Annotated in this window: 109 protein-coding genes and 2 pseudogenes (1 of these 111 running past the window's edge); 51 read left to right on the top strand and 60 right to left on the bottom strand. The window is 68.0% G+C overall.

Going from position 1 to position 110465, the window contains the following annotated elements; translation table 11 throughout:
• On the top strand, positions 1–187 hold the end of the coding sequence (argJ, locus tag ATE62_RS05870) for a bifunctional glutamate N-acetyltransferase/amino-acid acetyltransferase ArgJ (protein WP_058808738.1). Its footprint begins 1040 nt before the window's first position; 187 of the gene's 1227 nt are visible here — the last part of the coding sequence; its start codon lies beyond the left edge, outside the window; it ends in the stop codon at positions 185–187.
• 33 nt (positions 188–220) lie between these two features.
• Here the strand turns inward: argJ and trxA are convergent, their stop codons facing one another.
• The 8 genes from trxA to ahcY all read right to left on the bottom strand — a co-directional run bounded on the left by trxA (position 221) and on the right by ahcY (position 13210).
• On the bottom strand, positions 221–541 hold the full coding sequence (trxA, locus tag ATE62_RS05865; RefSeq protein WP_058808726.1) for a thioredoxin TrxA: 321 nt from the start codon (positions 539–541) through the stop codon (positions 221–223).
• A 63-nt stretch (positions 542–604) separates the two neighbouring features.
• Positions 605–4051 carry a double-strand break repair helicase AddA gene (gene addA / locus ATE62_RS05860; protein ID WP_058808725.1) on the bottom strand — a complete coding sequence of 1149 codons (3447 nt, stop codon included), beginning with the start codon at positions 4049–4051 and terminating at the stop codon, positions 605–607.
• Positions 4048–7020, bottom strand: coding sequence for a double-strand break repair protein AddB (gene addB / locus ATE62_RS05855; RefSeq protein WP_058808724.1), 2973 nt, complete (start codon positions 7018–7020; stop codon positions 4048–4050). Before addB ends, addA begins: the two co-directional genes overlap by 4 nt.
• Entirely contained in the window at positions 7013–7732 is a 720-nt protein-coding gene (locus ATE62_RS05850) for a nucleotidyltransferase family protein (protein WP_058808723.1), read from the bottom strand. Before ATE62_RS05850 ends, addB begins: the two co-directional genes overlap by 8 nt.
• Positions 7729–8724 carry an aminoglycoside phosphotransferase family protein gene (locus ATE62_RS05845; protein ID WP_443028853.1) on the bottom strand — a complete coding sequence of 332 codons (996 nt, stop codon included), beginning with the start codon at positions 8722–8724 and terminating at the stop codon, positions 7729–7731. Before ATE62_RS05845 ends, ATE62_RS05850 begins: the two co-directional genes overlap by 4 nt.
• Entirely contained in the window at positions 8709–9161 is a 453-nt protein-coding gene (tsaE, locus tag ATE62_RS05840) for a tRNA (adenosine(37)-N6)-threonylcarbamoyltransferase complex ATPase subunit type 1 TsaE (RefSeq protein ID WP_058808722.1), read from the bottom strand. The genes ATE62_RS05845 and tsaE overlap by 16 nt, the downstream gene beginning before the upstream one ends.
• Entirely contained in the window at positions 9158–11521 is a 2364-nt protein-coding gene (locus ATE62_RS05835) for a sensor histidine kinase (RefSeq protein ID WP_058808721.1), read from the bottom strand. Before ATE62_RS05835 ends, tsaE begins: the two co-directional genes overlap by 4 nt.
• Before the next feature lie 273 nt (positions 11522–11794).
• Positions 11795–13210, bottom strand: coding sequence for an adenosylhomocysteinase (gene ahcY / locus ATE62_RS05830; protein ID WP_058808720.1), 1416 nt, complete (start codon positions 13208–13210; stop codon positions 11795–11797).
• A 430-nt stretch (positions 13211–13640) separates the two neighbouring features.
• On the opposite strand from ahcY, the gene ATE62_RS05825 reads away from it, so the two are divergent.
• Positions 13641–14039 (top strand): hypothetical protein, encoded by a 399-nt coding sequence (locus tag ATE62_RS05825; RefSeq protein ID WP_058808719.1) that lies wholly within the window; start codon positions 13641–13643, stop codon positions 14037–14039.
• 53 nt (positions 14040–14092) lie between these two features.
• On the opposite strand, the gene ATE62_RS05820 is transcribed toward ATE62_RS05825, so the two are convergent.
• Positions 14093–14659, bottom strand: coding sequence for a YqgE/AlgH family protein (locus tag ATE62_RS05820; RefSeq protein ID WP_058808718.1), 567 nt, complete (start codon positions 14657–14659; stop codon positions 14093–14095).
• Positions 14660–14809: 150 nt separating this feature from the next.
• On the opposite strand from ATE62_RS05820, the gene ATE62_RS05815 reads away from it, so the two are divergent.
• The 4 genes from ATE62_RS05815 (at position 14810) to ATE62_RS05800 (ending at position 18730) form a co-directional block, all read left to right on the top strand.
• On the top strand, positions 14810–15292 hold the full coding sequence (locus ATE62_RS05815; protein ID WP_058808736.1) for a peroxiredoxin: 483 nt from the start codon (positions 14810–14812) through the stop codon (positions 15290–15292).
• Positions 15293–15361: 69 nt separating this feature from the next.
• Entirely contained in the window at positions 15362–16846 is a 1485-nt protein-coding gene (locus ATE62_RS05810; protein ID WP_058808717.1) for an AMP nucleosidase, read from the top strand.
• A gap of 28 nt (positions 16847–16874) precedes the next feature.
• Complete coding sequence (locus ATE62_RS05805; protein ID WP_058808716.1) at positions 16875–17639, top strand: SDR family NAD(P)-dependent oxidoreductase; 765 nt, start codon at positions 16875–16877, stop codon at positions 17637–17639.
• Between the two features lie 218 nt (positions 17640–17857).
• A complete protein-coding gene (locus tag ATE62_RS05800) occupies positions 17858–18730 on the top strand; it encodes an OmpA family protein (RefSeq protein ID WP_058808715.1) in 873 nt (290 codons plus the stop codon).
• Between the two features lie 157 nt (positions 18731–18887).
• On the opposite strand, the gene ATE62_RS05795 is transcribed toward ATE62_RS05800, so the two are convergent.
• The 3 genes from ATE62_RS05795 to ATE62_RS05785 all read right to left on the bottom strand — a co-directional run bounded on the left by ATE62_RS05795 (position 18888) and on the right by ATE62_RS05785 (position 21527).
• A complete protein-coding gene (locus ATE62_RS05795) occupies positions 18888–19766 on the bottom strand; it encodes an SDR family NAD(P)-dependent oxidoreductase (protein ID WP_058818457.1) in 879 nt (292 codons plus the stop codon).
• 86 nt (positions 19767–19852) lie between these two features.
• Positions 19853–20449 carry a TetR/AcrR family transcriptional regulator gene (locus ATE62_RS23555; protein ID WP_058808713.1) on the bottom strand — a complete coding sequence of 199 codons (597 nt, stop codon included), beginning with the start codon at positions 20447–20449 and terminating at the stop codon, positions 19853–19855.
• Positions 20450–20720: 271 nt separating this feature from the next.
• A complete protein-coding gene (locus ATE62_RS05785) occupies positions 20721–21527 on the bottom strand; it encodes an SDR family NAD(P)-dependent oxidoreductase (RefSeq protein WP_156420581.1) in 807 nt (268 codons plus the stop codon).
• Between the two features lie 82 nt (positions 21528–21609).
• On the opposite strand from ATE62_RS05785, the gene ATE62_RS05780 reads away from it, so the two are divergent.
• Positions 21610–22047, top strand: coding sequence for a winged helix-turn-helix transcriptional regulator (locus ATE62_RS05780; RefSeq protein ID WP_197411699.1), 438 nt, complete (start codon positions 21610–21612; stop codon positions 22045–22047).
• A gap of 14 nt (positions 22048–22061) precedes the next feature.
• Here ATE62_RS05780 and ATE62_RS05775 read toward each other — a convergent pair whose 3' ends face one another.
• Together ATE62_RS05775 and ATE62_RS05770 are read right to left on the bottom strand one after the other, a co-directional pair.
• Positions 22062–22883 carry a hypothetical protein gene (locus ATE62_RS05775; protein WP_058808710.1) on the bottom strand — a complete coding sequence of 274 codons (822 nt, stop codon included), beginning with the start codon at positions 22881–22883 and terminating at the stop codon, positions 22062–22064.
• A gap of 121 nt (positions 22884–23004) precedes the next feature.
• Positions 23005–23487 (bottom strand): SRPBCC family protein, encoded by a 483-nt coding sequence (locus tag ATE62_RS05770; RefSeq protein ID WP_058808709.1) that lies wholly within the window; start codon positions 23485–23487, stop codon positions 23005–23007.
• Between the two features lie 48 nt (positions 23488–23535).
• Here ATE62_RS05770 and ATE62_RS05765 point away from each other — a divergent pair, with 48 nt between their 5' ends.
• Entirely contained in the window at positions 23536–23868 is a 333-nt protein-coding gene (locus ATE62_RS05765) for an ArsR/SmtB family transcription factor (protein ID WP_058808708.1), read from the top strand.
• 4 nt (positions 23869–23872) lie between these two features.
• Here the strand turns inward: ATE62_RS05765 and ATE62_RS05760 are convergent, their stop codons facing one another.
• The 4 genes from ATE62_RS05760 to ATE62_RS05745 form a co-directional block, all read right to left on the bottom strand.
• Complete coding sequence (locus ATE62_RS05760; protein ID WP_156420580.1) at positions 23873–24712, bottom strand: hypothetical protein; 840 nt, start codon at positions 24710–24712, stop codon at positions 23873–23875.
• Complete coding sequence (locus ATE62_RS05755; RefSeq protein ID WP_058808706.1) at positions 24709–26559, bottom strand: M2 family metallopeptidase; 1851 nt, start codon at positions 26557–26559, stop codon at positions 24709–24711. The genes ATE62_RS05760 and ATE62_RS05755 overlap by 4 nt, the downstream gene beginning before the upstream one ends.
• A 74-nt stretch (positions 26560–26633) precedes the next feature.
• The gene (locus ATE62_RS05750) at positions 26634–27383 is read right to left on the bottom strand and encodes an alpha/beta fold hydrolase (protein ID WP_058808705.1); all 750 of its coding nucleotides are present in this window, start codon (positions 27381–27383) and stop codon (positions 26634–26636) included.
• Complete coding sequence (locus tag ATE62_RS05745) at positions 27380–28027, bottom strand: 2-hydroxychromene-2-carboxylate isomerase (RefSeq protein ID WP_058808704.1); 648 nt, start codon at positions 28025–28027, stop codon at positions 27380–27382. Before ATE62_RS05745 ends, ATE62_RS05750 begins: the two co-directional genes overlap by 4 nt.
• 108 nt (positions 28028–28135) lie before the next feature.
• Between ATE62_RS05745 and ATE62_RS05740 the strand changes: the two genes are divergently transcribed.
• The 5 genes from ATE62_RS05740 to ATE62_RS05720 all read left to right on the top strand — a co-directional run bounded on the left by ATE62_RS05740 (position 28136) and on the right by ATE62_RS05720 (position 32891).
• Positions 28136–28582 carry a MarR family winged helix-turn-helix transcriptional regulator gene (locus tag ATE62_RS05740; RefSeq protein ID WP_058808703.1) on the top strand — a complete coding sequence of 149 codons (447 nt, stop codon included), beginning with the start codon at positions 28136–28138 and terminating at the stop codon, positions 28580–28582.
• Entirely contained in the window at positions 28582–29700 is a 1119-nt protein-coding gene (locus tag ATE62_RS05735; protein ID WP_082662626.1) for an HlyD family secretion protein, read from the top strand. The genes ATE62_RS05740 and ATE62_RS05735 overlap by 1 nt, the downstream gene beginning before the upstream one ends.
• Before the next feature lie 191 nt (positions 29701–29891).
• Positions 29892–31484 (top strand): MDR family MFS transporter, encoded by a 1593-nt coding sequence (locus ATE62_RS05730; RefSeq protein WP_058808702.1) that lies wholly within the window; start codon positions 29892–29894, stop codon positions 31482–31484.
• A 3-nt stretch (positions 31485–31487) separates the two neighbouring features.
• Positions 31488–31913: a DUF5990 family protein gene (locus tag ATE62_RS05725; RefSeq protein WP_058808701.1), complete on the top strand. Its 426-nt coding sequence runs from the start codon at positions 31488–31490 to the stop codon at positions 31911–31913.
• Positions 31914–32213: 300 nt separating this feature from the next.
• Positions 32214–32891, top strand: coding sequence for a helix-turn-helix domain-containing protein (locus tag ATE62_RS05720; RefSeq protein WP_058808700.1), 678 nt, complete (start codon positions 32214–32216; stop codon positions 32889–32891).
• Positions 32892–32919: 28 nt separating this feature from the next.
• Here the strand turns inward: ATE62_RS05720 and ATE62_RS05715 are convergent, their stop codons facing one another.
• From ATE62_RS05715 to ATE62_RS05680, 8 genes are all read right to left on the bottom strand, one after another.
• Positions 32920–33528: a hypothetical protein gene (locus tag ATE62_RS05715; protein WP_058808699.1), complete on the bottom strand. Its 609-nt coding sequence runs from the start codon at positions 33526–33528 to the stop codon at positions 32920–32922.
• Positions 33525–34139 (bottom strand): DUF2238 domain-containing protein, encoded by a 615-nt coding sequence (locus ATE62_RS05710; protein ID WP_231736131.1) that lies wholly within the window; start codon positions 34137–34139, stop codon positions 33525–33527. Before ATE62_RS05710 ends, ATE62_RS05715 begins: the two co-directional genes overlap by 4 nt.
• Entirely contained in the window at positions 34136–34912 is a 777-nt protein-coding gene (locus ATE62_RS05705; RefSeq protein ID WP_058808698.1) for a dimethylarginine dimethylaminohydrolase family protein, read from the bottom strand. Before ATE62_RS05705 ends, ATE62_RS05710 begins: the two co-directional genes overlap by 4 nt.
• A gap of 60 nt (positions 34913–34972) precedes the next feature.
• The gene (locus tag ATE62_RS05700; RefSeq protein WP_058808733.1) at positions 34973–35998 is read right to left on the bottom strand and encodes an aspartate-semialdehyde dehydrogenase; all 1026 of its coding nucleotides are present in this window, start codon (positions 35996–35998) and stop codon (positions 34973–34975) included.
• Positions 35999–36035: 37 nt separating this feature from the next.
• Positions 36036–36653 (bottom strand): DUF1287 domain-containing protein, encoded by a 618-nt coding sequence (locus ATE62_RS05695; RefSeq protein ID WP_082662625.1) that lies wholly within the window; start codon positions 36651–36653, stop codon positions 36036–36038.
• A 98-nt stretch (positions 36654–36751) separates the two neighbouring features.
• Positions 36752–37129, bottom strand: a complete 378-nt coding sequence (gene rplS / locus ATE62_RS05690; RefSeq protein WP_058808697.1) for a 50S ribosomal protein L19 — start codon at positions 37127–37129, stop codon at positions 36752–36754.
• Positions 37130–37134: 5 nt separating this feature from the next.
• On the bottom strand, positions 37135–37872 hold the full coding sequence (gene trmD, locus ATE62_RS05685) for a tRNA (guanosine(37)-N1)-methyltransferase TrmD (protein ID WP_058808696.1): 738 nt from the start codon (positions 37870–37872) through the stop codon (positions 37135–37137).
• A gap of 38 nt (positions 37873–37910) precedes the next feature.
• Positions 37911–38321, bottom strand: a complete 411-nt coding sequence (locus tag ATE62_RS05680; protein WP_058808695.1) for an SRPBCC family protein — start codon at positions 38319–38321, stop codon at positions 37911–37913.
• A 125-nt stretch (positions 38322–38446) separates the two neighbouring features.
• Between ATE62_RS05680 and ATE62_RS05675 the strand changes: the two genes are divergently transcribed.
• The gene (locus ATE62_RS05675) at positions 38447–39043 is read left to right on the top strand and encodes a bifunctional transcriptional activator/DNA repair enzyme AdaA (protein ID WP_058808694.1); all 597 of its coding nucleotides are present in this window, start codon (positions 38447–38449) and stop codon (positions 39041–39043) included.
• On the opposite strand, the gene ATE62_RS05670 is transcribed toward ATE62_RS05675, so the two are convergent.
• Positions 39023–39946, bottom strand: a complete 924-nt coding sequence (locus tag ATE62_RS05670; RefSeq protein ID WP_058808693.1) for a LysR substrate-binding domain-containing protein — start codon at positions 39944–39946, stop codon at positions 39023–39025. The genes ATE62_RS05675 and ATE62_RS05670 overlap by 21 nt on opposite strands.
• A gap of 102 nt (positions 39947–40048) precedes the next feature.
• On the opposite strand from ATE62_RS05670, the gene ATE62_RS05665 reads away from it, so the two are divergent.
• Both ATE62_RS05665 and ATE62_RS05660 read left to right on the top strand, forming a co-directional pair.
• Positions 40049–40333, top strand: a complete 285-nt coding sequence (locus ATE62_RS05665) for a hypothetical protein (RefSeq protein ID WP_058818456.1) — start codon at positions 40049–40051, stop codon at positions 40331–40333.
• Positions 40334–40494: 161 nt separating this feature from the next.
• Positions 40495–41742, top strand: a complete 1248-nt coding sequence (locus ATE62_RS05660) for a sensor domain-containing diguanylate cyclase (protein WP_058808691.1) — start codon at positions 40495–40497, stop codon at positions 41740–41742.
• Here the strand turns inward: ATE62_RS05660 and ATE62_RS05655 are convergent.
• From ATE62_RS05655 to ffh, 4 genes and pseudogenes are all read right to left on the bottom strand, one after another.
• Positions 41739–43247 (bottom strand): serine hydrolase domain-containing protein, encoded by a 1509-nt coding sequence (locus tag ATE62_RS05655; RefSeq protein WP_058808690.1) that lies wholly within the window; start codon positions 43245–43247, stop codon positions 41739–41741. The genes ATE62_RS05660 and ATE62_RS05655 overlap by 4 nt on opposite strands.
• Before the next feature lie 497 nt (positions 43248–43744).
• Positions 43745–44254, bottom strand: a complete 510-nt coding sequence (gene rimM / locus ATE62_RS05650; protein ID WP_058807425.1) for a ribosome maturation factor RimM — start codon at positions 44252–44254, stop codon at positions 43745–43747.
• A gap of 234 nt (positions 44255–44488) precedes the next feature.
• Positions 44489–44947 (bottom strand): annotated as a pseudogene (rpsP, locus tag ATE62_RS05645) (30S ribosomal protein S16); the annotation flags it as partial.
• A 47-nt stretch (positions 44948–44994) separates the two neighbouring features.
• Positions 44995–46461 (bottom strand): signal recognition particle protein, encoded by a 1467-nt coding sequence (gene ffh, locus ATE62_RS05640; protein ID WP_197411632.1) that lies wholly within the window; start codon positions 46459–46461, stop codon positions 44995–44997.
• Between the two features lie 252 nt (positions 46462–46713).
• Here ffh and ATE62_RS05635 point away from each other — a divergent pair, with 252 nt between their 5' ends.
• The 7 genes from ATE62_RS05635 (at position 46714) to ATE62_RS05605 (ending at position 53168) form a co-directional block, all read left to right on the top strand.
• Positions 46714–48342 carry a putative bifunctional diguanylate cyclase/phosphodiesterase gene (locus tag ATE62_RS05635; protein ID WP_058807422.1) on the top strand — a complete coding sequence of 543 codons (1629 nt, stop codon included), beginning with the start codon at positions 46714–46716 and terminating at the stop codon, positions 48340–48342.
• Between the two features lie 72 nt (positions 48343–48414).
• Positions 48415–48840, top strand: coding sequence for an endonuclease domain-containing protein (locus ATE62_RS05630; protein ID WP_058807421.1), 426 nt, complete (start codon positions 48415–48417; stop codon positions 48838–48840).
• A gap of 34 nt (positions 48841–48874) precedes the next feature.
• Positions 48875–49681: a diaminopimelate epimerase gene (gene dapF, locus ATE62_RS05625; protein WP_058807420.1), complete on the top strand. Its 807-nt coding sequence runs from the start codon at positions 48875–48877 to the stop codon at positions 49679–49681.
• Positions 49678–50916 carry a MiaB/RimO family radical SAM methylthiotransferase gene (locus ATE62_RS05620; protein ID WP_058807419.1) on the top strand — a complete coding sequence of 413 codons (1239 nt, stop codon included), beginning with the start codon at positions 49678–49680 and terminating at the stop codon, positions 50914–50916. Before dapF ends, ATE62_RS05620 begins: the two co-directional genes overlap by 4 nt.
• A complete protein-coding gene (gene ftsY / locus ATE62_RS05615) occupies positions 50913–51839 on the top strand; it encodes a signal recognition particle-docking protein FtsY (RefSeq protein WP_058807418.1) in 927 nt (308 codons plus the stop codon). The genes ATE62_RS05620 and ftsY overlap by 4 nt, the downstream gene beginning before the upstream one ends.
• Positions 51836–52516 carry an inner membrane-spanning protein YciB gene (locus tag ATE62_RS05610; RefSeq protein ID WP_058807417.1) on the top strand — a complete coding sequence of 227 codons (681 nt, stop codon included), beginning with the start codon at positions 51836–51838 and terminating at the stop codon, positions 52514–52516. Before ftsY ends, ATE62_RS05610 begins: the two co-directional genes overlap by 4 nt.
• A 79-nt stretch (positions 52517–52595) precedes the next feature.
• Positions 52596–53168: a urate hydroxylase PuuD gene (locus ATE62_RS05605; RefSeq protein ID WP_058807416.1), complete on the top strand. Its 573-nt coding sequence runs from the start codon at positions 52596–52598 to the stop codon at positions 53166–53168.
• Positions 53169–53174: 6 nt separating this feature from the next.
• On the opposite strand, the pseudogene ATE62_RS22790 reads toward ATE62_RS05605, so the two are convergent.
• The 4 genes and pseudogenes from ATE62_RS22790 to ATE62_RS05585 form a co-directional block, all read right to left on the bottom strand.
• Positions 53175–53720 (bottom strand): annotated as a pseudogene (locus ATE62_RS22790) (gamma carbonic anhydrase family protein); the annotation flags it as partial.
• Positions 53717–55993, bottom strand: a complete 2277-nt coding sequence (locus tag ATE62_RS05595; RefSeq protein WP_058807414.1) for a spermidine synthase — start codon at positions 55991–55993, stop codon at positions 53717–53719. The pseudogene ATE62_RS22790 and the gene ATE62_RS05595, both read right to left, overlap by 4 nt.
• Positions 55986–56984, bottom strand: a complete 999-nt coding sequence (gene hemB, locus ATE62_RS05590; RefSeq protein WP_058807413.1) for a porphobilinogen synthase — start codon at positions 56982–56984, stop codon at positions 55986–55988. The genes ATE62_RS05595 and hemB overlap by 8 nt, the downstream gene beginning before the upstream one ends.
• 85 nt (positions 56985–57069) lie before the next feature.
• Positions 57070–58629, bottom strand: coding sequence for a M23 family metallopeptidase (locus ATE62_RS05585; protein WP_082662629.1), 1560 nt, complete (start codon positions 58627–58629; stop codon positions 57070–57072).
• Positions 58630–58909: 280 nt separating this feature from the next.
• Here ATE62_RS05585 and ATE62_RS05580 point away from each other — a divergent pair, with 280 nt between their 5' ends.
• The 3 genes from ATE62_RS05580 to fdxA all read left to right on the top strand — a co-directional run bounded on the left by ATE62_RS05580 (position 58910) and on the right by fdxA (position 62523).
• On the top strand, positions 58910–61714 hold the full coding sequence (locus ATE62_RS05580; protein ID WP_058818459.1) for a helicase-related protein: 2805 nt from the start codon (positions 58910–58912) through the stop codon (positions 61712–61714).
• Positions 61714–62010, top strand: a complete 297-nt coding sequence (locus ATE62_RS05575; protein ID WP_058807411.1) for an RNA-binding S4 domain-containing protein — start codon at positions 61714–61716, stop codon at positions 62008–62010. The genes ATE62_RS05580 and ATE62_RS05575 overlap by 1 nt, the downstream gene beginning before the upstream one ends.
• A gap of 174 nt (positions 62011–62184) precedes the next feature.
• Positions 62185–62523 carry a ferredoxin FdxA gene (fdxA, locus tag ATE62_RS05570; RefSeq protein ID WP_058807410.1) on the top strand — a complete coding sequence of 113 codons (339 nt, stop codon included), beginning with the start codon at positions 62185–62187 and terminating at the stop codon, positions 62521–62523.
• Between the two features lie 33 nt (positions 62524–62556).
• Here fdxA and ATE62_RS05565 read toward each other — a convergent pair whose 3' ends face one another.
• Positions 62557–63375, bottom strand: coding sequence for a DUF2711 family protein (locus tag ATE62_RS05565; RefSeq protein WP_058807409.1), 819 nt, complete (start codon positions 63373–63375; stop codon positions 62557–62559).
• 167 nt (positions 63376–63542) lie between these two features.
• On the opposite strand from ATE62_RS05565, the gene ATE62_RS05560 reads away from it, so the two are divergent.
• From ATE62_RS05560 to ATE62_RS05550, 3 genes are all read left to right on the top strand, one after another.
• Positions 63543–64193: an ATP-dependent Clp protease proteolytic subunit gene (locus ATE62_RS05560; protein ID WP_058807408.1), complete on the top strand. Its 651-nt coding sequence runs from the start codon at positions 63543–63545 to the stop codon at positions 64191–64193.
• A gap of 280 nt (positions 64194–64473) precedes the next feature.
• Positions 64474–65745, top strand: a complete 1272-nt coding sequence (gene clpX / locus ATE62_RS05555; RefSeq protein ID WP_058807407.1) for an ATP-dependent Clp protease ATP-binding subunit ClpX — start codon at positions 64474–64476, stop codon at positions 65743–65745.
• A gap of 265 nt (positions 65746–66010) precedes the next feature.
• A complete protein-coding gene (locus tag ATE62_RS05550; RefSeq protein ID WP_058807406.1) occupies positions 66011–69289 on the top strand; it encodes a TonB-dependent receptor in 3279 nt (1092 codons plus the stop codon).
• Between the two features lie 111 nt (positions 69290–69400).
• Here ATE62_RS05550 and ATE62_RS05545 read toward each other — a convergent pair whose 3' ends face one another.
• The 10 genes from ATE62_RS05545 to ATE62_RS23210 all read right to left on the bottom strand — a co-directional run bounded on the left by ATE62_RS05545 (position 69401) and on the right by ATE62_RS23210 (position 73067).
• Complete coding sequence (locus ATE62_RS05545) at positions 69401–69811, bottom strand: SufE family protein (RefSeq protein ID WP_058807405.1); 411 nt, start codon at positions 69809–69811, stop codon at positions 69401–69403.
• Between the two features lie 147 nt (positions 69812–69958).
• Positions 69959–70207 (bottom strand): hypothetical protein, encoded by a 249-nt coding sequence (locus tag ATE62_RS05540; protein ID WP_058807404.1) that lies wholly within the window; start codon positions 70205–70207, stop codon positions 69959–69961.
• A 29-nt stretch (positions 70208–70236) separates the two neighbouring features.
• Entirely contained in the window at positions 70237–70500 is a 264-nt protein-coding gene (locus tag ATE62_RS05535) for a hypothetical protein (RefSeq protein ID WP_058807403.1), read from the bottom strand.
• 23 nt (positions 70501–70523) lie between these two features.
• Entirely contained in the window at positions 70524–70796 is a 273-nt protein-coding gene (locus ATE62_RS05530) for a hypothetical protein (protein ID WP_058807402.1), read from the bottom strand.
• A gap of 11 nt (positions 70797–70807) precedes the next feature.
• On the bottom strand, positions 70808–71125 hold the full coding sequence (locus ATE62_RS05525; RefSeq protein ID WP_058807401.1) for a hypothetical protein: 318 nt from the start codon (positions 71123–71125) through the stop codon (positions 70808–70810).
• An 11-nt stretch (positions 71126–71136) separates the two neighbouring features.
• Positions 71137–71436, bottom strand: a complete 300-nt coding sequence (locus ATE62_RS05520; RefSeq protein ID WP_058807400.1) for a hypothetical protein — start codon at positions 71434–71436, stop codon at positions 71137–71139.
• A gap of 30 nt (positions 71437–71466) precedes the next feature.
• Entirely contained in the window at positions 71467–71847 is a 381-nt protein-coding gene (gene pspC / locus ATE62_RS05515; RefSeq protein WP_058807399.1) for an envelope stress response membrane protein PspC, read from the bottom strand.
• Position 71848: 1 nt separating this feature from the next.
• Positions 71849–72121: an envelope stress response membrane protein PspB gene (gene pspB, locus ATE62_RS05510; protein ID WP_058807398.1), complete on the bottom strand. Its 273-nt coding sequence runs from the start codon at positions 72119–72121 to the stop codon at positions 71849–71851.
• A gap of 12 nt (positions 72122–72133) precedes the next feature.
• A complete protein-coding gene (pspA, locus tag ATE62_RS05505; RefSeq protein ID WP_058807397.1) occupies positions 72134–72796 on the bottom strand; it encodes a phage shock protein PspA in 663 nt (220 codons plus the stop codon).
• A 97-nt stretch (positions 72797–72893) separates the two neighbouring features.
• Entirely contained in the window at positions 72894–73067 is a 174-nt protein-coding gene (locus ATE62_RS23210) for a hypothetical protein (protein ID WP_156420479.1), read from the bottom strand.
• A gap of 174 nt (positions 73068–73241) precedes the next feature.
• Between ATE62_RS23210 and pspF the strand changes: the two genes are divergently transcribed.
• The gene (pspF, locus tag ATE62_RS05500; protein ID WP_058807396.1) at positions 73242–74273 is read left to right on the top strand and encodes a phage shock protein operon transcriptional activator; all 1032 of its coding nucleotides are present in this window, start codon (positions 73242–73244) and stop codon (positions 74271–74273) included.
• Between the two features lie 96 nt (positions 74274–74369).
• Here the strand turns inward: pspF and ATE62_RS05495 are convergent, their stop codons facing one another.
• On the bottom strand, positions 74370–74891 hold the full coding sequence (locus tag ATE62_RS05495) for a hypothetical protein (RefSeq protein WP_058807395.1): 522 nt from the start codon (positions 74889–74891) through the stop codon (positions 74370–74372).
• 227 nt (positions 74892–75118) lie between these two features.
• On the opposite strand from ATE62_RS05495, the gene rplU reads away from it, so the two are divergent.
• From rplU to ATE62_RS05480, 3 genes are all read left to right on the top strand, one after another.
• Positions 75119–75613 (top strand): 50S ribosomal protein L21, encoded by a 495-nt coding sequence (rplU, locus tag ATE62_RS05490; RefSeq protein ID WP_058807394.1) that lies wholly within the window; start codon positions 75119–75121, stop codon positions 75611–75613.
• Between the two features lie 43 nt (positions 75614–75656).
• The gene (rpmA, locus tag ATE62_RS05485; RefSeq protein ID WP_054589052.1) at positions 75657–75926 is read left to right on the top strand and encodes a 50S ribosomal protein L27; all 270 of its coding nucleotides are present in this window, start codon (positions 75657–75659) and stop codon (positions 75924–75926) included.
• A 238-nt stretch (positions 75927–76164) separates the two neighbouring features.
• Positions 76165–76758 carry a GNAT family N-acetyltransferase gene (locus tag ATE62_RS05480; RefSeq protein ID WP_058807393.1) on the top strand — a complete coding sequence of 198 codons (594 nt, stop codon included), beginning with the start codon at positions 76165–76167 and terminating at the stop codon, positions 76756–76758.
• 131 nt (positions 76759–76889) lie between these two features.
• On the opposite strand, the gene ATE62_RS05475 is transcribed toward ATE62_RS05480, so the two are convergent.
• A complete protein-coding gene (locus tag ATE62_RS05475) occupies positions 76890–77486 on the bottom strand; it encodes a DUF937 domain-containing protein (RefSeq protein ID WP_058807392.1) in 597 nt (198 codons plus the stop codon).
• A gap of 168 nt (positions 77487–77654) precedes the next feature.
• Here ATE62_RS05475 and ATE62_RS05470 point away from each other — a divergent pair, with 168 nt between their 5' ends.
• From ATE62_RS05470 to ATE62_RS05460, 3 genes are all read left to right on the top strand, one after another.
• Positions 77655–78050 carry a DUF3597 domain-containing protein gene (locus ATE62_RS05470; protein WP_058807391.1) on the top strand — a complete coding sequence of 132 codons (396 nt, stop codon included), beginning with the start codon at positions 77655–77657 and terminating at the stop codon, positions 78048–78050.
• 126 nt (positions 78051–78176) lie between these two features.
• Positions 78177–80024 (top strand): DUF885 domain-containing protein, encoded by a 1848-nt coding sequence (locus ATE62_RS05465; RefSeq protein ID WP_082662624.1) that lies wholly within the window; start codon positions 78177–78179, stop codon positions 80022–80024.
• A complete protein-coding gene (locus ATE62_RS05460) occupies positions 80024–80938 on the top strand; it encodes a DUF2268 domain-containing putative Zn-dependent protease (protein WP_058807390.1) in 915 nt (304 codons plus the stop codon). The genes ATE62_RS05465 and ATE62_RS05460 overlap by 1 nt, the downstream gene beginning before the upstream one ends.
• Here ATE62_RS05460 and ATE62_RS05455 read toward each other — a convergent pair.
• Positions 80935–81384, bottom strand: a complete 450-nt coding sequence (locus ATE62_RS05455) for a hypothetical protein (RefSeq protein ID WP_058807389.1) — start codon at positions 81382–81384, stop codon at positions 80935–80937. The two genes, ATE62_RS05460 and ATE62_RS05455, sit on opposite strands and share 4 nt — an antisense overlap.
• A 48-nt stretch (positions 81385–81432) precedes the next feature.
• Positions 81433–83034 (bottom strand): phosphoenolpyruvate carboxykinase, encoded by a 1602-nt coding sequence (locus ATE62_RS05450; protein ID WP_058807388.1) that lies wholly within the window; start codon positions 83032–83034, stop codon positions 81433–81435.
• 267 nt (positions 83035–83301) lie between these two features.
• On the opposite strand from ATE62_RS05450, the gene ATE62_RS05445 reads away from it, so the two are divergent.
• The 8 genes from ATE62_RS05445 (at position 83302) to ATE62_RS05410 (ending at position 89489) form a co-directional block, all read left to right on the top strand.
• Positions 83302–84012, top strand: coding sequence for a response regulator transcription factor (locus ATE62_RS05445; RefSeq protein ID WP_058807387.1), 711 nt, complete (start codon positions 83302–83304; stop codon positions 84010–84012).
• Positions 83978–85591 carry a sensor histidine kinase gene (locus ATE62_RS05440; protein ID WP_082662623.1) on the top strand — a complete coding sequence of 538 codons (1614 nt, stop codon included), beginning with the start codon at positions 83978–83980 and terminating at the stop codon, positions 85589–85591. Before ATE62_RS05445 ends, ATE62_RS05440 begins: the two co-directional genes overlap by 35 nt.
• 125 nt (positions 85592–85716) lie before the next feature.
• Positions 85717–86163 (top strand): HPr kinase/phosphorylase, encoded by a 447-nt coding sequence (locus ATE62_RS05435; protein WP_058807385.1) that lies wholly within the window; start codon positions 85717–85719, stop codon positions 86161–86163.
• Positions 86160–87098: an RNase adapter RapZ gene (gene rapZ / locus ATE62_RS05430; protein WP_058807384.1), complete on the top strand. Its 939-nt coding sequence runs from the start codon at positions 86160–86162 to the stop codon at positions 87096–87098. Before ATE62_RS05435 ends, rapZ begins: the two co-directional genes overlap by 4 nt.
• A gap of 46 nt (positions 87099–87144) precedes the next feature.
• Complete coding sequence (locus ATE62_RS05425; RefSeq protein WP_269433355.1) at positions 87145–87540, top strand: PTS sugar transporter subunit IIA; 396 nt, start codon at positions 87145–87147, stop codon at positions 87538–87540.
• A complete protein-coding gene (locus tag ATE62_RS05420; protein WP_058807382.1) occupies positions 87537–87815 on the top strand; it encodes an HPr family phosphocarrier protein in 279 nt (92 codons plus the stop codon). The genes ATE62_RS05425 and ATE62_RS05420 overlap by 4 nt, the downstream gene beginning before the upstream one ends.
• 4 nt (positions 87816–87819) lie before the next feature.
• Complete coding sequence (locus ATE62_RS05415; protein ID WP_058807381.1) at positions 87820–88641, top strand: TrmH family RNA methyltransferase; 822 nt, start codon at positions 87820–87822, stop codon at positions 88639–88641.
• 137 nt (positions 88642–88778) lie between these two features.
• Positions 88779–89489, top strand: a complete 711-nt coding sequence (locus ATE62_RS05410; RefSeq protein WP_058807380.1) for an META domain-containing protein — start codon at positions 88779–88781, stop codon at positions 89487–89489.
• Positions 89490–89721: 232 nt separating this feature from the next.
• Here ATE62_RS05410 and ATE62_RS05405 read toward each other — a convergent pair whose 3' ends face one another.
• The 6 genes from ATE62_RS05405 to ATE62_RS05380 all read right to left on the bottom strand — a co-directional run bounded on the left by ATE62_RS05405 (position 89722) and on the right by ATE62_RS05380 (position 93678).
• Positions 89722–91074, bottom strand: coding sequence for a DNA recombination protein RmuC (locus ATE62_RS05405; RefSeq protein ID WP_058807379.1), 1353 nt, complete (start codon positions 91072–91074; stop codon positions 89722–89724).
• Positions 91075–91115: 41 nt separating this feature from the next.
• Entirely contained in the window at positions 91116–91517 is a 402-nt protein-coding gene (locus ATE62_RS05400) for a hypothetical protein (RefSeq protein WP_058807378.1), read from the bottom strand.
• 65 nt (positions 91518–91582) lie between these two features.
• On the bottom strand, positions 91583–92026 hold the full coding sequence (locus tag ATE62_RS05395) for a PH domain-containing protein (protein ID WP_058807377.1): 444 nt from the start codon (positions 92024–92026) through the stop codon (positions 91583–91585).
• Positions 92027–92049: 23 nt separating this feature from the next.
• A complete protein-coding gene (locus ATE62_RS05390; RefSeq protein ID WP_058807448.1) occupies positions 92050–92622 on the bottom strand; it encodes a hypothetical protein in 573 nt (190 codons plus the stop codon).
• Positions 92619–93155: a vgr related protein gene (locus tag ATE62_RS05385; protein WP_443028852.1), complete on the bottom strand. Its 537-nt coding sequence runs from the start codon at positions 93153–93155 to the stop codon at positions 92619–92621. Before ATE62_RS05385 ends, ATE62_RS05390 begins: the two co-directional genes overlap by 4 nt.
• Positions 93124–93678, bottom strand: coding sequence for a copper chaperone PCu(A)C (locus ATE62_RS05380; RefSeq protein WP_058807375.1), 555 nt, complete (start codon positions 93676–93678; stop codon positions 93124–93126). The genes ATE62_RS05385 and ATE62_RS05380 overlap by 32 nt, the downstream gene beginning before the upstream one ends.
• Positions 93679–93833: 155 nt before the next feature.
• Here ATE62_RS05380 and dnaK point away from each other — a divergent pair, with 155 nt between their 5' ends.
• The 3 genes from dnaK (at position 93834) to ATE62_RS05365 (ending at position 98193) form a co-directional block, all read left to right on the top strand.
• Complete coding sequence (dnaK, locus tag ATE62_RS05375; protein WP_058807374.1) at positions 93834–95741, top strand: molecular chaperone DnaK; 1908 nt, start codon at positions 93834–93836, stop codon at positions 95739–95741.
• A gap of 122 nt (positions 95742–95863) precedes the next feature.
• On the top strand, positions 95864–96988 hold the full coding sequence (dnaJ, locus tag ATE62_RS05370; protein WP_058807373.1) for a molecular chaperone DnaJ: 1125 nt from the start codon (positions 95864–95866) through the stop codon (positions 96986–96988).
• A gap of 242 nt (positions 96989–97230) precedes the next feature.
• Entirely contained in the window at positions 97231–98193 is a 963-nt protein-coding gene (locus ATE62_RS05365) for an MBL fold metallo-hydrolase (RefSeq protein WP_082662622.1), read from the top strand.
• Between the two features lie 6 nt (positions 98194–98199).
• Here ATE62_RS05365 and ATE62_RS05360 read toward each other — a convergent pair whose 3' ends face one another.
• Positions 98200–100518: a patatin-like protein gene (locus ATE62_RS05360; protein WP_058807372.1), complete on the bottom strand. Its 2319-nt coding sequence runs from the start codon at positions 100516–100518 to the stop codon at positions 98200–98202.
• Between the two features lie 297 nt (positions 100519–100815).
• Between ATE62_RS05360 and ATE62_RS05355 the strand changes: the two genes are divergently transcribed.
• The 4 genes from ATE62_RS05355 to ATE62_RS05340 all read left to right on the top strand — a co-directional run bounded on the left by ATE62_RS05355 (position 100816) and on the right by ATE62_RS05340 (position 108062).
• Positions 100816–103023 carry a TonB-dependent receptor gene (locus ATE62_RS05355; RefSeq protein WP_058807371.1) on the top strand — a complete coding sequence of 736 codons (2208 nt, stop codon included), beginning with the start codon at positions 100816–100818 and terminating at the stop codon, positions 103021–103023.
• Between the two features lie 4 nt (positions 103024–103027).
• Positions 103028–104122 (top strand): PepSY-associated TM helix domain-containing protein, encoded by a 1095-nt coding sequence (locus ATE62_RS05350; protein WP_058807447.1) that lies wholly within the window; start codon positions 103028–103030, stop codon positions 104120–104122.
• Between the two features lie 145 nt (positions 104123–104267).
• Positions 104268–106436 (top strand): primosomal protein N', encoded by a 2169-nt coding sequence (locus tag ATE62_RS05345; protein WP_058807370.1) that lies wholly within the window; start codon positions 104268–104270, stop codon positions 106434–106436.
• A gap of 78 nt (positions 106437–106514) precedes the next feature.
• Positions 106515–108062 carry a hypothetical protein gene (locus ATE62_RS05340; RefSeq protein ID WP_058818453.1) on the top strand — a complete coding sequence of 516 codons (1548 nt, stop codon included), beginning with the start codon at positions 106515–106517 and terminating at the stop codon, positions 108060–108062.
• 9 nt (positions 108063–108071) lie between these two features.
• Here the strand turns inward: ATE62_RS05340 and ATE62_RS05335 are convergent, their stop codons facing one another.
• Genes ATE62_RS05335 through ATE62_RS05325 form a run of 3 tightly spaced genes read right to left on the bottom strand, consistent with a single transcriptional unit; the run spans position 108072 to position 110331 of the window.
• Complete coding sequence (locus ATE62_RS05335; RefSeq protein WP_058807368.1) at positions 108072–108830, bottom strand: isocitrate lyase/PEP mutase family protein; 759 nt, start codon at positions 108828–108830, stop codon at positions 108072–108074.
• Complete coding sequence (gene ada, locus ATE62_RS05330; RefSeq protein WP_156420477.1) at positions 108830–109864, bottom strand: bifunctional DNA-binding transcriptional regulator/O6-methylguanine-DNA methyltransferase Ada; 1035 nt, start codon at positions 109862–109864, stop codon at positions 108830–108832. The genes ATE62_RS05335 and ada overlap by 1 nt, the downstream gene beginning before the upstream one ends.
• A gap of 2 nt (positions 109865–109866) precedes the next feature.
• Positions 109867–110331, bottom strand: a complete 465-nt coding sequence (locus ATE62_RS05325) for a DUF1203 domain-containing protein (protein ID WP_058807366.1) — start codon at positions 110329–110331, stop codon at positions 109867–109869.
• Positions 110332–110465: the final 134 nt, after the last annotated feature.

The following is a 110465-nucleotide window of genomic DNA, read 5'->3' as shown; positions in this document are numbered from 1 at the left end:
CGACCATTGGGTCGCGAAGCAGGGCCTGCCCGTCGACGGCTATGACGAGGCGCCGGTCGCCGCGCATCTCAAAGGGCTCGAGGTGCGCATCGGCGCGGACCTCGGCCTCGGCGACGGCCGCGCGACCGTGTGGACCTGCGACCTGACCCACGGCTATATCAGCATCAACGCCGACTATCGGAGCTGAGCGAACCCCGGCTCTCGCCGGGGTCCAGCCAGATTACAGCGCGCTTTCGAGCCAGCCCTTGAGCGCGCTCTTGGGCGCGGCGCCGACCTTGGTGTCGGCGATCTCGCCGTTCTTGAACAGGATCATCGTCGGGATCCCGCGCACGCCATACTTGCCCGGCGCTTCGGGATGGTCGTCGATGTTGATCTTGGCGATCACCACCTTGCCCGCCAGTTCGTCCGAAATCTCTTCGAGCGCGGGGCCGATCATCTTGCACGGACCGCACCATTCGGCCCAGAAATCGACGAGGACGGGGGTGTCGCTGTCGAGGACGTCGCTCTGGAAGCTGGCGTCGGTAATCGCTTTGGTACCCATATAAGGTCTCCTGAAATTCTGCTTGGCTCCAAGCTAGGCAGTCGGCGCGTCCGGCTCAAGTCCTCAACCCGGCAAATTCGCCTTGGTTGCCAGCAAGCCGGGCTTGTGCGGCGCCAATAAGTCATCGCCCAGCACGATCAGTTTGGGCGCGGCGGTGTAGAGCAAGGCCGCCGCGATCCGCCGCCCAGGGAAGATGGCGGCGAGCGCGTCGCGGTAGGCCGCCATCTGCCTGAGATACGCCGGGGCGACCTCTTCGGCCGACGCGGGGACATGCCGCCCGGTCTTGTAGTCGATTACCGTCACCGCCTCGTCCGTCACCAGCAGCCGGTCGACGATCCCCGCGACGACGACGCCGTCGACCACCGCCGACAATGGCACCTCGGCGAGGCTGCCCGGACCGAACAGCGCGGCATGCGCCGGGTCATCGATCACCGCCAGCACCTCGCCCACCATCGCCTCGCGCGCGCCCTCGCCCAGCGCCGGAGCCTGCGCGCCGAGCCAGTGCAGCGCCGCCGTGCGCCGCCGCGCGGGCGCGACCGGCGGCAGCCGCTCGAACAGCGCGTGGAGCAGCAGCCCGCGCTCGACCGCGGCGACGCGCGGGGCGCCCTGCGGCGCGACCGCGACATCGTCGTCGCCGAGCGACGAGGGTGCGAGCGGGCGCGGCGGGCGCGCTTCCTCGGGCGCGGGCGCCAGCGCCCATGACGGCAGCACCAGCGGCGGCGGCACGGCGCGCGCGGCCTTTTCCTTCTTCGCCCATTTGCCGGCATTGGCGCGGTGGACTAGGCGGCGGCTCCACATCGGCCCCGCCGCCTCCCAATCGAGCCCCATGCCGGTCAGCGCCGCGTCGGCGGCGGCGTGCCAGCTCGCCTCGGGTACGCTGCGGTCGGCCTTCTTCGTCACCCCCGCGACGACGAGTATCTCCTCGGCGCGCGTCATCGCGACGTAGAAAAGCCGCCAATGCTCCTCCGACGCCGCCTTCGCCGCCGCATCATAGGCCGCGGCGAGCGCGCCGTGGCGCTCGTCGGCGGGCACCGCGAAGACGGGCAATTTCTCCCACCCCGCGACGTCGACGCTGAACGGGCGATGCCCGATCGCGGCGTCGTCGGTCGCGTCGGCGAGGATGACGATCGGCGCCTGCAGCCCTTTCGACCCATGCACCGTCATCACGCGCACGACGTCGCTGCGCGCCTCGGTCTGGCGCTTGATGTCGGCGGCGCTGCCCTCGACCTGCGTCACGAAGCCGAGCAGCGACACCGTCTCGCGCGCCTCGAACGCCAGCGCCTGGTTCAGCAGTTCGTCGATCGGGTCGCGCGCCTCGCGCCCCAGCCGCGCGTAAAGCTTGCGCCGCCCGTCGATCGGTCCCGACAGCAGCGTTTCGAGGAAGCGGAAGGGCGTCGTATAATCGGCCATGCCGAGCAGCGTCCGCAGCGCCGCCATCGTCGCGGCGGGCACCGCCGCCTCGTTCCCGCGCAGATGCGCCCAGATCGGCGTCCGCCCGCGCGCCTTCGTCAGCGCGTAGAGTTCGTCCTGCGACCAGCCGATCAGCGGCGAGACGAGCAGCGCCGCGAGGTTGAGGTCGTCGAGCGGCTGCACCGCGAAGCGCATCGCCGCCATCAAATCCTGCACGGCGAGCGGCTGGGTCAGCGCGAAGCGGTCGACGCCCGCGACGGGGACGTGCAGCGCCTGCAGCCGCGCGACGATCCGCGCCGCGAGGTCGCGGCGGCGGCGCACCAGGATCATCACGTCGCCGGGTGCGACGGGCCGGCCGTCCTTGCCATGGTCGATCCAGTGCCGCACCTCGCCCGCGATCGCGCGCGCCAGCCGCATGCTCGCCGGGTCCGACGCGGGCGCGCTCGCATCGGCAGCGCCCTCCTCCTCGCCCGCATCCTCGGCCGCGGCGTCGAGCGCCTTGCCCACCGGCAGCGGTTCCCACAGCTCGACCTGCCCGGCATGGGCTTCGCGATACGGGCGGTGCAGCGGCTCGCTGCCGTCCAGTCCCATCGCCGCGGTGCCGCCCGCCGCCAGCCAGGCGTCGACGACCGCCAGCACCGCGGGGGTCGAGCGATAGTTGGAGACGAGGTCGACCTGCCGGAAATCCTGCCCCGCCTGTTCGCCCAAGGCATGGAACAGGTCGCGCGCGGCCGCAAAGGCCTTGGGCTCGGTGCCCTGGAACCCGAAGATCGCCTGCTTGCGGTCGCCGACGGTGAACAATGTCCGCGCGCGTTCGGCATCGGTGCCGTGCACCGCGAAAAATTCCTCGGCGAGCGAGAGCACGATCCCCCACTGGCGCATATTGGTGTCCTGCGCCTCGTCGACCAATATATGGTCGGTGCGCTGGTCGAGCTTGAAGCGCACCCATTCGCCGAAGCTGCTGACGCGCAGCAGCGAGCCCGCGAGCGTGATCAGGTCGTCGAAATCGGCGAGCCCCTTCTCGCGCTTCGCCAGCGCATAGCCCTCGGCGAAGCGGCTGCCGAGTTTCCACGCCGCGGCCAGCTCGTCGGCGACGCGCATCGCCGCCGCGGTACCGCGGAGCGCGCTCGCCGCCTCGACGATCCGCACGGCGCTGTCGACGCAGTCGGTCATCCGCCCCTTGTCCCCCGCGAAGTCGGCGCGAAGTTCGCCCTTGCCGGTCAGGAAAGCGCCGAGCAGTTCGTCCAGCATGCCGGCGCGCACCGCGGCATCGGCCATCAGCCAGCCGATCATCCGGTCCGAACAGGCTTCGCCGGTCTTGGTCCCCCAGTTGGCGCCGCTCGTCGCGACCGCGCGGATGTCGGCGTCGGCGACCGCGCCCGCGGCGAGTTCGCCCGCGAGCCAGGTGTCGGGATCGCCGCCCGGCAGGCCGAACGCCGTGCGCAAATCGTGCGCCGCGGGGGGCAGCGACGCGCGCGGCCCGCCGAAGACGCTCGCGCAGCCCGACAAGAAGGACAGCGCCGCCTCGGGGCCCAGCCGCCGCGACAGGTTCGCCGCGGCCGCGCGCAATGCGTCGCGCTCGCCCCCGGGCGCGTCCAACAGGTCGCCGAGCACCTGCCGCTGCAGCGCCGCGGCCTCATCCTCCTCGATCGGGCGAAAGCCCGGGAGCAATTTCGCCTCGAGCGGGAAGCTCGCAAGCAGGGTCTGGCAGAAGCTGTGGATCGTCTGGACGCGGATGGCGCCGCCCGGGCTGTCGATCACCGTCGCGAACAAGGCGCGTGCGCGCGCCATCAGCCCCGGCGCCTGCCAGTCGAGCCCGAGCGCGTGGAGGTCAAGCCGCAAATCGCCGTCGCTCATCCGTACCCAGGCGGCGAGCCGTTCGTGGATGCGGTGCGCCATCTCGGCCGCGCCCGCCTTGGTGAAGGTGATGCACAGGATCGCCTCGGGCGCCTCGCCGCCCAGCATCAGCCGCAGCACGCGCGCCGACAGCACCTGCGTCTTGCCGGTGCCCGCCGACGCGCCGAGCCACACATGATGCGCGGGATCGGCGGCGGCGCCCTGCCGCGGGTCGAGCGTCGCGAGGGTCGCGGGGCCGCTCACGCGCCCTCCTCGCCGCGCCCGAACCATTCGTCGCGGCGCATCAGCTGGTCGTAGTCGCCATAACCCGTCGCCTCGCCGGGGACGAAGGGCGCGTCGCCGAACAGATATTTCGCCGCGAACTCGGTCAGCGCGTCGGCGGCATGGTCGATGGCCGCCTCGGCGCTCTTGAGCTCGCTGCGCGGGCCGTAGCTATTGCTGATCTTCCCGGCGCCGTCGGCGCGGCGGTCGGGCCGCAGGCTCCAATATTCGAGCGCGCCGACCGCAGCGGCATCGATCCCCGCCATGGCACCTTCGCGCGCGAGCAGCCCGAGCAGCCCGAGTTGGTTGTCGAGCTTGTCGGCCGCCGCCTTGGCGCTCGGCGCGCCGCCGGTCTTGTAGTCGACGATCGCGAGGCTGCCGTCCGCCAGCCGGTCGACGCGGTCGGCCTTGCCGTGCAGCGTCAGCCCGTCCGCCGTGCGCTCGCCGCGGATTTCGACACCCAGCGCTTCGCGCCCTTCGGCATCGACCAGCTGCGCCGCCGCCCAGCGCAGCGCGGGCTCGATCCGCGGCAACCAGAAAGCGCGCGCGATCGCGTCGAGCGCGGGGTCGTCGGCGAGCGCCTCGAGCTCGGTCTCGAACGCCGCGGGGGTCGCGCCCGCACGCACCCATTGTTCGAACAACAGATGCACCCGCGTCCCGCGCCAGCGCGGATCGGGCGCGGCGCTCAGCGGCGCGAGCGCCGACAGGCCGAGCATCTGGTTCGCATAATAAGAGTAAGGGTCGCGCGCGAGCCGGTCGACGCCGGTGACGCTGATCCGGCGCGGCCGCTCGCCAGCGGGCGGCTGCGGCGCGGGGCGCAGTTCGGGGCTCGGGTCGCCCGGCGGCACGTCGAGCATCGCCGCGAGCCGCGTCACCGGCACGCCGCCCGGCGCCGGTTCGGGCAGTTCGCCCGCGAGCGCGGTCAGCCGCAGCCAGAAGCGCGAGGCGACCGCGGGGTCGCCGCCACCGCGCAAGGCGCGCGTCACGACGATCTCGCCCGCGCCGAGCGCGCCGGCAAAATCATGCGCCGCCATGCCCTGCTGCCGCTCGGGCGCGGGCAGGCCGAGCTGCTTGCGGATGCCCGGCGCGAGCCAGGGATCGGGCTGCGTCGCCGCGGGCCAGCGCCCCTCGTCGAGCCCGCCGAGGATCATCAGCCCGGCGCGCTGCAGCCGCGCCTCGAGCAGGCCCCAGATGAACAGCCGCGGATGCCCGCCATAAGGCGGCCGCACGCTCTCGCCGCCCAGCAATTGCGCCAGCATCGCGGGGAAGTCTGCGGGGTCGACCAGCGCCGGCCCGGCACCTTCGGCGAGCGCCCATTGGTCGAAAAGCCCCGACAGCGCGCGTCCCGTCGGGCCCGCCCAGGCGGCCTCGCCCGTCAGCCATTCGAGCCCCGCCTGCAGCGCGCCGAGGAGCAAGGCGGGCGGCGCGGGGGCCGCAAAAGGCGCGAGCGCCGCGCCGAGCGCTGCCGCCAGCTCGTCCCACCAGGGCGCGAGATCCTCGGCCATAGCGCGCTCGCGCTTATGCTCGCTCGCGCCCCAGTCGGCGATGCGCGCGCGCACGCCATCCCAGCCGGGTTCGAGCCCCGGATCGCGCAGCAGCAGGTCGAGCGCGCGCAGCCGGTCGAGCCAGGCGAAACGCCCCTCGCCCTTGCGGACGAGCGGGTGGCCGAGCAGCGCGACCAGCGCGACCGGATCAAACCCCGCCGCCAGTTCGGCGAGGAGCAGCAGCAGGGTGCCCGGCGGCGTGCGCGCCAAGGGCTGGCCCGCGCTGTCGTCGACCGCAATGCCCCAGCGCGCGAGCGCGGCGGCGACGCGTTCGGCGAGCGCGCGGTCGGGGGTCACCAACGCGGCGGTGCGCCCCGGCGTCTCGAGCGCCTCGCGCATCAACAGCGCGATCCCCTGCGCCTCCTGCCCGTCGTCGGCGAAGACCGCGCCCGAAATCCCCGCGGTCGCCGCCGACAGGTCGCCGGGCGCCTGCCACCGGGCGGTGAATTCGGCGGGGGCGAAGAGCAGCGACACGAAGGGCGCGCGCGCGTCGGGGCCGTCGAAGGGCGAGGCGGCGGCCCACTCGGCGACCTCGCCGCGCGCGGCACCCATGCGATCGAGCAGCAGTTTCAAATGATATTGCGGGTGCGTTTCGAGCGGGCGTCCGGGCGTGTCGGCATCGCGCCGCACCGGCCCCAGCGCCTCCCATTCGGCGTCGCCCATGCTCCGGTCGAGCCCGGGCAGCACGACCATGCCACGGTCCATGTCGGCGACCGCGCGCAGCAGCCGCGCGATCGCCGGCGCGGCGGTGGTGATCCCCGCCGCGACCACGAAGCGCGCGGGGGGTGCGGCGCGCCAGCCCTCGGTCACCCGGTCCAGCAGCTTGTTGCGCCGCGCGGCGCGGTCGATGCGCCCCGTTGCCGCGAGCGCGGCGGGCCAATGGTCGACGAGCAGCCGCAGCCGGCCGAGCGAGGCGCGCCAATGGTCGGCAAAGGCGCCGAGGTCGAGGTCGACCAGCGCCGGCACCGCGACCTCTTCATAATGGAGCTGGTCGATCACCCGCGCGAGCCCGTCGGCGAGCTGGAACGCCGCCGCGCCGCGGATCGGCTCCTCGTCCGCGGGGGTGTGCCGCTCGATCAGTTCGGCGAGCAGCAGGCGGCGGCGCAGCGGCTCGATCGCGGGGGGCAGCGCCCCGCTCTCGTCGATCGGGTCGAGCGCAAGCGCGACCGATTCGTCGAGGTCGGCGTCGCCGATCACCGCGAGCCGCGGCATCAGCAGGCCTTGTCCGCCCGCGCGCACGAACGCCGCCTGCACCGCGCTGCGCGCGCGGTTGCTCGGCAGCAGGATCAGCCCTTCGGCGAGCCCGAGCCCTCCATCGGCGAAACGCGCGATCAGCCCCGCGGCGAGCGCGTCGGAAAAGGCCCGCTGGACCGGGATCGAGAAGATGGTGGGTTTGGCGTCAGCCATCCGTCAGCGCGGCTTCGGTCGGTCCGATGCTCGCGGGAGTGCCGACGTCGAACCACTGCCCCATGTGCGACAGGCCGTACAGTCGCTCCGCCGCGATCGCGCGGTCCCAGAAGATGTTGGTCGAAAACGGTCCCTCGGGCGCATCGACGAGCAGCCGCCGCGACACGAGCTGGACCCCGGTGTAGACGAAGGGCGCGATCCGCCCGGGCTTGCGCCGCGACAGGCGCCCGACCGGGTCCATGTGGAAATCGCCGCGCCCGCCATGCCCCGTCGCGCTCGCCTGGCGGATCACCAGCAGCAGCGCGTCCATCCGCTCGCCGTCCCAGTGGCGCGCGAGCTGCCGGATGCTGTCCTGCGGCCCGTCGGTCCAGATATTGTCGCTGTTGACGATCAGGATCGGGTCGCCGGTCAGCTGCGGCAGCGCCTTCATCATCCCACCGCCGGTTTCGAGCAGCAGGGCGCGCTCGTCCGAAATCGCGATGGTGAAGCTGCGTTTCTGCGCCGCGAGATGCGCTTCGAGCGCGTCGGCGAGGTAATGGACGTTGACCACGACATGGCCAATCCCCGCCGCCTCGATCCGGTCGAGGCTGTGGTCGATCAGCGCCTTGCCCGCGACGCGTACCAGCGGCTTGGGGCGGGTGGCGGTCAGCGGGCGCATGCGCTTGCCGAGCCCGGCGGCCATCACCATCGCGCTTTCGATCTTCGCGGTCATGCGCGATAGTCTTCCCACGCCGCGGCGCGCTTGTCGGCGGGCACATTTTCGTCGAACCACGCCTTCACCGGCGCCAGCGCCGGATGCGCGAGGTCGCGTTCGAGCAGCCCCCACATGCGCGGCTGGAACTGGCGGTATCCGGGCTTGCCGTCGCGCTTCCACAGCCGCACGAACACCCCCAGGATGCGCGTGTTGCGCTGCGCCGCGAGCGCCCAGTACGCGCCTTCTATATCGGTCCCGGTGGCGCCCTGGTAACGCGCGAGCATCGCCGCCTCGACCGCCGGGGTCACGTCGCGCCGTGCGTCCTCGAGCACCGAGGCGAGGTCGTAGGCGGGGTGGCCGATCAGCGCGTCCTGGAAATCGAGCAGGCCGTAATGCGCGATGCCGTCCAGCCCCTCGACCAGCATGATATTTTCGGCATGGAAGTCGCGCAGCACAGTGACGCGCGGCAGGCGGTCGGTCTCGACCGGCAGCAGCGCCGCGTCCCACGCCGCGCGGAAAGCGTCGCGGTCGACCTCAAGCCCCAGAGCCGGGCAATACCAGTCGCTGAACAGCATCACCTCGTCGAGCCACTGCTCAAGCCCGTGCACCGGCAGCCCGTCCATCGGCGGCCGCGCGTGGAGGTGGACCAAGAGATCGGTGAGGCCCGCGTAATAAGCCTCTTCGCGGTGCAGCGCGGCGTCGACCGTCTCGCGCAGCCGCACGTCGCCGAAATCCTCGATCAGCAGCATCCCGCGGTCGAGGTCGCGCGCGAAGATCGTCGGCGCGTTGAGCCCCTGGTCGCAAAGAAATTCGGCGACCGCGATGAAGGGCCGCGGATCCTCCTCGGGCGGCGGCGCGTCCATCAGCACCGCACGGCGATCGCCGTCGACGATGCGGAAATAGCGGCGAAAGGAGGCGTCGCCCGCGAGCGGCAATATCTCGGCCCCGCCCCAGCCATGCGCGGCAAGGAAGGCGGGCGCATAAGCGGGCGGAATCATCGGAGCGGCCATCGGCTCCCCCAAGACGTCGGCACCGCGGCTGTCAAGACGCGCGCGTCGCCGCTCCCCGAAATCCGGATCGACAGCGCGCCGGGCCAGCCATCGGCGCCCAGCCGTTCGGGCCATTCGATCAAGAGCGCGCCGTCATAGAGATAGTCGTCGAGCCCGAGTTCGACCAGCTCCGCCTCGTCCTCGATCCGGTAGAGATCGACATGCGCTAGGGCCAAATCGACCTCGGGCGGCGCATAGGGCTGCACGATCGCGAAGGTCGGGCTCGGCGCCTCGCCCGCGAGCCCGCGCGCCTTGAGCATCGCGCGCGCCAGCGTCGTCTTGCCCGCGCCGAGGTCGCCCGCCAGCAGCACGACGTCGCCCGGCGCCAGTGCGGCGCCGATGGCCGCGCCGATGCGCTCGGCCTCGGCCAGCGTATAATCGCAGCGATAGTCGGTCATGCGCCGCGCGGCAGGCTCACGCGCACCAGCGTCCCCTGCCCCTTCTCGCTCATCACCTCCATCGTGCCGCGGTGCGCCGCGACGAGCTGGCGCGTGAGCGCTAGGCCGATGCCGCCGCTCTGCGTGCCCGCCTCCCGCCCCTTGGTCAGCGCGACGACCGCCTCGGGCAGCCCGGGGCCGTTGTCCGACACGATGATGTCGATCCCCTTCGCATCGCCCTCGGCGTGGAGCAGCACGCGGCCGCCCTTCTTGCGGTTCGGCGCCGTATAACGCACCGCATTGTCGAGCAGCCCCGCGACGAGCCGCGACAGCCGCGCGGCATCGCCCTGGATCGCGCCGAGCCCCGCCGAAATATTGCCGACCAGCTCGACGCCCTGGCTCGCCGCAAAGGGCCCCGCCTCGTCGAGCGCGCGCTGGAGCAGCCCGGCGACGTCGACCGGCGCCAGCTCGACCGCGAGCATGCCCGCCTCGCCCTGCGCGAGGTCGAGGACATTGTCGATCTGGCGCGAGAGCACCGCGACCGAATCCATGATCGCGTCGACATAGACGCGCTGCTGGTCGCCGAGCTTGCCCGCATAACCCGCCTGCAGCATCTCGCCGAAGCCGCCGATCGAGGTGAGCGGCGTGCGCAATTCGTAGCTCATCCGCGACAGGAATGCGGTCTTGACCTTGTCGGCCGCCTCGAGCGCTTCGTTGCGGTCGCGCAGCGCCGCCTCCATCTTCCGGTTGTCGCTGACGTCGAGCATGATCAGCAGCGCATTGCCGTCGGGCAGCGGGATCGCGGCGAAGTCGAAATGGCGCCCGTCGCGGAACAATATTTCGCCCGCGCGCTGGGTGCGCTCCATCGTCGCGGCGCGGATCACCTCCTGCACGATGCTGATCTGGTTGGGCTTGGCGAGCCGGTCGGCGAGCCCGCCCATCAGCGCATCGACGCGCGGATGCGCCGCCAGCGTCGGCTCGTCGACGCCCCACAGGCGGCGGAAGCGCTGGTTCCACAGGTGCAGCTTGCCGTCGGGCGCGAACACCGCGATCGCCTCGAACAGATTGTCGAAGGTCGCGGTGCGCACGCGCAGCAGCGTGTCGCGCGCGCCCGCGAGCTGGACCTGCTCGGTGCGGTCCTCGGCGATCAGCAGCAGCCCGCCGTCGGGGGTCGGCTGCGCCACGACGCGCAGATGCGTGCCGTCGCGCAGCAGCCAGTCCTCTTCATTGGCCTCGGCGCTGGCGAACCAGTCGACATGCGCCTGCCGCCATTCGGGATAGTCGCGCACCTCGGGAATCCGCCCCGTCTCGCGCCACGCGTCGAGCAGCCGCGCGAGCGGCGGCGCCTCGGCCACCCCGTCATTGTCGAGCTCGAACATCCGGCGGAACGGCTGGTTGGCAAAGACCAGCGCCTGCTCGCCGTCGAACTGCGCCACCGCCGCCGACAGCCGGTCGAGCAATTCGCGCTGGGTGTCGGCAAAGCGGCGGTGCGCCCCGCGCTCGCTCTCCAGCTCCTGCACGTCGATCGCATAGCCCGCGATGCCGATCGGCAGACCGCCCGCGGGGGCCAGCGGCACGTCGACGACGCGCATGATGCGCCGCTCGCCGGCGATAGTGACGGGCACGGTGCGCAGCTGCGCCGCCCCCGCGACGCGCGCCGCCTGCGCGGCCTCGGCGGCGCTGACCCCGGCGACGGGTTCGAGCAATTCGATCCCCTGCTCGATCACCGCCGCGGCGTTCGGCGCCTCGACGGCTTTCACATAGGCGAGGTTGACGAGCGCGAGGTCGAGCCGCGGGTCGCGGAACCACATCGGAAAGGGCGCGACCTCGATCAAACCGGACAAGGCATCGAACGCCGCCATCGCCTCGTCGCGCTCGCGCTTCAGCGCGAATTGCGAGGCGAGGCTGTCGGTGGCGTCGTCGAGCCACAAGAGGACGCTGCCCGCGCTGCCGATCGTCGCCGGCGCGGGGCCGCCATGGACCAGGATCGTGCGCGAGCCGCCCTGCGGGCGCAGCGTCATGGTGAAGGGCTTGGCGCCGCGCTGCGCGCCGAGGATCGCCTGGCGCAGCGCCTCATGCTCGCCCGCCTCGATACCCGCGCCCAATCCGCGCAGCTCGTCGAAATTGCGCGGGCCGCGTTCGAGCCCCAGCCAGCGGCCGAGCCGTTCGCTCGCCTCGATGCGCCAGTCGCCGCGCACCACGACGGGCAGATAGGGCGAGGCTTCGACCAGGCTCGCGAGCCGCTCGGTCTGCGCCGCGGCAAAGGCCGAGCGCCGCTGCATCGCGAGACCGCGCCCCGCGGCCCAGATGCCGAGCATCAGCCACAGCGCCGCAAAGCCGCCGAGCGCGAAGGTCAGGGTCGGGGACAGCGTGCCGCTCATCCTCCGTCACGCTCCCGCATTTCCGCCGCCGACGCCCGTGCCATGCCCGCCAGCCGTAAAGACGATGGAGTCATGTTTCAATCGCATGTCATAGCGAAACGGCGCACTACATCTTCCGATGAGCGCGCCGTCCACAGTTTCGTCCGAGTTTCCGCGATGCGGAAACGCTGCGGCACCGGCCCACTCCCCCACCCGGCCTCCACGACGATAGTAGCCTATGGGAGGCCGGGTGGGGGAGTGGGCCGGTGCCGCCTTCGCCGTCAGGCGAAGAAATCAGTACCGATAATGATCGGGCTTGAACGGGCCCTCGACCGGCACGCCGATATAATCGGCCTGCTTCTTGGTCAGCTTCGACAGATGCACGCCCAGCTTTTCGAGGTGCAGCGCCGCGACCTTCTCGTCGAGATGCTTCGGCAGGACGTAGACGTCGTTGTTATACTGCTCGCTGCGCGTCCACAGTTCGATCTGCGCGAGCGTCTGGTTGGTGAAGCTCGCCGACATCACGAACGACGGGTGGCCGGTCGCGTTGCCGAGGTTCACGAGACGACCCTTCGACAGGATGATGATCTGCTTGCCGTCGGGGAATTCGACCAGGTCGACCTGCGGCTTCACTTCGGTCCACTTGTAATTGGCGAGCGCCGCGATCTGGATCTCGCTGTCGAAGTGGCCGATGTTGCAGACGATCGCCATATTCTTCATCGCCGCCATATGCTCGGCGGTGATGACGTCGGCGTTGCCGGTCGCGGTGACGAAGATGTCCGAACGCTGGACGGCCTCGTCCATCGACACGACCTCGAAGCCTTCCATCGCCGCCTGCAGCGCGCAGATCGGGTCGATTTCGGTGACGAGCACGCGCGCGCCGCCGTTGCGGAGCGACTGGGCGCTGCCCTTGCCGACGTCGCCGAAGCCGGCGACGGTCGCGACCTTGCCCGCCAGCATCACGTCGGTGCCGCGGCGGATTGCGTCGACGAGCGATTCCTTGCAGCCATAGAGGTTGTCGAACTTCGACTTGGTGACGCTGTCGTTGACGTTGATCGCGGGGAAGGGCAGCTCGCCCTTCTTGGCGATGTGGTACAGGCGGTGAACGCCGGTCGTCGTTTCTTCCGACACGCCCTTGATCGCCTTGACGGTCTTGGTGAGATAGCCCGGATTGGCCGCGACAAACGCCTTCAGCGCGCGCTGCATCTCGATCTCTTCCTCATTCTCGGGCGCCGGCATGGTTTCGCCGGCCTCGAGCTTCGCGCCCCACAGCGCGAACATCGTGGCGTCGCCGCCGTCGTCGAGAATCAGGTTGCACGTCGTGCCGTCTTCGACGCCCCAGTCGAAGATGCGGCCGACATAGTCCCAATAATCGGCGAGGCTTTCGCCCTTCACCGCGAATACCGGCACGCCCGACGCGGCGATCGCGGCGGCGGCATGGTCCTGTGTCGAGAAGATGTTGCACGTCGCCCAACGCACTTCGGCGCCGAGCGCGGTCAGCGTCTCGATCAGCACTGCGGTCTGGATCGTCATGTGCAGCGAGCCGACGATCTTCGCGCCCTTGAGTGGCTGTGCGGCGCCGAACTCGCTGCGCAGCGCCATCAGGCCCGGCATTTCGGTTTCGGCGATGTTGATTTCCTTGCGCCCGAAATCGGCGAGGCTGATGTCGGCAACGACATAATCGCGGGTGTCGGCGGCGAGAGTGGCCACGGGGGATTCTCCATTTTTGGCAATACGACCGCAGGCGAGCGGCCACGAAATAATCGCGCGCGCCCTAGCCCAAAGCGCCGCCGGGATCAAATATAAACTTTTCTTTATATCGCATGTCCGGCGCGCTTCGCCGAGCGCCGGCGCGCGCTGTAAGGCTGCCGCGAATCCCGCACCACGGGCACGGCCCAAGCGCCGCAAAACCGCGCGGCGGCGAAAATAAATTTTCGGCGGGCGCAATTGTGACAATTCGCGTGTCCCGAATGTGACAGCGAGTCGCCGTGGCCAAGATTCTGAAAATCCTGACTTATAATGCGCCTTAGCGATTAGCTTAATTTCGGTTTGTGACAGCCGTGTTACAAATAGCTCGAAATATTGACTTTTCTTTGGAGCAGGCAGAAAATCCTCCCAAGTTTTCGGGGAGATACCACAGATGAAAAAAATCCTGCTGCCGCTCGTCGCCCTTGCTCTTGCGACCCCTGCCGGCGCGCAATCGATCATCGTCGTGACGGGTCCGCAGGCCGATTCGGAAGCGCTGCCCGTCGCCTATGCCGAGCTCAAGGCGGGCGACAACCGCGCCGCGGTGGCCAAGCTGACCGGCGAGAGCAAGCTCGACGCGCGCGACCCGTCGCGGCTGATCAACCTCGGCACCGCTTATGCTCGTCTGGGTCGCACCGACGAGGCCGCCGCCGCCTACACCGCCGCGCTGGGCAGCCCGATCCGCTACGATCTCGAACTCGCCAGCGGCCGCTACGTCGACTCGCGCTGGGCCGCACGCACCGCGCTCGCCAACCTCAACGAGGGCCGCCCGCTGCTCGCGCTGGCGCAGTAAGTCATTCCGTCGCCCCCGCGAAAGTGGGGGCGACGTGTTCTCGGCCGAGTGGTTTAAGCCTCGCCGCCCTCGGTCGTCAGCAACCGCGCATCGATCCCCGCCTCGGCGAACGCCGCCTGCCAGCGCTCCTCGGGCGGCGTATCGAACAGCAGCGCATCGCTGCCCGGCGTCACATGCCAGCCGTGGCGCACCATCTCGTCCTCGAGCTGCCCGCCCGCCCATCCGGCATAACCCAGCGCGACGAGCCAGCGCGACGGGCCGCGCCCTTCGCCGATCGCGCGGAGGATGTCGTGCGAGCTCGACACCGTCCAGCGCCCCGCGACCTCGATCGCGCCCTCGCCGCCCCAGTCGCTGCTGTGCAGCACGAAGCCGCGCGACTGCTCGACCGGACCGCCGAGGAACACCGGCATGTCGAGCGGAACGCCGTCGTGCGCGATCTCGAGCTGGTCGAGCACCGCACCGACGGTCATGCCGCCGATCGGGTCGGAAATGCCGATCCCCATCGCACCATCCTCGTCGTGGCTGATCATCGCGATCACCGAATGCTCGAAGCGCGGGTCGCCGATTCCGGGCAAAGCCAGCAGCAGCTGGCCGGTGAACCAGGGAGGCGCGCTATCCATGCTCCCGTCTTGCCCCGCGGGGCGTTCGGGGTCCAGTCCTTTACCTGCTTTCTCCACTGCCCGATTTCCTCCGTCGCGCTTGACTCCGGCCCGCCGCCAACCAATGTCTGCGCCGATCCAAATCCCCTCAAACCAAAAAGGATGCCGAAAATGACGATCCAGACCGGAGATACGCTGCCCGAAACGACGCTGGTCAAGGTGACCGAAAACGGTCCCGAACAGGTCAGCACCGCCGATTATTTCAAGGGCCGCAAGGTCGCGCTCTTCTCCGTCCCCGGCGCCTTCACCCCGACCTGCTCGGCCAAGCACCTGCCGGGCTTCGTCGACAAGGCCGACGAGCTCAAGGCCAAGGGCATCGACGAGATCGTCTGCACCGCGGTCAACGACGCCTTCGTCATGGGCGCGTGGGGCAAGAATGGCGATGCGGGCGGCGCGGTGACGATGCTCGCCGACGGCAATGGCGATTTCGCCGAAGCCGTGGGCCTGACCATGGACGGCAAGGCGTTCGGCATGGGCAAGCGCGGCCAGCGCTTCTCGATGATCGTCAACGACGGCGTCGTCGAACAGCTCAACGTCGAAGCGCCCGGCGAATTCAAGGTGTCGAGCGCCGACCATATGCTGGAACAGCTCTGAGATTTTGGGGGCGGCCCCGCCGCGGGCCGCCCCTTCCCTTTTGTCACAATTTCGTGCAACAGCGTCGCGATGACATCCTCATCGCAAAACCAGAACATCGCCGATCCCGCCGCCCTCGTCGAAGGGATCATCGCCGAGCTGCAGACCCGCTTCCGTACCTCGGTCTCCAATCTGAAATCGGCGATCGCCGCCTATGTCCACGACGGCACGCTGCCGCCCGCCGACGCCGCCGCGACCGGCCTCTTCGACTATCCCGCGATCCGCCTCACCACCACCGGCGAACAGCGCGAGGGGCAGAAGGGGCACAACCTCTCCTTCGGCCGCTTCGAGCGCGCGGGGGTGTTCGAAACCACGGTCACCCGCCCCGACCTCTTCGCCGATTATCTCCGCGATCAGCTCACCCTGCTCGCGCGGCATTACGACATCGAGATCGAGGTCACGCGCACCGGGCAGCAGATCCCCTTCCCCTATGTGCTCGACGCCAGCGACGGGTCGGACATGGGCCGCGTCACTCCGCTCGAACTCGCGCGCCATTTCCCGACCACCGAACTCGCCGACATCGGCGACGAGCTCGCCGACGGGCTGTTCGGTGCCGACCCCGCGGCGTCGCAGCCGCTCGCGCTGTTCGATGCGCTGCGCACCGACTTCTCGCTCGCACGCCTCCGCCATTACACCGGCACCGCGCCCGAGCATTTCCAGCGCTACATCCTCTTCACCAACTACCACCGTTACGTCGACGAATTCGTCGCCTGGGCGGGGGCGCAGGTCGGCCAGGGCCGCTACACCGCGCTCGCGGGCGCCGCTGGGCTCTATGTCGACCAGCCGGGCGTCAACGCCAGCGCGCTCGTCGCCGACAGCGCGTGGCGGCGGCACCAGATGCCCGCCTATCACCTGATCGCCCCCGACGGCGGCGGCATCACCCTCGTCAATATCGGCGTCGGCCCGTCGAACGCCAAGACGATCTGCGACCATCTTGCGGTGCTGCGCCCCGAGGCGTGGCTGATGATCGGCCACTGCGGCGGGCTCCGCCCCAGCCAGCGCATCGGCGATTACGTCCTCGCGCACGCGTACCTCCGCGACGATCATATCCTCGACGCCGTCCTCCCCGTCGCCATCCCGATCCCGCCGATCGCCGAGGTGCAGGTCGCGCTCGCGACCGCTGCCGAAGCGGTGTCGGGCGCGACGGGCGCCGACCTCAAGAAACGCATGCGCACCGGCACCGTCGTCACGACCGACGACCGCAACTGGGAGCTGCGCTACACCGACTCGGCGCTCCGCTTCTCGCAGTCGCGCGCGATCGGCATCGACATGGAGTCCGCCACCATCGCCGCGCAGGGTTACCGCTTCCGCGTCCCCTACGGCACCCTGCTCTGCGTCAGCGACAAGCCGCTCCACGGCGAGCTCAAGCTCCCCGGCCAGGCGAACCGCTTCTACGAGGAAGCGATCGCCGCGCATCTCCAGATCGGCATCCGCGCGTGCGAGACGATGCGCGACGAGGGCGCCAAGCTCCACAGCCGCAAACTCCGCGCCTTCAACGAACCGCCGTTCAGATGAACGGCGGGGGCAACGAGCCGCCCTTCCGGTGATCGCGCGCTCGCGCTCCATCGCCGGCCGCGTCGCGATCGTCACCGGCGCCGCGAGCGGCATGGGCCGCGCGACCGCGCTGCTGCTCGCAAGCGAAGGCGCAAAGGTCGCGGTGACCGACCTCGACCTCGCCGCCTGCGAGACCGTCGCCGCCGAAGCCGGCCCGAACGCCAAGGCCTTCGCGCTCGACGTCGCCGACGGCGAAGCGATCAAGCGCGTCGTTACAAAGATCGCCGAAAGCTTCGGCGGCATCGATATCCTGATCAACAACGCCGGCGTCTCCAGCTTCGCGCCGCTCGATGCCGAGGACGAATATGACGCGATCTGGCACCGCGCGCTCGCGGTGATGCTGACCGCGCACCAGCGCATGGTCCGCGCCGCGCTGCCGTACCTCCGCAAAAGCGACGCCGCGCGCATCGTCAACATCGCCTCGACCGAAGGGCTTGGCGCGACCCCCGGCGACACGCCTTATGTGGCCGCCAAGACCGGCGTCACCGGGCTGACGCGGGGCCTCGCGGTCGACCTCGGCAAGGAGGGCATCACGGTCAACTGCATCTGCCCCGGCCCGATCCGCACCGGCATGACCGACAAGGTGCCCGAAGAGGATAAGGCGGTCTTCGCCAAGCGCCGCACCGCGCTTCGCCGCTATGGCGAGCCCGAGGAGGTCGCGCATGTGACGCTGAGCCTCGTCCTCCCGGCCGCCAGCTATATCACCGGCGCTGTGATCCCGGTCGACGGCGGGCTCATGGCGCGCAACGCCTGAGCACGACAAAAAGCACGCAAAACCGGGTTTTTGCGCGGTATCGGCGATATCAACCATACGAATCCACAAAAGCGTCATATGTTGCACGGCTCGCCGCGCGATGCGCTCGTATCACCCCGCTCCTGCGCCCCCTCGCTGAACTTTTGCCCCACCGCAAAGGTTGACGCGAAGATCATGGGCAAGGGCCAGTCCGGCCCGATTTTTCGAAGGAGCAATATATGAAGGCCATTTCCCGCAGTCCGAAATTCCTGCTGACCATCGCCATGCTGGCCAGCACCGCATCGATCGGCGTCGCGGCGCAGGACACCACCGAAGCCGAGCCGATGGCGACGGTCTACGGCCAGCTGCCGACCCCCGACCAGATGACCAAGGGCCCCAAGGTCGAAGGCATCATCGCCAAGCGCACCGACGGCCGCATCCACGTCGTCACCGCCGATGGCGCCACCCAGAGCGTCGCCATCGCCGATTATACCAAGATCAAGTCGAGCGGCGGCTTCCTCGGCCTCAGCACCAACAAGCTCGCCGCGGGCTCGCTGCTCAACGGCCTGCCGGTGACCATCGACACCTATCAGTGGGACGGCGGCCTCGTCGCCAACCAGGTCGCGCTCAAGAACAAGGATCTGCGCACCGCGTCGATGATCTACACCGGCACCGACCAGCGCTTCGCCGAACAGACCGCCGCGACCGAGGCGCTGCGCGGCCGCGTCGGCGACATCGACCAGTATAATGTGAAGGCGACGACCAACGTCAATTTCGACACCGGCAAGGCTGTGCTGTCCGAACAGGCTAAGGCCGACCTCTGTGCCGCGGCGAACCAGGCCAACAGCACGGAAAACGCGCTGATCCTCGTCGTCGGCTACACCGACTCGACCGGCAGCCAGGAACTGAACCAGACGCTCAGCGAAAAGCGCGCGAGCGGCGTGGTCAATTATCTGCAGCAGGCGTGCGGCTGGAAGCCCTATCGCATGCTGACCCCGACCGGCATGGCCGAAGCCGATCCCGCGGCGGACAATACCACCCCCGAAGGCAAGGCGCAGAACCGCCGCGTCGCGGTGAACATCCTCGTCAGCAAGGCTGTCGACGGAATCTGAAACAGGCGGGGTGGGTGAGAGCCCACCCCACGTTTTCAAGATCGCTGCAAATGAACGTCACCCCGGGCTCGACCCGGGGTCCCGCTTTCCGGAAGCCGAGAGCGGGACCCCGGATCAAGTCCGGGGTGACGCATAAGCATGAGGGCCGACTGCGGCGCTACGCCTTCGCCAAACCCAGCAACCTCTCGCAATCGTCCCATAATTTTGCGCACGCCGCATCGTCGCGCGCCAGCGCCGACGGCTCGATCCGTTTCAGCGCGGGATTGCGCACCGACCAATAATCGCCATGCGCCCCGGCATAGGCCGGCCCCGCCGCCAGCGCCGCGAGATACTCGCCCGACTTCGCCACCGTGCTCTTGCGGTCGCGCTTCATCGTCAGCGGCAGGATCAGGCTGACCAGCGACGACAGGATTTTCCCGCTCGACCGCGCCAGCCCGGTCCAGGGCACATAGCCCGGATCAAAGCTCATCGCCGCGAGGTCGGGGCGCCGACGCGCGAGTTCGCGCGCGGTCATGATATTGGCGAGCTTCGACGAACTATAGGCGCGAAAGGCCTGCGACCGTGCGCCTTTGGGCAGCGTCGGGTCGCGATCGGGAAAGGCCAGCCATTCGGCATTGGCATGCGCCGGCGGCGTGACCATCGTCCCTTCTTCGGGATCGTGCGTCCCGCTTCCGGTCAATATCACCCGCACGCCGGGCGCGAGCTGGGGCAGCAGGCGGCAGAGCAGCCGGAAATGCGCGAGCTGGTTGACCGCGAAGGTCCGCTCATAGCCCTCGGCGCCCGTCTCGAGCGCCGCGGTCTGCAGCCCCGCGTTGAGCACGAGCGCATCGATCGCCGGCCCCTTGGCGACCGCATCGCCGAAGGTATCGACCGACGCAAAATCGTCGAGGTCGAGCGGCAGCGCCATGGCATTCCAGCCGGGAACGACCGCATCGGGCCGCCGCGCGCCGATCGTCAGCCTATGTCCCTCCGCCGCCAGCCGCCCGGCGGCATTGGCGCCGAACCCCGATGTCGCGCCGGTCATGACAATATGCATCGCTCGCTTCTCCGTATAGGTTGGTTGACCAACCAAATAATCGGGCGGGCGCCATGATGCAAGAGGGTGGCGCGGAAGATTCGGAATCAGTCCTTCTGGTCGAGGCTTGCGCGCATGCCGCGGACCCATTCGGCCATCGCCTCGCGCATGGGAAAATCGGGCTGCGACAGCCACGCCAGCATCAGTCCCTCGAACCCCGCCTTGCTCAGCCGCGCGCGCAGCAGGTCGATGGCGATCGGCTCGCGGCGCCCTGCGCCCGCTGCGAAGATGCGCGCGAGCCGCCCGCGCGCCTCGGCATTGCCGGCCTCCAGCCGCGCGGCGAGCCCCGCATCGTTCATCGCGCGCACCCCGAGCGACAGCCGCACGCGGAACAGGTCGCGATGCGCGTCGAGATTGGCGGCGGCATCGGCGATATAGGCGTCGAGCAACGTCTCGGGCGGATAGGCGGCGATCAGCGCATCGAGGCCGGCGATATACTGGTCCGACGCCGCCGCGACCGCGGCTTCGAGCAGCGCGTCCTTGCTCGCAAAATGATAATGGAGCAGCCCCGGATTGACCCCCGCCTCGGCGGCGATCGACTTGACGTTGGTGTCGGCGAGCCCGTCGCGTGCCACCGCCCGAAACGCCGCCGCGATCAGCTTGTCGCGCGTGCCGCTACCGGCCGGGGTCTTCTTGCTCGCCATGCGCGTGCGATAGGGCCGGCGGCGGGGTTGGGCAAGGTTGGGTCGGCTTTGGGGTGGGGAGCCCGAAACCAGCCGCCGCAAAAACCGCTTTCCTAATAAATCCCGCCATGATCTACCCTGCCGGATGACGCCCATGCCCACCCGCAGCGCCACGCGCCGACCACGATCGTCGCTAACCCTTTGTTCCCGCGCGCGATGGGGCGTCAACTTAGTCAACTTCCGCCCGAAAGCAGCCGCCTCCCCGCACCACCGGCGCGGGGAGGATCGCCGATCAAACGCCTTCGCGGACCCGGTAGCGTGCGCCGACCTCGCGCCGCGAAAGCCCCGGCCCCATCGCCAGCCGCGCGGCGTGATAGGCATCCCACTGGGCTTCGTCGGCCAGCGGCGGGATCGTCACCTCTTCGCCGCGGTCGAGCCCGAGCAGCGCCGCGTCGACCAAGTCGCCGGCGTCCATCACCATCTCGGCCGGAAAGGCGTCGATATCCTTGCCCGAGCGCTCCCAGATTTCGGTGCGCGTCGCGCCGGGGAGCACCGCCTGCACCAGCACGCCCCGGTCGCGGACGCTGTTCGCCAGCGACAGGCTGAGGTTGAGCAGGAAGGCCTTCGACCCGCTGTACACGCCCTCGAACGTCTCGGGGGCGAGCGCGAGGACCGAGGCGATATTGGCGATCGCGCCCCTGCCGCGCGCCGCAAACGCCTTGCCCGCCGCGATGGCGAGCCGCGCCGCGGCGGTGATGTTGAGCGCGATGATCGTCTGGATCTCGGCCGCGCTATTTTCGAGCGTGCCGCCGTTCAGCGACATGCCGGCGTTGTTCACGAAGAGCGTGATCGCGGCATCGTCGATCAGCCGTTGCTCGATCCGCATCACATCGTCGCTCCTGGTGAGGTCGGCGGCGATCACATCGACCGCGATGCCATGCTCGGCGCGCAGCTTCGCGGCGAGTTCCTCCATCTGCGCGCCGTTGCGCGCAACGAGGATCAGGTCGTGCCCGCGCTTGGCGAGGCGGTCGGCGTAAACGGCGCCAAGGCCGGTCGAGGCGCCCGTGATCAGGGCCGTTCCACTGGGGATGGTCATCATATTGCTCCTTCAAAAGGCGGCCCCCGAGACATCCCGGCGTCAGTCGCTTGCAAAATGATAGTTACTCGCTCATATGGCTTCAATGGGTATGCAAGAAAATAATCTGGGCGCCTGCCCCGTCGACCGCGGGCTGATGCGCGTCGGCGACCGCTGGAGCATATTGATCCTGCGCGACATCGACCGCGGGCTGACGCGCTACGACCAGATCCGCACCAGCCTGGGCATCGCGCCGAACATCCTCGCGCGGCGGCTCGCGGCGCTCGCCGAAGCCGGGCTGATCGAAAAGCGCCGCTACAGCACACGGCCGCCGCGCGACGAATATCTGCTCACTGCGGCGGGGCGCGATTTCCTGCCGATCCTCGCGGCGATCGGCGCCTGGGGCCGCAAGCACAATGGCACCGGCGCGCTGACGCGCCAGATCGACGTAGAGACCGGGCAGGCGATCCGGCCGGTCGTGGTCGACGCGAATACGGGCGCGCCTTTGGGATCGCGCCCGCTCCGTTTCGAATATCCCGAATAGGGGCCGCGTCTCCGCTATTTGACGACGCGGCAGTCCTTCAGCCACACCTGCGAGCGCCCGCCCTCATAGCGGTCGAACATGCCGGTGAGCTCGGCATGCTTGCCGGGTTTCAGCTGCAGCGCATAGGCCGCCTGCCCCGGCGCCAGCACGCAGATCACCGCCGTGCTCGCGGTGGCGCGGCCGGGGACGATGTCGGTGAGCACGTTCGACACCATCTTCCATTCGACGCGATAATCGCCGCCGATCGTCCCGACATTGTCGACCGGGCCGTAGAGGGTATAGCTCTTGTTCTTGTAGCGCAGCGGGATCGCCGCGCTGTTCTTCTCGGCTTCGCCGGTGATGTCCTGCGAAAAGCGCAGCACGCTCATGCGCAGCGGCGCGCCCGGCGCGGTGCTCGCCTTCATGCCCTTCGCCGCGGCGGCGTCGCCCGCCTTGCCGCCCTTCAGCTGGTTCAAAATGCCGCACATCTCGGCCTTGGCCGCGGCCTCCGGCACCGACGAAGCGCCGCGCAGCTTTGCTTCCATCAGCACCGTGCCGTCGGCACCGGCCGTAAACTCGAGCGGAAAGGACCGCGCCTTCCCCGTCGCGGGCTGCTCGATGAGCATCGAGCCCGCAGCCTGGTCGGCGACGAGGATGTCATAGCCCTTCGCCGCGACGATGCCGTTGAGTTGCCCCACCGCGCTCGCGGGCGACATGTTCGCGACCTGCACGCTCGCAGTGAAGCGCAGCCCGGTCACCGGATTGCCCTTCTTGGCGAAACTTTCCTCGCAGGTGGCGGCCTGGGCGGCGGTGGAAGCGCCCATCAGAAGCGCGGCGGTCAGGATGAAACGATGCACAAATCCTCCCTCTTGTCGTCGGGCGGTCGATGCCGCCGACGCCGGGCTATCGGGAGATTGTGGCAAAGCTTTGTCACGCTAGGTATAATTCGGCACGATGCTCGGGCGGCGGAGGCCGCGCCTATTTGTACATGCCCTCGCGCAGGTTGATGCCATGCTCGATCCAGACCTTGAGCGCACACAGCATCTGCGACCAACCCTGGCAATTGCCGTAGGAAGCGCTGAGCGCCCCCTGGTTCTCGCGCCAGCCTTCCTCGGCGATCTCGACGAGCGTGCGGCCGTCGTCGAGGCCCTTGAAGCTCATCGTCACGCGCGTGCGGTAATCGGCATCCTTGGGGTCGCTGCCCTCGACATTGTGCGCCTCACCCTCGCTGGCCTGCCATTCGAGCACGATCTTCTCGTCGGCGACGACCTCGATCACATAGACGGGGAAGGCGCCCGGAAAGTCGTGGAAGTCCCACTCGACCGTCGCGCCGGTCTCGAGCCGGCCTTTCGCGCCGCCCGTGGTGAAATAGTTCGACAGCTTCGCGGGGTCGGCGACCGCCTCGAACACCTCGTGCACCGGCTTCGCGATCCGCGCCGCCACCCGGAATTTCAGTTCCATAGCCGTTCTCCGCTTGAGTCGCCTCCTTTTATGTTATATTTATATAACATGTCAATTCACGACCCGTTCGACGCAACCTTCAAGGCGCTCGCCTCACCGGTCCGGCGGCAGATTCTCGACGACCTGAAGGACCAGCCGCTCACGACCGGCGCGCTGTGCGGGCATTTCGCCGACATCGACCGCTGCACGGTGATGCAACATCTCAAAGTGCTGGAAGATGCCGGCCTCGTGATCGCCGAGCGCCGCGGCCGCGAGCGCTGGAACCATCTCAACGCGATGCCGATCCAGGACATCCACGACCGCTGGATCGGCCCCCACGCCGCCGCCGCGAGCGCGCGGCTGGCGCGGTTCAAGCAGTCTGTCGAAACGGCAGCGACATGATGCGCTAGGGAGCCGCCTTTTGCGCGAGCTGTTCCGCGCAGTCGTCCACCGCAGCATAGAGCGGGCTTAGCATGTCATACATGCTGCGCTGCTTCCCGATAACCGTGACGAGGCCTTTCGCCGTCCGGATATGCAACGCGTCCTCGCGCATGATCGAATGGGGTGCGGGCGCCTCTACCGGGCCATCCTTGCCCACGCCCGTCATATCGACCGCATAAGCCATGTCCTTGCCCTCGAGGCGGGACAGTTCCGCCTGCATTTGCGGGCATTGGGCCGAATCGACCAGCTCGGTCCTTATGTTGGCCCGAAGCACGGTTGCCGGTGACGGGAGTTCGGAAAAGATCCGTGCGGCATCGAGCGACCACACGTCCGAATCCGGCTCGATACCTTCGCGCCTTAGCGCGGCGACGAGCGTCGCAGGATCGAAGGATTGCCGGAAGAATTCGCCGAGCGGACTATGCTCGTCGAGTGCCGCCACCGGTATATTGACCTTGCGCAAGACGAACAGGCAGTCGTTGCGATCGACGTCCCATTGGCCCACCGCCCGGCAATAGCCGCGAATCTCGCCCGACTGATAATGGCCATAGTCGCTGAATTTCTTGTAGGTGACGATCTGGGCCTGAGGGCGATATCCGGGCCTGTCAGGGATATCCTTCATCGCATCATCGATGATCTGCCCCTTGTGGCGTTCCAGCCAGTCGGCGTAGCGCCCATAGAGCCCGACGATATTATATCCGTCGAGCGTCATCGGCAGATCGTTGCGCGGCGGCGGTGGCGGCGGCGGCGCAGCGATCGCATGGATCGCAGCGCCGCACGCCAGCATTGCCAGGGCGAGGCGCCTCACCACCCCGTCGGCTTGCCCTTGTTCTGCTCGTCGAGCCATTCCTTCAGCGGCGCGAAATATTCGGCCATCGCCTTGCCCGACATCTCGCGGCTGCCGGTGAAGGCTTCGAGCGCATCGGACCAGGGCTTCGACGCGCCCATTTCGAGCATCGCGTTCAATTTCGCGCCGACTTCCTTGTTGCCGTAGAAGGAGCAGCGGTGGAGCGGCCCCTTCCACCCCGCCTGGTCGCAGGCCGCCTTGTAGAACTGGAACTGCAGGATGCGCGCGAGGAAATAGCGGGTGTAGGGCGTGTTGCCCGGGATGTGGAATTTCGCACCCGCGTCGAAGGCCTCGGCCGGGCGCTGGCCCGGCGGGACGATGCCCTGATATTGGGTGCGCAGCTGAGTCCAGGCCTTGTTATAGTCGGCGGGCTTGATCGTGCCGTCGAACACGCCCCAGCGCCAGCGGTCGACGAGCAGGCCGAAGGGCAGGAAGGCGACCTTGTCCATCGCCTGACGCAGCAGCAGCCCGGTGTCCTTGTCGGCGCTCGGCACCTTGGCCTCGTCGAGCAGGCCGATGTCCACCAGATATTGCGGGGTGATCGACAGCGCGACGAAGTCGCCGATCGCCTCGTGGAAGCCGTCGTTCGCGCCGTTGAGGTAGAGGAAGGGCTGTTCCTTATAGGCGCGCTGGTAATAATTGTGGCCGAGTTCGTGGTGGATGGTGACGAAATCGTCGGCATTCACCTTGATGCACATCTTGATGCGGATGTCGTCCTTGTTGTCGATGTCCCACGCCGAGGCATGGCACACGACCTCGCGATCGGCGGGCTTAGTAAACATGCTGCGCTTCCAGAAGGTCTCGGGCAGCGCTTCCATGCCGAGCGACGAATAGAAATTCTCGCCGGCCTTGACCATGTCGAGCGGCCCCTTGCCCTTTTCGGTGAGCAGGTCGCCGATGTCATAGCCGAGGTCACCCGAGCCCGCGGGCGCGACGAGCGGATAGATATTGCCCCATTCCTGCGCCCACATATTGCCGAGCAGGTCGGCGCGGATCGGACCGGTCTTGGGCTGCACCGCGTCGCCATATTTCTCGTTGAGCTTCGAGCGCACATAGGTGTGCAGCGCCATATAGAGCGGCTTCACTTCCTGCCAAAGCCGCTCGGTGGTCTTGGCGAATTCCTCGGGCGGCATGTCGTAGCCCGAGCGCCACATCGCGCCGGTGTTGGCGAAGCCGAGCTCCTTCGCGCCCTCGTTGGCGATGCCGACCAGCTTGGCGTAGTCGCCCTTCATCGGCGCGCCGACATTGTCGTGCCAGCTCGTCCACATTTCGGCGAATTCGGCGGGGGTGTGCTGGAGATTGCCCATCTCGGCCTCGATGTCCGAGCCCGAGATTTCCTTGCCCTTCAGCGTGCCGCGGCCCTTGCCATATTGCGACTGGAGGTCGGTCGCGATGCGGTTGAGCTCGGTCGCGGCGCCGGGCTTGGTCGGTGCGGGAAGGACGAGGCCGTTGCGCAATATGTCGAGCTTGCGCTTGGTGTCCTCGCTGAGCCCCGGAACGCTCGCATATTTCGCGGCCTCGAGCGCGTATTTGACCGCCTTTTCGGTACCCACCGCGTTGATTCGCGAGGCCATCGCGTCGGTGTCCTCGGTCAGGTAGGTCGCGTTGACCCAGTTCACCTGGCTCGCCTCGACCGTATAGTCGAACAGATCCTTTTCGGCGGCGGCGATGAAGGCGTCTGCATCGGCTGCGGTCGGCTGCGTCGACTTGGCTGCCGCGGGCTTGTCCTTCGCCTTTCCGGCCGCCAGCGCGGGGCCGGCGAGCGCGAGCGACAGGGCGAGCGACATCGTCGAAATCATGGCTTTCATGGGGGTGCGATCCTCATCTGGTGGGGGCGCTCTATGGCGCTATGACGGCTGTTTGGACCCGCCCGCGGACAGGGTCAAGCCGCGAGGAAAGCCGCCATCGCGTCGCCCATTTCGGGCTGGGTCACGCTCGACATGTGCGTGCCGGGGATCGTCACCAGCCGTGCGTCGGAGAGCGCCGCGGCGAGTTCGGGGGCCGAGCCATTGTCCTGGTCCTGCTCGCCGCAGACGAGCAAGGTCGGCATGGTAATCGCGGCGAGCATCTCGGGCGCGGTGTCGGTGAAACTGTCGAGGAGGTGCCCCGCGGCGATGCGATCGACCTTCATCGTCTTCATGAACTGGATCGACAGCCAAGTGTCGTCGCCGCGCTTCGCGCTTTCATATTCGGCGATCACGCGCTTGAAGAAGGCGCCGCGCTTTTGCCAGCCGGCGAGGCCGGCGAGCCCCATGCCGCCGAGGATCAGCCGCCGCGGCCGCATGCCCGCGACGACCGCGCGCACGCTGGTCCGCGCGCCGAGCGAGAAGCCGCCGAGGTCGAAATCGTCGAGGCCATAATGCGCGACCAGATCTTCGAGATCGTGGACGAGTATGTCGGGCGGGTAGAATTCTTCCTCGTGCGGTGCTTCGCTCGACCCGTGGATGCGGAGGTCGGGCATGATCACGCGAAAGCCCGCTCCGGCGATCTTCGCCGCGGTGCCGAACTTGATCCAGTTGACCTCGGCGCTCGAAAAGAGCCCGTGGAGCAACACGACGGGACGGCCGGTGCCCAGTTCGCGCACGGCGAGGCGCACGCCGTCGCGCGCTTCGAAAAAAACGGGGTCGGTCATCGCGGCAACAGGCCCTTCTGCTCCATGCGCCAGCGCGCCATGTCGATGCGGTCCTGCCCGAAGAAGGGCTCGCCGTCGAAGACGAGCGTCGGCACGCCCCAATGACCGGCGATTTCGAGCGCGACCTGATTGGCGGCGATCTCGGTGTCGAGCGCCTCGGCGTCGCGCTCCGCCTCGGCGTCGAGTTCGGCGAGGTCGAGCCCGGCGCGCTTGGCGGCGCCCGCGAGATGGTCGCCGAGGTGCCAGTCGACCGCGCCGCCCCAGATGAGCTGCGCCGCCTCATGCGCGAAGGCGAGGCTCTTGCCGCGGCGTGAGGCGGCCTGGCCGATGCGCGTCAGGCGATAGATATATGGCTGCTCGGCGGCGATCTCGCGCGTCATGATGTCCTGCACGATCGGGTCGGGGCGCGGCGGGCCGAAGGGGATGCCGTGGAACTGCGCGACGCGGATCATGTCGCGCATCGTATAGCTCAGCCAGTTGGGGTGGTTGCGCTCGAAAAAGTCGGGCTGGCGGATCGCGAGCGGATAGACCGGGCGCAGGTTGATGGCGAGGTCGTGGCTCGCGGCGAGCGCGCGGTAGCGGGCGATCGCAAGATAGGAATAAGGCGAGCGGAACGACCAGAAGAGGTCGGCGGTGAGGGTCATGATCGCACCTTAGCGGCGGCGGGCGATTTGTCGATGTTGCGGAAGCTGGCGACAGTGCCGCGCAGCATGATCTTGCATATAGTAGCAATTGCTATTATATCGCATGCCATGAGTGAGACCATCGGCTTCCTGCTGAACGACACCGCGCGGATGTTTCGCCGCGATTTCAACGCGCGCACCAAGGACAGCGGCATCACCGCGCTGCAGTCGCGCGTGCTCACCTATCTGGCGCGCTACCCCGGAATAAGGCAGGGCCCGCTCGCCGAACTGATCGAGGTCGAGCCGATCACGCTGTCGCGGATGATCGACCGGCTGGAGGAAAGCGCGCTCGTCGAGCGCCGCGCCGACCCCACCGACCGCCGCGCGTGGCAGCTGTACCTGACGACGCAGGCCGAACCCCTGCTCGATCACCTTCGCCAGACCGCGAAGGCCGCGGTCGCCGAAGCCACCGAAGGGATGAGCGAGGCCGAGCGCGAAACGCTCGCCGCGCTGGTCGAGCGCGTGCGCGCCAACCTCTCCCGCCGCGAATGCCAAAAAGAAAAAGAGACGATCTGATGGCCCAGCTCTCCGCCACCGCTCCCGCCAAGGCCGAAGAGGCCAAGCCGCCCAAGGCCGATCCCGTGCCGCCGCCGCAGCCCGCCGCGGCGACCGATGCCGCGACGAAACCGACGTGGCGCACGCGCCTGCTGATGTTCGGCCTGCCCGCCATGCTCATCGCGGGCGGCGCGGGCTGGTGGCTGACCAGCGGCGGGTCGGTGTCGACCGACAATGCCTATGTCCAGATGGACAAGGTCTCGATCGCCGCCGAAGTCGGCGGGCGGATCACCGAGGTCGCGGTCAAGGACGGGCAGGACGTCACCCCGGGGCAATTATTGTTCCGCATCGACGGCGAGCCCTACCGTCTGAATGTCGCACAGGCGACCGCGGCGATCGATGCGGCCGAGGTCGAGGTCGGCAATCTGTCAGCGAGCGCCAACACCAGCGCGGTCGATATCGCCGCGGCGCGCGAGGATGTGAAATTCGCCGAAGTGACCTTCGGGCGGCAGGCCGCGCTGATGGAAAAGGGCTTCACCACCAAGGCCGCCTATGACGCCGCGCGCCACGCAGTGAGTCAGGCGCGCGAGCGCGTGCGCCAAGCCGAAGCAGCCGCCGCCGAGGCGCGCGTCAAGCTCGCCGCGGGCCCGTCGAGCGGAATCAACCCGCAGGTCGAGGCGGCGCGCGTCCAGCGCGCGCAGGCGCAGGTGAATTTGGGCCGCACCGAGGTGCGCGCGCCGAGCGCGGGGCGCGTCGCGCAGTCGGACCGGCTGCAGATCGGCCAGATGATGGTCGCTGGGCTGCCCGCGGTGACATTGGTCGACACCGCGCATCCGTGGGTCGAGGCCAATTTCAAGGAAACCGACCTCGCCGACATGCGCGTCGGCCAGCGCGCCGAAATCAGCTTCGACGCCTATCCGGGGCTGAAGATCCGCGGCCATGTGCTGACGATCGGCGCGGGCACGGGCAGCGAATTTTCGGTGCTCCCCGCGCAGAACGCGACCGGCAACTGGGTCAAGGTGACGCAGCGCGTGCCGGTCAAGATCGCCTTCGACGAAAAACCGTCGCGCGAGATGATCGCCGGGCTGTCGGCCGATGTACGGGTGCTCACCGGCAGCGGGGCGGTGGCGGGGAAGTAGGGCGTGGGTGCGCCGTCTCTCACCCGCCCTCTCCCCTTCAGGGGAGAGGATAGCGAAGCTTGCTCCGCAGGAGCTAGCGCAGCTTGGAGAGGGGCAAGCAGCTTCCCTCCCCCTCTCCAACTCCGGCTAGCGAGCAAGCTCGCAAGCCTGCATATCCTCTCCCCTGAAGGGAAGAGGGCAAAGGCGCGCTGATGGCCAGCCGTTCCCTCCCCCGGCGCTCGCCCGCCGCGGCGCTGCCCGCCGACGACTCCATCCCCCTCCACGAGCGCGTACGCTATCGCGGGCTGCTGATGGTCGCGGTGATGGGCGCGTCGATCATGCAGATTCTCGACACCACCATCGCCAATGTCGCGATCCCGCACATGCAATCGGCGCTGGGCGCGACGAGCGAGACCGTGACCTGGGTGCTCACCAGCTATATCCTCGCGAGCGCCATCGCGATGCCGATCACCGGCTGGCTCGCCGACCGCATCGGGCGGCGCGAATTGTTCCTCGCCGCGATCGCGGGCTTCATCGTCACCTCGATGGCGTGCGGCGCGGCGCAGTCGCTCGAGCAGATGGTCGCCTTTCGCTTCCTGCAGGGGATCAGCGCCGCCTTCATCGGGCCGCTGTCGCAGTCGGTGATGCTCGACATCAACCCGCCCGACAAACAGGCGCGCGCGATGTCGATCTGGGGCATGGGGATCATGATCGGGCCGATCCTGGGCCCGGTGCTCGGCGGCTGGCTGACCGAGAGCGTCAACTGGCGCTGGGTCTTCTACGTCAACCTGCCCGTCGGGCTGCTGACTCTGGCGATGATGTGGGCGCTGCTGCCCGCGACGCGCACCAGCGACCGCAAGTTCGACCTCTTCGGTTTCTCGATGCTCGCGCTGGGGCTCGCCGCGCTGCAATTGATGCTCGACCGCGGCGCGCACCAGGACTGGTTCGACAGCATCGAGATCTGGATCGAATGCGGCGTCGCGATCGCGTGCCTGTGGATGTTCGCGGTGCATCTGTTCACGTCGAAGCGCGACACTTTGTTCAACCGCAAGATGCTCGCCGACCGCAACCTCGTCACCGCGATGGGTTTCATGATCGTGATCGGCGTCGTGATGTTCGCGTCGATGGCGCTGCTGCCGCCGATGCTGCAGAACCTTTTCGGCTGGCCGGTGATCGACACCGGCGTCGTGCTCGCGGTGCGCGGGATCGGCATCCTTGCGAGCATGTGGTTCGCGGGGCAGATGCTGGGCCGGATCGACGCGCGCTGGATGGTCGGTTCCGGCCTGCTCATCGCTGCGCTGTCGCTGTGGCAGATGAGCCACTGGTCGCTCGAAATGGGAATGCAGCCGGTGATCATCAGCGGGGTCGTCCAGGGGCTGGGCATGGGGCTGATCTTCATCCCGCTCAACACCATGGCCTTTGCGACCATCCCCCCGCAATATCGCACCGACGGGTCGAGCCTGCTCAATCTGCTGCGCAGCATCGGCGCGTCGGTCGGGATTTCGACGGTCACCACCCTGCTCGGCGCGAATATCCAGACGAGCCACGAGGATCTGGTCGCGCATGTCACCAACAGCTCGACGAGCCTGCTCGACCCGTCGACCGCCGACCGTTTCGGCATCGCGGGCGACGCCGCGATGGCGATGGTCAATGCCGAGATCAACCGCCAGGCGGCGATGGTCGCCTATATCGACGATTTCTGGTTGATGATGTGGGTGACGCTGGCGTCGGTGCCGCTGGTGCTGCTGCTGCGCCCGCCGAAGCCGGGGACCGAAAAGGCGTCGGCGGCGGACATGGGGCATTAGAATATGGTGCGCGTCGAGCAGCACGAGGTCGCGATGCGGATCGTCATTGAGCGGCCGGTCGCGGGGGTGCGCCACAGCCTGCAGGACAAGGACGGCGGGCCGCTGGACGCCAAGGCGTCGGTGGCGGGTGAGCCGCTGGTCTTCGATTTTACGATCCGCGTCGGGCCTGGGCCGAAGTTCTTCGGCGACCAGGTGCGGCGCGAGGGGCCCGAGCGGCGCTTCGTCTATATCCGCATCGGCGACCTCGCGGGCGACCCCGGCTCGCCGTGGAGCCGGCGGATGAAGATCGACATCCACGATATCGGACAGGAGTTGCTCGAGGCGGCGGCAAAGGGTGGCGGGCGGATTGCGTTGTCGGTGAACGGCACGGGCAAGGATGGCACGCCGGCGTGCGCAACGGTGGCGGTGACGGGACGGCGGCTGGTGTAGGGAACGGATGGCGGCTTTGGGATGGGAAGCTGCCGCTGCCCTGTTCAAAGTTCAGGAAAGTTCAGCCCTATGCGCTCCCCAACAGGACCTCGGCAACTGCTTCTGTCGACCGAGGGAAAGAGCCAGAATCGACGCTTGCATAGCCGGATAATGTAGGAAAGCCTTTTTTGAAGACGGCGGCGTTTTTGGGATGGGGGACTGCAACTCACGCCCGATACCGGTCGCCAACAGTTGGGCCGCAACGCCCATCTTTCACCCCACGCTAACCAATCATTAACCGGCCGACTCCATCAAACTGGCATGGCTATTTCCGGATATTTTCTGCCCTCGGCCCCCGGCGCCGACCGGCGTCAGGGCGGACGCCGCAAGCTCAGCCTGCTCGCCAAGGGCGCGCGGCACGACGGCAAGGGCATCGACGTCCAGATCCACAATATCTCGGGCACCGGCCTGCTCTTCGAAAGCGACATCAAGCTGGCGGCGGGCGACCGGATCGAGATCGAGCTGCCGCATGCCGGCGACATCACCGCGGTGGTGATCTGGGCGAGCGGGCGGCATTTCGGCTGCCAGTTCGAGGGTCCGGTATCGCGCGCGACGCTGAGCGCGGTCGAGCTCAAGAGCGCGACCGAGGCGCTCGCGGCCCCCGAAGCGACCGAAGAAGCGGCCGCGGGCCCCGCGGCCGACGAGGCGTTCGGCGAGCGGCTGCTGCGGCTGCGCACCAAGGCCGGGATCGACCGCGCCGACGTCGCCAAGCGCATGAACGTCAGCGCGGCGTCGGTACTCGGCTGGGAAAGAGGCCGCGTGCGGCCCAAGCGCAGCCGGATGGCGGCGCTCGCGAAGATATTGGGCGTGCCCGCGGCCGAACTGCTGGGCGAGGCGGCAGCGGACGAGGTGGCGGCGGTGATCGACCGCAGCCGCAAGGAGATCGCGCGCGCGGTCGGGGTGAGCGCCGACAAGGTGCGGATCATCGTCGAATATTAGGGGTGGCCGGGGCGGCTTGTCTTTCCCCTCAGCGGAAGAAGCAATTCACCCCCGCGAACAGCGCGTCGATCTTCGCATCGTCGCCGGGCGCGGCGAACATGCCGCCGACGCTATCCTCGCCCTCGCCGATGCTGAATTCCTCGCCCAGGGTGCTGTCCTCGGCCATCACGATCGTGGCCGAGCCGGCCGCCTTGGCGCGCGGGGTGCCGACCGCGATGCCGCTCATCGTCGAATATTGGTCCGCGCCGGGCTCGTTGCCGAGGAACCAGCCGGCGAATTTGCCGTCCTGGAAATTGAGCGTCATCGCGTCGTAGCGGGTGAAGTCCATCGGCCCCGCGCCGCATTCCGCGTTGCTGCTGCGGTCGCTCTCCTTGCCCATCACGCGCGCCAGCGCCTCCTCGGCCTGGGCGCGCGGGACGCCGAAGGCGAGCAGGCTGGTCTTGCCGGTCGCCTTGTCGACGAAGCGCAGCCCCTCGCCGTCGAGGCCGATCGCGGTGGTCGCCGCGGCGGGACCGTCGGCCTTGGCTTCGGGGACCGGGAGCGCGGCGGGTTCCTTCTCCGCGGGCGCGCTGTCGGCGGCGAGCTTGCACGCGGCGAGCAGGCCGATCAGGGCGAGGGAAGTAAAGTGGCGCATCATCGGCTCCTGCGAAGGACGGGGAGCAGCAATATCGCACCCAGAGCGGCGAGCGCCATATCCTTTTGCGCGTCCCAGATGTCGCCCTGTTGCCCGTTGTAGCGGTCAGCGGTCTCGCCCGCCGCGACGATAGTGAGCAGCCATTCGAAAATCTCGTAGAGGCACGAAATGGCGAGCACCCAGGCGAGCACGGTCAGCGCGGCGCCGCGCGGGCTGAGCCCGCCCCGGCGGCGCGCGATCTCGGCGACGGGGACCACCGACAAGGCGCCAAAGGCGAAATGGACGAGGCGATCGTAGTGGTTGCGGCTCCAGCCCATCGCATCGGAGAGGGTCGTACCGCCGAGCGCGCGCGCCCAGTCGTCATAGGGGACATTGCTGTAGGCGTAGCGGCCGCCCAATGTGTGGAGCGCGAGGAACGCCACGATGCACGCGAGCGACGCGGTCGAGAGCGGCCAGCGGCGGAGCACCCAGGGCGACACGAACAGGAACAGCAGCGTCGGGATATGCTGGAGCAGCGCGATTTCGGGATAGGGCTGTGCGACCTGGGCGGCGAGGAGCAGCGCGGCGAGCAGGCCGAGCAGGACTTTCTGCGCGCGCGGGAGGGCGGCGATCACCAGCGCAGCGACATGCAGCTGAGCCCCGCGTCGATGCGCGCGATCTCGATCGTGGGAAGCGGGCGGATCGCGAGGCCGCGCGCTTCGAGCAGCGCGTGGGTCGCGGTCCAGCGGTCGCCGACGAGGATCGTGTCGTTGATGCGCAGCAGGTTCGCGGCCTCCTCTTCGCCGGCGGGCGTCACGACGATTTCGAGCCCGGCGAACTCGGGACAGCCGGCGAGCGCGGGGACGGCGAAGATCGTCTCTGCGTCGATCAGCCCGCAACCGGTCTTGAAATGGAGGACGCCGGGCGGCGTGTCGGCGATCTCGGCGCGGTGGCCGAGGACAGCGAGGAGACCGGCGAGTTGCTCCGCGCCCGCGCGGTCGGTGCGCGCCGAGAGGCCGATGATCACGCGGTCGGCAAGGCGTAGCACGTCGCCGCCATCGACATGGCCGGCGGGGAGTTCGAGGACCCGCTCGTGGTGCGCGGCAAGCGCTTCGCGAACATGTTCGACCTCGCCCGCGCGCGTCGCGGCGCCGGGGCGGAGCAGGATCGCGCCCTCGGGGAAAGTGAGCGCGACATCCTCGACGAAGAGAGCGTCGGGGAAGGCGTCGAGCGGCGGGAGGATGGTGAGGTCGAGGCCGAGGGCGCGGAGCGTCGCGGCATAGGCGTCATGCTCAGCGGCGAGGCCGGCGAGGTCGGGATCGGGGCCGCCGTCGGCGCGGATGCCCTTGACCGCGGATGGCGCGGGGGTGCGGAGGATAGCGTGAGTGAAACGATAGGGGGCGGTCATGCCCCCATCCCTACCCGTTCGCATCCCGAAGTCGAGATGCGAACGGGCGAGAGTGCGGGCTCAGCCCTTCTTCAGATGCCGGCGCCCCAGCAGTTCGGCAATCTGCACCGCGTTGAGCGCCGCGCCCTTGCGGAGGTTGTCGCTGACGCACCAGAGGTTGAGGCCGTTATCGACCGTCGGATCGTCACGAACGCGGCTGACAAAGGTCGCGAAGTCGCCGACGCATTCGACGGGGGTGATGTAGCCGCCGTCCTCGCGCTTGTCGTGGAGCACCACGCCCGGCGCTTCGCGCAGGATGCGCTGCGCGTCCTCGGCCGACAGCTCGTCCTCCATCTCGATGTTGATCGCTTCCGAATGGCCGACGAACACCGGCACGCGGACGCAGGTCGCGGTGACCTTGATCTTGGGATCGAGGATCTTCTTGGTCTCGACGACCATCTTCCATTCCTCCTTGGTCGAGCCGTCGTCGAGGAATTTGTCGATGTGCGGGATGACGTTGAAGGCGATCTGCTTGGTGAACTTCTGCACATCCTTTTCGTCGCCGACGAAGATCTGGCGCGTCTGGTTCCACAGTTCGTCCATGCCCGCCTTGCCCGCGCCCGACACCGACTGATAGGTCGAGACGACGACGCGCTTGATCGTCGCGGCATCGTGGAGCGGCTTGAGCGCGACGACCATCTGCGCGGTCGAGCAGTTCGGGTTCGCGATGATGTTGCGCTTGGTATAACCGTCGATCGCGTCGGGGTTCACCTCGGGCACGATCAGCGGCACGTCGGGGTCCATGCGATAGAGCGACGAGTTGTCGATCACGACGCAGCCCGCCGCCGCGGCTTTCGGCGCGTGGATCGCGGTCGCGTCGCTGCCGATCGCGAAGATCGCCATGTCCCAGCCGGCCCAGTCGAAATTCTCGATATTCTGGCACTTCACCGTCTTGCCGGTGTCGCCGATCTCGATCTCGTCGCCCTGGCTGCGCGACGAGGCGACCGCCGCGATCTCGTCATAGGGGAATTCGCGTTCGGCGAGGATGGCGAGCACTTCGCGCCCGACATTGCCCGTCGCGCCGGCGACAACGATACGATAACCCATCATTCACTCCTCAGTGTAGAACTTGGTTGAAACCTGATCAGACTTTCCAGCGGAAATGGCCGGTCAGCGGGTGGTCGAAGAGCGCGTCTTCCTCGCGCGCGCCGCGGCCGATATTGTGGATCACAAGCGGGCGTCCCGCTGCCGTAGTTCGGTCGGACACGATGCCGGTGTGCGGGAAACGCCCGCCGGTCATCGAGGTGAAGATATCGCCTGGCCGCCAGTCGGCGGGGTCGCTCGACACGGGCACCCGCGCGCGCTGGCGCGTCCAATAGGTCGCGAGGTTCGGCACGCGGCGATGGTCGATGTTGCGGTCGGGACGGCGGAGGCCCCAGTTCCTGGGATAAGCGCCGAAATCGCCCTTCATGTCGGCGTTTACAAGCGCCTGGAGATCGATGCCGAGCGCGTCGCGATAGGCGCGGATGAGGACGTCGGTGCACACCCCCTTGGCGCGGTCGACGTCGCCGCCCGGGAAAGCGAGGGTGCTGTACGCGGGATCATAGGCAAGCGTGACGCCGACCTGCCGCCGCGCCGCCGCGACCAGCCGCTCGGCGGTGGTCGCCGCCGCGGCCCGTCCCGCGAGCCCGAACGCCCCAAAGCACAGCCCCGCGCCGAGGACGGCGCGCCGGGAAGGCTGAAAGGACGCGGACTGCTGCATGATTTTGCTTTGCCCAAATGAAAAACGACCGGTTTCGCGCTTTGGCGGAACCGGTCGTTTTGGAAAGCTGTTTCGGCTTTGTGGAGGAGTAGCTCTCCTTAGCCTTCGCCGGCTTCCGACCGGTAATCGCGGCGCTCCGCAATACGCGCCGATTTACCAGTGCGGCCACGAAGATAATAAAGCTTCGCACGACGCACGGCACCCTTGCGGATCACGGTAATGCTGTCGATGTTGGGCGAATAGAGCGGGAAAACGCGCTCGACGCCTTCGCCGAACGACATCTTGCGCACGGTGAAGTTCGAGCCCATGCCCTTGTTCGAGCGTGCGATGCACACGCCTTCGAAATTCTGCACGCGGGTGCGTTCGCCTTCGACGACCTTCACACCGACCTTCAGCGTGTCGCCGGGACGGAATTCGGGGATGGTCTTGCCGGCCTTGGCAATTTCTTCGGCTTCGATCGTCTGGATGAGGTTCATGTCCTCTAGTCCTTCTTCTTTTGCCGCGCGCCAGAGGCAGGTCGGTCCCGAGCGCCCTCATGGCGCTCCCAAAGGTCCGGCCTGCGTAACCGTGTGATGTCCTCCGCCTGTCGTTTCCGCCAGGCGGCGATCTTCGCATGATCCCCCGATCGCAGCACTTCGGGGATCGTGCGCCCTTCCCATGTCACAGGTCGGGTATAGTGCGGATATTCGAGCAAACCATTCTCGAACGATTCGTCGTCTCCGCTTGAAGCCGCGCCCATTACGCCGGGAATCAACCGAATGCAAGCGTCGAGGAGCATCAGCGCGCCCATCTCGCCGCCCGACAATATGATGTCACCCATCGACATCTGTTCGATCGGCCGCGCGTCGAAGATGCGCTCGTCGAAACCCTCGAAGCGCCCGCAGAGGATGATCGCCCCCGGACCGGCGGCCAGCAGGCGTACGCGCGCCTGCGTTACCGGCGCCCCGCGCGGGGTCATCGCGAGGATCGGCAGCTCGGGATTCGCCGCGACCGCATGGTCGAGCGCGGCCGCCAATATGTCGGCCTTGAGCACCATTCCCGCCCCGCCGCCCGCAGGCGTATCGTCGACGGTACGATGCCTGTCGGTCGCGAAATCGCGGATCTGCACCGGCGCGCACGACCAGACCCCGGCTTCCAGGGCGCGGCCTGCCATGCTGTGCCCCAGCGGGCCGGGGAACATGTCGGGATAGAGGGTCAGCGGGACGGCGGCGAAAGACATAAAGCCCCATGCCGCCGCGCAGCCCCTTTTGGCAAGCGTCAGCTGCCGGCGGCGACATCCTCGAAACGCGCCTTCATCAATTCGAGCCCCTTCGCCATCATCGGTTGCACCTGCGCGGCGAGCGCGTCGGGGAGGAGGTCGGCGGTCCATGTCACGCATGCGCCGCCCGGCGCCGCCGCAACCTCGAGCGCGCCATTATGATGGTCGAACGCCTTGATAGCCCAGACGAGGCGGCGGCGCGCGTCGTCGACCGAGACGATCGTCTCGTCGGCGACCGCACCGTTCGCGAAGGTCACGCGCCGCACCGGCGGCTCGGCGCCCGCCAGCATTTCGGTCGCCACGACGAAGCCGGGAACGAGCCGGTCGTGGAGCTGCCCAACGTCGCGCGCGGCGTCCCAGATCGCGGCGGGATCGGCGGCGATGAAAATATCTTCGTGAAGCGATGCCATGACGGGTCTCCCAATTGTTCGTCCAGCGCCTTTGATAGGATCGAGCGCGCGCCGCCGCTGGCAGGAAACGGACCTGATCATCGGCATGCGAAGACAGCGGGCGCGGAAGATCCTATAAGCCATGCATGACGCCGACCGCCCTACCCGACCTCGATTTTGCCGCGTGCGAGCGCGTGCGCTACGCGCGCGATCCGGCGTTCGACGGGGTCATCTTCATCGGGGTCAAGTCGACCCGCATCTATTGCCGGCCGATATGCCCCGTGCGTCAGCCGCTGTCGCGCAACGTCGGCTATTTCGCGAGCGCTGCGGCGGCCGAGCGCGCGGGTTTCCGTCCGTGCCTGCGCTGCCGGCCGGAGACGGCGCCGCTATCGCCGGCGTGGAACGGCACGCGCGCGACCGTTGACCGGGCGCTCCGGCTGATCGACGAGGGCGCGCTCGACACCGCCGGGGTCGAGGCACTGGCCGCGCGCCTCGGCATGGGCGGGCGCCACCTGACGCGGCTGTTCCGGCGCCATCTGGATACCACGCCGCTCGCGGCGGCGCGCACCGCGCGTGTCCAGCGCGCCAAGAGGCTGATCGACACCACCGACCTCGGCATGACCGAAATCGCGCTCGCAGCGGGGTTCGGCAGCCTGCGGTCGTTCAACGCCGCCTTCCAGCAAGTCTACCGACGCGCGCCGACCGCGATCCGGCGCGGCGGTTCAGGACGGCGGCTGCCATAGGGCCTCGGGCAGGATGCGGCGATCCTTGCCGATCTCCGCGTGCAGCCATTCGCGGAAGCGTTCGATCTTGCGCACGCCGACGCGGTTCTCACGGTGGACGAGCCACATGCCCGACGAGGCCGACACATAGAGCGTCTCGAAGGGCTGGACCATGCGCCCGCTCGCAAGTTCGGCCTGCCAGTAGAGCGGAGTCATCATCGCGACGCCGAACCCCGCCTGCACCGCGCTCGCCTCCTGCAGCTGGCTGTCGAGCTCGATCCCGCGGCGCGATCGCGGCGGCGGGGTCGCGACCCCGGCCAGGGCAAACCAGGCCGCCCACCAGCTGTCGTTGGGCGCGAGCCGCTGGACGCGCAGCAGGTCGGCGGGCTCGCGGATGTCATGTTCGGCGATGAAGGCGGGCGAGGCGATCGGCGCGAGATATTGGCGCATCAGGAAATCGGCGCGCAGCCCCGGCCACTCCCCCTTGCCGATGCGGATCGCGACATCGACGTTCGACGTGTCGAAATCGACGAGCGCGTTGTTCATCGCCATGCGCACGGCGAGATCGGGGTAGGCCAACTGGAAACCCCCGATGCGTGCGCTGAGCCAAGTGCCGCCGAAACTGGTCGCGGCGTCGATCGTCAGCACCTCGGCCTCGTCGCTGCCCAGCGAGGCGAAGGCGTCGCCCATCGCGGCGAAGGCGCCGGAGATCGCGGGGAGCAGCCGCCGCCCCGTTTCGGACAGGTGCACCCGCCCCTTTTCGCGCACGAACAGCGCGCGGCCGAGCCGGTCCTCCAATTGGCGTACCTGATAGCTGACCGCGGCCTGCGTCATCCCCAATTCCTCCGCCGCGCGCGAGAAATTCTGCAGACGCCCTGCGGCTTCGAAGGTCCGGACGGCGGCGAGGGGCGGGAGCTTGGGCATACATCATATAAGGCAGACTTATGAGGCCATGCAAAGCTTTTGTTGGCGCCGGCCAGCGCGAACGGGCATTTGTCGAGCATCGAAGAAACGAGGAGACGATCGATGATGGAAGAACATTTCATGCGCAGCTGGAACCAGGGCCACGACCGTTTCAGCGCCGATCTTCACCGCGGGCTGACCCGCCTGCTGGCGCCGCTGCGGCGTTTCGGCGAGTGGATCGCGCTGCCCAGCGCCCCCGGCGAGGATCGCGTCTTCGTCAAGGCGGCGGGCCGTCTGGCGACCACGCTGCGCCGCAAGGCGCGCCCGAGCCCGCGCAGCCGCCGCGCGCGTGCAGCGGCCCCTGCGGCACCGGGTGCCGTCGAAGGCGACCGCCGGGCCAAGGCCTGACGGGGAAATCCCACGCATCACCAAACCGGGCGGCCGAACGCCCCGATCGCCCGGTGGTCCCTCGCCGGGCGATCCCCTTTTCGAGGCCCTTGGCCAACGACCCATTAACCAAAAATCAGCGGATATGCGCCTAATCTCCCCCTCCTGGACCAGGGGGCAAGATGACGCGATGGGCGCGAGTATCGGGAACCGGAGCGGCGCTGCTGGGCGCCGCGGTTCCCGCGCACGCGCAATCCTCCTTCGCCGACGCGACGAGCATGACCTGGGACGGCGTGCTCACCGGCATCTTCCTGGGGCTCCTGCTCTTCTCGCTCGCCTACAACGCCGCCTTCTACGCGCTGCTGCGCGAGCGTTTCCTGATCTGGCAGAGCATGCGCGCCGCCGCCTATCTGGCGCTGGCGATCGGGCTGTCGCCGCTCGCGATGGGGGCCGCGCTCGCCCCCGACGGCTTTGCGCGGCAGGTGTGGATCACGGTCTTCTTCGACCTGGGCGTCGCGGTGTCGGGGCCGTTCCTGCGCGCCTATCTCGAGCCCGGGACGATCCCCAAAAGGCTGCTGCCCCTGCTCGGCTGGCCGCCCTTCCTGATCCTGCTGACCACGCCCGCGACGGTGATGGCCGAACCCTCCTCGCTCTATTTCGGCATCCGCAACCTGCTGCTCGTCGCGATGCTCGTGACGGGGGTCGCGACGGTGGTCATCGCGTTGCTGCGCGGCAGCCGCACCGCGCGCTACCAGGCCGCGGCGTGGAGCGGCATCGGTGGCGTTTACGCGGTGAGCCTGTTCCACGACATCGTGCTGAACACACCCTTTGACGCCTTTCTCTTCCTGCTCTTCCCCGCGCTGGGGCTCGAGGTGATGCTCACCGCGCTCGGCATCCTCGACCGGCTCGTCCGCCTTCGCCGCGAGCGCACCGAGGCCCAGGCCCAAGCCGAAGCGATGCGTGTCATCGCACACACCGACCCGCTCACGGGCCTCCCCAACCGCCGCGCGATCGAGGAAAGCTACAAGGCCGAAACGCCGGTCGCGATCGCGATCGTCGATCTCGACCATTTCAAGGCGATCAACGACCGCCACGGCCACGACGTCGGCGACCGGGTGATCTTTGCCGCGGGGGTGGCGCTGGGATCGGGCAGCGCGATGGCGGCGCGGATCGGCGGCGAGGAATTCGCCCTGCTCTTCCGCTGCGAGGCGAGCGCGGTCGCGACCGAGGCCGAGCGGCTGCGCCAGCGCGTCGGCGCCTATATCGCGCAGATGGTGCCAGCGCTGCAGCGCCCGGTGACCGCGAGCATGGGGCTGGTCCATATCGCGCGCGAGACGAGTTTCGGCGCGGCGATGAAATCGGCCGACATCAACCTCTATGCCGCGAAGGAAAGCGGGCGCGACCGGGTCGTGTTCATCGCCGCGGCCTAGTCGGGTACGACGCGGAGGCGCAGCGCCTGGATCGTCACGGGGGTCGTCGGTGCGAGCAGGAGCATGCCGTCGAGCTTGCCCTTTTCACAGTTGAGACGGAAGGCGGTCGCCATCGCACCCATCGGCGCAAGCGGCTCGGCGGTCGGGCAGGCGCCGAGCTGGTCTTTGAGCTTCGCGAGCTCGGCCGCCCAATTGGCCGCCGAACGGTCCATCAGGAAATTCATCGCGAGCCTGCCGTCGAGCGGCGCCAGATTGCCCGCGGCATAGGCGGCCTGCGCGGCGGCGAACATCTCGGTCACCGCGGGCGAGGCGGGTGTGTCGCGCCATTGGAGCAGCCCCGCCTTGTCCATCGCCACCGCGCTGTCCCAGGCGGGCCCCGATGGGCCGGCATAGGTGCGGTTGGCGAGCGCGAAGACGCCGGTGCCGGTCTCGGGCATCAGCATCACATGGCTGCCATAGCCGGGGTAGCCGCCGCCATGCGCCATGGTGAGGCCGAGCTCGCAATCCTGTGCGACGCGCCAGCCCATGCCATAGGCGAGGCTCTGCTTGCACGCGTCGGCGCCGCTGGCGCCGATGCGGTTCGCTACCGAGGTGAAGTTGAGCCCCTGCGCCATTTCGCGTACCGTCGCGCGGCGAACCGGGCCGGTGTCGGGGTCGTCGCGCGCCGGCCAGGCCGAGAGCAGGAAAGCGATCCATTTGGCATAGTCGTTGGCGCTGACCTGCAGCCCGCCCATGGCGTTGAACGCGCCGTCGGCCATCTCGGGCTCCGCCGCCCATGCGTCATTCTCCCAGCGATAGCCGCGGGCATAGAGCTCCTTGGGGGTTTTGGTTACATCGAAGCCGCTCGCGGTCATGCCGAGCGGGGTGAGGATCGTCTTCTGGACATAGTCGGTATAGGCCATGCCCGAGGCGTTGGCGACGATGCGGCCGAGCAAAGCATAGCCGAAATTCGAATATTCGTGGGCCCCCTGCGGCACGCGGCTGAAGGGCACGCCCGCGGCGATCATCTTGGTGAAGTCGGCCTGCGGCAGGACCTGCTGGCGGTCGCCCCACGGGTCGTCGGTGACGAAGCCGCCGACATGCTGGAGCAGGTCGCGGATGCGGATCCGCGGGCTGTCCTTGGTCGGATAGGTCCAGCCCTTCATCTCGGGAATATGATCCTCGGCGAGGTCGTCGAGGCGGAGCTTGCCGTCGTCGCGGAGCTTCAGGATCGCGAGCGCGGTGAAGGCCTTGGTCATCGACGCGATGCGGAAACGGCTGTCGGCGGTGACGGGGCGCCTGGCGTCGAGATCCTGCACCCCGGCGCCCTTCACATAGACGAGCTTGCCGTCCTGGACGATGCCGTAGACGAGGCCCGGGACATGCGCGTCGGCCTGATATTTCGCGAAGAGCGCATCGATCTCGGGCGCGAGCTGGTCGAGGGTTTTTGGGGCGGGGTCCTCGGCGGCGGCGGGAAAGGACGCACCAAGGATGACCGCAAAAAACAGACCCGATCTTAGCCGCATGAGGACCCTCCCTGACAAGCGGGCGCGACGCTAACAGCGGACCAGCGGGCCGGCAATCCACCGTTCGTCCGGCGATGGCCGGCGACAGATATCGCGCGGAAGTTGACTAAGTTGACGCCCCATCGCGTGCGCGAACAAGGGGTTAGCGGCGATCGTCGTCGGCGCGTGACGCTGCGGATGGACATAAGCCTCATCCGGCAGGGTAGATCATGGCGGGATTTATTAGGAAAGCGGTTTTTTCGGAGGGGCGGGTATTGGGCGTTAGCGGTCATCCTAATCCTCCCTGTCGCGAAGCGATGGGGAGGGGGACCATGCGAAGCATGGTGGAGGGGTGGCGGCCTTGAGCCGAGTTTATGGCGTCGACCCCTCCACCACCCTGCGGCCTCGCGGGAAGCAACGCGCCCCGCGCGTTCCTTCTTTCCGCTCGCTCCCCCTCCCCACGGCTTCGCCGCAGGGAGGATTGATATGTCCGCTCCCCACCCCAAAACGGACGATGTCTATGCGACGAAAGCCGCGTCCACCGTCACGCCGTCGGCGTCCCACGCCGGCACGGCGCGCGGGTTCATCGGGACCATGAAGCGCGCGGGCTTTTTGTTGGCTTCGGCGGGCTTCTCGATCTCGAGGATGTCGCCGGCGCCGAAATTCTCGACCGCGACGACGCGGCCGATCGCGCGGCCGTCGGTCGAGACGCACGGCAGGCCGATCAGGTCATGGTGATAATATTCGCCCGGGCCAAGCGGCGGCAGCGCCGAGCGCGGGACGGTGAGGATGGTGCCGCGGAGCGCCTCGGCGGCGCTGCGGTCGGTGACCTCGGCGAAAGTCGCGACCGCGCCCTGGTTCGCGGGGCGCACCGATTTGAGCGTGAGCGTGCGGTCGCCTGCGTTCAAAACGGAAAAGGCGCGGAGAGCCTCCGCGCCTTCGCCGAACAATTTGAGGCGCACCTCGCCCCGCACCCCATGCGCGCCGGCGATGGCGGCGAGGGTGACGGGGCGGTTTGCGTCGGCCAAGGCTCAGGCCTTGGCTTCTTCTTCGCCTTCGGCAGCCGGAGCTTCCTCGGCGGGCGCTTCTTCGGCAACCGGGCCGCCTTCGGCGACTTCCTCGGCGATCGCGGCCGCGTCTTCGGCGGTCGCGTCGGCGGGAACTTCCTCGGCCACCGCGTCGGCGACGGCTTCGGCGGTCTCTTCGCTCTTCACCGAACCGGTCGCGTCCGATTCAGCGGCTTCGGGAGCGGCGGCTTCTTCGGCAACGGGCGCTTCCTCGGCGGCAGGCGCTTCTTCAGCGGCCACTTCGGGAGCGGCTTCTTCGACGGCTTCGGGTTCGGGCGCCGGAGCGGCCGCCGCGGCAGCCTTGGCTTCCTCGGCGTCAGCCAGCTTCTGCGCCTTCTCTTCGGCGCGTTCCTTGGCCTTCTCGCCCGGGACCGCCTTGTTCGGGTTGTTGCGCGCGGCGCGTTCCTGGACGCCCGCGGCGTCGAGGAAGCGGGCGACGCGGTCGCTCGGCTGGGCGCCGACGCTCAGCCAGTGCTTAGCGCGCTCGGTGTCGAGCTTGACGCGCTCCGGATTGTCCTTGGCGAGCAGCGGGTTGTAGCTGCCGATACGCTCGATGAAGCGGCCATCGCGCGGGCTGCGCGAATCGGCGACGACGATCTTGTAATAGGGGCGCTTTTTCGAACCGCCGCGCGACAGGCGAATGGAGGTAGCCATGATGTAAGTCCTTCTTTCTAATTCAAATTCAAAATCGGTTGATCGGGTTATTTCTTTTTATTCATAAGGTTGGCGAGTTCGGGCGGGATCGCCCCGCCGCCGAGACCGGGCAGGCCGCCGAGGCCACCGCCTCCGCCACCACCCATGCCGCCGCCGCCCATGCCGGGAATGCCGCCGCCCTTGCCGAACAGCGCACCAAGCCCCTTGAGGCCGCCCATCTTGCGGATCTTCTTCATCGCGGTCGACATTTCCTGGTGCATCTTGAGCACCTTGTTGACCATCTGGACGTTGGTGCCCGAGCCGTTGGCGATGCGAATCTTGCGCTTCGCGGTCAGGATTTCGGGCTTCGCCCGTTCCTTCGGCGTCATCGAGCCCATGATCGCGTCGAAGTGGACGAGCGTCTTGTCGTCGGCGCCCGCCTGCGCCGCGGCGACCTGCGCCTTCTTGAGGCCGGGGATCATGCCCGCGAGCGCGCCGAGGCCGCCCATGCGGCGCATCTGGTTGAGCTGGGTGCGGAGGTCGTTGAGGTCGAACTGGCCCTTGGCCATCTTCGCCGCCATCGCCTCGGCCTCTTCGGCCTGGATCGTTTCGGCGGCGCGCTCGACGAGGCTGACGACGTCGCCCATGCCGAGGATGCGGCCCGCGATGCGCGACGGCTGGAAGAGTTCGAGCCCGTCGAGCTTTTCGCCGGTGCCCGCGAATTTGATCGGCTTGCCGGTGACCGCGCGCATCGAGAGCGCGGCACCGCCGCGCGCGTCGCCGTCCATGCGGGTGAGCACGACGCCGGTCAGCGGCACCTGGTCGGTGAAGCGCTGCGCCACCTGCACCGCATCCTGGCCGGTCAGGCTGTCGACGACGAGCAGGGTTTCGGCGGGGTTCGCCGCGCGCGACACCGCCTGCATCTCGTCCATCAACTGCTGATCGACGTGGAGCCGGCCCGCGGTGTCGAGCATCAGGACGTCATAGCCCTGGAGCTTCGCCGCCTGCAGCGCGCGGCTGGCGATTTCGGTGGGCTGCTGGCCGGCGACGATCGGCAGCGTCGCGACGTCGATCTGTGCCCCAAGCACGGCGAGCTGTTCCTGCGCGGCGGGGCGATTGACGTCGAGCGACGCCATCAGCACCTTCTTGCGCTCTTTTTCCTTGAGGCGCTTGGCGATCTTCGCGGTGGTGGTGGTCTTGCCCGAACCCTGGAGGCCGACCATCATGATGACGGCGGGCGGGGTGACGGCGAGGTCGAGCTCGGCGGTTTCGGAGCCGAGCATTTCGGTCAGCGCGTCGCTGACGATCTTGACCACCTGCTGGCCCGGGGTGACCGAGCGAAGGACATTCTGGCCGATCGCGAGTTCGGTGACCTGATCGACGAAGCTGCGCACGACGGGCAGCGCGACGTCGGCCTCGAGCAGGGCGATTCGCACTTCGCGCATCGCGGCGCGCACGTCGGCCTCGGTCAGCGCGCCGCGGCCGCGGAGCTTTCCGAAAACATCGCCAAGCCGGTTGCTCAGACTATCGAACACAGCCAAAATCCTTGCTTTCGACGCCCGCAACGCAAAACACGCCGGTGAGCGAAACCTCGCCAACCAGCGGTATCCGTGGACAGGTTTTTCCGTCGCGGATGTCGATATGCCCGGCCGCGATATGCCGCCGGACGGGGGCGCCATTACGGGAAATGGCGGCGAAAGGCAAGCGAAGGCGCGCCTTCCAAACTTAACGCAAATTTCACCGCTTCGCGCGCAAAAGGGCCGCTGATTGTGGGGGACATGCGAAATATGGCGACTGCCGCTCCGCCGAAAGCACCCGACCGCGCCGAGGGGGCGAAACGCGATATCGTCGCGGGCGGCATCGTCGTCGCCGCGATCATCCTGTTCGTCGGCACCGGCAGCAATGTCATGCAGTCGGTCGTCCGCGCGCTGTCGGGGATCGGCGGCGGCACCGACCAGGTGCTCGCCGCGACGCTGATCCTCAACATCGCGCTGATCCTGTTCGGCTGGCGCCGCTACGAGGATCTCCACCGCGAAATCCGCGCGCGCACCGAGGCCGAGCAGCAGGCGCGCTACCTCGCCGACCGCGACCCGCTCACCGATTTCCTCAACCGCCGCGCGATGCTCGACCAGGGGCAGGCGCTGATCGAGAGCGCCGCCGCCGAGCGCCGCCATGTCGCGCTCTTCCTGCTCGACCTTGACCATTTCAAGACGGTCAACGACATCCACGGCCACGCCGCGGGCGACCGCATGCTGAAGGTCGCCGCCGAGCGCATCGCCGCGGTGCTGCCGCCGAGCGCGCTGATGGCGCGGCTGGGCGGCGACGAGTTCGTCGCGATGCTGGTGTTCGAACCCGCGGGCAAGCCGCATATCGAGGCGCTGGCGGCCGAGATCGTCGCGACGCTCGAGGAGCCGGTGACCCACGACGGCCAGCTGATCCGCATCGGCGCGTCGATCGGCCTGTCGCTGGCGACCGCGGCCGACATCTCGATGGACACTATGGTGCGCCAGGCCGACATCGCCATGTATCATTGCAAGGACGAGGGGCGGAACCGCTTCTGCTGGTTCGAGGCCGGCATGGAAATGGCGGTGCAGGTCCGCAACCAGATCGAGACCGGCATCCGCAGCGGCATGCCGCGCGACGAGTTCGTCCCCTTCTTCGAGCCGCAGGTCGACATCGCGACCGGCCGGCTGGTCGGTTTCGAGATGCTGATGCGCTGGGATTCGCCCGAGCATGGCATGGTCGAGCCCGACCGCTTCATTCCGGTGGCCGAGGAAAGCGGGCTGATCGGCGAATTGTCGCTGCGCGTCGTGCGCCACGCGATGGAGATCGCCAAGGGCTGGGACCCGTCGATCACGCTGGCGGTCAATATCTCGCCGCAGCAGCTGAAAGATCCGTGGTTCAGCCAGAAGCTCACCAAGCTGCTGGTCGAGACGGGGTTCCCCGCGAGCCAGCTCGAGGTCGAGATCACCGAAAGCTCGCTGTTCGAGAATCTGCCGCTGGTGCGCTCGATCGTCACCAGCCTCAAGAACCAGGGCGTGTCGCTCTCCCTCGACGATTTCGGGACGGGCTATTCGTCGCTGTCGCATCTGCGCGCGCTGCCCTTCGACCGGATCAAGATCGACAAGAGCTTCGTCGCGGCGATGCAGGGCAGCCCCGATGCGCAGGCGATCGTCGTCGCGATCGTGCGGCTGGGCGAGAGCCTGGCGATGCCGATCACCGCCGAGGGCGTCGAGGATGAGGCGACCGCGATCGAACTGACCCGCCTCGGCTGTGCCAAGGCGCAGGGCTGGCATTATGGCAAACCCGCGTCGGCAATGGCGACCGCGAAGCTGCTCGCCGACCGCGGCCTGCTGCGCACGCCGGTGGCGCCCGATGCGGGTGCGGCAGAGGACGAGCGGCGGCGGTCGGCATAGTATCTCCCCTCCCTGCAAGGGAGGGGCCGGGGGTGGGTTGGCGAGCGAAGCTCGCCGCTCTATTCTTCTTTCATGCACCGCGTCCCGCCCGAGATGACCGAACGCGCGCGCCGATTGCGGCGCGATTCGACGCCGGCTGAACGGAAGCTGTGGCGGCTGCTATCGCGCTACCGGCCTGCATTCACGCGGCAGCTGGTCGTCGGGAACTACATCATCGATCTGGCATGCCGCGAAGCGAAACTGGCAGTCGAGCTCGACGGCAGCCAGCATGTCGGTCAGCAAGATTACGATGCCACGCGCACGGCGTATCTTGAGACGAACGGCTGGCGCGTGATCCGGCTCTGGAACAGCGATGTGATAAGCAATCCCGAAGGCGCCGCGCAGACCGTGTTGGCGCACGTCGCCGAGTGCCTCGGCGACACCCACCCCCAACCCCTCCCTTCCAGGGAGGGGAGAATTAGACGGCCACGGTCGCGCCCGATCAGCCCGCCTCGCTAGACTTCGCCGCCCCGCCGCCTTACATGCGCGGGATATGGCGGATCGCTTCACCAAGATGCATGGCCTCGGCAACGACTTCGTCGTGATCGACGCGCGCGAGAGCGTGGTCGAGATGACCCCGGCGCGCGCGCATGCGATTGCCGACCGGCGCCACGGCATCGGCTGCGACCAGCTGATCCTGCTCGAACCCTCGACGCATGCCGATGTGCGGATGCGCATCTTCAACGCCGACGGCGGCGAGGTCGAGGCGTGCGGCAATGCGACGCGCTGCGTCGCGACCTTGCTCGGCCAGCCGTCGGTGATCGAGACGCTGGGCGGCATGCTGCGCGTGACGCCGGCCGATGGCGGCGCCGAGGTGGTGCTGGGCGAGCCGGTGTTCGACTGGGAGCATATCCCGCTCGCGATGCCGATGGACACGCGCGACATGCCCGTCGCGTGGGACGAGCTGGAGCATGGCGCCGCGGTCAATGTCGGCAATCCGCACATCATCTTTTTCGTGCCCGAGGCCGATGCGGTGGCATTGGGCGAGCTCGGCCCGCGGATCGAGACCGACCCGCTGTTCCCCGAGCGCGTCAACGTCAATGTCGCGAGCCTCGACGGCCCCGACTGCCTGCAGCTGCGCGTGTGGGAGCGCGGCGTGGGGCTGACGCAGGCGTGCGGCACGGGTGCTTGTGCAACGGCGGTCGCGGCGATCCGCGCGGGCAAGGTCAAGTCGCCGGTGACGGTGTCGCTGCCCGGCGGCGACCTCGTCATCCGCTGGGCGCCGGGCGAGTCGATCGTGATGAGCGGCGCCGCGACGCGCGTGTTCGAGGGCGAGACCGACTGGGCGCAGTTCGGATGAGCATCGAGGTTTTGGACGGCGGCCTTGACGTTGTCAATTTCGGGTGCCGGCTCAACATCGCCGAGGGCGAAGCGGTGCGCGCCGCGGCGAGCGCGGCGGGCGCGAAGGACGCGATCATCTTCAACAGCTGCGCGGTGACCGACGAGGCGGTGCGGCAGGTGCGGCAGGCGGTGCGGCGGGCGTTGCGCGAGCGGCCGGGGGCCGAGGTCGTGGTGACCGGATGCGCGGCGGAGCTGGAGGCCGAACGCTTCGCCGAGATGGGTGCGCGGGTGGTCGGCAATGACGTGAAGGGGCTGGTGGAGAGTTACCGTCCGACTTCTTCCCTGTTCCCCCGCGAAGGCGGGGACACGGCAGTTTATTCTCCCGCCCTCTCCGGCGCCGACCATGCGCGCGCTTTCCTCGGCGTGCAGACGGGCTGTTCGCACAGCTGCACCTTTTGCGCGACGGTGATCGCGCGCGGGACGGCGCGGTCGGCGACGGTCGATGCGATACTGGACTCGGCGCGCGTCGCCCTCGATCGCGGGCAGCGCGAGATCGTGCTGACCGGGGTCGACCTCGCAAGCTATGGCGACGACAATGGGACGACGCTCGCGGCGCTGGTCGAGGCCCTGTTGGCGCTGCCCATCGAACGGCTGCGGCTGTCGTCGCTAGACCCGAACCGGATCGACGATGCCTTGTTCGCGCTGCTGACCGAAGAGGCGCGCGTGATGCCGCATGTCCATCTGTCGCTGCAGGCCGGCGACGATATGGTGCTGACGCGGATGAAGCGGCGGCATCGGAGGGCGCAGGTCGTCGAGCTCGTGGGGCGATTGAAGGCGGCGCGGCCCGCGATCGCGATCGGCGCCGACCTGATCGCGGGCTTTCCGACCGAGGACGACGCGATGTTCGCGAACAGCCTGGCGCTGATCGACGATTGCGACATCGTCTTCGGCCATATCTTTCCCTATAGCGCGCGCGCCGGGACGCCCGCCGCGCGCATGCCGCAGGTCGGACGGACGATCGCGCGGACGCGCGCCGCGATCCTGCGCGAGGCCAATGCGCGGCGGCGGCACCTCTGGATGGACGAACAAGTGGGTAGAATGACGAAGATGCTGGTCGAACGCGACGGGCGCAGCGGCCATGGCGAGAATTTTGTGGGGCTGATGCTGGACAGCGAAGCGATGCCCGGCAGCATCGTGCCGGTGCGGATCGGTGCGCGCGACGGCGACCGCCTCGCCGCGGAGCTGGCAGCATGAGCGGCGCGAGCTGGAGCGAGCGGCTGTTCGGCGGGCTCAAGCGCACGTCGGAACGGCTAGGCGAAAATCTGTCGGGGCTGACCGGCAAGGCACGGCTCGACGAGGACGACCTCGACCGCATCGAGGAAGCGCTGATCACCGCCGACCTGGGTCCCGCGATGGCGGCGCGCATCCGCGACCGGCTCGCCGCGCGCCGCGACGCGGTCGCGAACGATACCGAGGAACTGAGGAAGATCGTCGCCGACGAGATCGGCGCGGTGCTGCGCCCGGTCGCCGAGCCGCTCGAGATCGACGCCTTCCCGCGCCCGCAGGTCATATTGGTGATCGGGGTCAACGGGTCGGGCAAGACCACGACCATCGCCAAGCTCGCGCACCTGTTCCAGGAGCAGGATTATGGCGTGATGCTCGTCGCGGGCGACACCTTCCGCGCCGCCGCGATCGGCCAGCTCAAGGTCTGGGCCGAGCGGCTGGGCGTGCCGATCATGGCGGGACCCGAGGGCGGCGATGCCGCAGGGATCGTGTTCGACGCGGTCAAGCAGGCGACCGCGACGGGCATCGACGTGCTGATCGTCGACACCGCCGGGCGCCTCCAGAACAAGCGCGAGCTGATGGACGAGCTCGAGAAGATCAAGCGCGTGCTCGGCCGCCTCAACCCCGCCGCGCCGCACGACGTCGTGCTGGTGCTCGACGCGACGACGGGGCAGAATGCGCTGTCGCAGATCGACGTGTTCCGCGAGGTCGCGGGGGTCACCGGCCTCGTCATGACCAAGCTCGACGGCACCGCGCGCGGCGGCGTGCTCGTCGCCGCGGCCGAGCGCCACGGGCTTCCCATCCACGCGATCGGCATCGGCGAAACCATCGACGACCTTCGCCCGTTCGATGCCGACGAGATCGCGGGCATCATTGCAGGAAATATCAGATGAGCGACACGCTCGACCAGCTTCCCACCGGCCCCGAGGCCGTCCCCGCGCCGCCGCCCGCCAAGCATGGCGCGCTCAATTTCGCGATCGACTTCGGGCCGCTGCTGGTCTTCTTCCTCGCCTACAAGTTCAGCTCGGGCGGCACCGGCGCCTTTGCGGCGACGACTGCGGCGATCAAGGGCACGGTCGCCTTCATGGTGGCGATCGTCATCGCGATGGTCGTGTCGAAATGGAAGCTCGGACGCATCTCGCCGATGCTGTGGCTGTCGAGCATCCTCGTCATCGGTTTCGGCGCGCTCACCGTCTATTTCCACGACGAGAGCTTCATCGTGATGAAGCCGACGATCATCTATGGCGCCTTTGCCGCGCTGCTGCTCGGCGGCTATTTCGCGGGCAAGCCGATGCTCAAATATCTGCTCCAGTCGGCGCTCGACGGGATCACCGAGCGGGGCTGGATGCTGCTGTCGCGCAACTGGGGGCTGTTCTTCGCCGCGCTCGGTATCGCCAACCATGTGATGTACGAGCTGATCCAGGCGAAGGCGATGAGCTTCGATCTGTGGCTGACGATCAAGGTCTGGGGCATCACCGCCCTCTCCTTCCTCTTCACGCTCACGCAATTGCCGGTGATGCTGAAGAACGGCCTCGCGATGCCCGAGGAGCCCGCGACCGACAAAAGTTGAACCCTCCCCCCGTCGCTGGCATAGCGTGGCCCGGGCACCGGGTCGCGCCGCGCCCCACACAAACGAGGGGGAACTGCAAATGGACAAGTTTTTCGGTAATCTGCACGCCGTGCTGGGCGCGGGGCTCGTGCTCGCGATCGCCCTGATGCTCGGCCTCAACGGCCAGAATTTCGAGGATGGCGGCGCGGCCGCCATGGCGGTCATGCGCTGGCTGCACACCTTCTTCGGCGTGCTGTGGATCGGGCTGCTCTATTATTTCAACTTCGTCCAGATCCCGACGATGCCCAAGATTCCGGCCGAGCTGAAGCCCGGCGTGTCGAAGCATATCGCGCCCGCCGCGCTGTTCTGGTTCCGCTGGGCGGCGCTGGCCACCGTGCTGCTGGGCCTCGGCATCGCCGGCCACGCCAAATATCTGGCGCCCGCGCTGACGCTGCAGGACCCGTACAAGCTGATCGGCGTCGGCATGTGGTTGGGGCTGATCATGGCGTTCAACGTGTGGTTCGTGATCTGGCCGAACCAGAAGAAGGCGCTGGGCATCGTCGAAGCCGACGATGCGACCAAGGCCAAGGCCGCGAAGACCGCGATGATCTTTTCGCGGACCAACACCCTGCTGTCGATCCCGATGCTCTATGCGATGGTGAGCTTCAGCTGACGAGTTCCCCTCCACCGCCGCCTTGTGCATGCGCCCGTTGAGCACATAATGCGCGACGCCGACCTGCATGCCCGCGGCCTGTTCGTCGCCGATCTCGCGCACGCGGCGCGCGGGCGATCCCGCCCAGAGCTCGCGCTCGGGGATTTCCTTGTTCTCGGTGAGCAAGGCGCCCGCGGCGAGCATCGCGTCGCTGCCGATGGTGCAGCCGTTCATGACCGTCGCCTTGAGCCCCACGAACGCGCGGTCGGCGAGCGTGCAGCCGTGGACCATCGCGAGATGGCCGATCAGCACATCCTCGCCGATGATCGTCGGAAAGCCCTCGGGACGGTGCGGCATCGGGCCGTCGCAATGGACGACGCTGCCGTCCTGGATGTTCGACCTTGCGCCGACGACGATATGGCTGACGTCGGCGCGCAGCACGCAATTATACCAGATGCTGACGTCGGGGCCGATGCGCACGTCGCCGATGATCCGGCAGCCGGGCGCGATGAAGGCGCTGGGGTCGATCTGCGGCGTCTTGCCGTTGACCGTGATGATGCTGATGTCGCTCATTCGTCGCGACCTCCGATAATATGTTTCCAGATCAGGATCGGCAGCGTCGAGGCATAGTCGTCGGTCCAGCGCGAAAAACCCGCGCGGCCGTCGAGCGGCACCCAGACGCCGTCGTCGAAGGCCTTTTCGCGCGGCTGGATGCCCCCGGTCAACCGCTGCATGCGCTGCGGCGTCGCGGTGAACGCGACCCAGTTCGAGCTGGTTAGCCCGCCCGCCTCGCCGCCGGTCGCCGGATCCATGCGGATCGCCGCCTGCCAGCCGCGCGCCTTCGCCTCGGCCGCGAGCACGGGTTCGAGCCCGAAGAAGCGATTCGAGATATGGACGAGCAGGATGCCGCCCGGCTTCAGCGCGCGGGTGTAGACGTCGTACGCCTCGGCGGTGAGCAGGTGCAGCGGGATCGCGTCCGACGAAAAGGCGTCGATGACGAGGATGTCGAAGCTGGCGGGTGGTTGCTCGGCGAGTTGGAGCCGCGCGTCGCCGATCACGATCGGCACGTCGGGCGCGCAATCGCTGATGAAGGTGAATTTCGATGGATCGCGCGCGATCGCGACCATCGCCGGGTCGATCTCGAAGATCGTCCACGCCTGCCCCGGCTTGCGGTAGCAGGCGAGCGTGCCGGTGCCGAGCCCGACGATGCCGATCGAGGCATTGGGGCCCGCGAGCAGGTCGGCCTTGTCGAGCGTCAGCCCGACCCCCGACTGGAAGCCATAATAGGTGGTCGGGCGCCGCTCGTGCCCCGGCGAGGTCAGCTGCAGCCCGTGCAGCGTCGTGCCGTGCGCGAGGCGGCGTTCCTGGCGGAAGCCGTCGTCGGTGACGGTATAGACGCCGAAATAGCTGCGCACGCGGTTGCCCGAGAAGCTCTCCTTGATCGTGTCGACCCCGCCGATGGCGACCATCAGCGCCGCGAGCGTCGCGACATAGGCCCAGCGCCAGCCGGTGACGAGCAGGCCGATCACCAGGATCGCGAGCGCGCCGGCGCCCTCCCACCCCTCGAGCCGGCCGGTCCAGGCGAAACCGGTCTTCAGCGCGATAGTGCACGCTGCCGCGACGAGCACCGCGGCGACGATCGCGCCCGTGCGCGGCGACAGCTTCAGCCACTCGTTCCACGGGAAGAGCGCGGGCAGCGGCAGCAGCGCGGCGGCGGCGAGCACGAGCAAGGGATGCTCATAGGCCCAGTCGAAGACGAGCGGCGCGAAGAGCGCCGCGAACAGCCCGCCGAGCACGCCCCCCGCCGACATGATCAGATAGAAGAGCGTCAGATGCCGCGGCGCCGGGCGCAGATGATAGAGATAGCCGTGCAGCGCGACGGCGACGACGAACAGCATCGCGAGGCTGGCGAGCGCGATCATCATCGATCCGCCGCCGCTGCTGAGCAGCGCGATCCCGCCCGCGGCGAGCAGCACCGGCGGCGCGATGAAGGCGAAGATCTGGACCAGCCGGTCGGCGGTCGAGAAGGCGATCACGAAGCTCAGGAGATAGAGGCCGAGCGGCAGCACCCACAGCAAGGGCATGGCGACGATGTCGGTGGTGAGGTGCGTCGTCGTCGAGAGCATCAGCCCCGAGGGAACCGCAGCGATCAGCAGCCAGTGGAGCTGGCGGCGCCAGCCCGGGGGCGGCACCGCCGCAGCGGCATCGGCGGCGGGGGCCTGCGCCGCGGCGTGCCAGCGGGCGGCGGCGACCGCGACGACGAGTGCGACGAGCAGCGCATAGCCCGCGGTCCAGCCCCAGCTTTGCGCCGCGAGCGGCAGGCTGGGCTCGACCAGCGCGGGATAGCTCAGCAGCCCCGCGAAGCTGCCGAGGTTCGAGGCGGCATAGAGATAATAGGGATCGCCCGCGCGCGCGTCGGCGGCGAACCAGCGCTGCATCAGCGGCGCCTGCGCCGCGACCGCGAAGAAGACCGGGCCGATCGACGCGACGAGCAGCAACGGCACCCACAGCGCCTCCTGCCCCGGCGCGGCGGGCGCGATATTGGCGATGCCGATCGGCAGCCACAGCGCCGCGGCGGCGAGCAGCCCGACATGGATCATCGCCTGGCGCCGCACCGCGAAGCGCCCGAGCCAATGCGCATAGGCATAGCCGCCGAGCAGCAACGCCTGATAGACGAGCATCGCGCTGTTCCACACCGCGGGGGCGCCGCCCAATTTGGGCAGCACCATGCGCGCGACCATCGGCTGGACCAGGAAGAGCAGGAAGCTGCCGACGAGGATCGTCGCGACGAACAGCCAGCGGCGCGGGCTTGCGGGAGCGGCGGCGCCCGCGGCGGAATCAGTCATTCAACAGCCTCGCAGCATGCAGCGCGTGATAGGTGAGGATGCCCGAGGCGCCGGCACGGCGGAAGGCGAGCAAGGTTTCGAGGACGAGCGCGTCGCGGTCGCCCGCGCCCGCCGCCGCCGCGGCCTCGATCATCGCATATTCACCCGACACTTGGTAGGCGAAGACGGGGACCTCGAACGCCGCCTTCACCCGCGTCACGATGTCCAGATACGGCAGGCCGGGCTTGACCATCACGCTGTCGGCGCCCTCGGCGAGGTCCTGCGCCACCTCGCGCAGCGCCTCCTCGGCGTTGGCGGGGTCCATCTGGTAACCCTTCTTGTCGCCCTTGAGGAGCCCGCGCGAGCCGACCGCGTCGCGGAAGGGGCCATAGAAGGCCGAGGCATATTTGGCGGCATAGCTCATGATCTGGACATGGCCGAAACCTTCGTCCTCGAGCGCGGCGCGGATCGCGCCGATGCGGCCGTCCATCATGTCGCTGGGCGCGATGATGTCGGCGCCGGCGCGCGCCTGGCCCAGCGCCTGGCCGACGAGCACTTCCACCGTCTCGTCGTTGAGGACATGGCCGCTATCGTCGACCAGCCCGTCCTGCCCGTGACTGGTATAGGGGTCGAGCGCGACGTCGGTGAGTATGCCGATCGCATCGCCATGCGCCGCCTTGATTGCGCGCACGGCGCGGCACATAAGATTCTCGGGATTGAGCGCCTCGGCGCCGTCTTCGCTGCGGCGATCGGCCTCGGTATAGGGGAAGAGCGCGATGCACGGGATGCCCGCCTCGATCGCTTCGGCGGCGCGTTCGACGATCAGTTCGACCGACCAGCGCGACACGCCGGGCAGGCTGGCGATCGGCTCCTCGACGCCCTCGCCCGCGCAGACGAACAGCGGCCAGATGAGGTTCGCGGGCGTGAGCTGGGTCTCGCGCACCATCGCGCGGCTCCACGCGGTCCGGCGGGTGCGGCGCAGGCGCAGCTCGGGAAAGGCGGCATGGGTCATGGCGCGTGCATAGCGGCGTCGCGCCGCGGGGCAAATGGATATTGGGCAAACCCACCCCTCCCGCAGGCGGGAGGGCGATATGATCTCAGATCCCGCCGCCCACGCGCTTCGAGGCGACATCGGCGAGGCTGCCGAGCTTCGGCCCCTCGGCCGCTTTCGCCGCCACCGGGGTCAGCGCCGCGCCGGGGGCGACCGTCGTCAGCTGGCGGATGCGCGCGCGGAAGTCGGCGAGCGCCTTGCCCTCGAGCCGCGCGCGGGTGACGAAGCTGACCGAGGCGGGGTTCACCGCCTGGCCGTTGCGATAGACCTCGAAATGGAGGTGCGGGCCGGTCGAGAGCCCGGTCGAGCCGATATAGCCGATCAGCTGGCCGCGATTGACGCGCTGGCCGGGACGCACCGAGATGCGGCTCATATGGCCATAGCCGGTGCCCATGCCGCCGCCGTGACTCAGCTTGACGAAATTGCCATAGCCGCCGTGGCGCCCGGCGATCGTCACCACGCCGTCGGTGACCGCGTAGATCGGTGCGCCGTAACCGCCGCCGTAATCGACGCCGCTGTGCATGCGCTTGTAGCCGAGGATCGGGTGACGGCGCAGGCCATAGCCCGATGTCTGGCGGCCGTTGGTCGGGCGCACCATGCCGCCGCTGGTCTCGCCCGCGCCAGACGCCTCGAACCATTGCAGGCGCCCGTCGACGGTCCATTCGATCATCGACAGCCGCTGCTTGCCGTTCCGGACGAGCCCCGCGTAGAGCAATTTGCCGACCTCGGTCTCGCCGGTCTCGGCGCGGCGATAGTCGACGATGATGTCATATTCGTCGCCGGCGCGAATCTCGCTGCCGACCGAAATCTGCTTGCCGATGACGCGCAGATACGCCTGCACCGCTTCGGCGGGGGCGCCCGCGGCGCGCGCCGAGCGATAGAGGCTGTCGCCGACCCGGCCGCGGATGCGCAGCGGGGTCGCGTCGACCGCGATCGGGATGCGGCGCATGACGAGCTGGCCGTTCATCCGCTCCATCTCGATGCGCAGGTCGAAGCGCGCGCGCATCGCGAGCGCGTCGACCGGACGCGGCATGGTGCGCGCGGCGCGGCGGCCGAGGATCAGGTCGATGCGCGTGCCCGGCGCGATATCGGCGAGCGGCACAGCGGACGACACCTGGCGGGCGAGCGCCTGCGCATCGGCGCTTCCTACCCCTGACCGTTCGAGCAGGCGCGCGAAGCTGTCGCCGCTGCCGAGCGTGGCGGTGAGTTCGATCTGCGGGCGTTCGGGGGTCTGCGTCAGCGGGCGCACCGCGTCGGTCGCCGCCATGTGCCGCCCGGTGTCGCCGCCGAGTGCGAGCGGCACGATCATCTGCGCGCGCGCTTCGTTGAAGTCGGCGGTGTCGAGCGCGGGGGCGCCGCCCGCGACGAAGGGCTGGACCCCGGGGAAGGTCGCGATCGCGCCGCCGCAGAGCAGGGTCAGCGTCGCGAGCCCGCGCCACCAATGCGCCGAACCGATATTGTCGCCAAGGTCGGGGACGAGGTCGAGATGCGCGAACCGCTCGCGCAGCGCCTCATGCCATTTGAGCTCGGGAAGCGGATCCGCGGCGCCATTGCGCCCGAAGGGAATCGCCTGCGTCATCGACAGCGCGGCCGCGTTGCCGGTCATGCCCGCGATGGGTTCGTGACGCTGGAACAAAGACTGCAACCCCCGCCCGGTCGCCCGCGGCACCTCCCGTGCCCGGCCGCCGAAGATGTTTCCGACCGTTCGTCTGTAAAGAAAGACCGTTAAAGTCAATTTAATGCCCGGCGCCGCGGCGGGCCTTGCGGCGAGCCGTGGCGGAGGCGGGACATGGCGTGAGATCAAAGAAAAATGCGGTTTCGCCGCGCCGTCCGTCGATCCCCTGTTGCACCGCAGCGCGGCGCATGCCAGCTTGGACCTCAAGAAAATGTCGTCTCCCGATTCCAGCCCGGTCAAGGCCGTCCTTGGCCCCACCAACACCGGCAAAACCCATTTGGCGGTCGAGCGGCTGACCGCCCGGTCGAGCGGCATGATCGGCTTCCCGCTCCGCCTGCTCGCGCGCGAGGTTTACGACCGCGTCGTCGCGATCAAGGGCGAGAAACAGGTCGCGCTGGTCACGGGCGAGGAGCGGATCATGCCGCCCGACGCGCGCTACCTGCTCGGTACGATGGAAGCGCTCCCACTCGAACGCGAGGTCGCCTTCGTCGGCATCGACGAGGCGCAATTGGGCGCCGACCCCGAGCGCGGCCATGTCTTCACCGACCGCATGCTGCGCGCGCGCGGACGCGAGGAAACGATGATCCTCGGCTCGGCGAGCATCCACGGCCTCGTCCGCGACCTGGTGCCCGAGGCCGAGATCGTCACCCGCCCGCGCTTCTCGACCCTGAGCTATGCCGGTTCGTGCAAGCTGTCGCGCCTGCCCAAACGATCGGCGGTCGTCGCCTTCTCGGCCGAGGAGGTCTATGCCATCGCCGAGATGCTGCGCCGCTTCGCGGGCGGCGCCGCGGTGGTGATGGGCGCGCTGTCGCCCCGCACGCGCAACGCGCAGGTCGAGATGTTCCAGGCGGGCGAGGTCGACTATCTGGTCGCGACCGACGCGATCGGCATGGGGCTCAACCTCGACGTCCAGCATGTCGCCTTCGCTTCGCTACAGAAATTCGACGGACGCCGCCTCCGCCGGCTGACGATCAGCGAGATGGCGCAGATCGCCGGGCGCGCCGGGCGGCACCAGCAGGACGGGACCTTCGGCACCGTCGGCTTGCCGCAGGGCGGCTTCACGCCTGAGGAAATCCACGCGATCGAGGGGCATCATTTCCCGCCGCTGCAGAGCGTCTACTGGCGCAATCCGACGCCGGGCTATGCGACGCTCGATCAGTTGCTGGCCGACCTTGCGCAGCCGCCCGCGCATCCGCGGCTGCGCGCCGCGCCCGAGGCGGTCGACCTCGCGGTGCTCAAGCATCTCGCGGGCGACATGGAAGTGCGCATGCGCGGCAGCGACTTCGACGCCGTCCAGCGCCTGTGGGACGCCTGCGGCCTTCCCGATTTCGAACAGCTCGGCGCCGAGCATCATAGCCGCACGGTGTTCAAGCTGTGGCAGTGGCGGACGAGCGGCGACGGGATGATCGACCCCGACTGGTTCGCCAAAAGGCTCGCGCGGCTCGACAGCACCGACGGCGACATCGACCAGCTCGCGAGCCGCATCGCGGCGGTGCGTACGCTCTGCTTCATCGCGCAGCGCGGCGACTGGATCGCCGACGCCGCGGGCTGGACGCAGCAGACGCAGGCGCTCGAGACGCGCCTCTCCGACGCGCTGCACGCCGCGCTCGCGCAGCGCTTCGTCGACCGCCGCCTCGCGCTCCTCATCCGCGATGCGGGGCAGCGCCACGCCGCGCTGCCCGTCGCGGTCGGCGCCGACGGCACCGTCGCGGTCGACGGCGAGGCGATCGGCACCCTCAAAGGGTTTCAGTTCAAGGTCGACGCCAAGGCGCGCGCCAGCGACCACCGGCTGCTGCTCGCCGCCGCCGAAAAGCATCTGCGCGCCGAACTCGCGCGCCGCGCCGGCGCGCTCGCCGAGGGCGACGATAGCGCACTGGCGCTGATCAGCGAGCCCGGCGAAACCCCGCGCATCGCGTGGCACGGCGACGTGATCGCGACGCTCGCCAAGGGACCGACGCTCGTGCAGCCGGCGATCCTGGTCGAACCCGCGCTGCGCCGGCTGGAGGTGCCGCAGGTACAGGCGATCGTCGAGCGGCTGCAGCGCTTCGTCGCGGCGCAGCTCGCGCGCCACGCCGGTCCGCTCGCCGCGATGGGCGAGGCCGCGGGCGATCTGTTCACGCCGCCGCGGGTGCGCGCACTGCTCGCCGCGCTGGTCGACGGCGGCGGTTTCGTCGCGCGCGACCGCGTCGACGAGCAGCTGACGGCGATGAGCGCCGAGGAAAGGCCGCTGCTGCGCAAGATCGGGCTCACCATCGGCTCGCTCGACCTGTTCCATCCCCTATTGCTGAAGCCCGAGGCGGTGCGCTGGCGCGCCGCCTTGCTCGCCGCGCAGCAGGGCGGGCGCCTGCCGCCGCTGCCGCCGCACGGCGCGGTGTGGCAGAAGGACGGGCCGCCCGTCGGCCTCGGCATCGCGGGTTTCCGCCGCTGCGGCGAAGGCTGGCTGCGCATCGACATGGCCGAAAGGCTCGCGCGCCAGGCGCACGCCGCGCGCCTCCAGGCCGACGCCAAGCCCGCCGCGCCGATCGTGGGCGGCGACGAGCATGACGAAGACCATGGCGGCCATGACGCGCCGTCTGCGGCCCCGCCGCCCGCGGGTTTCCTGATCGACCCCGCGCTCGCGACCTCGCTGGGGCTCGACACCATCGCGCGGCGCGGGCTGCTCCAGGCCTTTGGCTTCCGCAGCGTCGGCGAGCCCGAGCTCGACCGCTGGCGCTGGTCGGGACACCGCGGCCGCGACAAGAAACCGCGCCACAAGCAGGGGCACAAGCATACCCACAAGGCGGGCCAGCGCGCGCAGCAGCCGGGGCGCCCCGACGCGGCGCGAAATGGCCAGCCGCTGTCGGCGCCGGGCAAACCGAACAAGGACAAGCGCCGCAAACACGGCAAACCGGGCGGCGCGCCGCCGCCGCGGCAGGATCGCCCCGAGCGGCCCGACCGCGCGCCGCGCCGCGGCCCCTCGCCGCACAGCCCCTTCGCCGGCCTCGCCGCGCTGCTCGCCGACGCGCGGAAAGACTGATGGCGAGCCCGGGCGCCGCGGGGAGCATCCGGCTCGACAAATTATTATGGTATCTGCGTTTCGCGCGCTCACGCAGCATCGCGCAGGCGATGGTCGCGGCGGGGCATATCCGCCTCGACGGCCGCCGCATCACCCGTGCCTCCGCCGCGGTGCACGCGGGCGAGACCCTGGTGCTGCCGGTCGGCGAAAGGATCGAGGTGATCCGCCTCCTGTCGCTGCCGCTGCGCCGCGGCCCCGCGCCCGAGGCGCAGGCCTGTTACGAACGGCTGGGGGGCGAGGCCCCCGCCGCCAGCTGAGCTATCGGCACGCCCAGAAAAGCTGTGCCGCCAGCGCGGCGAAAAGCGGCTAGCGGGTGAGAGTGATTCGCAACAGTCGCTTAGCGTTGACGGGCCCGCGCCGCGCGGCTTAGAGGCGCTGGAAACGCATCTGACGGACGGCGAGGACGCCGCCTTCAAAGGGAGCCGATACCCATGACCTATGTCGTCACCGACGCCTGCATCCGGTGCAAATATATGGACTGCGTCGAGGTGTGCCCCGTCGACTGTTTCTACGAGGGCGAGAATATGCTCGTCATCAACCCGAACGAGTGCATCGACTGCGGCGTGTGCGAACCCGAATGCCCCGCCGAGGCGATCCTGCCCGACACCGAGAGCGGGCTCGAGAAGTGGCTCGAGCTCAACACCAAGTTCAGCGCCGAATGGCCGAACATCACGGTCAAGAAGGAAACCCCCGCCGACGCCGACGAGTTCAAGGGCGTCGAGGGCAAATATGAAACGCATTTCTCGGCCGAGCCCGGCGAAGGCGACTGAGGCTGTCGTGGCCGCTCCGACGAGGGGCGTGCCCTATTGCACCAGCGGAATTGGCGGCTGCGTCAGCCAGTAAGTGACGGTGTCCTCCGAACACCAAAAGCCTTCGAACAGATCGTCGAGCCGCAATCCGGCGAGGCTGTCTTCGGTGCCGAAGATCACGGTCTGGAAGCTGTCCCAATGCACCCAGGCCAGAAGCGACAGGTCGGGGGCGAACAAGCGCCTTGCACCATAAGCCGGGACATCTTCCACGCCGACCCAAGGCCGACCGCCGGTCAATGCTTCGACGTCGACCAGTCGCTCTTCGTCGCCAAACGCGTCGCCGGCGAATATCCGGCGGCACCCGGCGCGGGCGAACATGTGCATCAGGGCATCCTGCATGATCGGTTCGAACCGCCCCTCGGTCGGCAGGAATATGGCATCGCGATCGCAATGATGCAGCAACTGTTCGGTCAATCGCGGATCGGCAAGATCGCGCCGCAAGCCGCCGATATGGGTTCGGAGCGCCCGATCGAGTTCGCAGTGATCGGCGATGCCGGCATCCTGGCCTATCGTCCGCCATCGCACGGGCTTGCCGAACGCCTTGGCGATCGAATCGAGCCTTTCGCCGTCGATCTCCTTGCCGCGTCGCCGGTCTGCGCGCGCGGCGTCCGCCCATTCGAGCAGGTCCGCTTCCTCGGGCGCCCCGGACCGCCGAAGGATCAGCGACCCACTCTCGCAAACGCCGGGATCGAGGCCGTCGATGGTGAAAAACGGATGGAGGGCGACGAAGGCGTGCGTGAAAGCCCCCTGGTACCAGGGCAGTAGCGGCACATCTTCGGGCGGGCCGGACTTTCGGCGATCGCTTGCGTCCATCGCACCCCTATAGGCCTAGCCCCACGGCATGTCTGCCCCGGACAAAGCGGAGCGGCCCCTCGTTTGCCCCCTTGAAACCTTTGCGCGCGCCGCCGATGTAGAGCGCGGAGGGGCAGACCCGCCGGATTCTCGGCGCGGCATCCCGAACAACGAAGGACGAATTTCCAATGATCGACCCGCTGAGCGCACTGGTTCCCGTCGTCGTCGAACAGACGAGCCGCGGCGAACGGAGCTTCGACATTTTCTCCCGCCTGCTGCGCGAACGGATCGTCTTCGTCACCGGCGAGGTCGAGGACCAGATGGCCTCGCTGATCGTCGCCCAGCTCCTGTTCCTCGAATCGGAAAATCCGAAGAAGGACATCTATATGTACATCAACTCGCCGGGCGGCGTCGTCACGGCGGGCATGGCGATCCACGACACGATGCAGTACATCCGCCCGCGCGTCGGCACCGTGTGCATCGGCCAGGCCGCGTCGATGGGCAGCTTCCTGCTCGCCGCGGGCGAGCCCGGCATGCGCGTCGCGCTGACCAATGCGCGCGTCATGGTCCACCAGCCCTCGGGCGGCGCGCGCGGCATGGCGTCGGACATCGAGATTCAGGCCAAGGAAATCCTGCGCATCCGCAAGCGGATGAACGACCTCTATGTCAAATATACCGGCAAGTCGCTGAAAGAGATCGAGAAAGCGATGGACCGCGACACCTTCCTCGAAGCCGACGAGGCCAAGGCCTTCGGCATCGTCGACCATGTCTACGACCGCCGTCCCGGCCTGCCCGGCGACGATGCGCCCAAGGATGTGAGCGAGGGCCCGACGCCCTGACGAACCCTGTCGTCACCCCGGACTTGATCCGGGTCCCGCTGGTCGACGTGGCCGAGCGGGACCCCGGGTCGGGGCCCGGGGTGACGGAAAACATAAGCCGGTAACCGCGTTTCTTGACGGGCTGTTGGCGGCTTGGGCCTAGCCGGGACATTGTATCCATGTCACCCAATTGCCATATTGTAATCGGGGTGACGGGGGCTAGGATGATCGGCGGCGTCTCCAGCGGGGGCGGCGCCAGCATGGGCCCGGCGGCGATTCGCCCGGCCCCAAAAGGAATTTTATGACCAAGCTCTCTGGCTCCGACAGCAAGAGCACCCTCTATTGCTCCTTCTGCGGCAAGTCGCAGCACGAAGTGCGCAAGCTGATCGCCGGGCCGACCGTCTTCATCTGCGACGAATGCGTCGAACTGTGCAACGACATCATCCGCGAGGAGATCAAGGGCGGGGTCGCCGCGCGCAAGGACGGCGCGGTGCCGACGCCGCTCGAAATCTGCCAGCACCTCGACAATTATGTCATCGGCCAGAACACCGCCAAGCGCGTGCTGTCGGTCGCGGTGCACAACCACTACAAGCGCCTCGCCAACTCGGGCCGCGGCGACGACGTCGAACTGGCGAAGTCGAACATCCTGCTCGTCGGCCCGACCGGCAGCGGCAAGACCCTGCTCGCGCAGACGCTCGCGCGCTTCCTCGACGTGCCCTTCACCATGGCCGACGCGACGACGCTGACCGAAGCCGGCTATGTCGGCGAGGATGTCGAGAACATCATCCTCAAGCTGCTGCAGTCGTCCGACTATAATGTCGAAAAGGCGCAGCGCGGCATCGTCTATATCGACGAGATCGACAAGATCAGCCGCAAGGCGGAGAATCCCTCGATCACCCGCGACGTGTCGGGCGAAGGCGTGCAGCAGGCGCTGCTCAAGCTGATGGAAGGCACGACCGCGTCGGTGCCGCCGCAGGGCGGGCGCAAGCATCCGCAGCAGGAATTCCTGCAGGTCGACACGACGAACATCCTGTTCATCGCGGGCGGCGCGTTCAGCGGGCTCGAAAAGATCATCGGCGACCGCCTGCAGGGCAAGTCGATCGGTTTCGGCGCGCATGTCGCCGGCCCCGACGAGCGCCGCCAGGGCGAGGTGCTGAAGCAGATCGAGCCCGAGGATCTGCTGAAGTTCGGCCTGATCCCCGAATTCGTCGGCCGCCTGCCGGTGATCGCGACGCTCGAAGACCTCGACGTCGACGCGCTGGTCAAGATTCTGGGCGAGCCCAAGAACGCGCTGATCAAGCAGTATCGCAAGCTGTTCGACCTCGAGGAGGTCGTGCTGACCTTCACCGACGACGCGCTGGTCGCGGTCGCCAAGAAGGCGATCGAACGCAAGACCGGCGCGCGCGGGCTGCGCTCGATCGTCGAGGCGATCCTGCTCGACACGATGTTCGACCTGCCCGACCTCACCGACGTGGTCGAGATCGTCGTCGACAAGGATGTCGTCGAGGGCCGCAAGGACCCGGTGCGCGTCTATGCCGACAAGGCCAAGGAAGCCGCGGGCGACGCGGCCTGAGTCGCGGCGCGCGCCGCCATGGCGCGCGCCAGCGATGTTGCATTGCAGCAACACCCTGGAGGAAAAACGCAGCCGCGCTTGTGGATAAGTTTCGCGCTGCGACGCAAATTCGCGCTTTTTTGAACCTCAGCCAAACGGCCCGCCGCGCGTGGCTTGCGCTGTCACAATTGCTGTCACAATCGTGCCACATGCGGGCTTCAGGGGCGCTCGCAGGTCAGGCGCGCCCCTAAACGCGTGCCTGCCAAATGCACCAAAGGGGACATTCATGAAACTTCGTTATTCGATCGCCGCGAGCCTGATGGCCATCAGCGCGGCGACGGTCATCGCGGCGCCGGCGGCGGCGCAGGAAACCACCTCGTCGGTCCGCGGCACCGTCGAAACGGCCAACGGCCCGGTTCCGGGCGCCGAAGTCGTCGTGACGCACGTGCCGTCGGGCACCGTGTCGCGCTCGACCACCGACGGCGACGGCAATTTCTCGACCAACGGCCTCCGCGTCGGCGGCCCGTTCACGGTCCAGGTCACCGCCGACGGCTACGACACCGCGCAGGTCACCGACCTCTTCCTGCAGGCCGGCCAGCCCTTCCGCCTGCCGATCATGCTCGAAGACACGGCGATCGTCGTCACCGCCTCGTCGGTGACCGGCGCGATCGCCAAGTCGACCGGCCCGATCACCTCGCTCGACCGCGACGCGATCGAAGGCGCCGCCTCGATCAACCGCGACATCCGCGACCTCGCCCGCCGCGACCCGTTCGTGACGATCGACCTTTCGAACAGCCGCACCATCGAGGTCGCCGGCCAGAACGGCCGCCTCAACCGCTTCTCGGTCGACGGTGTGCAGTTCTCGGACGATTTCGGCCTCAACAACGGCGGCCTGCCCACCAGCCGCGGCCCGGTGCCGTTCGACGCGATCGAACAGCTGTCGGTCAAGGTTGCACCCTATGATATCTCCGAAGGCGATTTCCAGGGCGGCGCGATCAACGTCGTGCTGCGTTCGGGTACCAACCGCTTCTCGGGCTCGGCCTTCTTCACCTACACCGACGACAAGCTGACCGGCGACCGCACGCGCGGCACCAACGTCGCGCTCGACTTCGATTCGAAGCAATATGGCGGCCTGATCTCGGGTCCGATCATCAAGGACAAGCTGTTCTTCATGTTCGCCTATGAGAAGACCGAGGAATCGGATCCGTTCGACAACGGCGTCGGCGCTGGCTTTGCGGCGCAGGTTCCGGGCATCACCCAGGCGCAGATCGACCAGGTCAGCGCGATCGCGCAGTCGGTCTATGGTTATGACACGCTCGGCCAGATCCAGAACGCCGTCGAAGAAGACGAAAAATATGTCGCGAAGATCGACTGGAACGTCAGCGACGATCATCGCCTGTCGCTGACCTATGTCCGCAACGTCGGCACCCAGCAGTTCCAGCAGAACACCTTCATTACCCCGCCCTTCGCGCTCGGCCTGTTTTCGAACGGCTATGAGCTGGCCGAAGAGGTCAATTCGGGCGTGTTCCAGCTGAACTCGCAATGGTCGGACAGCTTCTCGACCGAACTGCGCGCGTCGTATCGCGATTACAACCGCGACCAGACGCCGTTCGGCGGCCGCGAATTCCCGCAGATGGAAGTCTGCCTCGACCCGACTTCGGTCACCTCGGGCGCCAGCACCTTCACCACCTGCGGCGGCTCGCGCATCTTCTTCGGGCCCGACGTCAGCCGCCAGTCGAACGACCTCAACACCGACAATCTGTCGATCGACTTCACCGCGCGCAAGGAAGCGGGCAGCCACCGCATCAAGGCGACGGTCGGTTACACCGAGATCAACACCTTCAACCTGTTCCTGCAGCGCTCGCTCGGCGATTTCTACTTCGACTCGATCGCCGACTTCCAGAACCAGGTGGCCAGCCGTCTGCGCTATGGCGCCGCGGTGCCGAGCCTGAACCCGGACGATGCCGCGGCGAACTTCACCAGCCGCGCCTACACCTTCGGCATCCAGGACGACTGGGAAGCCGCGCCGGGCCTCGATCTGACGATCGGCGCGCGCTACGACCTGTACGACAACCCGACGGCGGTGCCGCTGAACAGCAACTTCCTGCAGCGCACCGGCATCAGCAACAGGAACACATTCAGCGGTGAGGGCGTGTTCCAGCCGCGCTTCGGGTTCAACTGGCAGGCAAACGACCGGCTGATCATCCGCGGCGGCGTCGGCATCTTCGCCGGCGGCACGCCCGACGTGTTCCTGTCGAACAGCTATTCGAACACCGGCCAGCTGACCAATGCGATCGACATCCAGCGCAATGCCTCGGCGGCGACCTGCAACATTTCGCCCGCCAACCCGGCGCTCTGCGCCGCCGCGTTGAACGGCGTGACCGGCGACATCCCCGCCGGCGTGGGTAATTTCGTGGCGACGAACATCGCCTCGCTGGCCGCCGCGCCGGTGAACGCGATCGACCCCGACATCAAGGTCGGCCGCCAGATGCGCGCCACCCTGTCGGCCAATTACGAGGCCGACCTGGGCGCGCTGGGCGATGGATGGCTGTTCGGCGTCGACTTCCTGTACGGCAATGTGATCCAGGCCTATCAGTGGACCGACCTCCGCTCGGTGGCGATCGGGACGCTGCCCGACGGCCGCACCCGCTATGGCCCCTTCGCCGGCACCGGGACGACCAACCAGGACCTGCTGATGACCAACGACAGCCGCGGCCGCTCCTATGTCGGCGTCGCGCGCATCGCCAAGAGCTGGGACTGGGGCCTGTCGCTCGACGCGAGCTACACGCGTTCGGACGTCAAGGACACCAACGCCATCACCTCGGCTACGGCGGGATCGCTCTATTCGAACAACGCCTTTGCCGATCCGAATTTCGCGGCCTACGGCACCTCGATCTACCAGATCAAGGACCAGTGGAAGTTCAGCGTCGATTTCAAGCGCGAGTTCTTCGGCGACAATGAAACGCGCTTCTCGCTGTTCGGCGAATATCGTTCGGGCCGTCCGTTCAGCCTGACGATGAACGACACGACCAACCGCTCGGCCGTGTTCGGCACGGTCGGCAACGGCGCGCGGCACCTGCTCTATGTTCCGACGGCGAACGACACGCGCGTGTCGTTCGACTCGGCCGCGAGCGAGACCGCGTTCAACGCCATGGTCGAGCAGCTCGGCATCGAGAAATATCGCGGCGAGATCATCGCGAAGAACTCGCAGCAGTCGCCCGATTTCTTCAAGGTCGATCTGCACGTCAGCCAGGAACTGCCGCTGTTCGTCGGCGATGCCAAGGTGAAGCTGTTCGCGGATATCGAGAATGTGCTGAACATGATCGACAGCGATTGGGGTTCGCTCCGCCAGGTCGGGTTCCCGCAGACCGCGGCGCTGGTTTCGGTCCAGTGCCTCAGCGCCCCGGTGGCGACGGGCACGGCGCCCGGCGCCGGGGTGGTCAACACCGGCTCGAACCAGACCTGCGCGCAGTATCGTTACTCGAACGTGCGCGCGCCCGACGCGGCGCTGGTTAGCCGCCAGTCGCTCTACGGCATCCGCGTCGGCGTGAAGGTCAGCTTCTAAACCGACCCGGCTTCGGCCAACGAAAAGGGCGCGGGAGGCAACTCCCGCGCCCTTTTTTCTTGCGCCGAGGACCGGTGGTGGGTGCCGCGCCGATGGGCCCGGCGCGGCGGCTCAGCCCGCGGCGATGCGCCGTGCGGTGTCCTGGACGAGCGCGATCATGTTGGGGACGCCCTGGGTGCGGTTCGACGACAGCTGGCGCGTGAGGTCGAAGGGAGCGAGCGCGGCGGCGACGTCCATCGCCGCGACCTCGGCGGCGGGCCGGTCCTGCACCGCGGCGAGGACGAGCGCGACGATGCCCTTGGTGATCGCGGCATTGCTGTCGGCGAGGAAATGAAGGCGGCCGTCCGGCTGCGGCACCGGATAGACCCAGACGCTGGCCGAGCAGCCCCGCACCAGCGTGGCATCGGTCTTGAGCGCATCGGGCATGGCATCGAGGCTGCGCCCGAGGTCGATCAGCAGGCGATAGCGATCGTCGCCGTCGAGAAAGTCATATTCTTCGAAGATGTCGTCGAGGCTGCGCATGCGCGCGCCAGTGACAGATTTGGGGGGAAGTTGGAAGCCCCGTCCCTTCCTCGTCGCCCCCGCGAAGGCGGGGGCCGCCGCCGTTTTACGCAGTGAGGCAGAACCAGGCCGCCTCCGGACCCCGCCTTCGCGGGGGCGACGAGTAACTTAGAGGTCGACGCCCGCCGCGATCGCTTCGAGCTTGCGCAGCCGTTCCTTGAGGTCGGCGATCTCGATGCGCGAGCCGGCGTGCGGAACGGTGGCATCGTGCGCGACGGTGGCGACATGGCCCGCGGCGAGTTCGTCGCGCTTGAGCTGGATCCAGTCGCGCCAGCCGCGGAGCGCGACGAGGCTGACGATCGCCAGCGCGCTGAGCGCGACCGCCGCGGCGGTGAGGTCGGGAGTGATGAAAGCCATGAGCGTTGCTCCTTTGTCGGCGTTCGTGGTCAGGGCCGGTCGCGCAGCCGCTCGATCTCTTCGTCGAGGGTCGCGGCACGGTTGCCGTCGGTGGCGATGCGTTCGAGCACCTGGATACGCTCCTTGAGCGCGCGGATTTCGGCGAGCAGGGCCTTGGTCTCTTCCTTGTCGGCGGCATTGCCGACGAAATATTCATTGCCCTTGTTGTCGCGGCGGATGCCGTGCTTGGCCTTGATGATACCGCCGATCGTCACGATCGCGACGATGCCGAGGACCATTTCAAACGGACCCATGGGGAGGTTCCTTCCTTGTCGTTTCAGTTGAGCGGGGCGTCGCGCAGCTTTTCGATCTCGTCGGCGACATCAATTCCCTTGTCGGTAACGATGCGCTCGAGAACGCGGACGCGTTGCTCCAGCCGTTCGGTCTGCGCCGCATATTGCGCCGCTTTCTCGGCCGTCTCGTTGGTGATCGCCTTGAGCTGCCGTTCCTTGAACTTCAGGTGGCGCTCATAGGCGGCGTAGCCGATCCCCATGATGGTCGGCACGGCGACCACGATGAAGAAAAAGCCCAGGACAAATCCGCCGCTCATCGTTCAACTCCTCAATTGGCCGGGCGCCGCAGCGCCTCGATCTCGTGGCTCAGCCGGTGGCCTTCGTCGGTGACGATGCGTTCGATCACCGCCAGCCGGTCCTTGACCGAGCCGAGCTCGGCACGGAGCTGGGCATTTTCCTGGCCGATCAACTTGACGCGTTCCATCGCCTCGTCGCTGGTCCTGGGATAGACCGCCTTGCCCCAGCTATTCTCGAGCGGGTAGCCGTTCTTGACACGCAGCCAGGTGGTGAAGACCCAGCCACCGACCCCGGCCAGGCCGACGATCGCGGCGACGGGGGCAACGGCATTGAAGAAATCGAGATCCATGATGTTTCCCCTCAGCGCAGGCGGTCGATCTGGTCGGCGAGCTGCGCGGCCTGGCCGTTGTTTTCGGTCGCGATGCGTTCGAGCACCGAAATCCGTTCTTCGAGCCGGCCGATCTGGCTGGCGAGCTTGGCATTATCGCCTTCGAGCAGCTTGATTTTTCGATCAGCGTCGGGGTCGGTTCGATGAACAGTGCCGCCCCATTCATTCTCGACCGGATAGCCATGCTTGGCGCGGATCCAGGTGGTGAACATCCAGCCGCCGATCGACAATGCGATGATGGCGAGGACGAAACCGGTTCCACCGAAATTCATCTCTCTTCTCCCTGTTGCCGTCAGCGGCGCTTAGCGCAGGCTGTCGATCTCGTCGGCGAGGCGACGGTTGTGGCTGGTGTAGTACATCTCGATGTCGGCGAGCCGGCGGTCGATGTCGCGGAAACGCGAGCGGATGTCGCGGGTCGAAGCGCTGGGGTTCGAGCGCACGCCCTGCCAGAACTTCGCTTCCTCGTTCGAGCCGTAGAGCGCGAAGGGCTTGGCCGTTCCCATCCAGGCGACCAGCCAGTAGGCGATCAGCGTCCAGGGGAAACCGCCCATCAGCGTGATCAGCACCGCGCCGACGCGAACCCAGAGGACGTCGATCCCGCTATAGTCGGCGATCCCCGCGCACACGCCGCTCCATTTGGCGTTCTGCTTGTCGAGGTAGAATTTGGTGCGGCTGGCAGACATCTCAGTTCCTCCTGGTCATTTCGAGCTGCGCCAGATCTTCATCGCTGCGAACCGCGGGGCGGAAATCGGGATGGTCGGCGCTGATGATGCGTTCAACAGTATGTAGACGATTCTCGAGCCGGCGAGCCGTATCGTAAAGTTCGTCGAGCAACTGTTCGTCCTCTCCGGTCAATGTCTTGGCCTGCTTCCACTTGGTGACATAGTGGAGGATCAGCCAGGGCAGACCGAGGAAGAGCGTGCCGATGACGATCGGGACAATGATCACTTCTTCCATCGGTCTCGCTCCTTACTTCTTGCCCTGCGCGGCTTTCAGCGCGGCGAGTTCGTCGGCGACCTTGTCGGCGGCCTGCAGCTCGGCGATCTCTTCGTCGAGCGACTTCTTGTAGCCGAGGCCCAGCGCATCGGCACGGCCTTCGGCCTCGTCGACGCGGCGTTCGAGGATCTCGAAGCGCGAGAAGGCATCCTCGACGCGGTCGCCGCTGGTCATCTCGCGCAGCTTGTAGCGGTTCTCGGCGCTTTCGAGGCGGTTGACGACGCTCGACTGGCGCGCGCGCGCTTCCGAAAGCTTCTTCTGCAGCTTGGCGATATCGGCTTCATAGCCCGCGAGCGCCTCGTCGAGGACCGCGATCTCGCTCTTCAGCCGTTCGGCCATGTCGCCGGCCTTCTGCTTTTCGACGAGCGCGGCGGTGGCGAGGTCTTCGCGGTCCTTCGACAGCGCGAGTTCGGCCTTTTCCTTCCAGCTGTCCTGCAGGCTTTCGAGCTTGGCGATGTGGCGGCGCATTTCCTTCTGGTCCGCGATGGTGCGGGCGGCGGAAGCGCGGACTTCGACCAGCGTCTCGTTCATCTCGAAGATGATCTGGCGGATCATCTTTTCGGGATCCTCGGCGCGGTCGAGCAGGTCGGTGACGTTGGCGGCGATGATGTCGCGGGTGCGTGAGAAAATACCCATTTGACTAAACTCCTGACGAAATCTTGAGACCTTGTTGTTGAAAAATGCTGGTGCCGGGGCGGGGCAAGGGGGGAGAGTGCCCCGGCACCAGTGCCGGTCAAGCCATTTGGCCGACCGCCGGGGTGGTTGCAGCGGCCGCCAGCGCCATCCCGCCCGGGGAAGCGGCGATGTCGAAGGCGACTTTGGGCTGGTCGATCACGCCGACGAGGATCGCCAGAGCGCCGGCCGCGCTGAGCGCGAAGGTGGTGGCCTGGGCAAAAATCGTCTTCATGGTCGTCCGTCCCTTTTTCGCTGCACCGGTGCGAGTTGCGCCGGTTCGCAAGACACCATGCAGGGGGCGTGCCAATTGCCCGAACCCGCGCAAAACTGCGCAACTTCACGGTGAAATCGCTTCGGTGGGCAATTTCGCTTGCCAATCAGCGGGAAAATTTGCCAATCATTGGGAATGGAGCGCGAAACGCAGTTCATCGGCCAGTCGGCCGCCTTCCAGGACGCGGTCGACCGCGCGAGCCAGGCGGCATTGCTCGACCGCCCGGTGCTGGTGATCGGCGAGCGCGGGACGGGCAAGGAGCTGATCGCCGAGCGCCTGCACCGGCTGTCGGCGCGCTGGGACCGCCCCTATGTCATCATGAACTGCGCCGCGATGCCCGAGACGCTCATCGAGAGCGAATTGTTCGGGCACGAGGCGGGCGCCTTCACCGGCGCGACGCGGACGCGCGCGGGACGCTTCGAGGAGGCCGACGGCGGCACGCTCTTCCTCGACGAACTCGCGACGATGTCGATGGGGGCGCAGGAGCGGCTGCTGCGCGCGGTCGAATATGGCGAAGTGACGCGCGTCGGGTCGTCGCGGCCGATCCGCGTCGATGTGCGCATCGTCGCCGCGACCAACGAGCATCTGCCCGCGCTGGTCGACGACAATCGCTTCCGCGCCGACTTGCTCGACCGGCTGTCGTTCGAGGTGATCACCCTGCCCCCGCTCCGCGCGCGCGAAGGCGATATCGAGGTGCTCGCCACTTATTTCGGCACGCGCATGGCCGCGGTGCTCGGCTGGGACGAATGGCCGGGCTTCGGCCCCCGCGCGCTCGCGGCGATGGAGGGGCACGACTGGCCGGGCAATGTCCGCGAGCTCAGGAACGTGATCGAGCGCGGCATCTATCGCTGGGCCGATCCGTCGAAGCCCGTCGATGCGCTGAGCTTCGATCCTTTTGCGAGCCCGTGGCAACCGGCGGTGCGCAACACGACGGCGAAGGCCGAGGGGGCGGCAGCGCCGGCCAGCGCGGCGGTCGAGGCGCCCGCCCCGGTCGCGCCACCGTCGGGGCCGGTGAGCGACCTGCGCGCGACCGTGGACGCTTATGAGAAGCAGATATTGGCCGACACGATGGCACGGTGCCGCTTCAACCAGAAGATCGCGGCCGAGGCGCTGGGGCTGAGTTACGACCAGATCCGCCATGCGCTGAAGAAGCATGGGTTGAATTAGACGTCGCCCCCGCGCAGGCGGGGGCCGTAGTCGGCCTGATGCTGCTTCGTTGCGCAAACCGGCGGCGGCCCCCGCCTTCGCGGGGGCGACGCTCTCTTACTCCCCCGGCAGCTGCTTGCTCAGCGCCTCGATCACCGCGTCCTGCGCCGCGACCGTTTCGGCGAGCCGTTCGCGCAGCGCGTAGATGTCGGGCAGGCCGTCGATCGCTTCCTCGGTTGTGCGCTCGACATAGAGCCGGTCGATGTCGGCGAGCGCCGCGGTGATCGGCGCGCGCGCCGCGACGAGGCGCGAGATCGCCTGCTGCGCAACGACCCAGGATTCGCTCGCGACCGGCGCGCCCGCGGCGGCGGTGACCAGCGCGACCGTGGGGTCGCGCTCGGCGGCGAAGGCCTGCTGCGCGGCGCTGCCGTCGGCGTCCCAGCGCGCGAGACGTCCCGCGAGGTCGGCGGGCAGCGGCCCCGGCGGCGGCACGACCACCGACGGCGGCGCGACGTTGAGCCGCCCCTCGACCGGGCGCTTGGCGAGCGACGGCCCCTCGCGGCTCTGCGCGGCGGCGCAGGCCGTCAACGACAGCGAGGCGGCAAGCGCCGCGGGCAGCAAAAGGAGGATGCGCTTCATTGCCGCCCCTGATATGGGCGCCGCGCCCGTCCAGCAAGCGCCGAATCGGCGGGGTCGGGGCGAATCGGGCGGAAGCCGCAAAAAGCCGCAAAAGCACGGAAATATGCGGTTGACAGCTCGGCCCGCGCTCGCTAGTGGGCCTGACTTTCCCGCATGCCGGAAAAATCGCCTGCTTCGGCGGGTGACTGGCAGCGCGGGTGTTTTAGTTTCTGATTGGATGGAAGACCATGTTCGCAATCGTGCGCACGGGCGGCAAGCAGTATCGCGTCGCCGCTGGAGACAAGATCGCCGTCGAGAAGATCGAGGGTGAAGCCGGTGACACCGTGTCGCTGGGCGACATCCTGCTGGCCGGCGACGGCGGCGAGGTGAAGGACGCCAAGGGCCTCACCGTCTCGGCCGAGATCATCGCGCAGACGCGCGGCGAAAAGGTCATCGTGTTCAAGAAGCGCCGCCGGCACAACTACCGCCGCCGCAACGGTCACCGCCAGTCGCTGACGCTGCTGCGCATCCTGTCGGTCGGCGAAGCCAAGAAGGCAGCGCCGAAGAAGGAAGCCGCGCCGAAGGAAGAGGCCGCGTCAACCGAAGCCAAGGCCGCTGCGCCCGCCACCGAGAAGAAGGCTGCTGCGCCGAAGAAGGCCGCAGCGCCCAAGGCCGAAGCCCCCAAGGCTGAAACCGAAAAGAAGCCCGCTGCCAAGAAGGCAGCCCCCAAGAAGGACGCCTGAGCGCGAACCCGCGGCTCGGCCCAAGATTTAAGGAGCATCAGTCATGGCACATAAGAAAGCAGGCGGTTCTTCGCGCAACGGTCGCGACTCAGCCGGCCGTCGCCTTGGCGTGAAGAAGTTCGGCGGTCAGGAAGTGATCGGCGGCAATATTATCGTGCGCCAGCGCGGGACCAAGGTGTACCCGGGCGTCAACGTCGGCATCGGCAAGGATCACACCCTGTTCGCCACCGCCGATGGCCGCGTGCGATTCCACGACGGCAAGCTCGGCCGCAAATATGTCTCGGTCGACATGATGGCCGAAGCCGCCGAATAAGGACGATCGCCGACGGGTCGTCCCAAGGGATGACCCGGAGCCGTCCTTTCCGCCACCAGGCGGAAACCAGGTTCGAAAAGAGGGAGACGGGTCACCCCCGGTCTCCCTTTTTTCTTGCCCGTAATCCATCACTTGGCGAACGGGCGCGAAAATCGGGCCGATCATCTCCCTCTCTATCGATTGTCGTCAAAGCGTCACCATCTGGCGCCACGGCGACAGGCAAATGGGAGTGACGTAAATGTTCGCACGAACCGAAAGATTATTGCTGCGGCCCGGCTGGATCGAGGACGCGCCCGCGCTGGCGCAGGCGATCGGCGAGGAGAGCGTGGTGCGCAACCTCGCGACCGCGCCCTGGCCCTATCACGAGGCGCAGGCGATGGAATTCCTCGCCAAGCCGATCAACCCCGCCGAGCCGCGCTTCCTGATCTTCAGCCGCACCGGCGGCGCGCCGCGCCTCGTCGGCGGCTGCGGTATTTCGCCCGACCCCGACGGCCAGCTCGAAATGGGCTATTGGATCGCGCGCCCCTATTGGGGGCTGGGCTTCGCGACCGAAGCGGGGCGCCAGCTGATGCGCATCGCGCGCGCGATGCAGCTGCCGAAGCTCGCGGCGGGCCATTTCCTCGACAATCCGGCGTCGGGGGCGGTGCTGCGCAAGCTGGGCTTCAAGCCCACCGGGCAGGTCGCCAAGCGCTACAGCCTGGCGCGCGGCGGCGAGGCCGATTGCGCGCTGTTCGAGGAAGGCGACGCCGACGACGGCGCCGTCACCCCGATGCGTGATCGCATCGGGGTGGACGAGGATTTCCGTCAGGAGCTTAGGCTGCTGGCGGCTTGATGGTCTCCCCTCCCGCTTGCGGGAGGGGTTGGGGGTGGGCTTGCAACGGTTCATTCTGCCCACCCCGCTGCGGCTAGCGAGCAAGCTCGCAAGCCTCGCTGCCCCTCCCGCTTGCGGGAGGGGATTTCAGCTCACCCCCTCAGCTTGCCCGCCATCCCGATGATATCGTCGAGCGGGTTGCCGTCGCCGTCCATGTCGATGAGCTTGCCGAGCCCGCCGAGCATGCCGCCGTCGCTCGCGGGCGCCGCGCCGCCGCCGACCGCGCCGCCGAGCACATTGCCGAGCATGCCGCCCAAGCCGCCGCCGCCTTCGCCGCCGCCCTGCTTCGCCATATAGCCCGCGACGAGCATCGCGAGGATCGGCAGCATTTTCCTGAGCGTGCCGGCGTCGATGCCGGTCTTCGCCGCGGCGTCGCCCGCGACGCTGCGACTGACCTCCTTGGTCCCGAAAATCTGGCCGAGCACGTCGTTGCCCTGCTCGACCGGGGTCGGCTGCGGGCCGATCACCGCGTCGAGCAGGCCGCCGCCGCCGAGCTGGCCGAGCAGCCCGCCGAGGCCCTCGAGTCCGGCAGCGCCGCCGCCGCTGCCCTGCGCCTGTTTCTTGAAGCCGCCGAGGATCGCGGGGAGCAGCGCGTCGGCACCCTGTTTGGCCATCGCGGGCGGGATGCCGAGGTCCTTGGCCATCGATTCGATGCCGCCGGCCTGGCTCAGGATATCGGTCAGATTCATGATGTTATGCTCCCACTGCGGCGCGCGGATCGAAAGGCGGCGCCGGGCGTTATCATAGCAGCGCGCGGGCGGGGGACGAGCCGTTCATTGAGCTGTCATCTCCCCATGCCCAAGCCTAGTCTGTGGCGGTGCGAATCCGCACCGCCGCATCAATGTGGGAGCATCACCATGGGTATTTTCAGCAAGATCAAGGACGCGATTTTCGGCAAGAAGGCGGAGGCCGCGACGCCTGCTCCCGCCGCCCCGGCGACGACCAGCGCGCCCGCCGCGCCGCAGCCGGTCCCCGCCGCGCCGGTCGCGATCAGCGAGGTCGATGTGGAAGCGATCCTGTCGGCGCAGGCCGCGAATGCCGGCCAGCCGCTCAACTGGCGCACCTCGATCGTCGACCTGATGAAATTGCTCGACATCGACCCGAGCCTTGCCAACCGCAAGGAGCTCGCAACCGAGCTCGGCTATACCGGCGACCTCGACGGCAGCGCCGAGATGAACATCTGGCTGCACAAGGCGGTGATGCGCGAGCTGGCGGCGAACGGCGGCACGGTGCCCGCCGACCTGACCGACTGACCAACGCGCGATAATTTTCGACCGGGGCCGGGCAAGCACAGGCTTTCCCGGCCCCTTTTCGTTGACCGCCGCGCGCGGGTGCCTAGACAGGTTTCAACCGAAACAAGTCGCGCAAGGGAGCCGCCCGTGTCCAACCCGCTTTCCACCCCGATCAGCCGCCGCCAGACGCTCGCCGCGCTCGGCGCGGGGACCGCGAGCCTGGCCGTTGCTGGCCCGGCAGCCGCCGAACAGGTCGTCCCCGCCCCCACTCCCGCCGACGCGTTGCTCCAGTCGATCGCCGACAATCTGCTCGCGCAGTCGCCCGAGGGCGCGACCTCGCTCGGCATCGACACCGGCCACCGCGCCGCCGAGCGCGGCAAGCTCGGCGACCGCTCGGCCGCGGGGATGAAGGCGCTCGCCGAGACGCTGAAGGCCGACGTCGCGCGCGTGCGCGCCTTCGACAAGAGCGGGCTCGATCACAAGACGCGCACCAGCCTGGCGGTGGTCGACAGCGCGTACAGCGTCGCGCTCGACGGCTTTGCCCTGCCCTATGGCGACGTCGCGGTCGGCGGCTGGCGCAACACGCCCTATGTGGTGATCCAGAATGTCGGCGCCTATCTCGACATTCCGAAGTTCCTCGACAGCGATCATCCGGTGAAGACTGCCGCCGATGCCGAAGCCTATCTGTCGCGCCTCAACGCCTTCCCCGGCGTACTCGACGGCGAGACCGAGCGGCTGAAGGCCGCGGGCGGCATGGGGCTGATCGCCCCCGCCTTCCTGATCGACAAAGCGGTCAAGCAGATGGAAGCGAGCCTGGCCGACGCCAAGGCGGGCGGGTCGATGGTCGAGAGCCTCGTCCGCCGCACCGGCGAGGCGAAGCTCGCGGGCGACTGGAACGCGCGCTCGGCGAAGATCGTCCAGGGTCCCGTCGCCGCGGCGCTCGAGCGCCAGCTCGCCGAACTGAAGGCGCAGCGCCCCAAGGCGACGATGGACGCCGGCATGTGGGCGCGCCCGGGCGGCGACGAATGGTATGCCTGGGGCCTCCGCGCCTCGACCACGACGCGCATGACCCCCGACGAGGTCCACGCGATGGGCCGCGAGGAACTCGCCGCGCTGCACGGCCAGATGGACCCGATCCTGCGCAAGATCGGCTATAGCGAGGGCTCGGTCGGCGACCGCATGAACGCGCTCGCCAAGGACCCGAAGTATAAATTCCCCGACAATGACGCCGGCCGCGCCGAGATCGTCGCCTATATCCAGACATGGCTCGGCAAGATCCGCGCCGAACTGCCGCGCGCGTTCCGCACACTGGTGAAGGGCAATGTCGAGGTGAAGCGCCTGCCGCTCGCCGAAGAGCCCGGCGCGCCCGCGGCCTATGGCGGCGCCGGGTCGATCGACGGCAGCATCCCGGGTCGCTTCTGGATCAACCTCCGCACCACCGAACTCCACAGCAAATATTCGCTGCCCGATCTCACGATGCATGAGGCGATCCCCGGCCACGCCTGGCAGGGCGAATATGCGCATGCGATGCCGCTCATCCGCACGATGCTGGCGTTCAACGCCTATTCCGAAGGGTGGGCGCTCTATGCCGAACAGCTCGCCGACGAGCTTGGCCTCTACGACGATTTCGAGGTCGGGCGATTGGGCTATCTCCAGTCGCTCGCCTTCCGCGCGTGCCGCCTCGTCGTCGATACCGGGCTCCACGCCAAGCGCTGGACGCGCGAGCAGGGGGTCGAGTTCTTCGTCAAGGAAAACGGCTCGAACCCGCTGGAGGTCGCGAGCGAGGTCGACCGCTATTGCAGCTGGGCCGGGCAGGCCTGCGGCTACAAGGTCGGGCACAGCGAGATCGTGCGGCAGCGCGGGCTGGCGCAAAAGGCGCTCGGCGCGAAATACGACCTCCGCGATTTCGACGATGTCGTGGTCAAGGGCGGCAACGTCCCGCTCGACGTGCTGGCGCAGAATGTCGACGAATATGTGAGGGGCGCGAAGGGGTGATGCGTTTCATCGCGACCGCGCTGGGCGCGCTCTTGATCGCCGCGCCCGGCGCGGCCGAAAATTCCCCGCCGCGCGTCCGGATCGTGACGAGCGACGTCGAGCGATTCTATGCGCTGTACGACGACCCCGCGCTTGCCGCCGATCCCGATGCGCTCGCGGCGCGCTATCTCGCCGATGCATCGCCGGGGCTCGAAGACTTCATGGTCATGCGCCGGATCACGCCCGAACGCGTCGCAAAGGCGCTGCGCGAAAAACCGCAGCTCTTTGCCGACGCGCGGGGCTGCGCCGCCACGCTTGGCAATGTTCGCGGCCGGTTGACGGCGGCGGCCGACCGGCTGGCGGCGCTCTATCCGCAGGCGATCTTCCCGCCGATCACCATCGCGATCAGCCGCGGCGCGCCGGTCGCGGCGGCGAACGGCAAGGGACTTTACGTTTCGCTCGAGGCGCTGTGCGCGGCGAGATTTTTCGAAGCCGACGACGAAGACCGCTTCGTCCATGTGATCGCGCACGAATATGTCCACGCCCAGCAGCCGCTGGCGCAGGTCGAAAGCGACAGCGAAACCGTGCTTCACGCGGCGCTGGTCGAGGGGGCGGCCGAATTCGTCGCCGAACAGATCAGCGGGTCGGTCGCTTACACGCATCTGCACCGCTGGGCCGCCGGACGCGAAACGGCGGTGGAGGCCGCCTTCCTCGCCGAAAAGGACGGCAAGGCGAATGATTCGCGCTGGGTCTACAACCAGCTCGGCAGCGCCGACTGGCCCGGCGACCTTGGTTACTGGGTCGGGTACCGCGTCGCAAAGGCCTATTATCAGCGCAGTCCCGACAAGAAGGCGGCGATCAAGGCGATCATCGAGATGAAGGACCCGGCCGCCTTTCTCGCGGAGAGCGGCTGGACGCCAGGGATGACGCTCTAGGCGGGCAGCGGCGCGAGATCGGGCGCGACAAAGCCGCGCCGCGCCGGAACCGAGAAGAGCAGTTCGCGGCTGTAGAAGCGCAAAGGCCAGTCGCGGCGACCGACGTCGGACAGCAGCATCGCGTTGACGCGCGCCGCCAATCCAGTCTCCGCCGTTTCCGACAGGAATAGCCGCACCCCCGCGACATAGGCGCGCGTGATGCTGTCGTGATAGCCGCCATGATCGTCGTTCACGCCGCCGACGCTTTCGTTGAAGCGGCTGATTATCGTGGCGATGTCGGCGTCGACATCGATATCGGGGCGCTCGCTGAGCAGCCAGAGGCAGGCGCCGAGATGCGCCTCGTGCGTCCAGGCTTCGCGCGGCAGGGTGCGCGCAAGCAGGCCCTCGCCGATCGCGCGGATTTCATGGTCGCCTGCGAACAGGCGCGGCGAAAAATCGGTAGTCATTGGTCCGGTCCCTCCGGGTGAATGAGCACCCGGAAGTTTCCGGGTCAATCAGGCTGCGACGGCGGCCTGCGGGGCTGCCTGGCGGACGCCTTCGTCGACATGGTCCGCAAATTGCGCAAAATTGTCGATGAATTGTTCGACGAGCGATTGTGCAGTGCGGTCGTACGCCGCCTTGTCGGCCCAGGCTTCGCGCGGATCGAGCAGCGCCGAATCGACGCCGGGCACCGCAACGGGGACCTGGAAGCCGAAATTGGGGTCCTTGCGGAATTCGGCGTCGTTCAGGCTGCCGTCGAGCGCGGCGTTGAGGAGCGCGCGAGTCGCCTTGATCGGCATGCGCTTGATGCCGTCCATCGTCGCCATGCCGCCGGTCCAGCCCGTGTTGACGAGCCAGCACTGGACGCCGCCCTTGGCGATACGCTCCTTGAGCAGATTGCCATAGACCGACGGGTGGCGCGGCATGAAGGGCGCGCCGAAGCAGGTCGAGAAGGTCGCCTCGGGCTCGGTCACGCCGATTTCGGTGCCGGCGACGCGCGCGGTGTAGCCCGACAGGAAATGGTACATCGCCTGGTCGGGGGTCAGCTTCGCGATCGGGGGCAGCACGCCATAGGCATCGGCGGTCAGCATGATGATATTGTGCGGAACCGGCCCCATATTCTGTTCCGAGGTATTCGGAATGAAGTCGATCGGATAGCTGCCGCGGCTGTTCTCGGCGAGGCTCGCGTCGTCGAAGTCGAGTTCACGCGTCTCAGCATCCATCACGACATTTTCGAGCACGGTCCCGAAGCGCTTGGTGGTCGCATAGATTTCGGGTTCGGCCTCGGGCGAGAGGCGGATCATCTTGGCGTAGCAGCCGCCCTCGAAATTGAAGACCGCGGTGTCCGACCAGCCATGCTCGTCGTCGCCGATTAGCGTGCGCGACGCGTCGGCCGACAGCGTCGTCTTGCCGGTGCCGCTGAGCCCGAAGAAGACCGCCGTGTCGCCGTTCGCGCCGATGTTGGCCGAACAGTGCATCGGCATCACGCCCTTCACCGGGAGCAGGTAGTTGAGGATGCCGAACACCGACTTCTTCATCTCGCCGGCGTACTGCGTGCCGCCGATCAGGATCAGCTTTTCGCTGAAATTGACCGCGATCACCGTTTCGGTGCGCGAGCCGTGCTTCGCCGGGTCGGCGCGGAAGCTGGGCAGGTCGATGATCGTATATTCGGCCGCGAAGCTCGCCAGCTCCCCGGCCGTCGGGCGGCAAAGAAGCGTGCGGATGAACTGGCTGTGCCAGGCGAATTCGGTCACGACCTGCACCGCGACGCGGTGCTCGGGCTGCGAGCCGCCGAACAGCTGCTGGCGATAGAGACGCGGACGCTCGGCGAGATGCGCGAGGAAATCGGCCTTCAGCGCGGCGAAATGATCGGGGGTCATCGGGACGTTGGTCTTGCCCCACCAGATGGTGCCCTGCGTCTCGTCGTCCTGGACGATGAACTTGTCCTTCGCCGAACGGCCCGTGTGCTTGCCGGTCGCGACGACGAGCGGGCCGTCCTTGGCGAGTCGGCCTTCGCCCTGGCGCACCGCTTCCTCGATCAGCTGCGCCGTGCCCCAGTTTTCGGCCACTTCCGCCGCCGTTTTCACGGTCGTCGAACCGATCACCACATCCGTCATGACTCAAGCCTTTCCCAACTTTCCGCCCGCCTTTGCATACCTATGCAGCGCATGCCAAGCGAAAGCGCTGGGCCCGCATGAACATGGGTGCCGACGGGACGTCGAATTCCGAAATTGCGGCCGCGTTAGCGAGGTTGGAGGATGAGGTCAAAAGATTAAAGCCCGGTTCGGCGCCCGCGCCCTAAGGGAACCGGTAGCAAGCGCGCGATGTTGTGACCGGGCGGCACATCGGCTAGTTGCCGGGACGTCCGCCCCTATGGAAAGAGCATGACGGCAACCATCGCGCTGGTCGACGACGACCGCAACATCCTGCAATCCCTGTCGATCGCGCTCCAGGCCGAGGGCTTCGTGACGCGCGTCTATTCGGACGGCGAGGCGGCGCTGAAGCCGCTGATCGACAATCCGCCCGACCTGGCCGTCTTCGACGTGAAGATGCCGCGCATGGACGGGCTCGAACTGCTGCGGCGCCTGCGCGAAAAGAGCCAGCTGCCGGTGATCTTCCTGACCAGCAAGGACGACGAGATCGACGAGGCGCTGGGGCTCGCGATGGGCGCCGACGACTATATCGCCAAGCCCTTCTCGCAGCGGCTGGTGATCGCGCGCATCCGCGCGATTTTGCGCCGCGTCGAGCTCAACAAAAATGCGCCCGGTGACGAGGACGAACCCGTCGCCGATCCGATCACGCGCGGCCGGCTGAGTATGGATCCAGCGCGGCACAAGGTCGAATGGGACGGCAAGGACGTGACGCTGACCGTCACCGAATTCCTGATCCTCGAAACGCTGGCGAGCCGCCCGGGCATCGTGCGCAGCCGCAACCAGCTGATGGACGCCGCCTATCAGGACGACGTCTATATCGACGACCGCACGATAGACAGCCACATCAAGCGCCTGCGCCGCAAGTTCCGCGAAGTCGACCCCGATTTCGACGCGATCGCGACGCTCTATGGGGCGGGCTACCGCTTTGCCGACGAAGGCTGATCCCGCGCGCGACGCCGAGGACCAGCCTTTGGTCTGGTCGGCGCGCTGGTCGCTGACCACGCGCATCCTGGCGGTCAACATCGTCGCGATCGCGCTGCTCGCAGGCGGCTTTTTCTACCTCGACACCTACCGCAGCCGACTGGTCGACACGCGTGTCGGGGTGATGGAGGAGCAGCTCGCGCAGCTCGACGACGCGCTCGAGGCGGCGCGCCCCGACCAGCGCCAGCGGCTGATCGACGCCTTCACGCGGGCGACCGCGTCGCGGCTGCGCTTCTACGCCGCCGACGGCACGCGCAGCTACGACAGCTTCGACCATGGCCCGCCGACCTATACTTTGCGCGATCCCACTATCCAGCCGTGGAAGCGCGACGCCGCGCGCGCGATGGACCGCGGCATCGACTGGATCGTCGGCGCGCCCAACTATCCCGATTTCGAGGAACCCGCGGTCGACCGCGGCGCGGCCTGGCCCGAGGTCGTACAGACGCTGAAGAGCGGCGCGGGCACCACACGCTTCCGTTACGCCCCCGAACGCACGCCCCTGCTCACCGCGACGCGGATCGTCGACCTCGACACGCCGCAGGTGATGCTGATGACGCTCAATGCGCGCGACATCACGCGCACGGTGCGCGCCGAGCGCTTCCGGCTCGCGGTGGTCGTCGCGATCGTGCTGCTGACGTCGGTGCTGCTCTCGCTCTTCCTTGCGCGGACGATCGTCCGGCCGCTGCGCAAGCTCGCGCGTGCCGCGGTGCGCGTGCGGCTGGGACGCGCGCGCGAGGTCGTCGTGCCGCGCCTGCCGAGCCGCCGCGACGAGATCGGCACGCTCGCGCGCGCGCTGTCGGACATGACGCAAGCCCTCAGGGAGCGCATCGACGCCGGCGAGCATTTCGCCGCCGACGTGACGCACGAGCTCAAGAACCCGATCGCCTCGGTACGCTCGGCGATCGAGGGGCTGGGGCGCGTCAAGACCGACGAGCAGCGCGCGCAATTGCTGGCCATTGCGGACGAGGATGTAAGGCGGCTCGACCGGCTGGTCACCGACATCAGCGACGCGAGCCGCATCGACGCGCAATTGTCGCGCACCAGTTTCGAGCCGATCGACGTCGGGCTGATGATCGAATCGATGCTCGCGTCCAGGGCCGCCCGGGCGGAAGGCAAGGACATGCCGCAGCCGCGCATCGCCTTCGCGCGCCCGCGCAAGGGCACGACGATGGTGCTCGGCGACGGTCACCGCCTCGAACGCGTGATCGACAATGTCATCGACAATGCGATCAGCTTCTCGCCTCCCGGCGGGCTGGTCTGCGTGCGCGCGACGCGGCTGGGCAGCGACGTCCATATCGGGGTCGACGACGACGGCCCCGGGATCGAGCCCGCGCAGCGCGACGCCATTTTCCGCCGTTTCCACAGCGAGCGTCCCGACGGCGCCTTCGGCCGCCACAGCGGCCTCGGCCTCGCGATCGCGCGGACGATCGTCGAGGGGCACAACGGCCATATCGCCGCGCGCGACCGCGACGACGGCCAGCCGGGCGCGAGCCTGCTGATCACTTTGCCGGCGGCGGAGGGGGATGGCGGCGAGAGCTGACCGTCGCCCCCGCGAAGGCGGGGGCCCGCAAGCAGCCTTGCGCTACCTCTCTCCCGTGGCCCCCGCTCGCGCGGGGGCGACGCTTTGCTTGCAGCCGTGCTGACACGCCGGTAAGCCTCTCCGCCATGCTGCCGCGCCGGACCGCACTCGATATCGTCAACATCCACGCCAGCTGCGTCGCGGCGGGCAGCCGCGGCATAGTGATCCTCGGCGCATCGGGACAGGGCAAGTCCGACCTGGCGCTGCGGCTGATCGACCGCGGCGCGCGGCTGGTCGCCGACGACCGCTGCGACATCTGGTTCGACCGCGGCCGCCTGTGGTGCCGCCCGCCGGCGAACCTCGCGGGCAAGATGGAGGTACGCGGCATCGGCATCGTCGACCAGCCCTTCGTCGCGCCGGTGCCGCTCGCGCTCGCGGTGCGCCTCGCCGAGCGCCCCGAGCGCATGCCGCCCGCGAACCAGAGCGAGACGATCGCGGGCCACGCGCTGCCCGCGCTGCTGCTCGCGGGTTTCGAGGCTTCGGCGCCGATCAAGGTGCTGATGGCGCTCGACCGGCTGGGCAGCGCGGCATGAGCGACGGCGGCCAGCGCCTGCTGCTCGTCACCGGCCTGTCGGGCGCGGGCAAGTCGACGGTGCTGAAAGTGCTCGAGGATCTGGGCTGGGAGGTGGTCGACAACCTGCCCCCCGCGTTGCTCGACGCGCTGCTCGCGGCGCCCGCGGGGCCGGGGCGCCAGAGCCGCCCGCTCGCGATCGGCATCGACAGTCGCAGCCGCGGCTTCAAGCCCGCACCGCTGGTCAAGCGGATGAAGGAGCTGCGCGAGGCGGGCGGGCGCGACATCGACACTTTGTTCCTCGACTGCGCGGGCGCCGAGCTCGAGCGCCGCTTCTCCGAGACGCGCCGCCGCCACCCGATGGCCGAGGACCGCCCCGCCGCCGACGGCATCGCGCGCGAGCGCGAGACGATGGAGCCGCTCCGCCGCTGGGCGCAGCATGTCATCGACACCACCAATTATTCGAGCAACGACCTGCAGCAGGAGGTGCGCCAGCGTTTCGGCGAAGCGGGGACCGACGAGCCGGTGCTGAGCGTGCTGAGCTTCGGCTTCGCGCGCGGGCTGCCGCGCAACGCCGACCTGGTGTTCGACATGCGCTATCTGCGCAACCCGCATTGGGACCCGGTGCTGAAGCCCGGCACCGGGCTCGATCCCGCGGTCGCGGCCTATGTCATCGCCGACCCCGCCTATGAGGCGACGGTGGCGCAGATCGAATCGCTGCTCCTCGCGCTCCTCCCGCGCTACCGCGCCGAGGGGAAGAGCTATGTCACCATCGCCTTCGGGTGCACCGGCGGGCGCCATCGCTCGGTCCATGTCGCCGAACGTGTGGCCGCGACGCTCCGCGCGGCGGGCCATGCGCCGACGGTGACCCACCGCAACCTTGACTCCGCCCCGCAAGATGGGCTTGAGGGCAAGCCCCCGTCCGCATCTCCCGCATCCGGCGGCAAACAAGCATAAGGGTTTCGACTGCATGGGCACCGACAAGGCATTGCCGCTTCTTGGAATGGTATTGGTGACCCATGGCCGCCTCGCCGAGGAAATGGTGACCGCGATGGAGCATGTCGTCGGCCCGCAACGCGCGATCGCGACGGTGTGCATCGGCCCCAACGACAATATGGAGATGCGGCGCAAGGAAATCGCCGACGCGATCCACAAGGTCGACGAGGGCCGCGGCGTGATCATGCTGACCGACCTGTTCGGCGGCACCCCCTCGAACCTCGCGATCAGCCTGCTCGACGCCGGGCACACCGAGGTGATCGCCGGCGTGAACCTGCCGATGCTGATCCGCCTCGAAAGCGCGCGCAAGACCATGGAACTCCGCCCGGCAGTGATCGCCGCAAAAGAGGCGGGGCAGAAATATATCTCCGTTGCATCCGAAATGCTGGGGGTGGGTCCATGAACGAGACGAGCGAGACGGTCGAGATCACCAACCAGCGCGGGCTGCATGCGCGCGCGAGCGCCAAGTTCGTGACCTTCGTCAGCCGCCTGCCCGAGACCGTGTCGGTCGAGGTCGAAAAGGGCGGATCGCGCGTCAACGGCACGTCGATCATGGGGCTGATGATGCTGGGCGCCGCGAAGGGCGATTCGATCACGATCCATACCAAGGGCGACGGCGCCGACGCGGCGCTGCTCAAGCTGGTCGGGCTGGTCAAGGACAGCTTCGGCGAGGATTGACGGCATGACCCAGACGGGCCGCCGGTCGCGCATCGAGAGTTTTTCCAACCCGCTGATCAAGCGGATGCGGCTGCTGCGCGAGAAGCGGCATCGCCGCGCCGAGGGGCTGTTCCTCGCCGAAGGGCTGCGCATCGCGACCGAGGCGCGCGAGGCGGGCGTGCTGCCGAAATGGCTGTTCCTCGCCGACGAGGGCGCCGCGCATCCGCTGGCGCAGGCGCTGGTCGCGGCGACGCTGGCGTCGGGCGGCGAGGTGATCGACACCACGCCCGCGATCCTGTCGAAGCTGTCGGGCAAGGAGAATGCGCAGGCGATCGTTGCGATTTACGCGGAGCCGAAGACGACGCTGACCGACCTCGACCGCACTGCCGCGCCGATCTGGCTCGTCGCCGAGCGCCTCCGCGATCCGGGCAACCTCGGCACGATGCTGCGCACCGGCGACGCGGTCGGCGCGGGCGGGCTGATCCTGCTCGGCGATGTGACCGACCCCTATGGCGTCGAGGCGGTACGCGCGAGCATGGGGGCGATCTTCACCCAGCGCCTCGTGCAGGCCGAATGGGACGATTTCCTGCCTTGGCTGCGCGGCGGCCCGGGGCAGCTGGTCGCGACCTGGCTGGGCGAGGATACGGCCGACTATCAGGCGGTGGCCTATGCGGCGCCGACCTTCATCCTGGTCGGCAACGAATCGCAGGGCATGCCCGAGGCCTATGCCGCGGCCGCCGATATGCGCGTGAAGATGCCGATGATGGGCAAGGCCGACAGCCTGAACGCCGCGGTCGCGGCGGCGGTGATGGCCTATGAGGTGCTGAACCAGCGGCGGCGGGGCTAGCCGTTCAGCGACGCGACACCGCGGCGCAACTACACCCTCCTCTCTTCCGTTCGTGTCGAGCGAAGTCGAGACACCCGAGCATCGCGCACGACGCATCTCGACTTCGCTCGATGCGAACGGGTTTTGGAGAGACGACCATGTTCAAGCCGCTTGCCGTATCAACGCTCGGCATTGCCCTCGCCGCCTGCGTCCCCGCCGCCGAGGCGCCGCAGACCCCGGGCACCCCGCCCGCCGCGCGCTATTTCGCGCTCGGCACCGAGCCCGGCTGGACGCTCGAGATCACGCCGGGGCTGCTCAACTATGACGGCGACTATGGCGACACCAAGATCCTCGTCCCCAACCCCGGCGCCCGGCCGAGCTTCAACGGCGAGCGTTACGTCACCCAGCGGCTGACGGTCGACATCACCCACGGCGAATGCAGCGACGGCATGAGCGACCGGCGCTACCGCGACAAGGTGACGCTCACCGCCGACGGCAAGACGGTGCAGGGCTGCGGCGGCGGCATATTGCCGCCCACCGAGCTTGCGGGCACCAGTTGGAGCTTCGTGTCGATCGGCGGCGTGGCGGTGGCAAGGGACCGGCCGACGTCGCTCGCCTTCGAGGCCGGGCGGCTGAGCGGCAGCGCGGGGTGCAACCGTTTTTCAGGGAGCTACGAGCGCGAGGGCGGCACGCTCACCGCGGGGCCGCTGATGGCGACCGAAATGGCGTGCCCGGGGCCGGGCATGACGCAGGAGAACGCCTTCTTCGCGTTGATGCGCGGGCCGGTGAGCCTCGACTTTCCGAGCGACGGCACGCTGATCCTGACCGGCGCCGAGGGACGCACGGCGGTGCTCAAGCGGGCGATCTGAGCCGTCGCGCGCACTCTCACCCCGTCATCCCCGCGAAGGGCGCGGAGAGGCGCGCGACTCTCCAAGCGATCCAGCTTTTTCCTTCTTCGTGCCTTTGCGCCTTTGCGTGAGATAATTTTGAATCACGCAAAGGCGCAAAGAACGCAAAGGGTCTTGGGATCCACCGTCGGCGCCGGCCGTCAAGCGAAGCGAAAGCTCGATTCCCGCTTCCGCGGGAATAACGGGGTGGAGGTTACTCCCCGTCGTTGACCGCCGCCGGCGCGCTGGCGAGCTTCGCCAGCGGGCGCGCCGACTGTTCGGCGACCGGTAGGGTCGGGATGTCCTTGTCGCCGGTCTCAATATCAAGAGCCTCAAAACGTCGTGCCTGAGCCAGCACGCGATCCTCAAAGCTTCCGATAAACGCGTTGTAGGCTCCCGTGGCCTGATCGAGATTTTTCCCGACCTTGGCGATATGCCCTCCCATGATGGAGAGGCGCGCATAAAGCTCCTTGCCGAGCGCCGCGATTTCGCGCGCCTGCCCCGCCAGCTTTTCCTGCCGCCACACCGCGGCGACGGTGCGCGCGATCGCGATGAGGTTTGTCGGGGTCGCGAGCAGCACCTTGCGGTCGAAAGCATAGTCCCAAAGGTCGGCGTCATGATCGAGCGCCGCGGCGAGGAAATGTTCGCCGGGGACGAACATCACGACATAGTCGGGCGTGTCGTCGAACTGGTTCCAGTAGGATTTGGCGCCGAGGGTGTTGACATGCGCCTTCATCGCCGCGGCGTGCGCGGCGAGATGCGCCGCCTTTTCGCTCTCGTCGACGGCGCCGAACGCATCCTGATAGGCGTTGAGCGACACCTTGGCGTCGATGACGAGATTCTGCCCGCCGGGCACCCGCACCACGACGTCGGGGCGGAGGCGCCCGCCGTCGCCGTCCGCCACGCTGACCTCGGTCTGGAAATCGGCATGTTCGGAAAGCCCGCAGCTTTCGAGCACGTTCCTGAGCTGCTGCTCGCCCCAGCGCCCGCGCGCCTTGGGGGCGTTTCGCAGCGCGTTGACCAGCTTCGCCGCCTCGCTCGACACGCGTTCGGTCCCCGCGCGCATCGATTCGATCTGGCCGTGAAGCAGCCCGAAGGCGTCGCGCCGCTCGGCCTCGACCTTGCCCACCGCCTCCTCATATTTCTGCAGTCGCTCGTGGACCGGGCTGAGCAGCGCCCTCAGATTCTGCCCCGCGCTCTCCTCGCTCTGGCGGAAACGCGCATCGGCGCGTTCGAGAAAGGCCTTTTGCGCCTCGCCGAGCATCGTCTGGCCGACCTCGCGGAACTGCGCGGTGAGCGCGGCCTGCGCGTCCTTCAATTGCGCGATCTGCGCCGCATGCGCCTCGTCGCGCGCGCGCTGTTCGCTGACCAGACCGGCGAGCTGGAGATCGGCCGCCTTGCGCGCCTCGGCCTCGGCGGCGAGGTCGGTGACCGCACTCTTGAACCGTTCGGTCAGGCTGTCGCGCTCGGCCTTGAGCGCCCCCGCCTGCCGCCCCGCAAAAAGCCAGCCGATCAGCCCCCCGATTGCGAGGGCGGCAAGGGCGAGCAGAAGCGAGAGCGGGTCCATGCGCGGAACATAGGACGAACGCCGGGCGCTTGGCCAGCGGATTATTTCTTGGCGAAGGGGTCCCCGCGGTCGGCGGTGAGGATCGAATCGATCATCTTCGTCAGCGCGGCGACCTTCTTTTCGGGATGCGCCGGGGTCTCGCATTTGTTCGCCAGCCGCGTCTCGCTGCCGTCTTCGTTCGCCGCCTCGATCACCGTGTGGCAGAGATAGCCCGTGCCGCTGCCGTTGTGGATGAACCATTGGATATGGTCGTCGCCCATTTCGCGCGCTTCGACGGTGCGATCCTCGGCGCCCTCGAGGCTGCCCGCGGGATAACCGCGGTTGACGAGATGGCTGCGCACCTCGCCCGCGGTGAGCTTGTAGGTCGCCGGGCTGCTCCCGGCCTCGCTGCCGCATGCGCTAAGCGTGGCGAGCACAAGCATCGCCAGCAAATGGCTTTTCATCTTTCCGTCCCCCTGGAAATGACGGGGACCGCCCTAGCACAGCGCGGTTAGCGCCGCGTTAAGCGTCAGGCGAAGTCGCTCGCGACGTCGAGTTCGCGCACCCGGCGCTTCTGCCGCGCGGCATCGACCAGCCGGCGGAGTTCCTCGCGCCGTTCGGCCGCGCGCGCGATATAGGGCATGACGAGCGCACCCCCGCGCGTCGTTTCGTCGGAGGAATCGATGCTGATCGTGCCGATCCCCGCCCATTGGTTCACGAGGGTGAAGTCGAGCCGGATGTCCTTGACGCGGTAGAGCTCGATCTCGTCGATGCTCTTCACGAAAATGCCCTTGCGCAGGATCAGCCGGTCCTCGGTCACCTCATAGGTGACCATGAGGTTGTGCACCCAGATCGCCGCGATGATGACGAAACCCACCCCGACGAGACAGAGCAGCAGGGTCAGCCAGCCGAGCAGGGTGCCGCGCAGCCAGCCCCAGGTCGAGGAACGGAAGCGGTCGAGGATTTCGGGCATGGCACTCTCCTTCGATCGAAAACCTATAGCAGGTAAATCACCACATAGCGCGCGACGAGCGCGGCGAGCAGCAGCGCGCTCCACCGCGGGCTCTTGACCCACATCGCCGCGACCATCAGCGCGACGAGGATCAATGTCATGATCCATGCGAGCGGGCGCGCGAGGTTGGCGGCGAGGTCGGGCTGCGCAAGATAATAGCCAAGCTGCGCAGCGAGCAAGATCAGCAGCAGCCCGAGCACGATCCGGCGCACGCGGAAATAATGGACGTCGAGATCGGCGAAGCCCTCGGGGTGCGAGGGGAAGACCAGCCGCGCCGCGAGGAAATAGAGGCTGGCGAAGCCCGCGACCGCCATCAGCGTCGCGTTCGACACCGCGATATCGTCGCGCGCGACCCACGCGGCGCTCCAGAAGGACAGGAGGTCGAGCATCACGAAGACCGCGAGCAGCGGGGTCAGCCAGCCGATCGCGAAGCGCTCGCGCTCGGCCTCGGCCGCGAAACGCGCTTCGATCGCGCGCCCGAGCCCGCCGAGCAGCTCGACCATCGAAAGGCCGAGCAGCAGGCTGTAGAGCGCAAAGACGAATTCGAAATCGCTCATGCCGCCTTCCATTCGGCAGGCAGGATCGCGCGATAAGCCTCGATTCCAGGCGCGCCGCCGATCGTCATGCCCTGCTTGAGCATCCAGTAATGGCGCACGATCTCGGCCTGCTGCTCGATGCCGTAGCGGTGGAGCGGCCAGCCGGGCTTGAGGCTGTAGTCATAGGTCGCGAAGGGGTGGCGCATCAGCACGAGATACCAGCGCCCGCGCTGCTGCGCCTGCCAGACATGCGTCATTTCGTGGATGAACAGCCCCTTGGCGCGCAGCTCGTCCTTCGCGGGGCAGGAGAAGTCGTCGCAATAGACGTCGCCGCGGGGGTGGAAATGCAGATGCCCCATCGGCGCCATCACGACGCCGCGCGGCTGGAAGAATATCCATTTGCGGTGGCGCACGCGCACCGCATCATAGTCGATCGCATCGCCGAAGACGCTGCGCGCCAGCGCAACCTCGCCCTCCGTCAGCCGGCGTCCGTCGCGGTCCCCGCCCCCCGTCACGTCGGGCTTATTTCTTCGCCGCGTCCGCCGGCTCGCCATGCCCCATCGCCGCATGATCCATCGCGGCGGGCGCGGTCGCGGCGCTGCCGTCGGCGCCCGCGGCCGAGGCCTGCTTGATCGGCATGTCGAACAGGATGCGTTCGTTGTTGTTGTTGGTGAAGACGAAGGCCATCGGCAGCTTGCCCGCGCGCACCGCGGCGGGATTGATGTTCCAGATCATCAGATGCTTGCCGCCCTGCTTGAATATCAGCTCGCCTTTTGCCGGCACGTCGGCGCGGAACAGCGGCTTCATCGTCACCACGCCGTTCTCCTTGACGCTTTCGTGCATCTCGACGCGCTGTGCGAGGTCGGCGGTCACCGCGACCAGCTCGACGGGCACCGGGCCGCCCTCGACGCGGAAATAGCCGACCGCGGGGCGGTCGGGGGTCGCGCCCATCACGATATGCCCGCTGACGACGTTGAGCGGCTGGCCCTTGCCCAGATTTTCCTCGCATGCGGTCAGGGTCAGCGCGGTCCCGGCGAGCGCGGCGCCGAGCAACAGGCGATGGGCGAAGGGCTTCATGGCATCAGTCTCCAGTAAATGGCTCGATTTTCCTGTTCCCGATAAGCCCATTGAGTCCTTGTGCCAAGGATTAGCGCACCTATATCGCCCCCAACAAATCCCATGGACGGCGTGCCTTTTCAGGGCGCCGGAGAAGCAACAAGGACGGAATATCAATGGCAAAAGTGATCGGGATCGACCTCGGCACCACGAACAGCTGCGTCGCGGTGATGGAAGGCGGCAAGCCCAAGGTTATCGAAAATGTCGAAGGCACGCGCACCACGCCCTCGATCGTCGCCTTCGCCAAGGACGGCGAGCGGCTGATCGGCCAGCCGGCGAAGCGCCAGGCGGTCACCAATCCCGAAAACACCATCTTTGCGGTGAAGCGCCTGATCGGCCGCCGCTTCGACGATCCCATGACCAAGAAGGACATGGAACTCGTCCCCTATACCATCGCCAAGGGCGCCAACGGCGACGCGTGGGTCAAGGCGGGCGGCGAGGATTATTCGCCGTCGCAGATCAGCGCCTATATCCTCCAGAAGATGAAGGAAACCGCCGAGGCTTACCTCGGCGAAAAGGTCGAGCAGGCGGTGATCACCGTCCCCGCCTACTTCAACGACGCGCAGCGCCAGGCGACCAAGGACGCCGGCAAGATCGCGGGCCTCGAAGTGCTGCGTATCATCAACGAGCCGACCGCGGCTGCGCTCGCCTACGGCCTCGACAAGACCGAGAACAAGACGATCGCGGTCTATGACCTTGGCGGCGGTACGTTCGACATCTCGATCCTCGAAGTCGGCGACGGCGTGTTCGAAGTGAAGTCGACCAATGGCGACACCTTCCTCGGCGGCGAGGATTTCGACAGCAAGCTGGTCGAATATCTCGCCGACGGCTTCAAGAAGGACGAAGGCATCGACCTGCGCGGCGACAAGCTCGCCCTCCAGCGCCTGAAGGAAGCCGCCGAAAAGGCAAAGATCGAGCTGTCGTCGGCTGCGACGACCGAGGTCAACCTGCCCTTCATCACCGCCGACGCCAACGGGCCGAAGCATCTCGTCAAGACGATCACCCGCGCCGACCTCGAGAAGCTGGTCGAGGACCTCGTCAAGCGCACGCTCGAGCCGTGCAAGAAGGCGATCAAGGATGCCGGCGTGTCGGCGAGCGAGATCGACGAAGTCGTGCTCGTCGGCGGCATGACGCGCATGCCGCGCGTCCGCGAAGTCGTGAAGGACTTCTTCGGCAAGGAACCGCACACCGGCGTGAACCCCGACGAAGTCGTCGCGATCGGCGCCGCGATCCAGGCCGGCGTGCTGCAGGGCGACGTCAAGGACGTGCTGCTGCTCGACGTGACCCCGCTGTCGCTCGGCATCGAGACGCTGGGCGGCGTGTTCACGCGCATGATCGACCGCAACACCACCATCCCGACCAAGAAGAGCCAAGTCTATTCGACCGCCGACGACAATCAGTCGGCGGTGACGATCCGCGTGTTCCAGGGCGAGCGCGAAATGGCGGCCGATAACAAGGCGCTGGGCCAGTTCGATCTCGTCGGCATTCCGCCGGCGCCGCGCGGCGTGCCGCAGATCGAGGTGACCTTCGACATCGACGCCAACGGCATCGTGTCGGTCCACGCCAAGGACAAGGGCACCGGCAAGGAACAGCAGATCAAGATCCAGGCCTCGGGCGGCCTCAGCGACGCCGACATCGACCAGATGGTCAAGGACGCCGAGCAGTTCGCCGAGGAAGACAAGAAGCGCCGCGAGGCGGCCGAGGCGAAGAACAACGCCGAAAGCCTGATCCACTCGACCGAAAGCCAGCTCCGCGAACATGGCGACAAGGTCGACGAGGCGTTGAAGTCCGAGATCGAGGCCGCGGTCGCCGAAGCCAAGACGGCGGTCGAGGGCGGCGATCCCGCCGCGATGACCGAAAAGGCGCAGGCGCTCGCGCAGGTCGCGATGAAGCTGGGCCAGGCGATCTACGAGAAGGAACAGCAGGCCGCGGCGTCCCCCAGCGCCGACGAAGCCGGTGAAGCCAAGGCCGACGAAGACGTCGTCGATGCCGAATTCTCGGAAGTCGAAGACGACAAGAAGTAAGACACGCGCGCACCGCCGCGCTCATAAATAGGGACAGTCCCTATTTATCGGGCGCGGCGGCAGCGGCGAAAATTTGGAACAGGGGATAAATAGGGACTGTCCCTATTTATGGATGAAACGCCATGTCGCTCGACATCGATTATTACGAACTGCTCGAAGTCGAGCGCACTGCCGACGACGCGACGCTGAAGGCGAGCTATCGCAAGCTCGCGATGAAATACCACCCCGACAAGAATCCGGGGTGCGGCGACAGCGAGGCGCGCTTCAAGGCGATCAGCGAAGCCTATGACTGTCTGAAGGACCCGCAGAAGCGCGCGGCTTACGATCGCTTCGGCAAAGAAGGCGTGCGCGGCGCGGGCGGCTTCGGCGGCGGCAATGCGGACTTCGGCGATATCGGCGACATCTTCGAATCGATATTCGGCTCGGCCTTCGGCGGACGGCAGCAGCAACGCGGCCCCGCGCGCGGCGCCGACCTTCGCTACGACATGGAGATCAAGCTCGAGGACGCCTTCACCGGCATCAGCCGCGAGATCCAGGTCGATGTCGCCGCGCGCTGCGACGCGTGCGACGGGTCGGGCGCCAAGCCCGGCACCTCGACCCACCGCTGCACCACCTGCGCCGGCCACGGCAAGGTGCGCGCGCAGCAGGGTTTCTTCATGGTCGAGCGCACCTGCCCGCAGTGCCAGGGTTCGGGCGAGGTCATCGCCGACCCTTGTGGGCAGTGCCACGGCGAAGGCCGCGTCGACCGGCGCAAGACGCTGACCGTCAACATCCCCGCCGGGGTCGACGAGGGCACGCGCATCCGCCTGTCGGGCGAGGGCGAGAGCGGCGCGCGCGGCGCGGCGCCGGGCGACCTCTATATCTTCCTGCACATGGCGCGGCACAAATTGTTCGAGCGCGAGGGCACGACCCTGTTCACCCGCGCACCGATCAGCTTCACCACCGCGGCGCTCGGCGGCTGCATCACCATCCCCGGGCTCGACGGCACCAAGCACGAGATCAGCATCCCCGCGGGACTCCAGTCGGGCAAGCAGCTCCGCCAGCGCGGCGCGGGCATGCCGGTGCTCAACGGCCGCGGCCACGGCGACCTCGTCATCCAGGTCGATGTCGAGACCCCGACCAGGCTCAGCGCGCGCCAGAAGGAATTGCTCGCCGAATTCCGCGAGACCGAGACCGGCGACGAATGCCCCGCGAGCCAGGGCTTCTTCTCGAAGATCAAGGATATGTGGGACGATCTGACGGACTAACCCATCCCTCTCCCCTTGTGGGAGAGGGTTGCGCAGACTTGGCGGCTTGCCGCCTAGTCAAAGCTGGGTGAGGGGTCACGGTCCAAAGGACCGCGCGAGCCGGAGGCTCGCAGACCCCTCATCCAAGTCCGCCTAATCGCTACGCGACAAGGCTCCCTATCCTTCTCCCACACGGGGAGAAGGACTTTGCATCTGGACCCTGTCCCGGTAACCTTCGCGCGATCCTCCGCGAAAGGCCCTTCATGATCCGCGCTGCCCTTTTTGCCTCGGCCCTCTTCGCCGCCCCGCTGCCCGCGCTCGCGCAGACCGACTGGTCGAAGGTCGAGATCCGGACCGAAAGCGTCGCGCCGGGCCTCGCGGTGCTCTTCGGCGCCGGGGGCAATATCGCGGTCAGCCACGGGACCGACGGGACGATCCTGGTCGACGACCAATATGCGCCGCTGACCCCGAAGATCGAGGCGGCGATCGCGGCGCTCGGCGCGCCGCCTGCCAAATGGCTGATCAACACGCACTGGCACGGCGACCATAGCGGCGGGAACGAGAATTTCGGCAAGGCGGGCGCGATGATCATGGCGCACGACCATGTCCGCGAGCGTATGACGTCGGAGCAGGTCGTGCGCGGCAAGCCGGTAGCCCCGAGCCCCAAGCAGGCGCTGCCCGTGCTCACCTATCACGACGGCATCACGCTCCACCTCAACGCCGATACGATCAAGGTGATGCACGCCCCGCACGCGCACACCGACGGCGATTCGATCCTGCACTGGCAGCGGGCGAATATCTTCCACATGGGCGACCTGTTTTTCCACAAGGTCAGCCTGCCGTTCATCGATCTGGACAGCGGCGGGTCGGCCTATGGCGTGGTCGCCGCCGCCGACAGGGTGCTCGCGCTTGCCGACGACAAGAGCGTGATCATCCCCGGCCACGGCCCGCTCGCGACCAAGGCCGATCTCGCGGCCTATCGCGCGATGCTCGCCGACGTGATCGCCGCGGTCGAAAGCGCCAAGGCCGCAGGCAAGACGCAGGACGAGGTCACCGCGATGAACCTCGCCGCGAAATACGAGATCAAGGGCGGCTTCATGCCGACCGACGGTTTCGTCGCGTCGATCTATAACAGCGAAAAGGGGCATCCCCGCGGGCACCGGCCCGACCGGTCGCTCGACGTCATGGGCGAGCACGACCATGGCGAGGGGCCGCATTCGCACTGACGCGGATCAGACCGGCCCGATCTCGCCCCTCAGTTCGGCGATCAGCGCCGCGATCTTGGGCAGCCGCGCCTCCTCCTCGTCCAATATCGCATGGAAGGCACGGCGCTTGATCGCCGCCAGTTCCTCGCCCGCCAGCGCGCCCTCGCCGGTGACGCTCGATGCCACGATATCGATCAGCCGGTCGGCGCCGTGGAGGCGGCCCCAGAGATAGTCGTTCTCGCGGTAGGCGCGGCTGAAGAAGGCGCCGAAGGCGTTGAACTCGATCCCCTTGAGCATCGCCGCGGCGCCGCCGGCGCGGATCGCGGTCGCGTCGGAGGGCGAGATGCGGTCGATCTTGATCGGGTCGAACTCGTCGAAGCCCTCGCCCTGCAGCAGCGGCAGCGTCGCGATGTCGTAGAAGGGATAGCCGAGATAGGCGAGCAACAGCGCGCGCCGGTCGTCCTTGGGCAGCGCGCCCAGACCCTCGGCGATCAGCGCGTCGGCCGCCGCGTCGGCGCCGATCAGGTCGCGCCGCGCCCCGATCGCCTCGATCCATTGCCCGGCATCGGCGTCGGCGGGCACGTCGAGATCGGCGAACCAGCTGTCGCCCTCGCGCTCGAGATAGAGGCCGAGCGCCGCGTAGATCGTGTCGCGCATCGCGTCGCAGGCGGGGTCGCGTCCGTCGCGCTTTGCCTCGACCACCCGGTCGAGCTCGCGCGCGAGGAAGCGCAGGCGGCGGATCCGGAAACCGAGGTCATGGGTGCGGAAGAAGGTCACCGCATCGTTGCTCGCCCCCGCGCCGCGCTTGCCCGAAATGCGGTCGAGCCCGCGCGCGCGCACCTCGTCCCAGATCGTCTGGCGGCGGATACCGCGGTGGATATCGCCCTCGGGCGGAGCGAGCCGGTCGACGATGCCGACGAGCTCCTCGACCATCGCCGACAGCTTGAGATGGCCGTAGGGCGAGAAAGCGAAGCCCGCGCGCGCCGCCGCCTCTTCCTGCGCCTTGGCGCGCCACTTGGCGAGCCGCGCGGTGGTCGGGGTGTCGAGGAAGAAGGTGGTGCCGAACAGCGCCGCGACCTGCTCCTCGACCTCGACCTTCATCGCGTCGACGATATGCTGCATGCGCCGGATGCGGCGCGACATGCCCTCGATCGCCTCGACATTGTCGCGGATCGGCTGTTCGCGCGGGATTTCGGACATCGCGCCGAGGATCGTCGGCAGGAAGCCCGGCAGCCGCGCCGCCTCGCCCTCGGCGACCTCGCCCGACTTGCCGATGCTGATCGCGCGATAATCGGGCTTGGGGTCGATGTAGATGAAGCGCCGGTCGATCTCGCGCCGCGCGGGGCGCTGCTTGAGCGCCGAGATCGCGGGGCGGAAGGGCGCGTTGGCGAGCACCGAGCCGTCGATCAGCACGCGGTCGGCGGGGTCGCCCTCGCCGCCCGCGGGAAGCTGCGTCCGGATGAAGGCATCGCGCCCGGGCCAAGCGACGCCGCGCTTTTCGAGCACCGCGTCGAGTTCGCGCAATGTGAAGGGCGGGAAGGCGCCGGGAAAGCTCGCCGTGGCGCGCGCCGCCGCCGCCAAGCCCGGAACATCGTCGAGCGGCTTGCCCGAGCGGCCGTCGGCGCGGAAATGGAGGACGAGGCGATGCTCGTCCTCGGTCACCCGCGGCGGGCTGTTGAGCGACAGCGCGACGCGATGCCCGGCAAAGTCGGTGACCGAGACGAACAGGTCGACCGGCTGCCCCGCGGGGACCAGCGGCGGCCCCTGCGGCCCCGCCTCCATCGCGTCGAAGGCGTCGAGCAGCAGGTTCGAGAAGGTCGCGCCGCCGAAGGGCGGTTCGAACCAGCGCGCGCGCACGAAGCGCGACAGCTTCGCGCGCACCTCATCCTGCGCCCCCTCGCCGACGGTGCGGTCGATCACGTTGCCGCGCTTCTTCATCATCCAGCCGGCGATCGGCACCGCCCAGAATTTGGTCGCCGCCGACAAGGGCCGCGCATCGGGGTCGAGCAGGCTGTCGACGTCGGCGTCCTTCAGCCACAGCTCGGTCAGCGGATCGAGCGACTGGCCGGTCGCGAGCGCGCGCGCGAGGAAGACGCCGTTGATCCCCCCGGCGCTCGCCCCCGCGACGATGTCGGGCAATATGCGCAGCCGCGTGCCGCCGCGCTCGGCGATGGCGATGAGGAGGTCGCGATAGACCGCGCCCGACCCGCGCTGCCCGCCGCCGTCGTGAAAGGCGCGCGACGCCGCCGCGAGGCGCCAGATCTCCTTGGTGACGCCGTGCATATATACCGCCAGGCTGATGCCGCCGTAGCAAATCAGGGCGAAGCGCAGTTCCTTTTCCCGCATGGCGGGGGTGATAGCGCGATTTGCGGCGCGGCGTCACCCTTGCGCGTGGTGGCGATGCGGCAGAGAGCGGCCCTTTTAATCCTCCCTGTCGCGAAGCGATGGGGAGGGGGACCATGCGAAGCATGGTGGAGGGGTGGCGGCCTTGAGCCGAGGTTTATGGCATCGCCCCCTCCACCGCCCTGCGGGTGGTCCCCCTCCCCACGGCTTCGCGACAGGGAGGATTAAGAACGCCAGCCCCCAAAACTCCTTGCCTTTGCGAATGTGTCGCACTAGCGGCACCGCAAACAGGAGTTGAGAATGAATCGCAAATGGATCGTCGCCGCGCTCGTCGGCACTGCGCTGCCCTTCCCCGCCTTCGCGCAGGACACGGCCCCCGTCGACGAGGAAAATGGCGAGGAGACGATCATCGTCACCGCCGCGCGCACCGTGCTGCCGCCCAATGCGCTGCCGCTGACGATCGACGTCATCGGCAAGGACAGCCTCGATCAGCAGATCGCGATCGCGGGTTCGATCACCGATGCGGTATCGAGCCTGACCCCCAGCTTCTCCCCCACGCGGCAGAAGCTCTCGGGCGCGGGCGAGACGTTGCGCGGACGCTCGCCGCTCTACGCGATCAACGGCATCCCGCAATCGACGCCGCTGCGCGACGGCAGCCGCGACGGCTTCACCATCGATGGTTTCTTCATCGACCGCGTCGAGCTGATCTACGGCTCGAACGCCTTGCAGGGCATCGGCGGCACCGGCGGCATCGTCAACCAGGTCACCGTCGGCGCGCCCAAGGAAGAGGGGCTCAGCGGCCGCGTGCTGCTGCAAGGCACCGCCGACAACGGCTTCAGCAAGGACGGTCTCGGCGGCAAGGCCGCGGGGCTCGTCCAATATCGCGCCGGCCGCTTCGATGCGACTTTCGGCGCGGCCTATGAAAAGCGCGGTGCCTTTTACGACGGGCAGGGCCGCCGCATCGGCATCAACCTGACGCAGGGCGAGACGCAGGATTCGAACACCCTCTCGCTGTTCGCGCGGCTCGGCTACGAACTGTCGGATACCGCGCGGCTCGACCTCATCGCGAGCCGCTTCGAGCTGAAGGGCGACGGCGACTATATCGCGCTGCCCGGCAATCGCCTGACCGGCGTGCCGACGAGCGCGGTGCGCGGCACCCCGCCGGGCGAATCGGCGCAGAACCGCACCGAGAGCGTCGCGCTGTCGCTGACCGACACCGACCTCGGCGGCGGCAATTTCGTCAGCCAGATCTTCTTCAACCGCAGCCGCGACACCTTCGGCGGCGAGGTCGCGGTGCAGGCGACGTTCCAGGACCCCGCGCTCGCGCCGGTCGGCACCCTGTTCGACCAGTCGCAGAACCGCAGCCGCAAGCTCGGCGCCAAGTTCAGCTACGAGCGCGGGCTGCCGGGCTTCGAGGACCTGACGCTGACGATCGGTTTCGACGCGCTCGTCGACCGCACCGAACAGGCGCTGATCGCGACCGGCCGCGTCTGGGTGCCGCCGAGCGATTTCCGCAGCCTCGCGCCCTTCGGCCAGGCCAACCTCAAATTATTCGACGGCGTCGTCCGCCTCGCCGGCGGCGTGCGCTGGGAAAATGTCCAGATCAAGATCGACGATTTCAGCACCCTTGCCTCGACCACCTTCCGGGCCTGCTCGGCGACGGTCACCACCAATTGCGGCGTATCGACCTATGGCGGCGTCGACGTCGCGGGCGGCAAGCCCAAGTTCAGCGACCTCCTGATCAACGGCGGCGTGATCGTCGAGCCCTGGGCGGGGATCCGGGCCTATGCCAGCTATGCCGAGGGCTTCACCGTGCCCGACATCGGCCGCATCACGCGCGCGATCAACACGACGGGGGTCGATCTCGACAATTTCCTCGATATCTCGCCGATCATTTCGAACAATCGCGAGATCGGGATCGAATTGAAGCGCGGGCCGCTCGACGCGACCGCGACCTATTTCTGGTCGTCGAGCGACAAGGGCCAGCTGCTCATCGCGCGTCCCGACCGCATCTTCGACGTCCAGCGCCAACGCGTCGAGATCGAGGGGCTCGAGCTCAACCTGCGCGTCGCGCTGCCGATCGACGGGCTGAGGCTCGGCGTCGGCTACGCGCATCTGCAGGGCAAGTACGACAGCGACAGCGCCAACCCCGACGGCATCGTCGACACCGATCTCGACGGCACGAACATCTCGCCCGACCGGCTGAACCTCAATGCAAGCTACAACAAGGGTCCGGTCTCGGCGCTGGTGCAGACGCAATTCTTCCTGTCGAAGAGCTTCCACGGCAAGGCGAACCCCGACCCGCGCAACAATTTCGGCGGTTATGCGATCACCGATGCAAGCCTGCGCTACGAGACCGGGATCGGCGGGCTGAGCCTGTCGATCCAGAACCTGTTCGACAAATTCTACATCGACTATTCGAGCGACACACGGCTACCGACCGACAATCTCGCCTTCTTCGCGGGACGCGGGCGGACCTTCACGCTGGGGTGGGATTACCGGTTCTGACATGATGAAGCTGCTCGACACGCTGCACCGCTGGACCGGGGGCCTGATCGGCCTCGTGCTCGCGCTGCTCGGCCTGTCGGGCACGATCCTGCTCTACGAACATCTGTGGATCGGGGTGCCGGGCAGCGGCGATCCGCTGCGCGGCGACCTCACCAGCGTGACGGCGGCGACCGAGAAGCTGATGGCAACGCCGGGGGCGCAGGGCATCATCTATGCCGACGAGCGTCTCGGGCTGCACCAGCTGCGCATCGGCGGTCCGAATGGGGGGGAGGCGGGCGCCTATGCCAGCCAGTCGGGCGAGATCGCGGCGCGCTGGGCGAGCCAGTGGGAGCGGCCCGAGCTCTGGATCTTCGATTTCCACCACCATCTCTTCGCGGGCGACAGCGGCGAATGGGTGATCGGCATCGCGGGGCTCGCCGGGCTGTTCTTCGTGATCAGCGGCGCGATCCTGTGGTGGCGCACGCGGAAGACCTTCCAGCTTCGCCTGTGGCCCAAAAGGATGAGCCGCCCGTCGATCGTCTGGCACCACCGCGACATCGGCATCATCGCCGCGCCGCTGCTGCTGATCTCGATCGTCACCGGCACGATGATGATCTTCCGCCCCTTCGCGCTCGGGGTCGTCGCGCCCTTCGGCCCGGTCGCCGAGACCGCCAAGGCGCTCGAGCCGCCGAAATACAAGGGCGGGCCGCTGGCCGAAAGGCCCGACTATGCCGCGATGCTCGCCGAAGCGCGGCGCCGCTTTCCCGACGCCGAGTTCCGCATCCTGAGCCTGCCGCGCAAGCCGGGCGATCCGATCAGCCTGCGCATGAAGCAGCCCGCCGAATGGCTGCCCAACGGCCGCACCACCGTGGCGTTCGACGCCGCGACGGGCGAAGTGATCGCCGCGCGCGACGCGCTCGCGCTGCCCTCGGGCGCGCAGGCGTTCAACATGGCCTTCCCGATCCACGCGTCGAAGGTCGGCGGCTGGACCTGGCGGATATTGCTGACGATCTCGGGCGTTGCGATGACGATGCTCGGCAGCCTTGCCGTGTGGAGCTTCTGGTTCAAGCGGCCCAAGCCCGCGAAGCGGGCGGTGAAGAAAGTGGCGCTGGCGACGTGATCGTCGCCCCCGCGCAGGCGGGGGCCGTAATCGGTCTACACAGCGGCGCTGAATAAGGTGGCCAGCGGCCCCCGCCTGCGCGGGGGCGACGGCTTATTCGACCGCTTTCCTATTTTACCCGCCGCCCTATATCCTGCGCAGTCCCATGACCCGCGCCCGCGTCCTCCTCTTGACCGCCGCCCTCGGCCCGCTCGACTATCGTGTGCCCTATGGCAGCGAAGCGCCGCTCGGCAGCGTCGTCGTCGCGCCGCTGGGCCCGCGCAAGATGGGCGGCGTGGTGTGGGAGGACAGCGCGTTCGGCGCCCCCGATCCGGTCGGCGACAATCGCCTCCGCAACCTCTACGAGGTCGTGCCGGTGCCGCCGGTGCCCGCGCCGCTGCGCCGTCTCGTCGAATGGACGAGCGACTATTATCTCGCCCCGCCCGGCGCGGTGCTGCGCATGGTGCTGCCCGGCGCGGCCTTTTCCGACGCGCGCCGCCCGATCGTCGAATATCGCGCGACGGGCGAACTGCCCGTACGGATGACTCCGCAGCGGACGGTCGCGCTCGAAAAGATCGGCGACCGCCAGGGCATGGTGCGCGAACTCGCGGCGCTCGCCGAAGTCAGCGACGCGGTCATCCGCGGGCTCGTCCAGACCGGCGCGCTCGAGGCGGTCAGCGTATCGGCCGACGCGCCCTATCCCCAACCCGACCCGGGCTTCGCGCCGCCCGACCTGTCGGACGAACAGACCGCGGCGGCGGCCGAGCTTCGCGATGCCGTCGCCGCCGCGAAATTCGAGACCTTGCTGCTCGACGGGGTCACCGGATCGGGCAAGACCGAAGTCTATATGGAGGCCATCGCCGCCGCGGTCGACGCGGGCAAGCAGACGCTCGTCCTGCTCCCCGAGATCGCGCTCACCGAACCGATGCTGACGCGCTTCGCCGCGCGCTTCGGCTGCGAGCCGGTGCCCTGGCATTCGGGGCTCCGCGCGACCGAGCGCCGCCGCGCGTGGCACGCCATTGCCAACGGCGAGGCGAAGATCGTCGTCGGTGCGCGCTCTGCCTTGTTCCTGCCCTATACCAATCTGGGGCTGATCGTCGTCGACGAAGCGCATGAGACGAGCTTCAAGCAGGAGGATGGCGTCCACTACCACGCGCGCGATGTCGCGGTGATGCGCGGGCATTTCGAGGGGCTGCCGGTCGTGCTCGCGAGCGCGACCCCCGCGCTCGAAAGCCTCGCGATGGTCGAGGCGGGGCGTTATCGCCAAATCAAGCTGCCCGCGCGCTTCGGCGGCGCGACCTTGCCCGACCTCGCGGCGATCGACATGCGCCACGACCCACCCGACCGCGGCACCTGGCTCGCGCCGCCGCTGGTCGATGCGCTCGCCGACCGATTGGACAAGGGCGAACAGAGCCTTCTGTTCCTCAACCGCCGGGGCTTCGCGCCGCTGACGCTCTGCCGCACCTGCGGGCATCGCATCCAGTGCCCGAATTGCACCGCATGGATGGTCGAGCACCGGCTGGTCCACCGCCTCGCCTGCCATCATTGCGGCCATGTCATGCCGCCGCCGCGGCTGTGTCCCGAATGCGAGGACGAGGACAGCCTCGTCGCCTGCGGCCCCGGGGTCGAGCGCGTCGCCGACGAGGTGGCGCTGCGCTTCCCCGCTGCGCGCGTCGCGATCGTCACCTCGGATACTTTGTGGTCGCCCGCCAAGGCGGCCGAATTCGTCGACAATGTCGAGGGCGGGCTGGTCGACATCATCATCGGCACCCAGCTCGTCACCAAGGGCTATCATTTCCCGAACCTGACGCTCGTCGGGGTGGTCGATGCCGACCTAGGGCTCGACGGCGGCGACCTCCGCGCCTCGGAACGCACCTTCCAGCAGATCGCGCAGGTCGCTGGGCGCGCGGGGCGCGGGGTGAAGCCCGGCGAGGTGCTGATCCAGACGCGCGTGCCCGATGCGCCGGTCATGGCGGCACTGGTCGCCAACGACCGCGATGGTTTCTACGCCGCCGAGGCCGCGGCGCGGAAGTTCGCGGGGGCGCCGCCCTATGGCCGCTTCGCCGCGCTGGTCATCTCGTCCGAGGACATCGAGGTCGCGCGCGGCGTCGCCAAAAGGCTGGGCGACAAGGCGCCGGTCGCCGAAGGGCTCGCGGTCTATGGCCCCGCGCCCGCCCCCTTGGCGATGCTGCGTGGGCGCCACCGTTTCCGCCTTTTGCTTCACGCGCCGCGCAGTTTCGACCTGCAGGGGACAATTCGCGAATGGATCGGCCGGATCGACTGGCCCAACAAGGCGCGCCTCGCGATCGATATCGACCCCTATAGTTTCGTCTGACCGCAGAAGACTTTACAGCCCGCACGCCGCTTGGCAGCATGGGTTTGCAGAAAGGCCGGCCGGGGGATTTTCACGACGATGTTCAAGCGGGCAATGGGGACGCTCGCGCTGGGGGCAGCGCTGGCGGCAACGGGCGCGGACGCCAAATGGCTGCGCGCCGACACCGACAATTTCATCATCTACAGCGAAGGAAGCGAGAAATCGCTGCGCGAGTTCGCCGAGAATCTGCAGCGTTTCGACGCGACCTTGCGCTTCCGATTCAAGATCCCCGGCGGCAAGGAGCCCAACCGGCTGACCATCTACCTCGTCCCGCAGGCCGAGGAAGCCGGGCGGCTGATGTCAGGCAAGCGCGGCTCGTCGATCGCAGGTTTCTACACCCCCGACCCCGAGGGCAGCTTCGCGGTGTCACACCGCGAGGACATGGGAAGCCAGCTCGGCACTTCGGCGCCGCAGCAGACGCTGTTTCACGAATATGGCCATCATTTCATGAAGCGTTATGTCCACGCCGCCTTCCCGGCGTGGTTCATCGAGGGCTTCGCCGAATATTATTCGACCGTCGATTTCGACCGCGACGGCAAGGCCGAGATCGGCCGCCCCGCCTATGGCCGCGCCTATGGCCTGCTCGAAATGCCCAAGATACCGGCCGAGAGGCTGCTCCTCGAGCGGCCGGGCGCGATGCGCACGTCGGGGCAGGTCGACGTCTATTACGGCCGCGCCTGGGTGTTGACGCACATGCTCTACAGCGATCCGTCGCGCGCCGGCCAGCTCACCAAATATATCGAGGCGATCAATCGCGGCGACGATGCGAAGCAGGCCGCGATCGATTCGTTCGGCGACCTCGCGCAACTCGACAAGGACCTCAATCGCTACATGATCCGCCCGATGACCTATCGCCGGACGAACGAGCCGATCGCGATTCCGGGCAGCATCACCATCGCCCCGCTCGCGACCGCCGAAGACGCGCTCATCGAACTGAGGCTCGAACGGCTGAGCGCCAATGGCGACGATGCGCGCATGACCAAGGTCCGCGACGACCTTCGCGCGCTCACCGCGCTGCACCCGGGCCACGCCAATGGCTGGTTCGAACTGGCGATGGCCGAATGGGAGCTCGACGAGGACAGGCGCGATCTGGCCGCGGTGCGCGCGGCGACAGACAAGGCGATCGCGCTCGACCCCGATCATGTCCGCGCCAACGTCCTGCTCGGGCGCCTCCTGGCGATCGACATGGACAACAAGGAGGATTTCAGCGCCGCCGCCTGGCGCGAGGTACGCAAGCCGATCGCGCACGCCAACCGCACCAATCCCGACGACCCGGTGCCGCTCTACGCCTATTTCCGCAGCTTCCAGCAGCAGGGCGTGACGCCGCCCGAGATCGCGATCAAGGGGCTGGAGCAGGCTTTTTCGCTGGCGCCCGAGGATATCCAGCTGCGCATGGAATATGCCTATTCGCTCGCCAACAAGGGCGAGTTCGCGCCCGCGATCAAGCTCGCGCAATCGGTCGCCTTCGACCCGCACGGCGGCGGCGGCGAACAATTTCTCGAACATCTGGAGGCGATGCGCGACCGCCGCGAGGGCGCGGCGGCCGACGCGGCGGCCGAGCCGGAAAAGCCCGCCGACAACGACTGACCGCCTGGCTCAATAATCGGGTTCGGCGCCGCCCAGCACCTGCGCCGCCTGCCCGCCGAGCCAGGCCATCGCCGCCGCCCACGGCTGGTGGCCGTGGCTGATCCGTGCGACGCCGAGGCCGGCGAGTTCCCGGTGCGTCGGCCCGCCCTTGCCGCGGAGGATATTCACCGGCAGCGGCGAGGCATCGCAGATCGCGCCGATGCATTTGGGATCGAGCAGGAAGGGCACGAACAGCGACCCTGCGCCCGCATCGGCATAGGCGCGCGCGCGTTCGAGCGTCGCAGCGACCAGCGCATCGCCGTCCTTCGCCGCATCCCGTCCGAGGAACAGGTCGCAGCGCGCGTTGACGAAGAGGCCGGTATCGGCGGCGGCGCGGTAGCGCGCAGCGGCGTCGGCGGTCGGCAGCAGGTCCTTCTGCCCCGGCAGCCGGTCCTCCATGTTGATCCCCGCCGCGCCGGCTTCGCGCGCGCGCGCCACCGACGCGCCAACCGCCGCGGGGTCGTCGCCATAACCCGCCTCCATGTCGATCGTCACCGGCAGGTCGGTCACCGTCAGGATGCGCGCGAGATTATCGAGCGCGTCGTCGAGCGGGAAATTCTCGCCATCGGAGGACCCCTGTGCGCTGGCGACACCCCAGCTGCCCGTCGCGATCGCCCTGGCGCCCGCGGCGGCAACCGCCTTCGCGCTCCCGGCATCCCAGATGTTGATCAGGATCAGCGGGTCGCCGGGAACGTGGAGCGCCTTGAATTGGGCAATCTTGTCGGACATCAGAAACTCTCCCTTTTGAGCAATTCTTCCTTGATCGGCAGGCCATAGGCATAGCCGCCCAATGATCCGTCGCTGCGTACCACACGGTGGCACGGAATCAGCACCGCGACATTGTTCGCGCCATTGGCGCTGCCCGCCGCGCGCACCGCCTTGGGCTTGCCGACCGCAGCGGCGATGTCGGTATAGCTGCGCGTCTCGCCCGCGGGGATTTTTCTCAGTTCGCGCCACACGGCTTCCTGGAAGGCAGTGCCCTTCACGTCGATCGGGATATGGTCGAAGCCATGAACCGGCGCCTCGACCGCGGCAATTACCTGCGAGAGAAGCGACTCGAACTCCACGCCGCCCTCGATCAGATTCGCCGCGGGGAAGCGCTCCTCGAGCGCCTCGCGCCCCTCGGCGAAGCTCAGCCGGCACACGCCCTTGGCGGTCGCGGCGACAAGCATGTCGCCGAGGCTGGTCGGCACCACTGCCCAGTGGATCGTCGCGCCCTTGCCGCCATTGATCCATGCCGAAGCCGTCATACCCATGCGTCCCTCCATATTCTGATAAAAGCGCGACGGGCCCGAAAAGCCCGCATCGTAAATGGCGTCGGTCACCCGGCCGCCGCCGCTCAGCGCCTGCCGCGCGCGTTCCTCGCGCAGCGCGCGGGCATAAGCGGCGGGCGACAGCCCGGTGTGGCGGGTGAAAACGCGCTGGAAATGCGTCGGCGAATAGCCGGTGCGCGCGGCGAGGTCGGCGAGCGCGAGCGGCTCCTCGCTTGCCTTGATCGCGGCGATCGCCTTGATCACCGCACTTTCGTCGCGCGCGACATCGTCGGGCAGGCAGCGCTTGCACGGGCGCAGCCCCGTCGCGCGCGCCGCGGCGCCGTCCGGAAAGAAGCGGACATTTTCCCTGAGCGGATGCCGCGCGGCGCAGCTCGGGCGGCAATAGATGCCGGTGGTGAGCACCCCGGTGACGAAGCGCCCGTCCTGCGCCTTGTCGCGCGCCCGGACCGCTTCCCAGCGCTCGTCGTCGGTCATGGTCTCGAACGCCATGGTCAATTCCTCTCGATCCGCGCGGCGAAGCAACCGTTCGTCGCATATTGGGCATGGATATAGGCAACCGCCGGGTCGGCGAACAGGTCGCGGATCGCGCCGTCGCCCTCCTCGCCCGGCACGAGCCGCGCCGCCGCGAGCATCCCCGTATCGTCGAAGCCGCGGTACGCCATCATCCGTCCGGCGAAGGCGGGCGGCAGGCTGTCGTCGCAGGTCAGGGGCCGGACCCCGGTGCGCACATAGATCGCATAGGCGCTGCGAAACGGGGTGTCGACGTCGTGGCTTACATGGTGGAGCAGGATGAGTTCCTCGCCCTTGCGGGCGTCGTCGAGACTGATGCGGCACGGATAGCCGCGATCGGCGGTGGCGGTGACGCGGCGGGCGCCGGCCGCGGCGAGTTCGGCATCGTCCATCGCGAAATAAGGGGCGAAGGGGTCGGGGTCGAGCCCGGTGATCCGGTAGGTCATGAGGGGTCCTTTCTTTGTGCTGGAGCCCTTATGGCGGGACATGGGGGAGCCTGCGTCCCGATGCTTGCGTTCAAAGTTTTTGGGGCTGTTTTGGGGTGGGAAGCGGACGTCGATCTCCCCTCCCGCTTGCGGGA

Source organism: Sphingopyxis sp. HIX (assembly GCF_001468285.1).
Classification (GTDB): Bacteria; Pseudomonadota; Alphaproteobacteria; order Sphingomonadales; family Sphingomonadaceae; genus Sphingopyxis.
The sequence above is the reverse complement of the archived record's forward strand: the minus strand, read 5'-3'. Positions and strand labels throughout refer to the sequence as shown.

What these genes read in the sequence shown, in the direction of transcription:
- trxA (WP_058808726.1), bottom strand. Translation starts at nt 541, where the DNA reads ATGGGTACCAAAGCGATTACCGACGCCAGCTTCCAGAGCGACGTCCTC.
- addB (WP_058808724.1), bottom strand. Translation starts at nt 7,020, where the DNA reads ATGGCTGACGCCAAACCCACCATCTTCTCGATCCCGGTCCAGCGGGCC.
- ATE62_RS05850 (WP_058808723.1), bottom strand. Translation starts at nt 7,732, where the DNA reads ATGACCGCGAAGATCGAAAGCGCGATGGTGATGGCCGCCGGGCTCGGC.
- ATE62_RS05845 (WP_443028853.1), bottom strand. Translation starts at nt 8,724, where the DNA reads ATGGCCGCTCCGATGATTCCGCCCGCTTATGCGCCCGCCTTCCTTGCC.
- tsaE (WP_058808722.1), bottom strand. Translation starts at nt 9,161, where the DNA reads ATGACCGACTATCGCTGCGATTATACGCTGGCCGAGGCCGAGCGCATC.
- ATE62_RS05835 (WP_058808721.1), bottom strand. Translation starts at nt 11,521, where the DNA reads ATGAGCGGCACGCTGTCCCCGACCCTGACCTTCGCGCTCGGCGGCTTT.
- ATE62_RS05825 (WP_058808719.1), top strand. Translation starts at nt 13,641, where the DNA reads ATGAAAAAAATCCTGCTGCCGCTCGTCGCCCTTGCTCTTGCGACCCCT.
- ATE62_RS05820 (WP_058808718.1), bottom strand. Translation starts at nt 14,659, where the DNA reads ATGGATAGCGCGCCTCCCTGGTTCACCGGCCAGCTGCTGCTGGCTTTG.
- ATE62_RS05815 (WP_058808736.1), top strand. Translation starts at nt 14,810, where the DNA reads ATGACGATCCAGACCGGAGATACGCTGCCCGAAACGACGCTGGTCAAG.
- ATE62_RS05810 (WP_058808717.1), top strand. Translation starts at nt 15,362, where the DNA reads ATGACATCCTCATCGCAAAACCAGAACATCGCCGATCCCGCCGCCCTC.
- ATE62_RS05800 (WP_058808715.1), top strand. Translation starts at nt 17,858, where the DNA reads ATGAAGGCCATTTCCCGCAGTCCGAAATTCCTGCTGACCATCGCCATG.
- ATE62_RS05795 (WP_058818457.1), bottom strand. Translation starts at nt 19,766, where the DNA reads ATGCATATTGTCATGACCGGCGCGACATCGGGGTTCGGCGCCAATGCC.
- ATE62_RS23555 (WP_058808713.1), bottom strand. Translation starts at nt 20,449, where the DNA reads ATGGCGAGCAAGAAGACCCCGGCCGGTAGCGGCACGCGCGACAAGCTG.
- ATE62_RS05785 (WP_156420581.1), bottom strand. Translation starts at nt 21,527, where the DNA reads ATGATGACCATCCCCAGTGGAACGGCCCTGATCACGGGCGCCTCGACC.
- ATE62_RS05780 (WP_197411699.1), top strand. Translation starts at nt 21,610, where the DNA reads ATGGGTATGCAAGAAAATAATCTGGGCGCCTGCCCCGTCGACCGCGGG.
- ATE62_RS05770 (WP_058808709.1), bottom strand. Translation starts at nt 23,487, where the DNA reads ATGGAACTGAAATTCCGGGTGGCGGCGCGGATCGCGAAGCCGGTGCAC.
- ATE62_RS05765 (WP_058808708.1), top strand. Translation starts at nt 23,536, where the DNA reads ATGTCAATTCACGACCCGTTCGACGCAACCTTCAAGGCGCTCGCCTCA.
- ATE62_RS05755 (WP_058808706.1), bottom strand. Translation starts at nt 26,559, where the DNA reads ATGAAAGCCATGATTTCGACGATGTCGCTCGCCCTGTCGCTCGCGCTC.
- ATE62_RS05750 (WP_058808705.1), bottom strand. Translation starts at nt 27,383, where the DNA reads ATGACCGACCCCGTTTTTTTCGAAGCGCGCGACGGCGTGCGCCTCGCC.
- ATE62_RS05745 (WP_058808704.1), bottom strand. Translation starts at nt 28,027, where the DNA reads ATGACCCTCACCGCCGACCTCTTCTGGTCGTTCCGCTCGCCTTATTCC.
- ATE62_RS05740 (WP_058808703.1), top strand. Translation starts at nt 28,136, where the DNA reads ATGAGTGAGACCATCGGCTTCCTGCTGAACGACACCGCGCGGATGTTT.
- ATE62_RS05735 (WP_082662626.1), top strand. Translation starts at nt 28,582, where the DNA reads ATGGCCCAGCTCTCCGCCACCGCTCCCGCCAAGGCCGAAGAGGCCAAG.
- ATE62_RS05730 (WP_058808702.1), top strand. Translation starts at nt 29,892, where the DNA reads ATGGCCAGCCGTTCCCTCCCCCGGCGCTCGCCCGCCGCGGCGCTGCCC.
- ATE62_RS05725 (WP_058808701.1), top strand. Translation starts at nt 31,488, where the DNA reads ATGGTGCGCGTCGAGCAGCACGAGGTCGCGATGCGGATCGTCATTGAG.
- ATE62_RS05720 (WP_058808700.1), top strand. Translation starts at nt 32,214, where the DNA reads ATGGCTATTTCCGGATATTTTCTGCCCTCGGCCCCCGGCGCCGACCGG.
- ATE62_RS05715 (WP_058808699.1), bottom strand. Translation starts at nt 33,528, where the DNA reads ATGATGCGCCACTTTACTTCCCTCGCCCTGATCGGCCTGCTCGCCGCG.
- ATE62_RS05705 (WP_058808698.1), bottom strand. Translation starts at nt 34,912, where the DNA reads ATGACCGCCCCCTATCGTTTCACTCACGCTATCCTCCGCACCCCCGCG.
- ATE62_RS05700 (WP_058808733.1), bottom strand. Translation starts at nt 35,998, where the DNA reads ATGGGTTATCGTATCGTTGTCGCCGGCGCGACGGGCAATGTCGGGCGC.
- ATE62_RS05695 (WP_082662625.1), bottom strand. Translation starts at nt 36,653, where the DNA reads ATGCAGCAGTCCGCGTCCTTTCAGCCTTCCCGGCGCGCCGTCCTCGGC.
- rplS (WP_058808697.1), bottom strand. Translation starts at nt 37,129, where the DNA reads ATGAACCTCATCCAGACGATCGAAGCCGAAGAAATTGCCAAGGCCGGC.
- trmD (WP_058808696.1), bottom strand. Translation starts at nt 37,872, where the DNA reads ATGTCTTTCGCCGCCGTCCCGCTGACCCTCTATCCCGACATGTTCCCC.
- ATE62_RS05680 (WP_058808695.1), bottom strand. Translation starts at nt 38,321, where the DNA reads ATGGCATCGCTTCACGAAGATATTTTCATCGCCGCCGATCCCGCCGCG.
- ATE62_RS05675 (WP_058808694.1), top strand. Translation starts at nt 38,447, where the DNA reads ATGACGCCGACCGCCCTACCCGACCTCGATTTTGCCGCGTGCGAGCGC.
- ATE62_RS05670 (WP_058808693.1), bottom strand. Translation starts at nt 39,946, where the DNA reads ATGCCCAAGCTCCCGCCCCTCGCCGCCGTCCGGACCTTCGAAGCCGCA.
- ATE62_RS05665 (WP_058818456.1), top strand. Translation starts at nt 40,049, where the DNA reads ATGATGGAAGAACATTTCATGCGCAGCTGGAACCAGGGCCACGACCGT.
- ATE62_RS05660 (WP_058808691.1), top strand. Translation starts at nt 40,495, where the DNA reads ATGACGCGATGGGCGCGAGTATCGGGAACCGGAGCGGCGCTGCTGGGC.
- ATE62_RS05655 (WP_058808690.1), bottom strand. Translation starts at nt 43,247, where the DNA reads ATGCGGCTAAGATCGGGTCTGTTTTTTGCGGTCATCCTTGGTGCGTCC.
- ATE62_RS05635 (WP_058807422.1), top strand. Translation starts at nt 46,714, where the DNA reads ATGGCGACTGCCGCTCCGCCGAAAGCACCCGACCGCGCCGAGGGGGCG.
- ATE62_RS05630 (WP_058807421.1), top strand. Translation starts at nt 48,415, where the DNA reads ATGCACCGCGTCCCGCCCGAGATGACCGAACGCGCGCGCCGATTGCGG.
- dapF (WP_058807420.1), top strand. Translation starts at nt 48,875, where the DNA reads ATGGCGGATCGCTTCACCAAGATGCATGGCCTCGGCAACGACTTCGTC.
- ATE62_RS05620 (WP_058807419.1), top strand. Translation starts at nt 49,678, where the DNA reads ATGAGCATCGAGGTTTTGGACGGCGGCCTTGACGTTGTCAATTTCGGG.
- ftsY (WP_058807418.1), top strand. Translation starts at nt 50,913, where the DNA reads ATGAGCGGCGCGAGCTGGAGCGAGCGGCTGTTCGGCGGGCTCAAGCGC.
- ATE62_RS05610 (WP_058807417.1), top strand. Translation starts at nt 51,836, where the DNA reads ATGAGCGACACGCTCGACCAGCTTCCCACCGGCCCCGAGGCCGTCCCC.
- ATE62_RS05605 (WP_058807416.1), top strand. Translation starts at nt 52,596, where the DNA reads ATGGACAAGTTTTTCGGTAATCTGCACGCCGTGCTGGGCGCGGGGCTC.
- ATE62_RS05595 (WP_058807414.1), bottom strand. Translation starts at nt 55,993, where the DNA reads ATGACTGATTCCGCCGCGGGCGCCGCCGCTCCCGCAAGCCCGCGCCGC.
- hemB (WP_058807413.1), bottom strand. Translation starts at nt 56,984, where the DNA reads ATGACCCATGCCGCCTTTCCCGAGCTGCGCCTGCGCCGCACCCGCCGG.
- ATE62_RS05585 (WP_082662629.1), bottom strand. Translation starts at nt 58,629, where the DNA reads ATGACCGGCAACGCGGCCGCGCTGTCGATGACGCAGGCGATTCCCTTC.
- ATE62_RS05580 (WP_058818459.1), top strand. Translation starts at nt 58,910, where the DNA reads ATGTCGTCTCCCGATTCCAGCCCGGTCAAGGCCGTCCTTGGCCCCACC.
- ATE62_RS05575 (WP_058807411.1), top strand. Translation starts at nt 61,714, where the DNA reads ATGGCGAGCCCGGGCGCCGCGGGGAGCATCCGGCTCGACAAATTATTA.
- fdxA (WP_058807410.1), top strand. Translation starts at nt 62,185, where the DNA reads ATGACCTATGTCGTCACCGACGCCTGCATCCGGTGCAAATATATGGAC.
- ATE62_RS05565 (WP_058807409.1), bottom strand. Translation starts at nt 63,375, where the DNA reads ATGGACGCAAGCGATCGCCGAAAGTCCGGCCCGCCCGAAGATGTGCCG.
- ATE62_RS05560 (WP_058807408.1), top strand. Translation starts at nt 63,543, where the DNA reads ATGATCGACCCGCTGAGCGCACTGGTTCCCGTCGTCGTCGAACAGACG.
- clpX (WP_058807407.1), top strand. Translation starts at nt 64,474, where the DNA reads ATGACCAAGCTCTCTGGCTCCGACAGCAAGAGCACCCTCTATTGCTCC.
- ATE62_RS05550 (WP_058807406.1), top strand. Translation starts at nt 66,011, where the DNA reads ATGAAACTTCGTTATTCGATCGCCGCGAGCCTGATGGCCATCAGCGCG.
- ATE62_RS05545 (WP_058807405.1), bottom strand. Translation starts at nt 69,811, where the DNA reads ATGCGCAGCCTCGACGACATCTTCGAAGAATATGACTTTCTCGACGGC.
- ATE62_RS05540 (WP_058807404.1), bottom strand. Translation starts at nt 70,207, where the DNA reads ATGGCTTTCATCACTCCCGACCTCACCGCCGCGGCGGTCGCGCTCAGC.
- ATE62_RS05535 (WP_058807403.1), bottom strand. Translation starts at nt 70,500, where the DNA reads ATGGGTCCGTTTGAAATGGTCCTCGGCATCGTCGCGATCGTGACGATC.
- ATE62_RS05530 (WP_058807402.1), bottom strand. Translation starts at nt 70,796, where the DNA reads ATGAGCGGCGGATTTGTCCTGGGCTTTTTCTTCATCGTGGTCGCCGTG.
- ATE62_RS05525 (WP_058807401.1), bottom strand. Translation starts at nt 71,125, where the DNA reads ATGGATCTCGATTTCTTCAATGCCGTTGCCCCCGTCGCCGCGATCGTC.
- ATE62_RS05520 (WP_058807400.1), bottom strand. Translation starts at nt 71,436, where the DNA reads ATGAATTTCGGTGGAACCGGTTTCGTCCTCGCCATCATCGCATTGTCG.
- pspC (WP_058807399.1), bottom strand. Translation starts at nt 71,847, where the DNA reads ATGTCTGCCAGCCGCACCAAATTCTACCTCGACAAGCAGAACGCCAAA.
- pspB (WP_058807398.1), bottom strand. Translation starts at nt 72,121, where the DNA reads ATGGAAGAAGTGATCATTGTCCCGATCGTCATCGGCACGCTCTTCCTC.
- pspA (WP_058807397.1), bottom strand. Translation starts at nt 72,796, where the DNA reads ATGGGTATTTTCTCACGCACCCGCGACATCATCGCCGCCAACGTCACC.
- ATE62_RS23210 (WP_156420479.1), bottom strand. Translation starts at nt 73,067, where the DNA reads ATGAAGACGATTTTTGCCCAGGCCACCACCTTCGCGCTCAGCGCGGCC.
- pspF (WP_058807396.1), top strand. Translation starts at nt 73,242, where the DNA reads ATGGAGCGCGAAACGCAGTTCATCGGCCAGTCGGCCGCCTTCCAGGAC.
- ATE62_RS05495 (WP_058807395.1), bottom strand. Translation starts at nt 74,891, where the DNA reads ATGAAGCGCATCCTCCTTTTGCTGCCCGCGGCGCTTGCCGCCTCGCTG.
- rplU (WP_058807394.1), top strand. Translation starts at nt 75,119, where the DNA reads ATGTTCGCAATCGTGCGCACGGGCGGCAAGCAGTATCGCGTCGCCGCT.
- rpmA (WP_054589052.1), top strand. Translation starts at nt 75,657, where the DNA reads ATGGCACATAAGAAAGCAGGCGGTTCTTCGCGCAACGGTCGCGACTCA.
- ATE62_RS05480 (WP_058807393.1), top strand. Translation starts at nt 76,165, where the DNA reads ATGTTCGCACGAACCGAAAGATTATTGCTGCGGCCCGGCTGGATCGAG.
- ATE62_RS05475 (WP_058807392.1), bottom strand. Translation starts at nt 77,486, where the DNA reads ATGAATCTGACCGATATCCTGAGCCAGGCCGGCGGCATCGAATCGATG.
- ATE62_RS05470 (WP_058807391.1), top strand. Translation starts at nt 77,655, where the DNA reads ATGGGTATTTTCAGCAAGATCAAGGACGCGATTTTCGGCAAGAAGGCG.
- ATE62_RS05460 (WP_058807390.1), top strand. Translation starts at nt 80,024, where the DNA reads ATGCGTTTCATCGCGACCGCGCTGGGCGCGCTCTTGATCGCCGCGCCC.
- ATE62_RS05455 (WP_058807389.1), bottom strand. Translation starts at nt 81,384, where the DNA reads ATGACTACCGATTTTTCGCCGCGCCTGTTCGCAGGCGACCATGAAATC.
- ATE62_RS05450 (WP_058807388.1), bottom strand. Translation starts at nt 83,034, where the DNA reads ATGACGGATGTGGTGATCGGTTCGACGACCGTGAAAACGGCGGCGGAA.
- ATE62_RS05445 (WP_058807387.1), top strand. Translation starts at nt 83,302, where the DNA reads ATGACGGCAACCATCGCGCTGGTCGACGACGACCGCAACATCCTGCAA.
- ATE62_RS05440 (WP_082662623.1), top strand. Translation starts at nt 83,978, where the DNA reads ATGGGGCGGGCTACCGCTTTGCCGACGAAGGCTGATCCCGCGCGCGAC.
- ATE62_RS05435 (WP_058807385.1), top strand. Translation starts at nt 85,717, where the DNA reads ATGCTGCCGCGCCGGACCGCACTCGATATCGTCAACATCCACGCCAGC.
- rapZ (WP_058807384.1), top strand. Translation starts at nt 86,160, where the DNA reads ATGAGCGACGGCGGCCAGCGCCTGCTGCTCGTCACCGGCCTGTCGGGC.
- ATE62_RS05425 (WP_269433355.1), top strand. Translation starts at nt 87,145, where the DNA reads ATGGTATTGGTGACCCATGGCCGCCTCGCCGAGGAAATGGTGACCGCG.
- ATE62_RS05420 (WP_058807382.1), top strand. Translation starts at nt 87,537, where the DNA reads ATGAACGAGACGAGCGAGACGGTCGAGATCACCAACCAGCGCGGGCTG.
- ATE62_RS05415 (WP_058807381.1), top strand. Translation starts at nt 87,820, where the DNA reads ATGACCCAGACGGGCCGCCGGTCGCGCATCGAGAGTTTTTCCAACCCG.
- ATE62_RS05410 (WP_058807380.1), top strand. Translation starts at nt 88,779, where the DNA reads ATGTTCAAGCCGCTTGCCGTATCAACGCTCGGCATTGCCCTCGCCGCC.
- ATE62_RS05405 (WP_058807379.1), bottom strand. Translation starts at nt 91,074, where the DNA reads ATGGACCCGCTCTCGCTTCTGCTCGCCCTTGCCGCCCTCGCAATCGGG.
- ATE62_RS05400 (WP_058807378.1), bottom strand. Translation starts at nt 91,517, where the DNA reads ATGAAAAGCCATTTGCTGGCGATGCTTGTGCTCGCCACGCTTAGCGCA.
- ATE62_RS05395 (WP_058807377.1), bottom strand. Translation starts at nt 92,026, where the DNA reads ATGCCCGAAATCCTCGACCGCTTCCGTTCCTCGACCTGGGGCTGGCTG.
- ATE62_RS05390 (WP_058807448.1), bottom strand. Translation starts at nt 92,622, where the DNA reads ATGAGCGATTTCGAATTCGTCTTTGCGCTCTACAGCCTGCTGCTCGGC.
- ATE62_RS05385 (WP_443028852.1), bottom strand. Translation starts at nt 93,155, where the DNA reads ATGGCGAGCCGGCGGACGCGGCGAAGAAATAAGCCCGACGTGACGGGG.
- ATE62_RS05380 (WP_058807375.1), bottom strand. Translation starts at nt 93,678, where the DNA reads ATGAAGCCCTTCGCCCATCGCCTGTTGCTCGGCGCCGCGCTCGCCGGG.
- dnaK (WP_058807374.1), top strand. Translation starts at nt 93,834, where the DNA reads ATGGCAAAAGTGATCGGGATCGACCTCGGCACCACGAACAGCTGCGTC.
- dnaJ (WP_058807373.1), top strand. Translation starts at nt 95,864, where the DNA reads ATGTCGCTCGACATCGATTATTACGAACTGCTCGAAGTCGAGCGCACT.
- ATE62_RS05365 (WP_082662622.1), top strand. Translation starts at nt 97,231, where the DNA reads ATGATCCGCGCTGCCCTTTTTGCCTCGGCCCTCTTCGCCGCCCCGCTG.
- ATE62_RS05360 (WP_058807372.1), bottom strand. Translation starts at nt 100,518, where the DNA reads ATGCGGGAAAAGGAACTGCGCTTCGCCCTGATTTGCTACGGCGGCATC.
- ATE62_RS05355 (WP_058807371.1), top strand. Translation starts at nt 100,816, where the DNA reads ATGAATCGCAAATGGATCGTCGCCGCGCTCGTCGGCACTGCGCTGCCC.
- ATE62_RS05350 (WP_058807447.1), top strand. Translation starts at nt 103,028, where the DNA reads ATGAAGCTGCTCGACACGCTGCACCGCTGGACCGGGGGCCTGATCGGC.
- ATE62_RS05345 (WP_058807370.1), top strand. Translation starts at nt 104,268, where the DNA reads ATGACCCGCGCCCGCGTCCTCCTCTTGACCGCCGCCCTCGGCCCGCTC.
- ATE62_RS05340 (WP_058818453.1), top strand. Translation starts at nt 106,515, where the DNA reads ATGTTCAAGCGGGCAATGGGGACGCTCGCGCTGGGGGCAGCGCTGGCG.
- ATE62_RS05335 (WP_058807368.1), bottom strand. Translation starts at nt 108,830, where the DNA reads ATGTCCGACAAGATTGCCCAATTCAAGGCGCTCCACGTTCCCGGCGAC.
- ada (WP_156420477.1), bottom strand. Translation starts at nt 109,864, where the DNA reads ATGGCGTTCGAGACCATGACCGACGACGAGCGCTGGGAAGCGGTCCGG.
- ATE62_RS05325 (WP_058807366.1), bottom strand. Translation starts at nt 110,331, where the DNA reads ATGACCTACCGGATCACCGGGCTCGACCCCGACCCCTTCGCCCCTTAT.